Source organism: Sorangium sp. So ce295 (assembly GCF_051527405.1).
Classification (GTDB): Bacteria; Myxococcota_A; Polyangia; order Polyangiales; family Polyangiaceae; genus Sorangium; species Sorangium cellulosum_B.
The window spans coordinates 690,762-806,104 of the sequence record NZ_CP150324.1 but is presented as its reverse complement, the minus strand read 5'-3'; the positions used below and the strand labels follow the sequence as shown (position 1 = coordinate 806,104).

Sequence of the window (115,343 nt, the reverse complement as noted above, 5' to 3'; positions counted from 1 at the left end):
GAGCCCGGCGCAGCTGCGGCTGCGATCGCGCAGCTCGCGCGCGCCGCTCCCGCTGCGGATGGACGCGCGGAAGCCGTCGGTATCCCGGGTGAAGTCGACGAGGTAGGAGCTGCTCGCACCCGTCTCGGGCCGACCGCGCAGCTGCTCGACGCGCTCGATGAGGCGCGCCGCGTCCGGGCAGCTCTCGGCGCCAGCGCCGCGCGTCACGCTCAGGAACGGCTCGGTCTGCGCCGCGGCGGTCCCCGAAGCCGCCAGCATCGCACAAAAAACCACGGGAAAAGCGCGACGCCTCCGCATCCGGACGACGCGAGGGTAGCCGCCGCGCGGAGCACGCGCATTTATTTGTGATCGTCGCGGGCCGGCGTCCCCACTAGAGCACCGATCACGTTGAAACCCGGAGAATTTTCACAGGGAGGCGGGGAGGCGGGGAGGAAGAAGAAATGAATTTCTCCCTCCTCGCCGTCTCTCGCTCCCCGCCTCCCCGTCTCCCTGTGAAAAATTCCTGCTTTTTCTTGTGGTTTCAACCCGTTTGTCGCTCCAGATGGCCGAGTGGTATCGTCCCTGCACAATTCCGCGCTCGAGCTGGCGGCGTCTGCTCGTCTCGTTCGCTGACAGGTCACCGGGACGTCACGGCATGAGCACACCGGACCCCGAGTTTCGAGCCCTCTACGACGCACACTTCAACTTCGTCTGGTGCTCGCTCAGGCGCCTCGGGGTGCGCGAGGCGGACGTGCTCGACCTGGCGCAGAAGGTGTTCTTGACCGCGCATTTCAAGCTCCCCGAGTTCGAGGGTCGATCGCTCCTCACGACATGGCTCTTCGGCATCTGCCAGCGTGTCGCGAGCGACTACCGGCGCTCAGCGCGGTTCCGGCGCGAGGTCACGACGGACGCCGCGGAGATGGACCTCTACGGCGGCGCGTCCGAGGAGCTCGCGCTGAGCGCGGAGTCTCGGCAGCGCGCGCAGGCGGCGGAGGTCATCTTGAACAAGCTGCCGGAGCCGCAGCGCCTCGTGTTCGTCCTGTTCGAGCTCGAGGAGAAGTCGGGGCAGGAGATCGCGGACCTGCTGGGCATTTCCGTGGGCACCGTGCGCTCGCGCCTCCGCCTGGCGCGCGAGACCTTCTCCCGCGAGGTCAAGCGCCTCGCGCTGGCACAGGACACGAGCCGAAAGGAGGCCGTGTGATGGGGGATCCTGAACGGCTACTGAGCGTCAAGAGCGGGGCGGACCCGCTCGAGCGAGAGCTCCTGGGAAGCGTGCGCCACGTGGGTCCGCCCGAGGGCGCGAAGGAGCGCGCATGGCGCGGCATCGCGGGCCAGCTGGCGGCGGGGACGGCCGCCGGCGCCACGGCCGGCGCGAGCGCCGCCGCTGCCACGAAGGCTGGCGTCGGTTCGCTGTTGCCGTCGGCGCTCTCGATCAAGGCAGCGGCTGTGCTCGTGGGCGGCGGCCTGGTGCTCGGCGGAGGGTACTGGGCCCTCTCCTCCCCGGACGAGCCGCCTGCGCCGCCCCACGCGGCGGCGCCGGAGCGCGCGCCCGCGGAGGTGCCGCAGGCCCCTGTGGCGCCTCTGGAGGAGCCCAAGGCGCTTCCGGCGCCGCCGCTCGATGGTCCCACCGCGGGAGAGCCGACCCGGAGGCCGAGCGGACCGAAGCCGACGGAGACCGATCTTCTGCGCGCGGAGAGCGCGCTGCTCACGGAAGCGCGCGCCAAGCTGCGCTCCGGAGACGTGGCGGGAGCCACGGCGCTCCTCGAGCGCCTGCGCGCGCAGTTCCCGAACGGCGTGCTCCGGCAGGAGCGCGAGGTGCTCGCCATCGACGTGCTGGCCGCGCGCGGCAACGCGCAGGAGGCGAAGCGGCGCGCTCAGGCCTTCGTCAAGCAGTATCCCAAGAGCCCCCACAGCGCGAAGCTAAGGCGGTTCCTGGATCAGCCGTGAAGCGCTGCTCGGCCGCTCGTTTCATGGCGTTCGGCTGCCTTGCGGCCTCCGGGTGTGATGCGGAGATCACCTCGGTCGGAGCCTGGGCGCCAGTCGTGTCCGGATCCTCTTACATCGAGGCGGAGCTCGGAGAGCTGAGCGACGGCTTCACCGTCGGTGAAGACAGCCGCGCTTCCGAGGGCCGCTTCATCGCGCCCCCGGCCGGAGTGACCTCGGACGACGCGCCGGGGCTCGCGCGGGCTCGCTACCGCTTCGAGGCGCCGAGCGGGGCAGAGTACGTGATCTGGGGGCGGATCCACGCGCCGGGCGCCCTCAACAACCGCTTCTGGTTCCAGGTGGACGGCGGCCCCTGGTACCTCTGGCGCATCAGCGTCGGTGACATCTGGTTCTGGGACGATCTCCACGACAACACGCGCTATGGCGAGCCGCTCCGCTTCCCCCTCTCGGCCGGAGCGCACGAGCTCGTCCTCGCGAACGCCGTCGAGGGCGTCCAGCTGGATCGGCTGTACTTCACGCCCGACGGCGACGAGCCCCCGGGCAACGACACGCCCTGCGATCCGCCGCATTCGATCGAGGTCGAAGGGGAATGCCTCCCGAGCTGCGGCGCCTTGAAGGGGACCGCGTGCGGCGACGTCCCGTGCACCGGGCGCGAATTGCTCGAAGCCTACGATTGCGCTGTGTGCTGCAGCATCGAAGGACCGTGAGCCGGCGGCGCTCCCGCGGTCGGGTCGGAGCGCGGCGACCGTGGACCTACCTCTTCGTACCAATCGAAACGTCTCCACGTTTCGACGACGAAAAAGGTGATCGCGCCCGAGCGGGTCTCCCACCGAGGCTGAGTAGCCAGCTGCCTCGAGCGGAGCCCTGAATGACTACATCATCGATTGAACAATTCAAGTCCCACGGAAGCGTGGGCCTGCTCGCCGCGGCGCTCGCGCTGTCGGCGTGCATCGGCAACCTGGGCAGCGAAGACGGCAAATCGCCGGCGGAGGGCACGAACGGCACGAGCGGCAGCTCGAGCAGCGGAGGCTCGGGCTCGGGGCCTTCGGGCCCGGGCGAGCCATTGAGGTGCGACGCGAGCACCATCGATCCTGGGCCTTCGCCGATGCGGCTGCTCTCGCGGGAGCAGTACCTGAACACCGTGCGCGACCTCGCCGGCGACGTGCCCGGCCTCGACGCGGCGCTCGGCCCCGCGATCGAGGCGTCGGCGTTCGGCCTCTTGCAGCCGGACGTCACGCAGGTCGAGCTCGAGCATTTCCAGGCCGCGGCGGACGTCATCGCCGCGGCCGTCGCCGGCGATCCGGAGGCGCTCGACAGGATCGCGCCTTGCGAGGCCGGAGCCGAGCCGCGCGAGTGCGCGCGCCAGCTGGTCGTGGGCTTCGGCGCCCGCGCCTACCGCGCCCCGATCACGGACGCGGCGGACATCGAGCGACACCTGCAGCTCTTCGACGTCGGCGCGGAGACGAGCTACGAGCACGGGATCGAGCTCCTGCTCCGCGGCATGCTGCAGTCGCCGCGCTTCCTGTACCGCGTCGAGATCGGCACCTCGGAGAAGGTGAGCGATCGCGCCGTGAAGCTCTCTCCTTACGAGGTGGCAGCTCGCCTCTCGTACATGCTGTGGGGCACCCTGCCGGACGCCAGGCTGAACGAGGCCATCGAAGACGGCAGCCTGACCACGAAGGAGGGCGTCGCGGCGCAGCTCGACTGGATGCTCGAGGACGAGCGCGGCGAGAGGCTGGTCCATCGCTTCCTCGGCAGCTGGACGCACCTGAACGGCCTGAACAGCGTGGTGAAGGACGCGGACGCCTTCCCCGAGTGGCAATCGCGGTCGTTCCGCGAGTCGCTGCGCGGGCAGGCCGACGCCTTCTTCGACCACGTGCTCGACGACGAGGGAGGCAAGCTGAGCGCGCTCCTCACCTCCACGACGGTCTTCTACAACAAGGATCTCGGCGGGTACTACGGCGTCACCGGCGACGAGTCCTTCCAGGCGCTGAAGCGCACGGACGGGGCCACCTCGGGTATCCTGACGCTCCCGGCGCTGCTCGCCATCCAGGCGAAGCCCGCAGAGAGCTCGCCGATCTACCGAGGGAAGTTCGTGCGCGAGGCGCTGCTCTGCCAGCAGCTGCCGGCCCCGCCGGCCAACATCCCCAAGCCGCCCGAGGTCGACCCGAGCAGCTCGACCCGAGAGCGGCTGTCGCAGCACGAGGTGGACCCGAGCTGCGTCGGCTGCCACCAGCTGCTCGACCCTATCGGCTTCGGTTTCGAGCACTACGACGCGATCGGCCGCTACCGCGAGCTCGACGGCGGCGAGCCGGTCGACGCGAGCGGCAAGGTCATCGCCACCCGCGACATGGACGGCGAGTTCGAGGGCGTGGCGGAGCTCGGCAGTAGGCTCGCGGGCAGCGCCGAGGTGGAAGAGTGCGTGGCGCGCCAGTGGTTCCGCTTCGCGATCGCCCGCTTCGAGCAGGACATGGATGCTTGCTCGATGGAGAGCTTGCTCGAGACCTTCAAGGCCGCCGGCCAGGATCTGAACGCGCTTCCCCGCGCCGTCGTGGAGACGGACGCCTTCCTTTACCGCCGTCCGATCGACGCGCACACGAAGGAGATGCCATGAACCGAAGAGGCCCTATCGACCTCCGCACCCAGATCAGCCGCCGCAAGCTGCTGGGCGGGCTCGGCGCCCTGACCGTCGCGCTCACGAGCCCCGTCTGGCGGAGCGCCACCGTCTTTGGACAGGACGCGAAGCAGCCGGGCGCCAGGCGCTTCATCGGCATCTTCTCGGCGAACGGCACCGTGCCGTCGGCGTTCTTTCCGGCAGGGGACGCGCACGAGGCGCCGCTCTCGCTCGGCCCGATCCTGGCGCCGCTCGAGGAGCACAAGCAGAGGATGCTTGTGCTCAAGGGCGTGCACATGAACTCGACGGTCGAGGACGAGCTCGGCGTCACGAGCGAGAACAAACCCGGCGGACCGCACATGAAGGGCCCCGGCGCGATGCTCACGGGCGGCTCGCTGCTCGCCGGCAGCTTCACGGGCGCGGGCGGCCCCGCCGGCTGGGCGGATCGCATCTCCGTCGACCAGCACATCGCCAATCGCATCGGCAAGAGCAGCCAGTTCCCGTCGCTCGAGTTCGGCGTGCGCATCGAGGGGCAGGAGCCGCTCCGCGTGATCTCGTACCGCGGTCCGAACCAGCCGAACACGGCCGTCGACGATCCATTCCAGATGTACTCGCGCATCTTCGCCAACGCGGATCTCTCCGAAACGGAGCTGCAGCGGCTGATCGCGGAGCGCCAGAGCGTGCTGGACTTCCTCAAGGACGATATCGGCCGACTGAAGTCGCGCGTCAGCTCCGAGGACAAGGCGCGGCTCGAGGCGCACCTCGGCGGCATCCGCAACATCGAGCAGCGGCTGCAGAGCTCGGTGGTCTCGTGCACGCCGCTCACGATGCCGGAGAAGTTCGACACGCGAGCGATGGAGAACTATCCGAAGGTCGGCCGGCTGCAGACCGACCTGATGCTGCTCGCGCACATCTGCGGCATGACCCGCGTCTCCACGTTCATGTGGGCCAACGCCGATAGCTGGCAGTACTATCCCTGGATCGGGGTGAACGAGGAGCACCACGAGCTCTCCCACGCCGGCGACAACGATGCGGTCGCGAACGAGAAGCTCGTGAAGATCAACGTCTGGCACAGCGAGCAAGTGAAATACGTGCTGGATCAGCTGGCGCTCGCGAAGGAAGTGGACGGCAGCTCGGTGCTGGACAACACCCTGCTGCTCTGGGGCAACGAGCTCGGCGTCGGCAACACGCACACGTACAAGGATATCCCGTGGGTGCTCGCGGGCGGCGCGGGCGGCTACTTCAAGATGGGCCGCTACATGAAGTACGCCGACCTGCCGCACAACAACCTGCTCGTGTCGGTATGCAACGCCATGGGCCTCGACGACGTGACCACCTTCGGCATTCCCGGCGTGTGCACCGGGCCCCTGCCAGGCCTCCTGGCCTGAGCCGCGGGGAGAGGGCGACCTGCCGGCCGCCGCGCTCGACGCGGTCGCGAAGCTCCGCGCCAAGGGGAGCGAGCAGATAAAACCGTACGCAGCCCCGGAATAAACCCGACATTCGCGCCGAGGTCGGAAGTCGCGGACGGATCCCGTTCAGCCGGAGCGAGCGCGCGGCGCGCGGCCCGGGCCGGCCTGGACAACTGGACAGCTGGACAACCCTCCTCGCGCACTGCCGTCTTACCATTCATCACAGTTTTGTATTGCCACATTCCGGGTTCAGCCTATATTCCACACCAATCAATTTTCCTACCATCCGCCGCGCATCGCCCTCGGCGTGCCGCGGCGCTTACGCTTCTCAAGCCCAGGACGCTCGTCCATCATCGCTTCGCTGCGTCGGCCAGGGAGCGGAGCGCCGCTCCGCCGATCGGAGAAGCTAGATCACGCCTCGAGGAGCCAGGCAGCGCAGGCGCGCTGGACGAGCAGCGCGCGTCGACACCGTTCCATTCGTTTCGTTCGAGGGGGGGAGACATGGATGTTCGTGACATTTACGGCGCGGGAGACCGCGACCGGGACCGGGCGGGGCTTCCATGGAAGCTCGGGATCGCGCACGTGGTGAGCAGCTTGAAGGCCGGCGACGCCGAGCAGGTGGTCGTCGATCTGACGGCGCTCCAGCGCGCTGCGGGCCATGACGTGACCGTGATCGCCATCGCCGATGATCCGGACGGTCCGCGGGCAGAGCAGCTGCGGCGGCGCGGCGTCGAGGTGCAGCTCCTGCCGAAGCGCCGCGGCCTCGACGTGAGCATGACCGCCCGGCTCGTCGCGCTCTTCAGGGCGAGAGGGATCTCGCTCGTCCATGCGCACAACCTGCAGCCGCTCCTCTATGCCGCGCCCGCAGGCTGGCTGCACCGCGTCCCGGTCGTCCACACGAAGCACGGCGTCTCGGACGAGCTGCAAGGCCGGCGATGGCTGCGCAGCGCCGCCGCCGCGTTCGTCGACGCCCACGTCGCGGTGTCGCGGCCGGCCGCCGAGGCCCTGGTCAACCAGGGCCAGGTCAGCGCCGAGAAGCTGCACGTCGTCGCCAGCGGCCTCGACCTCTCGCGGTTCGCGCCCGATCCCGTGGCCAGGGCCCGTGTCAGGGCCGAGCTCGGCATCTCGCAGCGGGCCTGGGTGCTCGGGAGCGTGGGGTGCCTCTCAGCCGTGAAGAACCATGCATTGCTCCTGCGCGCGGCCGCGCAGGCGCTGCCGGAGGACGGGCGGCTGCTCCTCGCCGGAGATGGCCCGGAGCGGGCGCGGCTCGTCGCGCTCGCGCGCGAGCTCGGCCTGTCCGAGCGCGCGCACTTCGTCGGCGGGCGGCACGGCGTACCCCAGATCCTGGCCGCGCTCGACGCGTTCGCCCTCACCTCCGTCGCCGAGGGCCTGCCGCTCGCCGTCCTCGAAGCGATGGCCGCCGGGCTCCCCGTCGTCGCGACCGCGGTGGGCGGCGTGCCCACGGCCCTCACCGAGGGGTACACGGGCTTCCTCGTGCCTTCCGGTGACGCCGAGACGCTCGCGGCCAGGCTGACGGAGCTCCGCGACGACCCCGCGCTCGCCACGCGCATGGGGCGATACGGCCGGAAGGTCACGCTCCAGCGCTACTCCGCTGCCCGCATGGTCGAGCGTTACATGGACCTCTACACGCTGGTGCTCGTACGGCGGCTGCACCGCGGCATGCCCGCCATCCGGCCGAGCGACTTGTTCGCCTATGCGCAGAGCTCGTCCTTCGTGCAGCGCGCGTTCGGCGTCAGCGAGGCCGCCGAGGCGCCGGGCGGCGGCTGGGGCGCGCCGCGCAGCGACGCGGCGGCCAGCGCGCGGCCGCGCTCGCCGATGGCGCTCTCGATCTGAGCGAGCGCTGCGACGCACCTCGAGCTCGCCTCGTCCCTGCGCACTCGGAAGCCGGCGGGCGCGGTCCGCGGGGGCACGCCTACGACAGCAAAAGGTGTTCGAGGAGAATCTTGAACCCGAGTCCAATGAGCACGATCCCCCCAGCGAGGTCGAGACGCTTGCCGAGCATCGCCCCGAACCGCCGTCCCGCGAAGAGCCCGGCTGCGCTGAGCAGCGCCGTGACGACGCCGATCGTCACGACGGAGATCGCGAACGGGGCGTTCAACATCGGCAGCGTGATGCCCACGGCGAGGGCGTCGATGCTCGTGGCGATCGCCAGCACGAACATCGAGCTCAACGCGAAGGAATCGGCCGTGGTCTCGCCCTCGCCGTCGCCGTCGCCGCGGGCTTCCCAGAGCATCTTTCCGCCGATGAACGCGAGCAGCACGAACGCGATCCAGTGGTCCCACGCCTGCACGCGCGGACCGATCTGCTCCCCGAGCAGCCAGCCGATGACGGGCATCAGGGCCTGAGCGCCGCCGAAGAACCCGGCGACGAGCAGGACATGGCGCGCCCGGATCGCCGGGACCGACAGCCCTCGTGCCGCGGCGACAGCGGTCGCGTCCATCGCGAGCCCGAGCGCGAGGAGCAAGATCGCGCCGAAGTTCATGAGCCCCTCCGCGCGTCACCGGCAGAGAGCGGGCGAACCTCGACCGTGACGTGCTGGAGGCTGGCGATCGGGACGAGCGCGTCACGGTAGGCGGAAGGCGCCAGAGGGCTCGGTACCGCGACCGAGACGATGCAGGCGCGCGCGCCGGGGCCGATGTCCCACAGGTGCAGATCGACGACGCTCGCTCCTGCGAAGGTAGACTCGATACGATCGCGGATGCGCTGAGCAAGGGACTCGGAAGGTACGACGTCGAGCAGCTGCCTGGCCGCCTGTCGGCAGAGTCCGTAGCTCCACTTCGCGATGACGAGCCCGCCGACGATGCCCATCGCGGCGTCGAGGAACGTCCAGCCAAGAGTGCGCCCGCCGAGGAGGGCGAGGATCGCGAGCACGCTGGTCAGCGCGTCCGCGAGGACGTGGAAGTACGCCGCGCGCAAATTGTGGTCGTGCCCGTGGTGGTCGTGGCCATGGGCGTGCTCGTCGTCGTGATCGTCATGGCGATGGTCGTGGTGATCGTGGTCGGGGTGGTCGTCGTCCGCCTCGTGATGGTGCTCGTCGGCGTGGAGGAGCCGCACGCTGACGAGGTTGACCGCGAGACCGACGACGGCGACGGGAAGCGCCTCGGAGAAGGCGATCGACTCGGGATGGAGGAAGCGGCGCAGCGACTCGACGACCATGAGCAGCGCGATGAGCGCGAGCGCGACCGCGCTCGTGTACCCGGCGAGGGCGTGCACCTTGCCCGTGCCGAAGGAGAACGCGCTCGACCCGGACTGCTTGCGCGCGAACCAGTACGCGAAGGCCGACATGCCGAGCGCGCCCGCATGCGTGGCCATGTGCCAGCCGTCGGCCGTGAGCGCGAGCGAGTTCGTCGCATAGCCGACCACGAGCTCCGCCACCATCATGGCGAAGGTCAGCGCGACGACCCACCGGGTCCTGGCTTCGTGCGAAGGCGCGGCGGCGCCGTGGTCGTGGGCGTGTCGAAGCTGGGCGAGCCGATCGGATCCCGTGGAGTCGCTCATCGTTGCTTCCTTCACTTCACATAGGCGCGGACGATCTGAACCAGCTCCTCCGCGGCCTCCCGCTGAGGTGCCGTTGCGCGCTCCCCGTCGATGACGTGCGTGCGGATGTGCCCCTCGATGAGCTCGCCCACGAGGCCGTTCAGCGCGCCACGCGCCGACGTCACCGTCTGCAGGACCTCCGAGCAACCCGCTTCGCCCTCGAGGGCCCGCTCGACCGCTTCGAGCTGCCCCCGGATCCGCCGGACGCGCGCGATGAGCTTCTTCTTGTTCTCGACCGTGTGCACGCCTATAGCATAGGGGGGTATACTATATGGATCAAGCGCCGCGCGCTGGCTCCTCTCGGAGGCCGGCGACGGTCGGTGCAGGTCCGTCGTCTCGCCCAGGTCGCTGAGGCCGAGCTCCCAGGCGTTCGGCGGGATGGGCGGCAGGGGGTCGATCAGGTCCACGCAGTCCGCGCAATGGGTCGCTCAACCCATGTGGACTGAGGGGGACAACTATCCGTTGCGCGCCCGGTAAGCGCGCTGCTGGCAAGCGCGCGAGCAGTAAGCGCGCGGCCGCCCCGTGGAGGACTGGGCGATCTCGCCGCCGCACTGCGCGCACGTCGACTTCTCGTCATGCCGAGGGGCATCAGGGAAACTTTCGTCACAACCCCGCGCTGGAGACCGTGACGTTTCGGGACTTTCGTCACATCGACGGGAGCGCGACCGGACGAGCGCCTCGATGCCCTCGAGCACGCGCTGCAGGCCGAACAGGAACACCTCCTCCGTGAAGGGGTGCTCGCCGAAGGCGCCCGAGCGCATCAGCTTCGCCATCGTCGGGAGGCGCCCCGGGTCGAAGAGCTTGTCCCAGAAGTACGCGCGCTCGGACCACCACTGCGCGTCGGTGACGCCGGTCTCCCGCTCGGCCTCGGCCACGTCCACCGAGAGCCTCGCCGCGCCTCGGACGTACCCGTCGACGAGGTGGACGACGGCGATCACCTCGCGGTCGGTGAGGCCGATCCCGCAGGCCGCGCGGAGCTCCGCGTCGTACGCCGCCATCCCGTGCGGCCCCATCACGGGGCGCACCGGCGTCACGTGCAAGAACCACGGGTGGCGGTGGTAGAGCGCCCAGTCCGCCAGCGCCGCCGCCTCGAGCTTGGCCCGCCACCCCCCGGAGACGTCGTCGACCAGGGGCAGCTCCCCCGCGACGGTGTCCAGCATGAGATCCAGGAGCTCGGCCTTGCTCGGAACGTACCGGTAGAGCGACATCGTGGTGAACCCGAGCTTCCCGGCGACCCGCTGCATCGACAGCGCCGAGAGCCCCTCGCCGTCGGCGAGCTCGATGGCGGCCCGCACGATCTGATCGAGGCTCAGGCCAGGCTTGGGCCCCCGGCTCGGCCGCTTCCTGGCCCCCCAGAGGAGCTCCAGGCTGCGCACGGCGTCGCCGCCGCCGCTGTACTCCGTCGCCGTTTTCCGACGCCTCGTTGGTTTGACAGCCATCCCGCGACTGCGTATACCACACACACAAACGTGTACGTTATACACATTTTATGGAGGCCCGCTTGAAGCAGCACGACCCGAGGCGATCGACGCGAATGACGACCCTGCCCCTCCACGCGCGCGGCCTCTCGGCCGTCGTGCCGCTCGCGCTCTCGCTCGGATGCGCGGCGCAGGAGCCGACGCCGGAGCCCACGTTCTGGCAGGACGTCGCGCCGATAACGACGTCCAGGTGCGCCGCGTGTCATCAGGAGGGCGGGCTCGCGCCCTTCCGCCTGGACGACTACGTCTCGGCGAAGGCGCGCGCTGGCGCGATCGACGACGCCGTGCAGGGCGGCCATATGCCCCCGTTTCTCGTGACGCACGACGGCTCGTGCGGCGACTTCGAGGACGAGGCGACGCTCACCGCCGAGGAGATCGACATCATCCATCGCTGGGCGACCGGGGCGCGCGCCGAGGGAGAGCGCGCGGGCGCGCCGCCCGCCCCGCCCGTGCCCACGCTCGAGGGCGGCGTCGACTACATGACACCGCCGATCACCCCCGTGGTCGACCCCGCCAATCCGCTCGCGGCGTACGACGAGTGGCGGTGCTTCCAGGTGGACCCGGGCATCGAGGCGGACCGCTTCATCACCGGATATCAGGTGACGCCCGGGGTCCGGTCCATCGTTCATCACGTCACGGTTTACCGGGTGACTCCCTCGGAGCCGTCGCTCGTGGAGGGCAAGACGAACCAGGATCTGATGACGGAGCTCGACGGCGCCTCGCCGGACAGGCCCGGCTGGGAGTGCTTCGGCGGCCCGTCCGACGGGATGCCGTTCCAGCCGCTGTTCGCCTGGGCGCCCGGGCAGAACGTGGTCGAGTTCCCCGTCGGCACCGGGGCGCCGCTCTCCTCGAAGGACCATTTCGTGGTCCAGGTGCATTACAACCTCCATGACCACGCGAGCGCCTCCGCCGAGGACTCGACGCGCCTCCGGCTCCGCTACGAGGACACCGTGGAGCGGCGCGCCGTGTTCATCGGGGACGACGGCTTCCTCACGACCCTCTTCGAGCCGGACGGCCCGGACACGCTGCCTCCCGGCCAGCAGGACGCGGCCTACACGTGGAAGAGGACGCGGGCGGAGCTCGCGATCGACCCGGCGCTTCCCCCGATCGAGGTGCTCGGCGTGATGCCGCACATGCACGAGCGCGGGCGCACCTTCGACATCCGCGTGGCGTCGGGGGCGCAGGAGAGCTGCATCACGCGCGTGGAGGACTGGGACGTCCACTGGCAAAACGTGTACTGGTACCGCACGCCGCCGCTGCTCGACCCGGGCTCGTCGCTCGAGGTGACATGCACCTTCGACACGCGCGACGCCCAGGATCCCGTGCTGCCCGGATGGGGCACGCAGAACGAGATGTGCAACGCGAACATCATGGTCGCGCTGCCGATCACGCCGTGACGCCGCGACCGCGCCCTCTCCCGCGCCATGAGCCTGGCGATCGGCGCTCGTCGCTCGCGATCGATCACAGCACGTCGCAGCGATCTTCAACCATGACGCTTGCCGGTTGACCTCGTGATTTCGCCGGGCCACCGCACACGACACCACATGTAGCCAGCATCACAAGGCGGCAACGCCGCACGCTTTCGTCCATTTCAACCAAGCGTCCGCGCACGAGCGAGCGGAAGATGGACGCATCGAGCAGCGAGCGCCGCTCGAAGCACCACGGTGAACATCGCGGTGGTCACCCCGTTCTTATGGAGGGAAGCGCCTATGCTGGGATGGTTGGGATTTCTCGCGGGCAGCGCCTTCGGCGCGTACGACATCGCCTCGGTCGAGGTCACGCGGCCGCATCCATCGCTCGAGAGGGTGGTCTACGAAGTGGACGCCGGGGACAGCCCCCTGGATCGGTTCTCGATCATCCACGTGAGCAAGCGCGGGGCCGGCCGCGGCTGCGGCGAGCCCGTGATCCTCTTCAGCCCCTTCTCATTTCCGGGCGAATTCTACGAGATCAGCGAGACCGGGAGGTATGCGAAGTCCGCGGCCGGCGAGCTCGCCATGGCCGGTCACGACGTCTGGCTCGTCGACCAGCGGAGGACCGAGCTCCCGCCCGGCGCGTGCGAGTCCGGCGCGGCCGATTGCAGCGTGATGGCCGACTGGGACTTCGACACCCTCTCGAACGACGGGCTCTTCGCGCTCTCCCTCGTGCGCTCGCAGAACCCCGGCGCGCGGCCCGTCATCGGAGGATTCTCCGCAGGCGCCAACACGGCCATGGCGCTCGTCAATCGCGCGCCCCGCGCCTTCTCGGGCGTGTTCCTCTACGAGGGCACCTTCTACACCGAGGATCCGGAGATCGCCACGCACAACGACGCGATCTGCAGCAACCTCGAGGGGGCGCTCGCCGCGGGCTCGACCTACGATCCCAGCATCGCCGTCCTCGGGCTCGCGTTGCGCGGCGCCGCCGCCGATCCTCAGGGCGCGTTTCCTCTGCCCATCTTCCCCCCGGGCACGACCAACCAGCTCGCCATGCTGCTCGTCTTCGGCGCCCCGCCTCCTCCGGGCGCGCTCGCCCCGACTCCCTCGTTCGTCCGCACCGTCGCCGATTTCGAGACCCAGAGCCTCGTCTATAGCGATGAGGCCCGGCTCGAGCTCGTAGGTCCCCTCATCGACAACTACGGCGCCATCGCCGGCGTCCGCGATCTCGCGTGCGGGCTATCGGGACGCGACGCGAGCCACACGTCGAACCTCTCCGCCTTCCGCGGCGATGTGCTCATCTACGTCGAGGGCACCGGCTTCGGCCCCGCCATGTTCGACACTGCAGGTCTCTTCGATCGTGCCGCATCGGTCACCATCGATCACAACCCCGAGCTCGGCGAAGCGGACGTGTACTTCAACGTCCACTGGAAACAGACCTTCCTTGCCCCCTTCACGCGCTGGCTTCGCCAGAAGATCTAGGACGCATTCCGATCAAGGGCGCCAAATTTCCAAAAATAATCGTCAATTTGCTGCCGTTCTCGCGCCCATGGCACCTCGACATCCCGGAGCCAGAGGGATACACGCGGCCGAGGCATGCAGGTCTCGACGACGCCCATCACGTCGATCTCCGCGAGCGACGTGAGCTGGCTGCTCGCCACGGAAGCGGGCAGCCGGCTGCTCTCCGGCGCGGATCTCTTCACCTTGGCGTTCGCGCTCTCGGGCCGGTCGCACCAGGAGCCGCTGACGCTCGACGAGGCGCATGACCTGCTCCTCGCGCACGGCCTTCCAAAGGCGCTCGCGGGCAGCGCGCTCATCGAGCGGATGCGCGAATCGACGAGCGCCGATCCGGCGTTCCTTGTCTACAACGCGAGCACGTTCTGCGTCGACCGCAACGTCGGTATCCCGCGCCGGCTGGGACAGCTCGTCTTTCGTCACGACGTCCAGCGACTCCTCCTGGCTCATCGCGCGGAGAGGCCGCCGCCCCCGGAGCGCCCTGTCACCCGCGCTCGGGCCCGCTCACCCGCGCGGGCTCGGCGGACCGAAGCGCCCGCCGCGCCGCCACGAAGTCCCCCCGCCACCCCGACGACCCCGGAGCGCCCGCCGCGCGCCCGTGCTGCCAGCCCGCGCGGCACGCCCGCCGCCTCCCGGCCGCCCGCCGCCTCCGGCGTGGCGGAGCCGGCGCCCTCGCCCGAGCCGGCTCCCCTGCCGGCCCCGCCGCCCAGGAAGCCGGCGCCGCTCCTGATGTCCGGCCTCGACCGGTCCGAGCTGCTCCAGCGGCTCGCGGACCCGCCGTCGTCGCTCGCGGCGGTGAGCCACGCGCTGCGCGCTCACCTGCTCGCCTCGGCCGAGCAGTTCGAGGAGCTGCTCGCGCTTGCCGCGCTCACCGGCGTCGAGCCGCACCGCTACCAGATCGAGACCGCGCGGCGCGTCCTCCGCGTGTTCCGCGGGCGCGCGCTGCTCGCGGACGAGGTCGGTCTAGGCAAGACGGTCGAGGCGCTGACGATCCTGCGCGAGTACCAGCTCCGCGGGATGGTCCGGCGGGCGCTCGTCCTCGTCCCTCCTGCGCTCGTCGGCCAGTGGACGGGCGAGCTCGCGGAGAAGGCCGGGATCGCCGCGCGCACGACCGACGACGCCGCGCGCACGGCGGACCCCGAGGCCTTCTGGCAAGAGGAGGGCGTGGTCGTCGCGTCGCTCGCCCTCGCGAGGAGCGCGAAGCACGCGCCGCTCGTCCAGGCCGCCTCGTGGGACCTCGTGATCATCGACGAGGCCCATCACGTCAAGAGCCGCACGACCGTCGGCTTCAAGCTGGTCGACGGCCTGCACAGCCGGTTCCTCCTGATGCTCACGGCGACGCCGATCGAGACCGATCTCGAGGAGCTCTACAACCTCGTGACGCTGCTCAAGCCCGGGCAGTTCGCGACCCCGGCGGCCTTCCGCGCGCAGTTCGTCGACCCGAAGGACCCGCTGTCGCCGAAGAACCGGGAGCGGCTGCGCGCCCTGCTCGCCGAGGTGATGGTGCGCAACACCCGCGCGGACAGCGGCCTCGCGCTGCCGCCCCGCTATGTGAGCACGGCGCTGGTCGATCCGCTCCCGGAGGAGCGCGAGCTCTACGAGCGCGTCCTCGCCCTCGTGCGCGCGCACGGGGCCGACGCCGGCTCCCGGATGCTGGCCTCGACGCTCCTGCTCGGCGCCGGCTCGAGCCCCGCCGCAGTTCGCGGGAGCCTCGAGCGCATGAGCGCGAGCGAGCGGCGCGTCCCCGCGCTGCGCGCCGCGCTCGCCGCGCTGGCGAAGCTCGCGGCCTCGGTCCGCGCGTCCCGGAAGGGCGGCGCCCTCGTCGATCTCGTGCGCGCTCACGACGAGCAACTCCTCGTCTTGGCCGCGCGGCGGACTGGATCGCGCTCCGCGCCGAGCAGGCGGTGCGGCCGCTGCTCGGCGAGGTCGAGCGCAGGCACGCCCGGGATCACGATCGGATCGTGGCGTATTTCGCGGACCTGATCGTGGAGGCGCGGGCGCCGCGGCGGCGCGCGGATCCGAAGGCGGTCGAGGCCAAGGTCGCGCACCTCATGGCCGAGCGGAACGCGAAGCTCGAGGCCTTGCCCGCGCGGTTCGCGGCGAAGGTGACGTGCTCGGTCGCGGCGCTGGTGAGCGCCGAGGTCCCGGCGGCGCTCGTGAGCCTGCGTCTCCGGCGGCGCAAGGAGTCGCGGGACCTAGTCGTTAGGCTCCCCGCGGGCGCATCGAGCTTGGACAGGCTCCTGTGCGAGGCGTGCGGCGCCGCGACGGCGCGGCCGGCGGCGTGCGACGATCGGCTGCATCTGCTCTGCGAGGCGTGCGCGCCGAACGCGCAGGGCAGGATCGCGTGCCCGGCGTGCGCGAAGCGGCGCTGAGGGCGCCTATCCGACGCTTCGCTTCACGCCCGCAGCCATCGCCGGGGTGCCCCGCATGTTCCGCGGGAGGTGGCAGGAGCTCACGTGGACATCGTGCAGGGCGACCGCCGCGCCGTGTCGCGAGAGTTTCTTCGAGAACGCGAGCGTCGGGCGCCGAGCCGCGGGCCAGTTCATTCCTCTGGACCCGCCGCCGGTGGAGGGGCGGGTCCACCGACCGAGGCGCCATCCACCCTCGCGGGTGCCGCGGAAGGCGGCGCCGAGCCTCCAAGGCTCTGGGCGATCGGCGACGTTCAGCAGGGAATCGTGGAATATGAGCGCCACCATGAACGCGTGACGCAGGGCGCAGCATCTGAGCATCGTGCCTGGACCTGCGATGACAATTGCTTCACTGGGGCTTTGATTGCTTCTACGACTGCTCGCTGAGCGTGGGGCTCTGGCGCGGCCCTCCCCCTGGGTAGTCGCGCGCGGTCGGCTTTACTTGCTCTCCTGCTCCTTGCGCGTCCGATGTGCGGAATAGCGCCGCGCGAGCAGGCGGTACGTTCGACCGTCAACGTCGCGCTGACGCCTCGTGGGACGACGCCGGATGGCGGATCGAAGCAGATATCGTCGTCCGTTCCGCCTCGGCGTTGGAGTTGTCGGGGCCTCCGGCGCCGCCCCTGTCGCTGGCCGCGGCGAACGGGTCCTCCGGAGCATCTTCGGGCACAAAGGGCTCGACCTCCAGACGACACTTCGGGAACGTAATAAGGAGCGTTAACTTGTAGAACTTCCCTCGCGCTGGAGCGAACCCCACGGCCGGCACGCTCCAGTAGGCCCGACTGGAGAAACGTCGAACGAGGTGGGCTCCAATCGAGATGACCTTGCCCGCGGGGACCGGCGCGGTGGTCGATCCTTCGACAGGCGAGATGTCGTAAAACTGGCCGCCGCTGTACATGGTCATCCTGTCATCTTCCTCGAAATTCTGGAAGATAACCGTCGCCGTCTCTTCGTACTTGACGAACGGATACCTGGGGTATTTCTGCGAAGAGCCGCAGCCCGCGAGCGCCATGGCGCCACACATCAACAAGCTTCGCCCAAGCCAACCTTTGATCATGTGAAGCCTCCCAACCGACCCGTCCATCCGGCGTTCGATCGTCGTCAGCGCTTTGGACCGTCTCACGCGCCCCCGATGTAGGCCACCCCATCTCCCCGCCCCGGCGCTCTCTGCGATGATTCTATCAAATCCGCTTCGGTGTCTCTTCAAAACCCAGATAGGAGCTCCGACGCCGTCGCCCCACCTCTGCAGTGATCCCCCACGCACCCCTGCTCCTCAAGGCAAGCGCGCCTCCCTTGCCCCGGCCACCTGCACCGCTGCTGCCGAATCCCCCTTCTCCTCTCCAGCGGGCGCCAGGGCGGTGAGCGCCGGGGTGGGGGTGTGCGCGGCAGCGCGCGGGGGGCGCGCTGGAGCACCGAACGAGGTGCCATAAGGTCCCAGCCAGCTCCACGTCCCAGGCGCGCCTTGTGTGGCGCGCAACGAAACGTCTCAGAGGGCAAGGCCCGAAGTGAGACATGCCGGGCGGTGTTTCATGCGCAAGCTCCCCCGCCCCTGTCTTGGCGGATGGCCAGCGCCCCCCGCGCGCTGCCGCGCACACCCCCACCCCGGCGCGTGCCCCCGGATCCCCCGTCAGTCCTCCCGGGACCAGGGCATCAACCCGGTCGCCAGGCACTTCACCGCCGCCGCCAGCTCGATCGGCTCGATCGGCTTGGGCACGTGCATCTGGTAGCCGGCCGCGAGCGCCCGCACCCGGTCCTCGGTCCGCGCGTACGGCGTCAGCGCCAGCGCCGGCGTGCGCCCCACCTTGCGCGGCAGCAGATCCCGCACCCGCCGGATCAGCGAGTACCCGTCCTCCCCCGGCATCCCGATGTCGACCACGAGCAGCGCCGGCTCCGACGTCTCCAGCAGCTTGAGCGCCTCGTTGCTGGACGTCGCCGTGCTGACCTCGGCCCCGCAGCGCCGAAGCACCGCCGAGAGCATCGCCAGCGTATCGGGATCGTCGTCCGCGATGAGCACCCGCACCCCGGTGAGCCGCGGGAACGGGTTGCGCGGATCCGGCGCGATGCCCGCGTTCGTGAGCGCCGTCGCGGTCGCGCCCGTCGAGAGCGGCAGCTGCACCGTGCACGTCGTCCCGCGCCCGGGGCCGGCGCTCGTCACGCGCACCATGCCGCCGTGCAGCCCGACGATGTGCCGCACGATCGACAGGCCCAGCCCGAGCCCCCCGTGCCGGCGCGCGCCGCTGTTGTCCTCCTGCCGGAAGCGCTCGAAGACGTGCGGCAGCGAGTCCGCCGAGATGCCCTCGCCGTCGTCGATCACCTTGACCTCGGCGAAGCGCTCGTCCTGCGAGAGCTGCACCTGCACGAGCCCCCCGGGGCGCGCGAACTTCACCGCGTTCGAGAGCAGGTGCCACACGACCTGCTGGAGCCGCGCGGGGTCGCCCTCGACGAACACCCCCTCCGGATCGAGCCTCGTCTCGATCGCCACGCCCTTGCCCGCGGCCGACGGGAGGATCGACTCGACCGCCGTCTGCACCGGCAGCGTCAGCTCCACCGCGAGCCGCTCGATCTTCAGCGTGCCCGTCACGACCTGCGACGCGTCGAGCAGCTCGTCGATCAGCGTCACCTGGTGCTCGGCGTTGCGCTCGACCGCCGACAGCGCCCGCGTCTCCGCGACCCGATCGAGCGAGCCCGCCTGCATCATCCTCGCCCAGCCGAGGATCGCGTTGAGCGGCGTCCGCAGCTCGTGCGACACCGTCCCGAGGAACTCGTCCTTCAGCCGGTTCGCGTCCTGCACCTCGCGGTACAGGCGCGCGTTGTCGAGCGCGAGCGCGGCACGGTGCGCCACCTCCTCCGCGAAGGCGACGTCGGACCGCTCGAAGAACCGGCCCGACTCCGACGACACGAGCGAGATCGCGCCGAGGATGCGCCCGCGCGCCCGGAGCGCCACCACGAGGTACGAGAGCGGCGCGAGCGTCCGGTTGGCCGTGGCCTCCTCGCTCGTCATCGCCTCGTGCAGCAGCACGTCCCCGCGGACGTCCGCGTAGAGCTCCGACCGCCCCGTGCGCAGCACGCGCGCCACCGGGCCCGGCTCGCCGTCGACCCGGCTCGGATGGAAGTAACGGAGCAGCGGCTCCTTCAGCGGGCTCACGTGCGCGGCCGCGACGTGGCGCAGGCCGAGGCCGTCGTCGATGTCGACGAGGCAGAAATCGGCGAGCACCGGCAGGACGAGCCGCGCGAGCGACTGGAGCGTGGCCGTGAAGTCCAGCGACGCGGCCAGCGCCGTGCTGAGCTCGGCCAGGAACGCGAACCGCCGCGCCGCCTCCTCGGCCTCGGCCCGCGCCGCCTGCACCCGGATCAGCCGGGCGCGCTCCTCCTCGGCCCGCTTGCGATCGGTGATGTCGCGGTGGATGCCGACGAGGAACAGCGGGCGGCCCTCCTGATCGTGGACCGCGTACGCCGTGATCTCGATCGGCACCTCGGAGCCGTCGCGCCGCACGCACGGGACCTCGCCGACGAAGGTGCGCGCGTCCTCGATCTGCTGGAGGATCCGGGCCGTGCTCTCCTCGCGGACGTCCTCGCGGTGGAGGAGCGCCATGCTCTTGCCGACGATCTCCTCGGACAGGTAGCCGAAGATCGACTCGGCCTCGCCCATCCAGTACCGGATGTTGCCCTCGACGTCCGTGACGAGGATGGCCTCGGGCATCTGCTTCAGCACCTCGTGCGAGAGGTGCATGGCCTCCTCCGTCTGCAGCGCGGAGAGGCGCGCCCGCTCGAGCGCCTGCGCGCTCTGCTGGACCAGCGCGAGCATGAACGCCCGGTCGTCCTCGGTGAACGACTGCGGCGCCGAGAAGCCGAACCCCACGGCGCCGAGCACGCGCCCCTCGAGGAAGAGCGGGATCGCGGCGTACGCGCGCTCGCCCGTCGCCACGCAGCACGACGCGAAGCCCGGCTCGAACTCGCCGAAGCGCCCCTCCGACTCGAGGAAGATCGGCTGCCGCTCCCGGACCGCGCGCGCGAGCGGCAGCTCCGCGCCGAGGTCGAAGCTCTTGAAGCGCGCGATCTGCGCCTCGAGGTAGCCCGTCGAGCGCACCGTCTCGAGCTCGCCGCCGAGCCCGGCGCGCAGCGCCACCACGCCGGTCATCGCCCCGGCGGCCGCGACGACGTCGCTCGCGAGCACGCGGAGCACCGCGGGCGGCGTGATCGCGTCGGACAGCGCGGCCGTCACCGCGAAGAGCCACGCGGCCCGGTCCGCGCTCCGCTCCGCGGCGTGGCGCGCCTCCTCCGCCTTCCGGTAGAGATAGGCGTTGTCGAGCGCCAGCGCCACGCGGTGCGCGAGCTCGGCCGCGAGCACGAGATCGTCCGCGGAGTAGATGCGGTTCGACTCCGAGACGCCGAACGACAGCACGCCGAGCTTGCGGCCGCGCGCGATGAGCGGCACCGCCATCGCCGACCGCGTGCCGAGCTGCTCCAGCGCGGCGGCGCGCTCGGCGGCCTCGTCGCTCTTGTCGCGATCGAGCTCGTGCAAGAGCTCGGACTCTCCGCTGTGCAGCACCTTGGCGATGCCGAGGCGCTCCTCGGCGTCGGGCGAGATCGCGCGCAGGAGCCCCTCGCGCTCGGGGTTCACGTGCTTCGCGGCGACGCGGCAGAACCGCCGCCGCGTCGCGCCCGCCTGGCCCGCGCGATCGGAGCCCGCCGGGTCGGAGTCCGCGGCGCGATGGCGCCGGGCCGCGTAGATGCCCGCCACGGGCGCCGGGTCGATCCCCTCCGGCCCGGCCACGAACGTGGAACCGCCGTCCGACGACGGCGGCGGCGGCGGCACAGAGCCGACCAGGCCCATGGCGTCCGCGGCGCCACGCTCGATGAGATCGACCGTGCACCAGTCCGCCAGGTAGGGCACCGACAGACGCGCGAGCCGCTCGAGGATCGTATGAGGGTCAAGCGATCCGGTGAGCTGCTCGCTCGCGTCCGCCAGGAACATCAGCTCATTATGGATCGCCCCTCCGCGGGGCGGCTTCAGGACCTGCCATGCCATGGCGGTCTCGCTAGGGTTGCCTTCACGCTCCATGGGGTCGCCGGCGGCCCGCATCGTAGCGAGGGCCGATCGCAGAAGCCAGCGGCGCAGGAGAGAGCGCGGCGCCTAACCGTCTGCGGCGAGCCGCGCGCGGGCGCGGCGGACGAGCGCCTGGACGGCGCGGTGCGATTCGTCGCGCACCTCGCCGACGTCCTGGCCTACCGTGGCGATGGGCGCGCCGACCTCGAGCGCCACCGGGATACGTCGCGCACGGCTCACCCGGGCCATGTGCGCCGTGAACGACTCGTCGACGTAGGAGGACTCGGCGCCGCCGTACACGAGCCCCACAGGGACGATCTCCGCGCCAACGCGGCACGCCGCGGTGAAGCCGCCCGCACGGAACGGCCGCACCTCATCTCCGGAGAACGTGGTCCCTTCGGGGTAGACCATCACACCACGGCCGCCCTTGAGCGCGGAGGACATCGCCTGGACGACCGCAGAGCCGCTGCGCTTGCTGGAACGGTCCACGAAGAGCGTTCCGACGCGGCGCGCCGCCATGCCGATGACCGGCCATCCAGCGAGGTCGGCCCGGCTCACGACCGTGGCCTCGAAGAAGGCGAGCGTGATCATGATGTCGAGCGCGGAGCGGTGGTTCATCACGAACAGCCGGCCGAGCCCGGCTGCGTCGCGCCCAGGGCAGTACCCGGCGCCCTCCGGATCGGCCGCGCCGGCGGAGCGCCCCGCCGCGAGCTCACCCTGGAAGAGGCCGCCCGCGCGCACGTCGAGCCCGTAGAGCTTCAGGAGCGCGCGCCCATACCGGCGCATCCATGTGTGGAGGACCACTTCGCGGTCGGCCGCGGGCGAGATCGCGGTGTCGACCTCGAGCAGGCCGTACATGCCGAAGGTGAGGCCGACGAAGCCGGCCGTGCGGAGAGGGAAGCGGAGGGCGTCGAGGGGACGAGCGCTGACCATGCGTCGGATGTCCTGCCCGCTCGGGGCGATCGTGGAACCAGGGCTTCAGCGAGGCGGAGGCGCCGGGCGCGCCCCGGCTCGCGCGGCGAGAGCGCCTCCCGGCAGCACCCTATTTCACGCTTGCGCTCGGAGAAAGCCCCGTCACCCGCCCGTGGCGGGAGCTCCGTCGAGCAGCCGCTTCAGCACGTCGTTCACGACGGCCGGGTTCGCGCTGCCCCCCGTCTTCTTCATGATCTGGCCCACGAAGAAGCCGAACAGCGCGGTCTTGCCGGCGCGGTACGCCGCCGCCTGCTTCTCGTTCGCGGCGATGACCGACGCGGCGACCGCCTCGATCGCGCCCGCGTCGCTCATCACGGCCATGCCCTTGTCGCGGACGATGTCGCCGGGCGCCCGGTCCGTGCCGGCCATCGCCGTGTACACCTCCTTGGCCTGCTTGCCGCTGATCGCGCCCTCGTCCACGAGGCGGAGCAGCGCGGCCACCTGGCCGGGGGCGACAGGGAACGTCGCGGAGAGCCCCGTCGTCCGGGTGTCGCGCAGCACCTCGCCCTGGACGAAGTTCGCGACCTTCACGGCGTCGCCGTGGAGGCGCGCGGCCTCCTCGAAGAACGCGGCGATCTGCGGGTGGCCGGTCAGGACCGACGCCGCGTACGGGGTGAGGCCGAGCGACTCGGTGAAGCGGCGCCGCTTCTCGACCGGCGGCTCCGGGAGCGCGCCGCGCACGTCGGCGAGGAACGCCTCGTCCACGACGAGCGGCGGCAGATCCGGCTCGGGGAAGTAGCGGTAGCCGGACTCGTTCTCCTTGTCGCGGAGGAGGTACGTCTCCTTCTTCTCGGCGTTGTACCCGCGGGTCTGCTGCCGGACGCGGCCGCCCTGCTCGATGAGCGCGATCTGCCGCCGGATCTCGAGATCGATCGCCTCGGCGACGAAGCGGAACGAGTTGATGTTCTTCAGCTCCGTCCGCGTGCCGAGCTTCGTCTCCCCCACCTTGCGGACCGAGACGTTGGCGTCGCAGCGGAAGCTGCCCTGCTCGAGGTTGCCGTCGTTCACGCCGATGAACATCAGGATCTCGCGCAGCCGCTTCAGGTACTCGGCCGCCTCCGCGCCCGAGCGGAGGTCGGGCTCACCGACGATCTCGATGAGCGGCGTGCCGGCGCGGTTGAGATCGACGACCGACAGGCCGCCGATGCCGTGGACGTTCTTGCCGGCGTCCTCCTCCATGTGGACGCGCGTGATCCCCGCGCGCGTCTTGCCCGCCTCGGTCTCGATCTCGAGCTGGCCGCGCAGCGCGAGCGGCCGATCGAACTGGCTGATCTGGAAGCCCTTCGGCAGGTCGGGGTAGAAGTAATTCTTCCTCGCGAAGACGCTGCTCTCCTGCACGGCGCAGCCGAGCGCGAGCGCAGCGCTCACCGCCATCCGGACCGCCTCGCGGTTCAGGACCGGGAGCGCCCCCGGGAGACCGAGGCAGACCGGGCACGTGTGCGTGTTCGGCGGATCGCCGAAGCTGGTCGCGCAGCCACAGAACGCCTTGGTCCGGGTGAGGAGCTGCGCGTGGACCTCGAGCCCGATGACCGCCTCGAAGGAGCCGTACGTCGTCGCCATGACCCGCCCTTCTAGCAGAACCTCGGCCGGACGAGAGGCGAGATGCCCGGGCTCCACCGCGCGCGCCAGGCGGCGCAACGACACGGCCTACCGGGGGAGGAAGACCTGCTCAGTGATCCGCGTGGTCGCGCGAGAGGCCGGGGTGCGTCGGGTCGCCCGGCTCGTGGCGCGTGTTCGCCGTCAGCCGCGAGCCCGAGCGGTCGGAGAGGCTCATGAGGAGATCGCGCCGGTAGATGAACTGCTCGCGCGAATCGTAGGGCACCGCGTGGAGGCCGGTGTCCATCCGGATGGCGTCGACGGGGCACGCCTCGACGCAGAAGCCGCAGAAGACGCAGCGGAGCTCGTCGATGACGAAGCTGCTCGGGTACCGCTCGTAGCCCTTCCGCCGATCGCCGTCGGGGTACTCGGCCGGCTCGATCGCGATGCACTGCGCCGGGCACGCCGTCGAGCAGCAGAGGCACGCGACGCAGCGGGGCGAGTTGTCCTCGCGCAGCGTGAGCCGGTGGATGCCCCGGAAGCGCTCCGGGTAGGGGCGCTTCTCCTCGGGGTAGCTGATCGTCGTGACGCCCGGCTCGAGCGCGTGCAGCACCGGGTCGGGCTTCTGGCCAAGCACCATCTCCTTCGTGTTCTTGAAGAAGTGCTTCATCGTGATCCCCAGGCCCTTGACCATCTCGGGGATGTAGGCCTGGACGTCGGCGCTCCGGGTCGGGCGCGGGATCGGCTTGCCGGCGACCGGCCTTCCGGCCGGCTTCGTCCACGTGGTGCTGGGGGTAGCTCTCGCCATGAGATCCTCCTCTACGCCTGCTGCGGCGACGCCTTGGTGCCCCCCGCCGCGGCAGCGAACCGGGACGAGGTGGAGTTGACGGTGCGCTGGCGCTCGACCGGCTCGAGCAGGCCGGCGATCAGCGCCACGACCGCCGCGAACCCGCCCAGGGCGACGATCGCGTGGGTGACGTCCGCCGCGACCTGGAGACCGCCGACGAGCCCCGCGGGCGCCGAGTCGACGGCCAGCACGACGATGCCCGTGACCATCATGTTGACGATCGTGAGCGGCAGGAGCTTCGTCCACCCGAGCCGCATCACCTGGTCGTAACGGAAGCGCGGCAGCGTCCAGCGGAAGAAGACCTGCACCCACGCCATGAGGATCGTCTTGCCGAAGAACGCCAGCACGTAGGTCAGGCTCACGGCGAAGTGGGTCATCTTGTACTGGAAGAGCGTCGCGTCGCCGAAGGCGATGTTGATGCCGTCGCGGTCCAGGAACGGCAGGTGGTAGCCGCCGAAGAAGAGCGTGACGAGGAGCGCGCTCGACGTGATGAGCTCGACGTACTCGCCCGTCATGAACATGCCGAACTTCATCCCGGAGTACTCGACGAAGTAGCCGGCGACGATCTCGCTCTCGCCCTCGGGCTGATCGAACGGGATGCGCTTCGTCTCGGCCGCGAGGGCCGCGAGGAACAGGATGAACGCGAGCGGCTGGACGAAGATCCCCCACGTGTGCTCGGCCTGCCACTGCACCATGTCGCCGAGCCGGACGCTGCCGTAGATGATGAAGAGGCCGACGACGCTGAGGCCCATCGCGACCTCGTAGCTGACCATCTGGCTCGCGGCGCGCAGGCCGCCGAGCAGCGAGAACTTGTTGTCGCTCGCCCAGCCGGCGAGCGCGGCGCCGATGATGCCGGTGCCCGCCATCGCGAAGATGTAGAGGATGCCGACGTTGAGGTCCGCGACCTGGAGGTTCACGACGTGGCCGCCGCACGTGAGCGCCTGGTCGACCGTCCGCTTGAGCAGCGGGAGGTCCCCGAAGCCGAAGACCCCGTCGCCGTTGTCCTCGAAGCAGAGCTTGTCGCCGAACGGGATGACCGCGAACGTCACGAGCGCCGGGAACATCGCGAGCAGCGGCGCGAGCGAGTGGAGGAGCCGGTCGGCGTTCTTCGGGATGAAGTCCTCCTTCCAGATCATCTTGATCGCGTCGGCCGCGGCGTGGAGCGTGCCGAGGAGCCGCAGCGGGATCTTGCCCTCGGGCACGCGCAGCGCGGCGTACGCGCCCGTGACGAGCAGCAGCGCGCCGAGCAGCACGCACGCGATCCGCGCGACGACGGGCGCCGCCGAGAGCGGGACCGCCTGCGTCAGGAAGAAGACCGCGACGTGGGCCATGACGCCCCCGTAGAAGATGTTGCGGGGCTCGACGCGGGCGAGCGCCTCTTCCGCCGGGTTGATCGGGCCGCCGCTGCGGGCCGACGCGCAGAACACGATCAGCCCGAGCCAGGCCACGGCCACCGCGAACTGCGCGGCGGCCACCATCGTCTCGGCCGCGGCCGGCGCGGACGCCGCGCGCGTCGCCGTGAACACGGACAGCGCCGCGAGCAGCGCCGGGGGGAAGAACACGATGCCCCGCACGACCAGGGACGGCAGGTAGACGACCGCCCGGTTCGGGCCGACGCGGTCCTGCACCATCGCGCCCTGGCGCCGGTCGGCCCAGGTGGCGATCGCCGCCATGTTCAGCAGGAACATGACGACGATGAGGATCTTGACGATCGCGAGAACGAGCTCGACGCTGGTCATGCCGTGGCCTCCGTCTTCTTCGGCTCGACCCGCGCGCCGTCGGCGATGGCGGGCGCAGCGCCGAGCGCCGCGGTGGGAGCGGCTGCCCCACCAAGCGCCGCGCCGGGCGGCATCGCGCGGCGGAGCTCGGCCAGGGTCTTCCACCCGGTCTCGTACCCGAGCGCGCGCCCGAGCCGGCCGATGAGCTCCCAGGCAGGGCGCGCGTCGCCGTGCGGGAGCAGCGCCCGCTCGCTCCGCTGCGCCAGGCCCTTGCCGTTCACGTACGTCCCCTCGGCCTCGGCCCAGGAGCACGCCGGCAGCGCGACGCGCGCGGCCTTCGCGAGCGGCCCCTCGTGGGCGGCGATCGTCACCACCCCCTTCAGCCGCGAGAACGCCCGCTGCGCCTCGCCCGCGTCGACCTCGAGGTCCGACCCGAGGGCGACAACGTACGCGTACTGCCCGGACGCGATCCCCTGGATCAGCTCCGCGACCGGGCGCGGCGGGGTCGCCGCCGCGATCTGCACGGCGCCGCGGGTGTTCGGGTTCTTGTCCTCGCTGATGAGGATGTCGTCGCCCTGGCCGAGCGGCTTGCCCGACACGAAGAAGTCGGTCGCGCCGAGGTACGTCGTGGCGAGGTGGTAGAGCGCGAAGTTGTCCTCGTTCGAGTGCTGCGCCGACAGGACGATCGCGACCTTCGCCGGGTCGTCGCCGTGGCCGGCGAGCTGCTCCTTGGCCGCGGCGAGCGCGTCGTCGACGCTCGCGTCGTCGTTGCCGACGAGCGCCGTGAGCAGCCGTCCATCGACCGCGTGCCGGTACGAGAGCATGCCCTCGTCGCACATCCAGTACGTGTTGACCGCCATGTTCTCGCGGGGGCGGTGCCGGTACGGCGTGTTGTTGCGCGGATCGTAGTCGAGGTAGGCGTTGCAGCCCGTCGCGCAGCCCTGGCAGACGGTCCGGGCGCTGCGGAGGAACCAGACGCGCGCCTTGAACCGGAAGTCGCGCGACGTGAGCGCGCCGACCGGGCAGACGTGCTCGGTCATGAGCGTGTAGTTGTGGTCGAGCTCGCGCCCCGGCGAGACCGTGATCTCCCCGAGGTTGCCGCGCTCGCGGACGGAGAGCACCGGATCCCGGGCGAGCTCGTTGCAGACGCGGATGCACCGCGTGCAGACGATGCAGCGCTCGGCGTCGTACACGATGGTCGGGCCGAAGGTGACCGCCTTCGGCTTGTGCACCGGCTCCTGCCGCATCCGCTTGCCCTTGCGCTGGTGCTCCAGCCAGTAGTCCTGGAGGCGGCACTCGCCGGCCTGATCGCAGATCGGGCAGTCGACCGGGTGGTTCAGCAGCAAAAGCTCCTGCACCGCCGAGCGCGCCTCGGCCACGTGGTCGCTGTTGTCGGACAGGACCTCCATGCCGTTCGCGCAGGCCATCTGACAGGACGGCTGGAGCTTCGGCTTCGCCGCCGGCACGTAGTCCTGCTTCGCCGCGTCCCAGCGGAGGATGTCGAGGCTCATCGCCGGCCGCCCCGGCGGCGGCAGCACCTCGACCAGGCACATCCGGCAGTTGGCGGCGACGCTGAGGCCCGGGTGCCAGCAGTAATGGGGGATGTCGATCCCGGCGCGGTGCGCCGCGCGGATGATCGTGTCACCGCTCTCGAAGGGGATCTCCCTTCCGTCGATCTTGATCGTAGGCATCGTGCTCTCGATTCCCGGCGGGGCCGCGGAGGGCCCTTGCTTTCCTAAGTCGATGACGGGAGCGCTCCTCGCGCCGTCGCTAGTGGTCGCACTCCCCGCCGATCATGTTGAGGGAGCCGAAGGTCGGCACGACGTCGGGGATCATCAGCCCGGTGATGAGCTGGGAGAGCCCCTGCGTCGTGGCGAAGCACGGCGGGCGGATGCGCACGCGGTACGGCGTGCCGCTGCCGTCGGACACGAGGTAGAAGCCGAGCTCGCCGTTGCCGGCCTCGGTGTACGAGTAACACTCGCCCGCGGGCACCTTGATGCCCTCCATGACGATCTTGAAGTGCTGGATGGTCGCCTCGATGGTCGTGTAGACCTCCTCCTTCGGCGGCAGCACGATGCGCGGATCGTCGATGTTGATGGGCCCCTCGTCGGGCATCTGCTCGAGCGCCTGCTCGATGATCCTCCCCGCCTGGCGGATCTCCTCCTGGCGGCACATGAACCGATCGTAGTTGTCGCCCCGCGTGCCGACCGGCACGTCGAAGTCGAAGCGGTCGTAGACCATGTACGGGTTCGCCCGGCGCACGTCGTAGGGCACGCCGGTCGCCCGGAGCACGACGCCCGTCCAGCCGAGCGCGAGCGCGTCCTCCTGCGAGATCTGCCCGACGCCGTCGAGGCGATCGAGGAAGATGCGGTTCTTGAGGATGAGCTTCTCGGCGTCGTTGATGAGCGCGAGCACGCGCTCGAGGCCCACGCGGACCATCGCCTTGAAGTCGGCCGTGGGCGGCCGCGCCATGCCGCCGACGCGGCCGAAGCTGTGCGTCAGGCGCGCCCCCGTCTCCTCCTCGAAGATCTCCCAGAAGATCTCGCGCGCGCGGCACAGGTAGAGGAACGGCGTGAAGGCGCCGAGCTCCATGGCCATGGCGCCGCTGCAGATCATGTGATCGCAGATGCGCGCCATCTCGCCGAGGATCACGCGGTAGTACTGGCAGCGCTCGGGGACCGTGACGCCGAGCATCTTCTCGACCGCCAGCGCGAAGCCGACGTTGTTGAGCATCGGCGAGACGTAGTTGAGCCGGTCGACGTACGGGAAGACCTGCGACCACGTGCCGCGCTCGCACATCTTCTCGAAGCCGCGGTGCAGGTAGCCGATCTGCACGTCGGCCTTGTTGATCGTCTCACCGGACAGCTCGAGCACGATGCGCACCGTGCCGTGCATCGCCGGGTGGGACGGCCCCATGTTGAGGAGCATCGGCTCACTCGGTAGGTCGAGCTCCGCCTCGTCCAGCTCGCGATCCAGGGGTTCCATGGGTCAGCTCCGCTCCTCCAGCGCGCCCGCGCGCCTGCCGTTGCTCACGGCCTCGTCTCCGTCGATCGACGCCCCGGGGCCACTCCGCGCGAAGTCGTGCGACTGGCGGCCGAAGCTCATGCCCTCGTCGGGGCCGAACGGCGGCAGCTTGCCGGTGTTCGGCACGTCCCGGAACGGGATGAGCGGCTGGATGCGGTTGGCCGGGTAGTCCTTGCGCAGGGGGTGCCCCTCGAACTCCGGGTACATCAGGAGGCGCCGGAGATCCGGGTGCCCCTTGAAGACGATGCCGAGCAGGTCGTAGCACTCGCGCTCGAACCAGTTCGCGCCCTTCCACACCGGGACGATCGAGTCGATCTCGGCGCCGTTGCCCTCCTCGTCGCCGACGCGCGCCTTGATCCGGATGCGGTGGTTGCGCTCGAGCGACCGCAGGTGGCAGACCACCTCGAAGCGGGGCACGTCGCCGCGCCAGAGGTAGTCGACCGCGGTCAGGTCGACGAACATGTTCATCAGGGTCCGCGGGTCGTTGCGGAGGAACAGGGCGGCGTCGCGCCACACGGCGGGATCGAGCACCGCCGTGTCGTCGCCGAACTGCGAGTGCGTCTCCAGGACGGCGCCCGGGAACTGCGCCGTGAGGAGCTCTAGGACCTTCTTGCTCATGGCAGGCTCCGCTCCTTGCGCTGGAGGGTGACCAGGTGCTCCGTCGTCTGCGCCGGGTCCTCGCGCGGCTTGACGATCGCCGGCGTGCGATCGCCGCGCGCGATCTTGTCCTGGAGCAGCATGAGGCCGTCGAGCACCGCCTCGGGGCGCGGCGGACAGCCGGGCACGTAGACGTCGCAGGGGATGACCTTGTCGATGCCGGCGACGGTCGTGTAGTTGTCGTAGAAGCCGCCGCACGAGGCGCACGTGCCGAAGGCGAGCACCCACTTCGGGTCCGCCATCTGCTCGTAGATGCGGCGGAGCGCCGGCGCCTGGCGCTGGCTGATGGTCCCCACCACCCAGAGCAGGTCGGCCTGGCGCGGCGAGAAGCGCGGCACCTCGGCGCCGAACCGCGCCATGTCGAAGCGCGGGCTCGCCATCGCCATGTACTCCATGCCGCAGCAGGCCGTCACGAACGGGTACTGGAACAGCGAGTACTTCTTCGCCCAGTTCAGCAGCGCGTCCACGCGCGTGGTCGCGAAGCCGTGCTCGGAGCCCTCCATCACCCGCGTCGAGGGCCCACCGGCCTTCACTTCTCCCATTCCAGAGCTCCCTTCTTCCACACGTACACGAGCGCCACGACGAGCAGCGCGACGAACGAGCTCATCGTCGCGAGGCCCGTCCACCCGAGGGTGCGGAACTGGACCGACCACGGGTAGATGAGCACCGCCTCGATGTCGAACACGACAAAGAGGATCGCCGTCAGGTAGAACTTCACGCTCGGCTTGACGAACCGCCCGCCCGTCGAGTCGCTGCCGCACTCGTACGGGATCATCTTCTCGGGCGTCGGGTTCCTCGGGCCGAGCAGCGACGTCAGCGTGAACATCGCGAGCGCGATGATCGCGGCGACGAGAAACAGCAGGAACAGGGGGATGTAGGTGGCCATCGAGAGAGCACTCCTACGCGTCGACCCCTGGAGGGGTCGACCATCTCGCCGAGGCGCGCGGCGTCTCGGGGCGAGACCTCGGGGCCCACGGCCCCGAACCATGCAGTCCAAAAAGGTGAGAGCGACGCGGCGATGCTGCCTGAAGCAGCAAAAATCCGAGCGATCCCGGCTTAATCCGCGCCGGATCTAGTCGGCCGCCGCGGGGGTGTCAATGGAGGCGGTCGGCCAACCGGTGGACCGCGATCCTAGGAGCGGTTCGCGGCCAGGACCAGCCCTCGCCACGCGGTGAGCGCCGTCCCCAGGCTGGCCTCGATCTCCCGGATCTCCTCCACCATGTCGGCGTCCGCCACGCCCACGCTCCGCGCTTCGCGGACGCAGGCGAGGGCGGCGACGAACTTCTTGCGCTGCACGAACGCCCGCGCGAGCAGCGGCCAGATCTGCTTCGGCGGGGCGCCGAGGTTGGCGGCGCGCCGGAGGGGGCCGATGGCCTCGCCGGCCCGGCCGTCCTCGAGCATGGCCTCGCCCAGCCGGCGGAAGATGTCGCCGGCCGCGGCCCCGTCGTGCGCATACTGGACGGCGAGGCGCATGACCTCCTCGCCCTGGTGCTCCTCGCCGAGCTTGACGCACGCGGTGCCGAGGAGGCCGAGGCCCTTGGCGATCAGGCTGCGGGCGTCCGGCGTGAGCATCTGCCCCTCGGGCGTGCGCAGGAAGATCGCGAGCGGGGCCGGCCAGGTGCCGAGCAGCTGGATCACCTTCGGGAAGTCGCCGCGCTGCGAGGCGACCTCGGCCTCGGCGACCTTCGTGAGATCGATGGCGGAGCGCGCGCCGGCCGAGGCGCGCTCGAGCTCGTCGCGCACGTGCGAGCGGATCCGGGCGCGGAACTCGTTGAGCTCGTGGGTCTCCTCGATGCCGTCGCGCAGGAGGAGGAGGCGCGAGGTCTTCCCCTCGACGGCGAGCTTGCGGAGGCTGTAGCCGTAGAGCGGGGCGAGCAGCAGGTAGCGGACCCCGATGTGGAGCTGGATGCCCTCGAGGTCGGTGTCCCGCTCGGGCGCGGGCGGCGTCGTGTCCTCCGTGAGGAGGGCGCCGACGAGGCGGTGGCGGAAGTCCGCGAGCGTGAGCCGCTGGACGTCGCCGTCGATGTCCTCCTCGCCCGGCGGCGCGATAACGAAGTCGACCAGGGTGTTGTCCGGGTTGCGGCGGTCGACGGTGAGCGCCGTGATGCGGGCGCCCGTAATCATCGAGAAGGCAAAGAACGCCTCGCCCACGATCTCGCAGAGCGCCTGGAAGCTGCCGATGCCGTCGCCTATGCGCTCGAACCAGCCGTCGGTCCGAACGGCATCGAGGGAGAACACGCGTTCCTTTGGCATGGTTCGACCCGGATCACAGGGGCGCGTCCCGGACGACGGGCGCAAGTCCCAAGGGGGCCGAGACTCGCACGGGCGGGCGCCGCTCTCAAGAAAACTCCTAGGGCGGGCCCGTCGACAGCGTCGACGCGTCGCCCGCGTCGCTCACCGACGAGAGCGCTGGCCGCCTTCCATGGCTCCCGATCGTTCCATGCCGCTCCACCTGCCCCCACGCGCGCCGATCCGCGCCTCCCCGGCCCGCGGCCCCCGAGCCCGCCGCCGGTCCCGCCTCGGCGGCCGACCCGCCACAGCAGCCGTGCCGCCCCGCTCCCCCCCGGCCGGCGGGTCACCGAGCAGGGCGCGCCCCGCTCAAGGGACAGCGGCGATGTTGAGGGTGAGGTTGCCGGAGGAGGAACGCCGGCTGTCGCCGATGATCGTGATCACCTGCCCTTCGGTGAGGGTCACGGTCACGCGCGAGCTGGCCATGACCGCGTTGTCGTTGCACGCGAGCTCGGGGCCGGAGCAGCTGTCGCCGTCGTGCACGTGAAGGACGGTGTCGAAGTTCGACGACAGCGTGTCGATGACGTAGGTCCCGTCCGCCGGCGCGGTGAACCGATAGACCCTGTCGTTGCCGCTCGACGGGACGCAGCTCGGTGTGCCCGAGTTCGGCTGGAACAAGGTGGAGCCGCTCGTCGTCTGCGGGACCGTCGAGCCGAGATCGACGGGGTTCCCGCAGATGCCGTCCCCCTGGAACAGGCTGATGTTGAGCTCGAACTCGCCCGCGGCCTGAGGTTTGGCGCTGGCGCCATCGACCACGACGACGGTCTCCTGCCCCGCAGCGAGCGGCACCACGACCCGCGACTGGACGCCCGCGGCGTTGTCGTTGCAGCCGAGCACCGCGCCGCCGCACGTGCCGGCGTGCACGTGGACGAGCGTGTCGAAGCTCGATCCGAGCGTATCGAAGACGTACAATCCGTCGGCCGGCGCCGTGAAGCTGTACGCCCTGTCTTCGCCGCCGGGCACGCCGCACGGCGCGCTCACGTAGTCGCCGGCGCCGGCGGTCGTCCCCGACACGGTCTGCGGGACGACCGACTCCAGCGCCTTCTCCGGGCACGGGGGGCCCGGGGTGCCGCTCACGTTGAGCGTGTACGCGCCGTGCTTCCCGGACGCGCCGTCCACGACCACATACGCCGTCTGCCCCTGCGCGAGGGGCGTGGACACCTGCGATTGGGACGACAAGCTCTCCGCGTCGTTGCTGCACCCCAGCAAGGCGCCCGTGCAGCTGCCGTCGTGAACGTGGAGCACCGTGTCGAAGGTCGAGCCGTTCGTATCGAACGTGTACCGGCCGGCGATGGGCGCCGTGAAGCTGTAGCTGACCTCGGGGGAATTGCCCGTGGCGCAGTCCGGCGGGGGCTGGAGGACGCCGTCGCGGCCTGACGTGCGGCCCGTGATCGTCTGCGGGTAGGCGGAGCCCAGATCCATCATGGGGCACGCGGGCGGAGCCCACGCGTCGACGTTCAGCGTATAGGGCCCACGCGCGCCCTCGAAGCCGTCGATGACCGCCACGACCGTCTGGCCGGCGCGGAGCTCCACCGTGGCGCGCGACTGCGACCCTTCTCCCGCGTCGTCGGAGCAGGTGAGCACGTCGCCATCGCAAGCGCCATCGTGCAGCTCCAGGATCGTATTGAACCCGGAGCCGAAGGTATCGAATACATACTTCCCGGCCGCCGGCGCCGTGAACATGTAGCTCGCGTCGGGGCTGTCTGCAGCTCCGCACGTCGGCCTGATCGCGTCGCCGGAGTGCTCGGTGTTGCCGGTGACGGTCGCCGGGAGCGCGGCGTCGATCGCCCCCCCAGGGCACTTCGGCGGATCGGCCTTCGTCATGTTGAGCGTGAAATCGCCTTCCCCTCCGTCGAAGCCGGTCACGACGATGAGGACCTGCTGGCCCGCCTCGAGGACTGCGCGGACCCGCGATTGGGCGACCCCGGTGGCAATGTCATCGTTGCAGGCGAGCTGAGCGCAGGTGGTCGCTCCCAGCACCCCGATGGCCGTATCGAAGGTGGACCCGACGGTGTCCAGCGTGTATGTCCCCGCCTCGGAAGGCGTGAAGCGGTAGACCCGCTCCGACGAGCTGGCGGCCACGCACGCGAGATCGTAGTTCGTCTCGCCGCTGATGGTGGTCCCCGTGACCCTCTGCGGGAACGTGTCGCTGAGCTCGTCATACGTCCCGAGGACGCAGGTGCAGGCGCCTGCCTGGCATACCGCCCCTCGCTCGCACGCGACGCCGCAGGCGCCGCAGTGGAGCTGGCTCGTCTGCAGATCGGCGCACGCGCCATCACACGCCGCGAGGCCGGCGGGGCAGGTGCAGACGCCGTCGACGCACTGCTGGGCAGGCGCGCAGCTGGATTCACACTCGCCGCAGTTGCGCCTGTCGCTCAGCACATCGACGCAGGCGCCTTCGCACGCCGTGAGGTCGCCCGCGCACGCGCAGGAGCCGTCCGCGCAGACGTGCCCCTCCGCGCACTCGACGTCGCAATCGCCGCAGTTCCGCAGGTCGGTCTCGAGGTTCACGCATTTGCCCGAGCAGTCGGACTGGCCTTCTCCGCACGCCTCCCCGCCCCCGACGCCGGTCCCTATACCGCCGCCCTCGCCGCCGCCGCCCTCGCCGCCGCCCCCGCTGCAGCGGCCCTTCACGCAGAGCTGCCCCGCTTCGCAGGCGTCGCCGCACGCGCCGCAGTGATCGGCGTTCGCCTCGAGCTCGACGCACTCTCCATTGCACCGCGACAGCCCGTCGGGGCACTCGCTCGATACGTCGGGGCTCTCCGCGCAGGACGCCGCGAGGACGACCCCCGCAGCCAGGAGCAGCGCGGCGGACGACAGGGCGGGCCTGAGGCGCAATCCGGATCTATTCATAGCCATCCTTGGGGGGTGCGTGGCCGTTCGAGGCGAGCGGATAACGAGGCGTGCGCCAGGATACGCCCACGGCCGACGCATCCGCAACCGGCGGGGGTGCTCGGCTGGCGGCGCGCAGATCGAGCCGCGGCCCGGACCGCGCTCGCCGCGCCGCGCCGCGGAGAGGCGCCCTCGCGGGCTCGACGCAACAGGCGCCATCGTCGGGCCGGCTCCAGGGCACATTCAGCGCGGACTCAGAGCTTGGTGATCTTCAGCGTGAAGTCGCCGGACGCTCCATTGTACCCGTCGACGACCACGGTGATGGTCTGGTTGCGGGCGAGCTTGATCTCTACCTTCGACGCTTGCGAGCTGGTCAGGTCGTCGTTGCATTGTTGCTCGGTGCCGGCGCAGCCGCGCGTGTGGACGTGAAGGACGGTGTTGAACGACGAACCGATCGTATCGATGATATAGGTGCCGCCGATCGGGGCGGTGTAGGTGAACACGGTCTCCGGAGAGGACACGGACGCCGCGGACACGCATGTCGGCCTCACCGCGTCGGGCTGGCCTCGCGTGGTGCCGGTCCTGGTGAGCGACAGCGGCGATCCGAGGTGGATCGCCGTCGCGCAGGTCCCCGGGCCGGTGAACCGGTCCACCTGGAGCACGTAGTCGCCGGAGCTCACGCCGATGCCGTCGACGACGGCGAGGACGGTCTGATCGGCGGCCAGGGTGAGGGCGACACGCGACTGCCGACCGTCCGCGTTGTCGTTGCACCCGAGCGACGTCCCCGTGCAGCTCTCCTTCAAGAGCTGGAGTATCGTGTCGAAGCTCGATCCGAACGTATCGAAGATGTAGAGCCCGTCCTGCGGCGCGGTGAAGCGGTAGATCATGTCTGGAGCATGCGACGAGGAGCCGCAGGTCGGGCGAACGGACTCGGGGCGCTCCGCGGTGCTCCCTGTCACGAGCTGCGGCACGACGGAGCCGAGATCGATCGCCGTCGAGCAGGTGCCGCCGCCGGAGAACGGGGCAATGCGGAGCGTGAAATCGCCCGACGCGCCCGCGGCGCTGCCGTCCACGAGGAGGACGATCGTTTGCCCCTCGGCGAGCTCCAGCGTCAACCGCGACTGCTCGCTTTCCAGCGCGTCGTCGCTGCACGCGAGCTCGGCCCCGGTGCAGCTGCCGTCGAGGACGGAGAGGACCGTGTCGAAGCTCGATCCGAACGTATCGGCGATGTAGGTGCCGGCCGCGGGCGCGGTGAAGCGGTAGGTCACCTCGCCGGCGCCGGCGCCGCAGCTCGGGCGCAGGACGTCGGCCACATCCGCGGTCGTCCCCGTCACTGTCTGAGGCACCGTCGAGCCGAGATCGATCAGCGGGCAAGGGAGGACGAAGGTCTGGCTCACGTTGAGCTGGAAGGCGCCGGAGGCGACTGGAGCGTAGCCGTCCACGACGACGGAGATGGTCTCTCCCTCGCGGAGCATCACCTCCACCTGCGATTGCGTGCCAGAGGCGTCGTCGTTGCACGCGACGCTCTCGCCGCTGCATGTCCCCTTGTGGAGGTGCAGGACCGTGTCGAAGGAGGAGCCGAAGGTATCGAAGGTGTAGAGCGCGGTCGCCGGCGCGGTGAAGGCATAGGTGGCCTCGGGGCCGCTGTCCCTGGTGCAGGGAGACGGGAGGGCGCTCATGCGATCCGGGATAGCCGTGGTGCCTGTCACCCTCTGCGGAAACGTGGTGCCGAGCGTGAGCTCCGGACATGGAGGCGGCACGTACTCGGAGACGTTGAGCGTGAATGGCCCGGATCCGCCGTCGACGCCGTCGACGACCGCGACGACCGTCTGGCCCTCGGCGAGGTTCGCGACGAGGCGCGACGTCTTGGCTCCCACGGCGCTGTCGTTGTCGTTGCACGAGATCACCGCCCCGGAGCAGGACCCCTTGCGCAGCTCGAGGACGGTATCGAACGTGGATCCGGACGTGTCGAAGACGTACCCACCAGCGTGCGGCGCGGTGAAGCTATAGCTCGCGTCGGAGGTGTCGATTGAACCGCAACGCGTCGAGACGGCGTCGCCGAGCCGCCAGGTGTCCCCGGTGACGCTCAGCGGGAGAGCCGTCGCGAGGGTGTCGAGCGGGCACGCCGGCGGCGCCATCCGGTCGAGGTGAAGGGCGAAGTCGCCTTGCGCGCCGTCGTAGCCCGCGACGACGAGGAAGACGCTCTGCCCTTCCTCGAGGTCCACCGAGGCGCTGCCCGTCATCGCTCCCCCGCGATCGTCATTGCACGCGAGCGCCTCGCAGGCGTCGAAGTCCACGACGCCGATGGCGGTGTCGTAGCTCGATCCGGCGGTGTCGAACTTGTACCTGCCGGCCTCCTCCGCCGTGAACCTGTAGACGAACTCGCTCGATCCGACGGCCGTGCAAGCGAGCGAGAAATAGGCCTCCGCGCCGACCGTGGTGCCCGTCAGGAGCCGAGGGACCGTCGAGCCGATGTCCTCGTAGTCGCCAACGGCGCAGGCGCACACGCCCTCCCGGCAGAACAGCCCCGGGGCGCACGCCGCGCCGCACGCGCCGCAATGCGCCAGGTCGACGGCCAGATCGACGCACCTGCCGCCGCAGAGGGCGAAGCCCTCGTCGCAGACGCACGCCCCCTCCACGCACGTCTCGTGGACGGGGCAGCGCGCCTCGCAGGTCCCGCAATGCAGCGGATCGCTCTTCACGTCCACGCAGCCGCCGCCGCACGCCACGAGGCCGGAGGCGCACAGCTCGCCGCCCGCCCCGCCCCCGCCCCCGCCCCCGTCCCCGCCGACGCACACGCCCGCCTCGCACCGCGTCCCGCTCGCGCAGACGCCCTCGCAGCCGCCGCAGTGGTCCGGATCGGCCTGCGTGTCGAAGCACGCTCCCCCGCACGGCGTGAGGCCGTCATCACACGGCGCGGCGGCCGGGTCCTCCGCGCAGGACGCGGCGAGGGCGGCGAGGGCGACAAGCGCCGCGATCGTCAGCCAGAGCGCCATCGACGACGGCTCGAATCTCGCGCGCAATCCGGGGTGACTCATGAACATCCTTCGGCGGACAGGCCGGCCACCGCGCGGCTCCGAGAGATCCGGCGCCGAGGATACGCCTCTTCGCTTTCGCTCTGCAATCGTCGATCACCGCGCTTCCACACGCGCGCGATCGACCTCCACGGGCGTCAGGCGGCCGGGAGATCTGGCATCGGAGCGGCCTCGTCGGATGTCGGCTGACGCGCCTGGATGGCCTCCAGCGCCACGGCGCCCGTCTCGGGCCCCGGCGCGTCTTCGGCCTGCAGATCGGGGCCGAGGAAACGAGCGATCGGCTCGAAGAGCTCGACGCCTGTATAGGCGCCGACGGCCAGATCGCCGTGACCGTAATCTTCCCGCGCCCCGAAGTCGCGCCCGAGCACGAGAAAGCGCTTCGGCGTCTCCGGGCGATCGCGCCCCCATGCGTCGAACGCCGCGCGCACCGCCGAGGCGGGCGCTATCCTGTCGGCGCTGCCAGCGATGAACAGGGCCGGCGCCGCGACCGAGGCGAGGCCGTCCAGGACCCTCTCGCCGTCCACGCGGATCTCCCCGTCGCTCGCCATCCACGCGGCGAAGTCGGCGTTCAGCGCTGCTGGGATGTCTTCGATGCAGTTGACGAGCGCGAGCCGCGTGACGCCGGGAGGCACGTTGCGCGGGTTGGCCACGGCGTGATGGATGGGCGTCGGCAGCCACTCCGACGCGAACGCGACGCTGCGTGCCATGAGGCGGAGCGGGACGCCCGGCAGCAGCCGGCCCGGCAGGAAGCGCATGAGGCGCACCGGCGTGGTGACCCGGCCAGGCGAGCCGACGATGACGACGCGGCGGACCCGATCGCCGGCGACGCTCCGGCCGAGCGCCGCATAGAGGAGCATGCCCCCCATGGAGAAGCCGACATAATCCAGCGAACGGGCGCCGGTGCGCTCCAGGATCGCCTCGATGGCGCAGGGAAGATCGTACCGGACCATGGCGGAGAACCGGACGCTGCGGCGCTCGGCGCGGGTGAGGAGGCGGCCGCTGCGCAACGTCAGCAACCACACGTCGCGTCCGAGCGTGGCGAGGTGGCGAGCGAGCGAGTAATCGGGGTGGATGTCCTGGTTTCTGTGGTTCGCGGCGATCCCGTGGACCAGCAGGATCGGCGGCAGGTCCGGCTGCGCCTCCGCGCCGTCCGGGCGCGGGACGCGGCGGATCTCGATCGGCGCGCCATCCTCGGTCCGCAGGACCTCTTCCACGCTGTACTCGAGCGGCAGCGTCAGCCGCTTGACCCAGTAAAGGAGGTGCGCCCACAGCCCGATCGCCGCCAGCACCGCGAGCGCCAGCGCCACCAGGAGGGTTGCCCCGAATGTCCAGACCATACGGTCAATCTACCTGCTGGCGCTGCTTCCGCATGCAGGCAACCTCGACATTCTTTTCAGCAGGATGGACGGAACACAGGCCAGTCGCTCGTCGAGGCCGCAACCCAGTTCGCTCGTCTGGATGATCATGAATCCATGGGAACAGCACGTTTCACGATCATCTCCTGCAGCGCGTGAAAAAGTCACACAGCGTTCCGGAAGCCACTCCACCTCATCGCGCCGGACAGCGCGTGGGGCGACTGCCCCTGGCAGAAACGCACGTTGTCAACGGCGCGTTTTCCCGGGGATTCGCGTCTCGCGGGGACATGACCATGTGCCCAGGCCTACCGCGGCGCGCGATCGAGAGCTCCAGCACAGGCGTGCACAAAGGTTCCAGATCTACCAACCCGGAACGTGGCATGCGGATCGCAATACACCAGGGCGACGAGAGAGCCGGCGAGGGTCCCGTAAGCACCCGGGAAAGGGGGCACGGCAAGAAGAACGCCGCAGCAGAGCTCGGGGGGGCTCGGTTGCGGCGCTCTTCCTGCCGTGCCGTCTGCCGGACGGCCGCGCTCATGCGCTTGCCGGAGACAAAATGAAAAAAGCGCCTCGCGGACCTGGGGGGGGAAGGTCTCCGCGACGGCGCTCGCGTGTCATTTTGCAGGCTCCGTGCCGACCCACGCAGTATAGAATTTCAAATACTTACGCCAAACACAACCAGCCACCATTGCACGACTGAAAATCACAGTTGCAATCCGATTCAAATTCGAAGGCCTTCGCGTTCTCGATCTGATCGGGGTTGTAGCTGTTCCGGACGGAAATCTGCCGTTCGAGGCGTGTTCACTCGTCCCAGTGGCGGCAAACCGGCTTCACGCCGCACCCCTGGCAGCGGACCGGATCGCGCCGCGACGGGCATTGCTGGAGCATGCCGAGGTGGCAGAGGGCGAAGTCGTACTTGACCGGGTCGGCTGGATCGAAGCCGCGGAGGGCCGCGGTGATCTCCTCTGCCGTCTTCCAGGTGGCGCCCCTGCGATCGGTGAGCCCGATGTTGTAGCCGAGCTTCTCGATGTGCGTGTCGACCGGGATGAGGAGGGCCGACGGGGGCACCGGCCACAGGCCGAGGTCCACGCCGTCCGCGGGGCGGATCATCCACCGCAGCAGGAGCATGAGCCGCTTGGCGGCGCTGCCCTTCTCGGGATCGGGGAGGATGTGCGCGGCTCCGCGGTCGTCCGGGCGCCGGTCGAGGCCGCCGGCGCGTCGGATCGCCCGCACCCAGGCCCCGAGGGCCTGGCGCAGGTCGCGGGTGCGCGAGAGCTCGGCCGCAAAGGCGGCGCCGAGCGAGCCCGAGGCCCGCTGCACCCGCCGCGCGCCGACGATCAGCCCGACGAGGTCGCGATCGCGGTAGATCCGGTGCCGGAAGCCGCGCAGCCGCGCCGAGACGGCCCGGGCGTCGTCGGCGGTGAGGGCGATCTCCGGCCCGAGGCGATCGAGCGCCTCGCCGATCTTGGCGTGCAGCGCCTTCACGTTGCCGAAGGCGAGCGACGCGGCGATGAGCGCCACGAGCTCCTGATCGGCCGGGTCCGTGTAGCGGTGGACGAAGGAGACGGGGTCTCGCGCGCGGCGCTCCTCGACCGCGCACCGCGCGCGCACCCCGTCGAGCGCCGCCTTGACCGCGGCGCCCCGCGCGGCGTCGCCCGGCCGGGGCGCCGCCTTGACCGCGGCGTCCTTCCGCTGCTGAGGCGCCGCCTTGACCGCGACGTCGCCCGGCCGGGGCGCCGCCTCGCCGCTCCCGCGCGCCCTCACGGCGACCCCGCGTCCGGCGCCGGATCGGCCGCGACCGGCTCGGCGCTCGCGGCGCGCTCCTGCGCCTCCCGGTCGTGCTCCAGCGCGGGGAGCGACACGACGAACGCGCTGCCGCGCCCGTCGTCGGTGAGCGGGCTCTCGACCCGCACGGCGCCGCCATGGCTCTCGGCGATGTGCTTCACGAGCGCGAGCCCGATCCCGCTGCCGCGCACCTGCCGCTCGCTCGCCCGCCGTCCGCGCGCGAAGCGCTCGAAGATGTGCTTCTGCTCGTCGGGATCGATGCCCGGCCCGCGGTCGCTCACCCGGATGGTGACCTGCCTCGCCTGGCGCGTCAGCGCGGCGAGGCGCCCGCCGCCCCCGCCCTCGGCCTCCACCGCGACGGCGACGCGGCCGCCGTCCTTCGCGTACTTGAGCGCGTTGTCGAGCAGGTTCACGAGGGCGAGCTCGAGCGCGCGCGCGTCGATGAGCGCCTCGGGCAGCCCCTCGGCGATCGTGAGCTCGACGGTCATCTCCTCGCGCTCGGCGCGGTAGCGGTACATGTCGACGGCGCGCGTCGCCACCTCGGCGACGCTCCCGCGCGCGAACTCGTAGGCGGCCTTGCCCCGCTCGACGCGGGCGAAATCGAGGACGTTCTCGATGAGCGCGGTGAGCCGCTCGCTCTCGCTCACGATGATCTGCAGGTACTGGCGGCGCTTCTCGTCGTTGGGGACGCGGCCGCCGAGGAGGAGCTCGCCGAACATGCGGACGAGCGAGAGCGGCGTCTTGAGCTCGTGGGACACGTTCGCGACGAAGTCGCTCTTCAGCGCCGCGAGCCGCCGCTCGTTCACGGAGGCGAGCACGACGATCGCGAGCCCGGCCAGCGCGACCAGGGCCGAGAAGCCGACCATCAGGATCTCGATCAGGCGCTGCCGCTCGACCTTCTCGCCGAGCTCCTCGGCCGTGGTGAGCGCCATCTGGAGGCGCCAGTTGTAGAGCGTGGTCGGGAAGGGGCGCCCGACGGTGAACTCGCCGCCGATGATGGGCGGGCCGAACACGATGCGGCCCTCCTCGTCGATGACGTTCATCCGGCTCTTCTCGCGATCGAGGTCGCGGAAGAGCCGGGGCATCACCTCGTGGACCAGGCGCGGCACCTCGTGCCACGCGACGATGAGGCACTTGCGCCCCGCGTGCTCGCGCTGCCAGTAGCTCACGAGCAGGCTCTGCTGATCGATGACGTGGTGGAGGTGGCGCAGCTCGGCCGTGTCGCCGGTGAAGTTCATCTGCGGCAGGAGGCGGGCGAGCAGGAGCTTGCGGAAGGCGTCGTCCTCCCGCCCGGACGCGCCGCGCGAGGCGAACGCGAGCACGTCGTGCGCCTCGTTGTCCATGTCGAGGACCAGGATGGCGCGCACGGTCGGCGTCTCGCGGGCCGCCGTGGGGAGCCACCGCCGCGCGATGACCGAGAGGTTCGCCACGTCGACGTGCGCGGCGACGACGTTGTCCTGGGCGATGATCAGCTTGTCGAGCCGGTCGACGCGCTCGTCGGCGAGGGTGAGCGTCGCGTCGAAGACGGTCTGCTGACGCGCCTTCTCGATCTGCAGCGTCGTGCGCAGGGCGATCCCGCCGAGCACGAGCACGGCGACGACGATGGCGGGGACGAGGGCGAAGTACGGGACGCGATGGCGCTTCCCAGCGGAGGGGAGGAGGTCCATCGCTCGGCTCCGCTAGCGGGCGGCCTTCTTCGCCCCCGCCGTCACGAGGCCGGGCTCGAGGACCACGCCGCGCGCCCCGACGAACTCGGCGAACTGCTGGCCGATGTAGGTGAGCGCGTTGCCGTCGCTCTCGGAGAACGGCTTGCCGTCGAGCGGGTTTCCGATCTCGAGGAGGCCGAGGTAGCGGCCCGCAAGCTCGACGGGCGCGCAGATGACGCTCCGGAGCTCGACGCCGATCGCCTTCCACCGCTCGTCCATGACGCGCTCGTCCTTGGCCGCGTCGGGCACCACGACGGCGCGCCTCGACCGCATCGCGGCCAGCGGGAGCGGCGCCCGCTCGGACAGCCTGGCGAGGAGCGCGCTCTTGCCGCCGTACTGCCGGACGACCACGAACTCGCGCCGGTTGATGTCGAACAGCGACACGAGGCCGAGGGCGCACGGGATCTTGTCGAGCGTGAGCGCGAGGATGAAGTCGGCGCCCGCGAGGGTGTCCTGGAGGAAGTGCAGGTCGCTGCACGCCTCGAACAGCTCGGCGATGAGGTCGTCGCCGGAGAGGCGCCCGTTCTTCGGAGGGAAGGAGGAGCGCCGCCGCGGCGGCGCCGGCGTGGGGGTAGCGACCTCGGGCGGCTCCGGGACCAGCTGGAGACGCGGCGGCGCCCCCTGCTGGTCGGCCGGCACGGCGAGCAGCACCACGTCGGCCGGCGGCGTGAGGGCTGGCCGCGGCAGGTTCGCAGAATACGCGGCGGCCGGCGGTGGCCCGTCCGCAGGCGGCGCGGTGTCTGCCGGCGGCGCCGCGTCCGCAGGCGGCGCGTCAGCCGGCGGCGCCACGTCGGCCGGCGGCGCGGCAACCGGCGGCGCCACATCCACAGGCAGCGCCACGTCGGCAGGCGGCGCGGCAACCGGCGGCGCCACGTCCACAGGCGGCGCGGCGTCTGCCGGCGGCGCCACGTCCACAGGCGACGCGGCGTCTGCCAGCGGCGCGGCAACCGGCGGCGCCACGTCCACAGGCGGCGCAACGGCCGGCGGCACGGCAACCGGCGGCGCCACGTCCACAGGCGGCGCAACGGCCGGCGGCGCGGCAACCGGCGGCGCCACGTCCGCAGGTGGCATGGCCGGCGGCGGTGCGGTGCCGCCGGTGCGCGGGCGGAACTGGATCTCGGGTTCGGCCGAGCGCCAGTCTTTCCAGGCGAGGGTCGCGAGCGGGCTGCGCTGAGGCCGGCCGTCGAAGACGTGATCGAACACGGCGATATGGATGAACTTCCCCGGTCGCGCGTCGTCGATGCGCTGCCGTGCGCGCTCGAGCCGATCGATCAGCAGCGCGCTGACGAGATCGCGCGGGGTGCCGGTGGCGACCGCATAGACGAGCTCTCGGTACGTGAGCGGCGAGCGCTCGGACGGGTTCTCCTCGCGCTGCGAGATGAGCTGATACGGCGGCAGCTCCGCGGGCGCTCGCTCCGGCTCGGCGCCTCGCTCCGGCGGCGCATCCCGCCCCGGCGCGGCCTCCGCGCCTTTCGCCGGTTGCGCCTGGGCGCCCGCTGGCTCCGAGACGAGGAGCGCGGTCCCCATCGAGATGAACGGGACCGTGGGCGCGATCGGGCGCTTCCCTGCGACACGCCCCGCTGGCTCGGCCGGCTTTGGAGAAGCCGCCCCGGCCGGGGGGGCGCCCGCCGGCGTGTCGGTCCCGTCGGTCAGCGCCGCGTCGTCCGGGGCGCGCTGCACGACGTACCGCACGCGCGTCGCCGGATCGATCGCTCGGTAGCCGCTCTCCAGCAGATCCACCGAGAAATTGTTGAGCGGGCCCCCATCGCCGCGGAGCGCCCGGGCCTTCTGCAGCGCGGGCTGCCACTGCGGGGCCTCGACGCACACCTTCCTGCTCGGCGGAGCGTTCTGGCCTAACGACGAGATCTCGACGAACCAACGCATCGTTTGCGGTTCCAATCCGCGCTGGCGCTGACTGGGTGGCGCGCTCGGGCGCGAAGATCGTTCTACTCGACGCGCGCGAGAGGGGTCAACGCGCAGGCCGCACGGGACCGCGCAGAGAGCGCGCGGACGCCTTTGGAGGATGGCGCGAAATCTTCTCGACCGGGACCGGCAAGAAGAATCGGGCCTGTCCTGAAATCACGCCGCCCGCGCCGCGAGTCGCCGCGGACGAACCCGGTCGTCCACTGAACGGCCGCCGGGTATCCCCGGCCCCCCACGGCGATACGAGCGCGCGGGTGAGCGCGCGAGCCCGGCCGAACACGAGGTGGGCGGCGAGCCCGGCCCACGCGACGACCTGGGATGATCGACTCTGCATCTCCGCTCGTGCGCCGATCACCCCCTGTGAGGGGGTGAGCGGAGAGGTCCGCGCACCATCGCTACTGCGTCCGCAGGATGACGTGGAAGCCGAACGGCGTCTCCACGACGCCGCTCAGCGAGCCGACAGCGATCTTCTCCACCGCGTGCTCGAACTCGGGCACCATGGCCCCCTTCGGGAACTTTCCGAGATCGCCGCCGCGCCCGGCGGCGCCCGGCTCGTCGCTGTACTGAGCCGCGAGTTCCTCGAACTTCGCCCCGCGCTGCGCTCTCTGGAGCAGCTGCTCGGCGAGCGCGCGCGCCTCGTCCCGGGTGCGGGCGACGTGCGGCGGCGCACGCCGTGACCCCGCGTACATGATGAGAAGGTGCTTGGCGCCCAGCATGCCAGGAATCAGCGCCCCCTGCGCCGGGGGCGGCTGCGCTGCGCCCGGCTGGGCCGCCCCCGGCTGGGCCGGCGTCGGCTGCGCTGCTCCCGGCTGGGCCGCGGGCTTGCCCGCGCCGTGAAGCGACTCCTTCGTGGGGGGATCGTGCGGGCCGAGCGCCCTGTCGACGAGCCGCTTGAAGTGCGCGGTCGGCTGCGCCCCGCCGAGAAAGTAGTCGTTGATGGCGAAGGACGGCGTGCCGGTGATGTGCAGGCGCTCGGCGAGCTTCAGGTCCGCCTCGACCGCCGCGCGGTGCGCTCCCGAGTCGAGCGCGGCGCGGAACTTCGCCACGTCGAGGCCGATCGCGGCCGCGTGGTTCTCGAGCGCCTCCCGGCCGAGCCCGCTCTCGGACTGGTCCTCCCACAGGCGCTGCGCCATCGCCCAGAAGCCGGCCTCGCCCTTCTGCCGGAACGCCTCGATCGACGCCTCGGCGGCGAGGGGCGCCCGCGTGTGGAAGGGGAGCGGCAGGTGCCTGAAGACGACGCGGACCTTGCCCGGATAGGCGGCGATGACCTCGTCGATCGTGGGCTGGACGCGCTTGCAGAACGGGCACTGGAAGTCGGCGAACATCTGGATCGTCACCTTCGCGCCGGGCTTCGCTCCCTTGCCGGGGTTGTCCTTGGTCGGCGCCGGGGCGAGGATCCGCTCGGGCGCGTTGCCAGCCCTCGCTTCCTTCTGAAGCGCGTCGTAGACCTTCGCGGGCGGCGTGCCCGCGGCCACGAGCTTCGCGGCGCGCGCGATCTGCTCATCGATGAGGGCCTCAAACTTCTCCGCCGGCTGGGCGCCGGCGAGGCGCCTGCCGTTGATGAAGAAATGGGGCGTCCCCCTCGCCTGGAGATCGTCGGCGAGGCGCTGATCGCGCTCGATGCGCGCCGCGTGGCGCCGCGTGGCGATGGCCTTCTGCGCGCGGGCCACGTCGAGGCCCAGGGACTTCGCGTGCGCCGCGAGGTCCGCGTCCTCGAGGCCCCCGGTCTTCAAGAGCTCGTACGCCCGCCAGAACGCCGCGTCGCCCTTCTGCGCCTTGGCCTCCAGCGCGAGCTCCGCGGCGGGCTCGGCCCGCTTGTGGAAGGGGAGCGGGTTGTGCTTGAAGACGACGCGCAGCTGAGCGCCGTACTTCTTTTCGAGGCCGTCGACGGTCGGGGCGACCCTGCGACAGAACGGACACTCGAACTCCGAGAACATGACCAGCGTGACCGGAGCGCCCGGATTGCCCCGGATCGGCGATCCGTCGACAGGCACCTTCCACACGGTCGTGTCCTCGGGGGCCGGCGGAGTGGGCGGCTTCGGGGCCGGAGCGCGCGCCTTGTTCCGCTCGGACAGGGCCGCGTAGACACGCTCCTGCGGGACGCCCGATCGCCGGAGCTCCTCGGCCGCCCGGAGCTGCTCGTCGATGATGGGCCGGAAGTCGTCGATGGGCCGCGCCCCGCTGACGGACACCCCGTTCACGAAGGTCGCCGGGGTGCCCCCGACGCCCGCGGCCTTGCCGGCCTCGACGTCCCGGTCGATCTTCGGCGCGTGCTGCTGCTCCTCGAAGGACGCGCGGAACGCCGCCTGATCGACGCCCGCCTCGGCGGCCCACGCCTCGAACGACGCCGGCGCGAGCGCGCGCTGGTTGGCGAAGGCGAGCTGATGGAATCTCCAGAACGCCTCGGCCCCGCCGAGCCGGAACACCGTCTCGGCCGCCAGGTGCGCCGGGCGCGCATTCTTGTGGAACGCGAGCGGGAAGTGCTTCCAGACGATGCGCAGCCGATCGGGCCCGTAGGCCTCCTTCAGCTGCTCCAGCGTCGCCATGTGCCTGGAGGTGAAGGGGCACTCGTAGTCGCCCCACACAACGAGGGTGACCGGCGCGAGCGGCTCGCCCCACCACGGATCCGCGCGGGTGACGGGCACGGCGGTGCCCGGCTCCGGCTCGGGCTCGGCCGCCACGACAGCGGCCGGCGCGGCCAGCGGCGGGACGATCACCGTCTTCGGCGGCTCGACCGCAGACGGGGTCACCGCGCCCGAGGCGCAGGCAGCGAGAAAGCTCCAGAGGAACAGCAGCAAGAACAGACGGGAAAACGGCGGTAGCGCAGGCATGAGCCCCCTCGAGTGTCGCGGTCCGTGGACGGGATCCTACACGGACGGCCCCAGCTCAGGTCGCCCGGGCCTCGCGCCATCGCTGCAGACGGGCCCACAACGGGAGCCCCGACGGCGAGCGCCTGCCAAGGAACACCCGCAGATCCGTCTGCCGGCCATCCGATCAGCGAGGCAGCGGAGAAAAAAAGAGCGCCCGCTCGACGGCGGGGGGGGGAGACCGTCACGGGCGCTCTGCACCGCTCAATAAGCAGGATGCGGGCCAGGAGCTTCCCTTCGGAGTTCGAGGACTTTCGCTAGTAAAATGACTTTCCCATTTCAATCCTGAAGCAGCCGCTTGCAAACGTGCTGGGCAGAGCTGGCGACCTCAGCCTTCGCGGGCGGGCTCCTCGGGTCAGGCTGCGTGAAAGTCGTGTAAAAGAGCCGCGTGTCACCGTCCAGCGCCGACCCTGGTCCCTCCTCGCCGCCCGGAAGCGCAGCGCCCCGGCCGAGCAGCGCCTCCCCCGACGGAACGGACGGAACCGAGACCGCGGCCTCCCGGGGCGCCGGCCCGGCGGCGCCCCCCGGCTGGCTCGATCGCCTGGTCGAGGCCTGGCCGCGCGTCGATCCGGTCCTGTTCGCCGCCTACGCCGGCGCATGCGTCCTCTACGCCGCCGTCGCGTTCTACAGCGCGATGCACCAGCAGACGGGCGGCATGTGGTCGGCGCCGCTCGACGACGTCTTCATCCACTTCGATTACGCCCGCGCCACCGCGCGCGGGTACCCGTTCGAGTGGTCCGAGGGCAACGGCTTCTCGAGCGGGAACACGAGCCTGAGCTACCCGTTCGTCCTCGCGCTCGGCTATCTCGTCGGCTTCCGCGGCGTCCTGCTGATGCAGTGGGCGGCCATCGTCGCGTGCACCTCGACGCTCGGCTTCCTGCTCGTCGGCGCGCGGCTCCTCGAGCCCGTCGGGCGCTGGGCGAAGTACCTCCTGCCGCCCGTGGCGCTCTCCATCGGCGCGCTCGACTGGTCGCTGTTCAGCGGGATGGAGAACGCCTTCCACCTCGGCGTCTGGGCGCTCGCCACCCTCGCCGCGCTCTCGGTCGCCCGCGCGGCCGACGCGCCGCGCGAGATGGGGGCACGGGCGATAGCAAGCGCGCGCGCCGCGGCGCCGCCGAAGCGCCTCGCCCACCTCGGCTGGGCCGCCGGCCTCGCCGGCGCGCTCCTTTACGCCACCCGGCCGGAGTCGGTCGTCTGCGTGGCGGCGCTGAGCGTGTACGCGGCCATCGCCGTGAGGCGGGCCCACGGCGCGCGCGCGGCGATCGCGACCCTGCTCCGGACGTCGGTGCCCGGCGCGCTCGCGTGCCTCGCCCAGGCGGTCGCCAACCGCGTGTTCACCGGCGAGTGGGCGGCGAGCGGCGCCATCGCCAAGCTGGCGCTGAACAACCCGTACATGACGTCCTCCGAGAAGTGGGACACCTACGAGTTCCTCGCGACGTACGTCGTCGCCCGCAACACCAACCACCACTTCTCGGACGCCCTCCCCTGGGGCTGGCTCGTGCCCGCCCTCGCGCTCATCCCCCTGGCCTCGCGCAGGACCCGCGGGGCCGCGGCGCTGCTCTGGGTCCAGGTCGTCGGGTGGCTCGCGCTCGTGGCCCTGAACGGTCAGGTCCGCTGGCAGAACGAGCGCTACACCATGCCCGCGGTCGCCTGGCTGCTGGTGCTCGCGGCGATGGGGCTCGCGCTGCTCGTCGCGCGCGCCGCATGGGCCAGCGGCGGCGAGCGCCGCCAGGAGCGGCCAGAGAGCTCCCCGGCCGGGCTCGGAGCGCGGCTCGGGGCCCTCGGCGGCCTCGCGGCCGCGGCCCGCGGCGGCCCCCTTTCGCGCGGCCTCTGGTGCGCGCGCGTCGCGCTCGCCCTCGCCGTGGCCGCGCTCTTCTGGGCGCACCAGCTGCCCAGGATGCGCGACCAGATCTGGTTCTTCGGCCGCGCCAGCCGCAACATCCGCGATCAGCACCTCGTCGCCGGCAAGCTCCTCGCCCAGCTCGACGTGCGCCGCGTCCTCGTCGGCGACGCGGGCGCGCTCCTGTACGCGTCGGACCGGCCCGGCCTCGACATCATCGGGCTCGGCGGCTACCACGATCTGCCGTTCGCGCGCGCGGGCGTCCACGGCCTGGGCGCCTCGCTGGAGCTCATCGAGCGCATCCCGGCCGACGACCGCCCCGACACGCTGGCCATCTACCCGGGCTGGTGGGGCGACCTCCCGGCCATCTTCGGCAGCCGGATCGCGGCGATCCCCGTCGTCGGCAACGTGATCTGCGGCGGCGCGGAGAAGGTCATCTACCAGGCCGACTGGAGCCCGCTCGCGCACGGCGAGGCGCCCGCGTCGATGCGCGAGGACGAGCGGGTCGTCGACGAGCTCGACGTCGCCGATCTCGTGAGCGAGCGGGAGCACGGCTACGCCTTCCCGCGGCCCCAGGCCGGCTTCGTCGGCTTCAGCGTCCTCCCGGATCCGCGCGGATCAGGGCACGATCGCTTCGACGCGGGGCGCGTCATCCCGGGCGGCAGGAGCGAGGCGGCCCGCCTCCACGCCCCCCGCGAGGGCCAGGGCAGGCTCGTGGTCCGCACCGCCGCGCCCCGCGCCGCCACGATCCGCGCGACGGCGGATGGCCGGGAGATCGGCCACCTCGCGCTCAAGAGGGGCGACGGCTGGACCGAGGCCTCGCTCGACCTCCCCGAGGGCCTGCCCGAGACGTTCACGCTCACGCTCACGCCGGTCGACGGGGAGTGGGTCGATCACCACGTCTGGATCCTCGATCGCCCCGCGCGCGGCGCCGGCGCGCGCCCGCTCGCCGGACAGTGACGTGCGCGCCGGCCTGCCCCGCGACCCCGCGCAATGGATCGCGCTCGCGCTCGCCCTCGCGGCGGCGCTCGCCGGCGCCTGGCTCCTCCGCCGCTCGCCCGCCACCGCGCGGGCCGGCCCCGCGCCTCCACGCCCCGGCGCCGCGGGCTCGGGCCGCGACCCCGCGCCCCGCTCCGGCGCGTCCCTGGGCGCCGCGATCGCCGCGGCGCTCTCGGTCGTCGCGGCGCTGCTCTCGGCCGCGTACGTCGCGGTCTACCTGCGGGGCGGCCCCCGCATCATCGACGCGACCAGCTACTGGCTCGAGGCGCGCGCGATGGCGGCCGGCTACCTCGCGTGGCCGCTCGATGAGCCCGCGGCCTCCGTGCTCGGCCGCTTCCTCGTCCGCAGCGACGCGATGGGCGACACGATGGCCGGGCCCTCTGGCGCGAACCGCGCGGCCGAGGTCGCGGTCCTCTTCCCCCCGGGCTACCCCGCCCTGCTCGCGCTGGGCTTCCTCGCGGGCGCGCCGCTCGCGGTCGGCCCAGCGCTCGCCGCGGCGCTCGCGATCGCCACCTACGACCTGGCCGCGCGGTTCGCGCCGGAGGGCCCCGCCCCGTCCGGGAGCGCCGCGCCGATCCGCTTCGTTCCGCTCGTCGCCGCGCTCTTCTCGGCGCTCTGCGCCGCGCTCCGCTACCACACGGCCGACACGATGTCGCACGGGCTCGCGGCCCTCTGCTTCACGGTCGCGCTCACGTCGGCGCGGCGCGCGCTCGACCAGGCCCGCGCCTCCGCATCGACGGGCGCCGCGACGGGGCCCCTCGGTCCGGCGGTCCGCGCCGCCGCGCTCGCCGGGCTGGCCGCCGGCTGGCTCGCGGCGACGCGCCCGCCGAGCGCGCTCGCCCTCGCCGCGACGCTGCCCTTCGTGATCCTGCCGGCGATCGCGCCGGGGAGCGCGGCGGCCGGCCCGCGCGAGGGCGATCCGCCGCCGCGCCCCTCGCCGCGGCTCGCGCGGCTCGCCGCGGCGATGGCGATCGGCGCCCTCCCCGGCCTCGCGCTGCTCGCGGCCCACCAGCGCGCCGCGACGGGCGCCTTCGCCTCGTCGCAGGCCGCGTACTACGCGGTCTCGGACGGCCCGCCCGGCTGCTTCCGCTACGGCTTCGGCGCCGGCGTCGGCTGCCTCGGCGAGCACGGCGACTTCGTCCGTCACAACCTCGCGGAAGGATACGGCTTTCTGGCTGCTGCCGGCACGACGCTGCGCCGCCTGAAGCTCCACCTCGTGGACGCGCTCAACGCCGAGCCGCTCGCGCTGCTCGTGCTCGCCGGCGCCTTGATCGCCTGGCGGCGGCCGCGCTCGCGCGCCCTCGCGATCGCCCCGCTCCTCCAGGTCGCCGCTTACGCCCCCTTCTATTTCGACGGCAACTACCCGGGAGGCGGCGCGCGCTTCTTCGCCGACGTGCTGCCGGTGGAGCACGTCCTCGCCGCCATGGCCGCCCTCGCGCTCGCCGAGCGCGCCGCGACGGCGGCGCACGCGGAGCGCGGCCCCGCGCGCCGGCGTGGCGCGCTCCTCCCGGCGGCGCTCCTCCCCGCGGCGCTCCTTGCGGCGGCGCTCTTCGCAGCGGCGCTCCCGCTCGCCGGCTTCGCCTTCCGCGCGGGCTTCGACCACGCCGCCCTCCGCGATCGCGAGGGCGGCCTGCCCATGTTCGACCCCGGAGCCGTCGCGCGCGCGGGCGTCTCGCGCGGCCTCGTGTTCGTCGACACCGATCACGGCTTCAACCTCGGCTTCGATCCCGCCCCGGAGGACGTCGCGGTGCTGCGCTACCGGGGCGACGCGATCGACCGCATGGCGTGGGAGGCCCGCGGTCGCCCCCCTGCGTACCGCTACCGCTTCGCGATCCCGGACGGAGGCGGCCTCGCCTCGGTCTCGATCACGCCGCTCGTCTTCGACACCGAGCCGCCCGGCGAGGCCCGCATCGAGGGCGAGTCGCTGTGGCCACCCCGCGACCAGCGCGGCGCCTTCGCGCTGCCCGAGCACGCCGGCGGCACGTGCGCGTCAGGCGGGCGCCTGCTCGCGGTGCACGCGGCGGGGCGCGGCGAGGCCGTCGTCCGGGTCGGCCTGCCCGCCCCCTGGCTCCGCGGGGCCCGGATCAGCCCGCGCGTGGCGCTCTCGGGCGACGGCGCCGGCGAGGTGCGCCTCGTCGTCGACGGCGCCCTGCTCCACGTCTGGCGGGTCGAGCCCGCCGCGCCGAGCCCCCCGGGCGCTCCGCTCGCCTGCCCCGAGCTCCCGGCGTATCCGATCCCCGAGGGTGCCGTCGGAATCGAGCTCTCCCTCGCCCGCGAGGACGCGGCGGCAACGTGGGAGACCGCGGAGACCGGGCAGACCGGGCACGGAGAAACCGGAGCCCTCTTCGCGCTCGACGCGCTCTCCGTTGTGGGCGGGAATTCGGTTGACCGCTAGTCCCGTAACATGCGAGCTTTTCATAGGATTCTGTTGTCGTGCGGCTCCTGGAGCGGCGCATCCCCTGGAGCTCTGCGGTGGAAAGCGGCAAGTCGAGCGCCGGCGGCGGTCCGCTCGGGTGGGGGAGGTCGACCATGACGAAAAGCGAGCTCATCGACGCGATCGCGGGACGGGGGGAGCTCACCAAGGCTCGAGCGGAGCTCGTGGTGAACTGCGTCTTCGACGCCATGACGCAGGCGCTCCAGCGCAACGAAGGCATCGAGATCCGCGGGTTCGGCAGCTTCACGGTCAGGCCGTACAAGCCCTACAGCGGCAGGAACCCGCGCACGGGCCAGCCGGTGCCCGTGCCCGCCAAGCGCCTTCCGTTCTTCAAGGTCGGCAAGGAGCTCAAGGAGCTCGTCAACGCGAGCCGCGCGTACGCGATCTCCGGTGACGACGACGACGAGGACGAGGACGACGAGGAGACCGACGACGAATGAGGCGGCGCGCGGCGCGTGCGTGACGTGACTTGACGTGACGCGCCCCACGGCGTCGGCGTGACGACGTCGCTCCCCGCGCCCTGGTCGCTCCCCGCGCCCTCTCCGCGCGCGCCGAGGCGCGTCGCCCCTCTGGCGGGCGGTTCCGCTGCGCGGTAGAAGCGGGCCCCATGGTCCCCGCCGAACGTCAGCTCCAGATCCTCTGCAAGGGTGTCGTCGACCTCCACGTCCGAGCCGAGCTCGAGGAGCGGATCCGCGAGGGCAAGCCGCTGCGCGTGAAGGCCGGCTTCGACCCGACCCGACCCGATCTCCACCTCGGCCACACGGTGGTGATGCAGAAGATGCGGGAGTTCCAGGAGCTCGGGCACCACGTGGTCTTCGTGGTCGGCGACTTCACGGCGATGGTCGGCGATCCGACCGGCAAGAACGAGCTGCGCCCGCGGCTCTCGCGCGAGGAGGTCGTCGCCGCGGCGGAGACCTACCAGGCGCAGGCGTTCAAGGTCCTCGACAAGAACAGGACCGAGGTCCGCTACAACTCCGAGTGGCTGAACAAGCTCGATCCGACGCAGATGATCGAGCTCTGCGCGAAGTACACCGTCGCCCGCATGCTGGAGCGCGACGACTTCAAGAAGCGCTACGAGGAGGCGCGGCCCATCTACGTGCACGAGTTCATGTACCCGCTCCTCCAGGCCTACGACTCGGTCGAGCTCGAGGCCGACATCGAGCTCGGCGGCACCGATCAGCTCTTCAACCTGCTCGTGGCGCGCGACCTGATGCCCCGCTACGGCAAGCGCGCCCAGATGGTGATGACGATGCCGCTCCTCGAGGGCACGAACGCCCGCGTCGAGGACGGGAAGGTCGTCGGCGCCAAGATGTCGAAGAGCGCGGACAACTACGTCGGCATCACCGAGCCGCCGTTCGACATGCTGCAGAAGCTGATGCTCGTCGATGACGGCGTGATCTGGCGGTACATGGAGCTCCTTTCGTCGCGCCCGCCCGAGGAGATCGCCGCCCTGCGGGGGGCGGTCCTCCGCGGCGAGCAGGGCGTCATCGCGGTGAAGGAGCTCTTCGCGCAGGAGATCGTCACCCGCTTCCACTCGGCGGAGGACGCGAGCGCGGCCCTCGAGCGGCGCCGCAGCGTCGCGGCCGGCGGCCTGCCGGAGAACATCGAGGAGCTCCAGGTGGCGAGCGACCGCGACACGATCCCGATCGGCAACGCGCTGGCGCTGGCGGGGCTCGCCGAGTCGACCTCCGCGGCGCGGCGCCTCGTGAAGGGCGGCGCGGTGCACCTCGAGGGCGAGGTGGTCAAGGACGAGCAGCTCAAGCTCGAGCGTGGGAAGCGCTACCTGGTCCGCGTCGGCTCGAAGAACCGCCGCTTCGCCTACCTCGTCGTTGGCTGACGCGCCCGGGCGAGCGCCTCGCCGGCGCGCCGTGCTCGGCGGCTTCCTGGGCTGCGCCCTCGGCCTCGCGCTGCCCTCGTGCGGCGGCGCGCCGCGGCCGCCCGCCCGGCCGAGCCCGCCGCTGCCGCCGCTCGCCACGGCGGACCTGACGCGCCTCCTGCCGCAGGCGGGGCTCAGGTGGCTGCTCCTCGTCCGGCCCCGCGAGGTCGCGGCGGTGCCGTGGCTCATCCCGTCGATCGCGCTCGTGGCGCCCGAGGAGAACCTGGCCCGGCACGCCCGCGCGACCGGCGTCGATCTGCGGCAGGTGCGCGAGGCGGCGATCGCGTCGTACGCAGGCGTGGGGCCGGCGGGCGGCGCCACGCTCTACGTGGCGCGCCACAGCGGCGATCCGCGCGCCATCGAACGCCTCTTCCGGCGGCGGCTCACGGGCAAGGAGCGGCGCGCGCTCGATCGCCCGGACGTCGTGCGCGTGACGGGCGACATCGGCACGAAGCCGCACGCGCTGGTGCTGCTCGGCGAGGACGTGGCCTGCGTACAGGACGGCGGCAGCCCGCTGCGCGGGCCGGCGCGCGTCGCGTCCCTGTACGCGCTCGGGCGCCTCAAGCGCTCGCCGGCGGCGCTCTCGGGCGGCCCGCTGCGCGCGCTCGAGGCCCGCCTCGGCCCGGCGCCCGTGCGCGCGTTCGCGCCGGGGCCGTTCGACGGGGAGCTCGCCCGCGGCGCGCGGGGGCTGCTCGCGGCGGCGACCGCCGTGGGGGCGGCCGCGAGGCCGAGCGCCCGCGAGGGGATCGCGCTCGCGATCGCGGTGGCAGGCGACTTCTCGACGAGCGGGGAGGCCGCCTCGGAGGAGCTGCTCGCGGCCTGGAGCGAGCTGGCGGGCGGCTCGTTCGGCCACCTGCTCGGGCTGGACGCGCCGGTCGAGCCGCCGCTCGCCACCCACGCGCCGGACGCGGTGGCCGTCGCGGTCGAGCTGAACCCGCGGGCGCTCGCCCGGGGGCTCGCGGCGGCGACCGGCGAACGGCTCGCCGAGATGCTGCGGTAGGCGCGGCGGCGCCTCGCCGCTAAATTGGGTGCCGTCAGCGCCATGCCCACCACGACCAGCGGCTTCTTCCTGCAATGCGCCTCCCGCGGCACGCTCGAGCTCGTCTTGCCCACCGCCGACACGCCGTTCGGCGTCGAGCACCACCGCCGCGAGGAGGCCTCCGGGCCGTGGCGTCACGTGGCGACGTTCGCCGGCGGCCTCGGCCCGGTCGAGGCGGTGTCGCTCATCCAGAGCAACTTCGGCGATCCAGGCCACCTCGAGGCGGTGGCGCGCATCGGGGATCGGCTGGCCGCGTTCTGGTGCGCGCCCTCGAGCGAGCCGTCGTGGAGCGAGCCGCGCTTCTTCGCGGAGGGCGCGGCCGGCGACCCCGCCCTGATCCAGGGCGGCTTCGGGGGCAAAGGCAACTTCGAGCTCGTGGTGCCCCACGCGAGCGGCGGGATCGCCCACTACCACCGCGACAACGACACCGCGGAGCTCGGCTGGCGCGGCCCCGTGATCTTCGGCGAGGGGCTCGGTCGATTCGAGGCGGTCGCGATGATCCAGCGCGTGGGCGGCGCGCCGCACGGCCTTCACGCGCCGGGCGACCTCGAGGTCGTCGCGCGCGTCGGCGATCGCCTGGTGATGTTCTGGCGCTCTCCCGGGTCCGGGGCTGCGTGGCACGGCCCGGAGGAGGTGGTCTCCGGGGTCCGCGGGGCACCGGCGCTCGTCCGGAGCACGATCGGCGGACCTGGGACGCTCGAGCTGTTCTCGCCGCTCGCGCGCGTGGGGCTCGCGCGGTGGTGCCGCGACGACGGCGCCCGCGGGGCGCGCTTCCGCGGTCCGACGGTGTTCGCCACCGATCTGGGCCGGTGTGACGCGGTATCGGTGATCGAGAGCTGGCCGCTCGGGCGAATCGAGCTCGCCGTGCGCGCCGAAGGGCGGATCGTCCACGCGGCGCGCGACGGCGCGGTCTGGTCGCAGCGGGCGATCGTCGGCAACGCGTCGCCTTCCCCGGCGGATGTCCCCTCTCCGGCGACGCTCCCTCCGCCTGCCACCACGACGAATCGCCCGCCTGCAGCGACGACCTCTCGCCCCCCCGCTGCGACGACGAATCGCCCACCTGCGGCGACGCCGTCTCGACCGCCTGCAGCGACGACCTCTCGCCCGCCCTCCTCGACGAGCTCGCCTCCGCCTGCGCCGCTCCCCACGGGCGCTTCGCCGCGGCTGCGCGCCGGGCCGCACCGGGCGGGGTTCCGGCGCATCGGCGCGCTCTCGCTGTCGGCGGACGCCTGCTACCCCGATACGTGGCCGTTCCAGGGCGCGATTTACCGATGCCCCGCGCGGAGCGCCGCGCTGCTCTACTACCCCGCGTCCGCGGACGGCGAGGAGGCGCCGCTCTCGTCGGGAGGCCCGTTCCCGGTCATCGCGATCGCCCACGAGCGGCGCCTCGCCACGAGCGCGGCCACCGCCGGGTCGCCCGCGGGTCTTGCCCAGGACTACCGCCAGCTCGCCGGCGTGATGGCGCACCTCGCGCGCTGGGGCTTCGTCGTCGTCGCGCCCGATCTCTCGTGGCTCACGCCCGACGACGCGCCGCTGCGCCGCGCCGCGGTGCTCCGGGACGCGCTCACGCACCTACGGGCCGGCTCCCGGGGCCCGCTCCTGGCCGACTTCGCTCGGGTGGGCTTGCTCGGCCACGGGCTCGGCGCGCAGGCGGCGCTCGCGCTCGCGCTCGACGCCGCTTGCCCGTTCGATGTTCGCGCCCTCGCGCTCCTCGCGCCGGCCGGCGCCCCCGAGCGCGCGCTGTCCATCGACGCGCTCGCGCCCCGGCCGGCGCTCGTCGTCCGCGGCACCGCGGACCCCATCGCCGCCGCGGTCCCGGCGGCGCTCTACGACCGCGCGCGCGCCCCGAAGCACCTCGTGACCCTGCCCTTCGCGAACCACTTCGGCTACACGACGTCGCTCGGCCTCGCCGAGCCGCTCGACGGCCGCGCCGGGCTCTCGCGGCGCGAGCAGCAGGCGATCGCGATGGGCTACCTCGCCGCGTTCTTCAATGGCTACCTCCGGGACGCGCGCGGCGACCTCGACGCGCTCTCGGGCAAGGCGTCGCTCGAGGGGCTCGAAGCACGCGAGATCCCGGTCAGCGCCGAGGTGCCTGACGGAGCGGCTGGCTCCTAGGCGCAGCCGGCGGGGCCGCGGCCGGACGCGCGATCGACGCGATGCTACTTTCCGTGGCGTGTACCAGCTCGGCGGCCTCGTCGTCACGCTCGTCAACGGCCTCCTCGGCCTGATCCTGTGGCGGCGGCTGCGCGCGGCGTTCCCTCGGCATGCAGCGCTGATCAGCGGCCTCTGCGCTGCGGGCCTGCTGCTGGCCGCGCTCCCGGCGCTGCTCATGGCCGCGGCGAGCTTCTCGGGGCTGCGCGCGCTCCAGCGCCACGCGCCGGAGCCGCTGGCGCTGATCGCCATGGGCGCGCAGGTGGGCCTGCTCCTCTACGGGTTGCTCCTCGGGCTCGCCACGCTCGCGTGCGCGGCCGTCCGGGCGCTCCACCGGCTCCAGCCGCCCCGAAACGCGGGGCCTTCAACTGACGTCCAGACTGCGACGAACGCGCAGGCCAGCGCCGGTGCCCAGGCCGTTCCAGCCGCTCAGGACGTCCGTGGGCCTGAGGAGGTCGAGGCCCGGCCGGAGGCCATCGATGAGCGCCGCCGCCGCCTCGTCGTCGGCGCGACATGGGCGCTGCCCGCGGCGGCGGTCGCTGTGTCGATGGGCGGCGTGCTCGCGTCGCGACAGCGTCCGGCCGTCGTGAGGCTCGCGCTGCCGGTGCGCCGCGAGCTGACGAGCCTGCACGGCGTCACCATCGCGCAGCTCAGCGACGTGCACGTCGGCAGCTTCATGGACGCCGAGCGGCTCGACGAGCTCCGCGACGCCATGAACGCGATCCGCGCGGACATCCACGTCGTCACCGGCGATCTGCTCGATCACCACGTCTCGCAGCTCGAGCTGTCCGCGCGGCTGCTCCGGGGCCTGCGCCCCGCCCGAGGGCAGCTCTTCTTCTGCATGGGCAACCACGAGTACATCGCTGCGCGGTCGGCCAGCGTCGGGACGATTGTGAAGGGCCTCGAGGAAGCGGGCGCCCAGGTGCTCGTCGACGAGGCGCGGGAGGTCCGCATTGGCGGCGATCGCCTGTGGATGGGCGCCATCGACTACCCGAGCCGCGCGCGCCCAGGAGAGCCCGCCCGGCGCCCGATGCGCGACGGGCTCGATCGAGCGCTCGGCCAGATGCGCGACGACGGCGCGCCGCGCGTCCTCCTCAGCCACCACCCGGGCACGTTCCGCACCGCGCGCGAGCTGCCGTTCGATCTGATGCTGTCCGGCCACACGCACGGCGGGCAGATCTCGCTCGGCCGGATCGGCGATTACGCGCTCACGCCGATGTTGCCCGCCGGGCTCTACCACAACGGGCATTACGAGCACGGCGGCCGGCGCCTCCACGTCAACGCCGGCGCCGGGGGCTGGCTGCCGGTCCGCATCAACTGCCCGCCGGAGATCACGCTCGTCGAGCTCGTGCCCGCCTGACGGCGCAGGAAGGGTCCCACCCCCTTGCGCCCGTGGAGCTCTCGACCGGTGGACGCGTTCCGTCTCCCGGGTGAAACTCCGGGACATGGCACAAGCCGCGGTCCGCACCGGCCTTTCGCCGCAGGAGTACCTGGACTTCGAGCGTTCGTCGCCGCTTCGCCACGAATACGCGGACAGTGAGCTCTTCGCCATGGCGGGCGGCACGCTGGAGCACAGCGCGATCGCCGCGAACATCCTCGGTGAGCTGCGGAACGCGCTCCGCGGTCGGGGGTGCCGGGTGCTCACCTCCGACATGCGCATCAAGATCGCCGCCACGCGCCGCTACGTGTACCCCGACGGCGCCGTCATTTGCGCGCGTCCCGAGTTCGAAGACGAGCAGCGCGACACGCTCCTGAACCCACGCGTCATCGTCGAGGTGCTCTCCGACTCCAGCGAGGCCTATGATCGCGGGGACAAGTTCGCCCAGTACAGGACGCTACCGTCGCTCGAGGAGTACGTGCTCGCGTCGCAGAAGGCGCCGCGAATCGAGGTGTTCACGCGGCAGCCAGACGGCAGCTGGCTGCTCCGGATCCACGGCCCGGGCGAGCAGGCAGAGCTGTCGTCCCTCGGCGGCGCGCTCGACGTCGACCGGGTGTACCTGGACGTCTTCGAACGGGATGCGATGGGAGAAGCGCCGAAGGACGCGCCCTGACGCGCTGACGACGACCGGCGTCTCCCGGGGCCAGCCGCCCTCGGCTACAGGGTCACCTCGAACGGCGCGCGCGCGAGCTCTTCGCCCGTCTCCGACCGCACGACCGCCGTCCATTCCCCCGCCTTCCGCGCCCCGCGCGTGAACGCCCACGTCCGCCACCGCGGCGACGGCCCGACCCCGAGCGTCACGTTCCCGACCGGCTCCCCGCCGCCCGGCGGGACGAACGCCACCGTCACCTCGCCCTCCACGTCGCTCCGGTTCTCGACCTCCAGGTACGCATAGAGCCGCGGTGTCTCCGGCGCGTGGAACGTCGTCCCCGGCGCCACCGGCTCGCGGTCCTTCACCCCCTCCGCGATCACCAGCCGCTTCACCTTCAGCTCCGCCGCCCCCCTCCCCTTCTCCTTGGCCTCACGGCTCCCCTTGCCCCCCGTGTCCGCCACGACATTCGCGTCCGGCGCGGGCGCCGTCACCGTCGCGGCCGGCAGGCCTGCGGGCGCCGCCGCCGTGGCGGCAGCAGGCTCGGGGCACTGCGTCACCGCGGGGCACGCGGCAGCGGCCGGCGCCGGAGGCCGCGCGTCGTGACGCTCGCCGCAGCCGGCGAGCCAGACCGTGCAAAGCGCCAGAAACGTCATCCGTCGAGCCATCTTCATTGCCATCGAAGCACTCCTCCGCGATCCGGGGCGTCCCGGCCTCGCCACCGGATATGGCAAGGCGTGGACCGCTTCTGGCTCATTGAAATCACTGAATATTTTGGCTGACCTGTGGTCGCGGGGCCGCGCCCCGTGTGTCCATCGAGACGGCCGACCCGCGCCGCCGCGATCGACCCGAGCCCCCCGGCCTCCTCGAGTCGACGCGCGGACGAGACACCGACCGCGAGCCTTCGCTCACGTCGAGAGATCACCCGCCCCGCTTCCCTCCAGAAGCGGGGTCAATCCCGTCCGCCCGCATCCGCTCGGCGCTCGCCGGCCCGGCCACGGTGCCGGCCGGGTGCACATACCACCCTGCCGGATCCGCCTTGTCCGGGTCGTCACGGACCTTGAGGACGGTGAACATTCCCCCCATGTCGATGTACGAGAACGGCCCGGCCCCGCCGCGCATCGGCAGGCTGTTCGCGGGGATCGGCATGGGCATCTCGCCCATGCCGCCCATCCCCGTGGTCCCCATCGTCATGTAGCCGGGCATCACGCGGCTCATCCGCCGATCGAGCGCGCGGGTCTCGGCGCCGACCATGTTCGGCAGGCCATGGCCCATCTGCATCATCGTGTGATGGGTCATGTGGCAGTGCATCGCCCAGTCGCCCGGCTCCTCGGGGACGAACTCGATGACCCGCGTGCTGCCGACCGGGACCAGGACCGTCGTCTCGGGGTACTGGGCCGACTCGGGGACAAACCCGCCGTCCGTCGCCGTGACCTGGAACGACAGGCCGTGCAGGTGGATCGGGTGGTGATCCATCGGGCCGAGGTTCCCGAGGCGCACGCGCACGCGCTCGCCGCGGCCGACGACGAGCGGCGCCGTCGCGGGGAACGCCTTGCCGTTGAACGTGAGGACATTGAAATCGCTCATCGCGTTCGGGTCGGGCCGGCGCGCCCCCGCGTTGATCTTCCACTCGTGCGTCATCAGCACGAAATCCCGGTCCACGCGCGGCCCCCGCGGCCTCCTCGGGTGCACGACGAACATCCCCACCGCGCCCAGCGCGATCTGGGTCATCTCGTCGAAATGCGAATGGTACATGTACGTCCCCGGATACCGCACGACGAACTCGTACACATACGTCTCGCCGGGCTCGATCGGGCGCTGGGTGAGCCCGGCGACTCCATCCATGCCGTTCGGCAGCACGAGGCCGTGCCAGTGGACCGTGGTGGCCTCCGGCAGGGAGTTCGTCACGTAGATGCGCAGGCGATCGCCCTCGACCGCCTCGATGGTCGGGCCGGGCGTGCTCCCGTTGTAGCCCCACACCTCGCTCTTCAGGCCGGGGGCAATCTCGTGCTCGAGGGGGCCGGCGACGAGGTGGCCGACCTTCACGCCGTCCACCACGCGCAGCGGGAGCGTGCTGCCGTTCGGCGTCACCACGGCGGGCTGCCCCCCGGGCGCCGCGGTCCGGCGAGGCGGGGGCGCAGCGGCGCCCCCGGCGGGCGGCGCGCCAGGGCGCTGCTGCGCATGGGCGAGCCCTTGCGTGAGGATGGCGGCGCCGGCGGCAAGACCGCCCGCGTGGATGAAAGCACGTCGGTCCATGTCAATGCCCTCCTTCGCCGGTGGCCGAGGCCCTCGGCATCGCCGCGGGAGCTCCGGCCCCCGCGGCCTCGACGCGGCGCCCTGCCAGGAGCGCGTCGAACGCAGCCTTCGCCGTCCAGTGCTCGCGCAGCGCCTCGACCGCCGCGAGCTCGGCGTCGAGCTGCTCCCGGCGCGCCGAGAGCAGCTGGAAGACCCCGACCTGCATCGCGTTGTACTGGAGCAGCGTCTGCTCCAGCACCCGCTTGCGCGCCGGGAGGATCACGCGCGCGTAGTGCCGCGCGCGCGCGTGCGTGAACGAGAGCCGGCTCTGCGCCTCGCGGACCGCCGAGCGGACGTCGACGGCGCGCCCGTGGTAGCGTTCGAGCAGGCCGTCGAACTCCGCCGCCTGCGCGGCCTCGGCCCCCTGACGCCGATCGAAGAGCGGGAGCGAGAGGCGGACCCCTGCGCCGAGGACCCACGGGTGCTCGTGCGCCTCGCCGCTCGCGCCGAGCTCCCGCTCGCCGTGCACGCCGATCGCCACGTCCGGCACCCAGCCCTCGGCGCGCAAGGCCCCGGCGCGCCCCGCCGCCGCCTCGAGCCGGCTGCGCAGCTCCGCGAGCTCGAGGCTCGCCCGCAAGGCCAGCGACTCCGCGCGCGGCGGCGTCGCGAGCGCGTCGGGTGCCGCGGGGACCGCGCCGGCGATCGTCCAGGAGGTCGCCGCGCCCGAGAGGCCGAGCAGCCGGGTGAGCCGCTCGCGCTGCGAGAGGAGCTCCAGCTCCATCTGCGCGGCCGTGACGCGGGCCTCCTCGTAGCCCGCCTCCTGCGTCGCCACGTCGAGCTCCGGGACGTTGCCCGCCTCGAAGAGCGCGCGGGCGGCGTCGCGGGCCGCGGCGAACGCGTCGAGCGCGCGGTTCGCGATGCCGAGGCGCTGCTCCGCCGCCTGCGCGGCGTAGAACGCGGCGCGCACCTGGTAGCCGAGATCGACGACCGCGCCCGCGGCGCGGTAGCGCGCGGCCTCGTGCTCCGAGCGCGCCGCCCTCGCGTGGAGCGGCGAGAGGAGCGCCGACGTGAGGTCGATCTCGACCTCGAGCTCGAGGTGCGCGTGCTCGACCCCCTCCTGCTGCGGCGTGACCCCGATCGCGATCTCCGGGTTTGGCAGCTTGCCCGCCTGCTCGAGGTTGCCCCGCGCGACGCCGACCTCCTTCAGCACGGCGCGCAGCTCGCGGTTGTTGAGCAGCGCGATCCGCACCGCGGCGTCCGCGGTGAGCGGCTGACGCGGCGCCTGGCCGAGGGCGCGCGCGCCGTCGGCCGGCGCCGGATCGACCTCCTCCGACGCCGCGCTCGGCGGGAGCTCGAGGCGGGAAAGCTCGCGGATCCGCGCCATGTCGGCGGTCGACGACGGGGCGGCGCAGCCGGCCGCGGAGAGGAGCGCGAGGCCCGCCGCGAGCGGGGTGAGGCGCGCGGCGAGCGCGCGCGAGGGCCGGGGTTCAGTGCGCATGGACGGGCTCCCTGGGCGGAGGCGGCGCGTCACCGCTGGGTGGCGCCTGGGCCGGCGCGTGGCCGCTCGCCGGCGCCTGGGCCGGCGCGTGGCCGCTCGCCGGCGCCTGGGCCGGCGCGTGGCCGTGGTGATGGTGGTGATGGTGCTGGTGAGGATCGGCGCCGCCGCCCGCCGCGGGCGCCGGATCGAGCCCGACCCAGGCGGCGGTGGGCTCGCCGGGCAGCGGAGGATCCTCGGCGAGGGCGACGCCGATCCGCGGCGAGGGAGCTTCCGCTGCCTGCGGTGACGCAGCAGACGACGCGGGGAAGCTCGCAGGAAGGCTGCGCGGCGCGCAGCCAGCGAGCGCAGCGACGAGCATCAGCAGGGCATTCGCCCCGGCAAGGTGAGGTGGTTTCATGAGAGCTGCTCCTGCATGGGCGAGCACGATCACGTGCGGGGCTCGACGACGATTACGCCCCGTAGCATGTTCATGCCGCATTTGAACTCGATCTCTCCAGGGCTCAGCGCGGGAAGATCGATCACCGCCGGCACGTTCGTCGGCAGCTCGCGCCGGATCCCGAGAGAAGCGAGGACGATCTCGCGGGTGCAAGGCGAGTGGTCTCCTCGGCGGCGGCGCTCGGCGCGAGCAGGCGACGAGCGAGGCCGCAAACAGACGGGAAACGACGACGAGATGCGTCATGACCATGGGTACCTTCGTTCGGGGTTGTACCTGGCGGACGCACACGCTCCGGCGGCATTACACGGTCTTCGATCGGAGCCCGGGGTCGCCAGACCGGCGCGATAGCTCAGCCTGGCCGGCGGCGTTCTCATCGCCAGCGGACGGGCTGGCCCGTGGGCGGGGCGCCCCGCCGGCGTCAGGGAGTGTAAATCTCGGCGCTCGACAGGGCGGAGCCGGAGCTACCGCCTACGACCAGCACCTTGCCGTTCCCGAACCGAACCGCTGCATGAGCATACCGGTCGTCGTTCATCTCCCCAGTCAGGCTGGGGCGACGCGTCACGGGATCGTAGATGTAGACGGTCCTCAGCGCGTTCGAGGAGGAATCCAGGCCCCCTGCGATCAGAACCCTGCCGTCGTTGAGCAACGTCGCGGTCGGCGAGATGCGGTCGCCAATAACAATGATGCCGGAGAACGTATTGGACGCTGGGTCATAGACATCGCACGAGGGCGTCGCTCCCCCCGCCGACAGCACCTTGCCGTCGCCCAGCAACGTCAACGTATGGAAGACGCGAGCTGGGACCACCGAAGCTACGTGGGACCAAGAATCGGACAACGTGTTGTAGGCATAGCGGCTGGTGAGCTCGCCAGAAAAGTTTCTACCTCCCGAGACGAGCACCCTGCCATCGGCGAGCAACGTCGCGGCATGGTGGGCACGCCCAGCAGTGACTGGCAGGGGGGCAACGGTCGACCATGTATTGTTCGCCGGATTGAACAGCGCCACCTGGCTCATCGGGACCGACCCCTGCAGGCCTCCGACCACCAGCACCTTGCCGTTGGGAAGCAGCGTCGCGGTGTGCCCCTTGCCGTCGAGGTCTGGGTTTGACGAGGAGCCCACGGACGACCAGGTGTCGGTCGTTGGATCGAACAGCTCGGCGTTCGCTGGGGCCGTGGAGGCCCGAACGCCCACGACCAGCACCTTGCCGTTGCCGAGCAGCGTCGCCGTATGGTACTGGCGTGCCGCGCTCATCGTCGGCCCCGCGACCCATGTGTCGGTCGACGGATTGTACAGCTCGGTGCTCGTTCCCACCGTATCACCACCCGTCACGAGCACCCTGCCATCGTTGAGCAGCGTCGCGGTCGGCGCAATGCGGGCGTGAGACATCGACGCGACCGACCTCCACGTCGTGGCCGCCGAATCGTACAGCTCGGCGCTCGAGTGGTACGTGCTGGATGGAATGCCAAAGTTGAGCCCACCCGCGAGCAGCACCTTGCCGTTGCCCAGCAGCGTCGCAGTATGACTGACGCGGACGGTGCTCATCGACCCGGCCGCTGCCCAGAAGTTGGTTCCCGGATCGTAGACCTCGGCGCTTGCACTGACGACCATGGGAGCGCTCCACCCGCCCGTCAGGAGCACCTTGCCGTTCGGGAGCAGCGTCGCGGTATGACTGGTGCGCTTGCTGCTCATCTGCGTCGCCGTCGTCCAGACGGGTGGCGACGAGGACGGGTCGTAGATCTCGACGCTCTGCAGCTCGCCGGAATTGTCGTAGCCACCCGCGACGAGCACCTTGCCGCTCACGAGCCGCGTCGCGGTGGCGAAGTAGCGGGGCCCGGTCATCGAGGCCGTCGGCGACCAGAAGCCGGTCGACGGATCGTACAGTTCGGCGGTCGCCAACGCCACACCGGGGCCGTTTTGCCCCCCGGCGACCAGCACCTTGCCGTTACCGAGCAGCGTCGCGGTGTGCCCGGCGCGGCTCGCCCCCATCGTTGAAGCGGGCGACCAGACGCCGGTCGACGGATCGTACAGCTCGGCGGTCGCCAACTCCACACTGGAGCCGTTATCCCCGCCGGCGACCAGCACCTTGCCGTTACCGAGCAGCGTCGCGGTGTGGCCGCCACGGCCCGCGGCCAGCGCGCCCGTCGCCGCCGTCCAGGTATTGGATGCCGGATTGTACAGCTCGGCGCTCGTATGGACCACCGAGCCGTTGGCATACCCGCCCACGACCAGCACCTTGCCGTTGCCGAGCAGCGTCGCCGTATGACCGTAGCGGGCCGCGGCCAACGTTCCGGCCGGCCACCAGGTATTGGATACCGTATCGTACAGCTCGGCGCTCCCCAGCACAGAAGACGCATTGACCCCGCCCACGACGAGCACCTGGCCATTCCCGAGCGGCGTCGCCGTGTATTTGGAGCGTGCTGCGCTCATGGATCCTGCCGGCGCCCACACCGGGTCGACCAGCACCTCCTCGCCGCCCGCGTCGACCCACAGCGCGATCGTCGCCCCGCGCACCTCGAGCCGCGCCTCGACCGGCCGACCGCCGCTCGCATACGCCGCCGGCGCCGTCACCCGCAGCTGCGGCGCGCCCGCGTCGTCGACGACCTCGACCGCGTCGCCCTGCTGTCGCAGCGTCGCGCCGTCGACCTCCCACGCCGCCACCGGCGCGCCGCCGTGCGCCACGCCGGCATCGAGGAGCAGCCACTCCTCGTAACCAGCGTCGACAGCAGACCAGAACGACGTCCCGCCCTGGCGCCGATACGCCACGGCGCGCTCGACGACCGCGCCCTTGCCCTCGGCGCCGATCTCGCGCACGCCGATCTCGAAGCCGCCGGGCAGATGGAAGCGGACCTTCCCTTCTCCGCTCGCAGGCAGCGCGGCCTGCAGCCCGCCGCGGCGCTCGAACAGAGCCTCGATCTCGCGGGTCGAGCCGCCTGTCGAGGCGAGCGCGAAGCCTTCGTCGATCGCGACGAACCCCTCGTCCCTCTCGAGCACCTGTGCCGCCTGGCCAGGGAAGCGAAGACGCAGCTCGTCGCCCCCCGGCGGCCCGGCGTCGAGCGCGCATCCGAGGCCGCTCAGGAAGATCGCTCCGACGAGGAGCGCGGTGAGCCATGTAGATAAAGCGAAACGTAAACCTCGTAATCGGAGACGGACACGCATCACGGATGCCCCCTTGGCATGAAATAGAAATTCAATACATCAGCAATTCAGAAAACAAATCACGTATTCGCATTGATGCGTCAAGCTCTATCTCTACGATGCTCATCCGGGATGGATGGAGTTTGCAGCCGGCGCGGTTACCCCGGGGTCAAGAGATGATTTGGCCGGCAGCTCCGCGGTGCCGAGTCGGCCTGCGCGTCAGCGCTCCACGACCCCGCCTATCGGCCAAGCCATGTCAAGCAGGATGGGTCAAGCCGAAGCGTCGACTTCGTGCTCATGGCGCTTCCTGCTCAATCTTCCGGCTGGCTCGCAGAGACCGAGCTGGCTCGGCGCCGCCCCGCCCGGCCTTGAGTTGGGCACCTTCCGCGTGGTGACCGCGGGGGAGCTGCCCACGTCGGGGCTAAGCGTGGATGTACACGAGCGTCCCGCCCTTGTCGTTGAACGCGGCGTGCCAGCCCTCGGGGACGGGGGGATCGGTCCACGCGAACAGCCACGCCGCGTCGGCGGGCGCGAGGTTCACGCAACCGCTGCTCCGCACCTTGCCGAACGCGTCGTGCCAGTAGACGCCGTGCAGCGCATAGCTGTTGTGGAAGTACTGGACATAGGGCACGTCCCGCAGATCGACGGACGACTCGCTGAGATCGTCGCCGTCCATCGTCGCCGTGACGTGCTTCTCGCGGATGAAGAACGTGCCCTGCACGGTGGCGCTGGTGGTCGCGGGATCGCCGAGCTCGCCCCTGCCCGTCGAGACGAGGGTCGCGAAGACGGGGCGCTCGCCCTCGTAGGCGACGAGCGTCTGGAGCTCGATGGAGATGTCGATCCACTTCCTTCCGCGCGCCGCGTGCCCCCAGAAGTCGCGGCCCAGCCGCGCGACCCGCAACGCGGACGCGGGGATCCACACGCCCGCGTCGGTCTCCGCGTAGGCGCCGCCGGCGGCCGTCTTGCCGGTTAGCACCCAGCCGGAGCGGTGCGCCGCCCAGCCGTCCGGCTTGAGCTCGCCCGAGGCGTCCGGCTTCAGCGTGCGCACCCCGTGGTGCATGACGAACGCGGGGGTCCCCTCGCTCTTCACCTCCACGCCGCGCATCGCCGTGGGGGCGACGGCCGAGGTGCGATCGATCGGGATGAGGTCGAGCTCGGTCGTCAGGCCGAAGCGCCGCCCTGTCCACGCGAAGGTGGAGATCAAGCCGAAGGCCGAGTCGGCCCGCGCGCGCCCTCGGTGCGCGGGGAAGCGGACCTTCTCGGCAGCGCCGGGCGGCTTGGGCAGGTCGCGGCGGTTCGCGAAGAAGGGCGTGAGCGGCTCCGGCTCGCCCAGGAGCGCCTCGTCGCGGCGGGACCACGCGGGGGTGCCCTGGGCGCGCGAGCGCCCCTCGACGCGCCGCTGCTCGGCCTCGCTGGGCAGGTGAACATAGAGGTGCGGCGGCGGCTTCCGCGACACGACGTACCGGTACGGATACGGCTCGCCCCGGCGCGGGCCGGCCGGCGTCGCAGCGACGATGTCGTGGTCCAGGTCGAGCGAGGCGCCCTTGCCGACGCACACGAAGCCGCGGGGATGGATGGCGTACCACCCGCCGGCGCACCCCGCGTCGCCCGACGGCGCCGCCGCGCGCTCGACGAGCGCGCCGGCCCGGAGGTAACCGAGCTTGAGCGCGCCGCGCTCGGGCGCGGCGTACACGAACGTGCGCATGGCGATGCTCGCGAGCTTGTCGCCGCGCCCGGGCCGCAGCGCCTCCCTGGACGCCGCGGGCTCGGCCTCGACATCCGCGCCGCCGTCCAGCGGCACCACGACGCCCGCGGCGGCGAGCGCCGGCTGCGCGGCGGCCGAGCGCCCCGGCGGCTCCTCGCCCGGGCCGCAGGCCGCCACGAGCGCCGACGCGGCGAGCGCAGGCGCGCGCAGCAGCCGATCCAGACCACCGCGGCGGCGCGCGCGCGCATCCGGGAAAGAGCAAGCCATGACGAGCAACGGGCCTCGTCTAGCTCAGAGGCCGCCCGCCGACCAGACCGCCCGCGCGGCGCGACCTCTCGACCCGCCGAGCAGCCACGGCAGTTCAGCGCGCGCTCCCCCACCCCTCGCGTCGCCGAGGGCACTTACCAGCGCGCGTCGCCGTCGATCAGCCAATCCAGCGCCCTTCGGGTCTCCTCGGCGACAGGCCCGTCGTACCGGTGGCCGGCCTCCTTGCTGCGCGCCACGCGAGTTTGCACCCCCGCTTTCTCCAGGCGCGCCGCGGCCGCTGCAGCGGCGCCGCCGCACCCGGCCTGCGCGCAGACGAAGAGGACCCGCTGCCCACCGCCGTCCGCGAACGCCTTGGCCGTCGCGGGGGTCCACTTGTCGTGTCCGCCCTCGACCAGCACCAGGCGCGGGAAGAGCGCCGCCCGGCGCGCGGCGATCGCAGAGCCCATGATCGCGCCCAGCGAGAAGCCTGTGTAGAGCACCGCGCCGGGATCCACGTGCTCGGGAAAGCGCGCCCGCAGCGCCGCGAGCCCCGCGTCGATCTCCTGCTCCAGGCGGGCGTTGCTCTCGTACGTGAAGCGGACGTCGCTCGCCGACGGCGAATCGGGCCGCGCGACGCCCCTCGGACACAGGACGAAGACGCCGTCTCCCGCGATGTCGCGCCACACCTGGCACTGCCACTCGGGCCGATCGTAGTTGCCGTGCGACGCGATGAGCACGGGACGCCGCGCGGTGGCGCCGATCGGCACCGACACCACGGCGCTCGGAAACCCCTCGACGGCGAGCTCCACGAACGGCGCGTCCGCGCGGAGCGGCGCGGCCCCCGCAGCAGCAGCAGCGTCCCCGGCGGCGGCCGCGGGCGTCGCGCCGCCGTCCGCGGCCTGCGCTGCCTGTTTCCGCGCCGGGGCGGGCGCGACGCTGGGCGGCGCGGGCGCCGGACCGGCGGAGCGGCCTGAGCGGTCACAGCCGAGCGCCGCCGCCGCGAGGAGCGGCAGCGACACGAGCGAGAGGAAGAGGAACGTGACAGGGAACGCCATCCGACCCAGAGGATGACGCTTTCCTACGGGAGCGCCTCCGCGAGCTTGTCCGCGAGCGGCGCGCCCCAGCCGGTCGGATAGTCCCAGCCGGGCCCCGCGCTGAACCCCTCGGCGGTCTTGCCCTCGGCGATGTCGCGGAACGCGGCCTGCACCCCCGCATCGGTGTAAAGCGCCCGGTTCAGCCACCCGGCGACGGGCTTGCCCTGCGCGATCCGGTGGCTGTTCACCGACGCCATCAGCCCGGCGAACACCGGCGCCGCAAACGAGGTGCCGCCGCGCTGATCCCACTCGCCCAGGAAGTAGAGCCAGTACGGGAAGTCCGACGACGCGCTCAGCGCGACGTCGGAGACCGCGCGCGTGCCCTGCGCGTCCGTCACGACGCTCTCCTGCCACCACGGCGTATCGAAGGCGCGCGATCGGCCCGAGCCGGAGCCGCGCCACGCCACCTCGCGCGCGACCTCGCCGCCGTCGCCGAGCTCGAGCACCGTCCCGCCGACGCACGTCACATACGGGCTCGACGACGGCACGTCGGGCCTGCTCGAGTCGCCGCTCGCGACGACGATCGTCATCCCGAGCGCCGCGCCCATGCGCGCCGCCTCGTTGTATTGCTCGCGGATCGGCTGCGCCTCCGTCTCCTCGCGGTGCGCGAACGACGTCGAGAGCACCGACACCTCGCCGGCGGCGATCGCCTCGTTCCACGCATAGAGGATGGAGTGGGTGCGCGCGTCCGGCCCCTGGTACGCGATGAGCTCCGCCATGGGCGCCATCACGCCCGACCACTGCATGTCCAGCGTGCTCTCGATATAACGCGTGGAGATCGGATCCGCGGTGACCACTTCCTCGGGGTTATCGCGCGAGACGCCGAACGACCGCCAGAACGACTGGAGATCCCGGGTCTTGAACGTCGCCCCGACAACGACGCCGAGCTTCACGCCCTGCCCGCTGTGGCCGGCGGTGTGGAGCGCTTCGACCCCATAGGCCCGCGCGATCTGCGCGGGCGTGTACCCCTGCTCCGGCTCCGGCGGTGGCTCCTCCTCGATCGCGCCCCCCTCGGCCGGGAGCGGCTCGGTGTCGGCGGGGATCTCGACCGAGATGACGCCCGACGCGAGGTCGATGATCCGCTGCGGCGGCCTGAGCGGATCGAGCGCGCCGTACGTGCGGAGCGGCTTGCCGCCGGCCGCGGGGTTCTCGCGCTCGAAGTCGCGGAGCTCGGTGTCAAACGCGGTATTGAACTGCTCGACCGTGCCCGCGAACTCGAGCAGGAGCCGGTTCTTGGACCGCCGCCGGATCTCCATCCCCTGCTTGACGAGCCAGTCTTCGACGGCCGCGATGTCGCTCTCGGACGGGGCGTGGCGCTCCATCCAGGTCTCGACCGACATGTACTTCCGGAACGTGTCCGGCTTCCCGGGATCGTACATGTCCTCGATCGCGCTCTCGAGCCCGGGGACATCCCGGGTCGGGAACCCCATCAGCGCGCGGAAGCGGTCCTCCTCCGGCGCCGCGCCGAAGTCCATGTAGATCCCCGCGAGCGGCCGGGGAAGGCCGCTCGGGAGCACGGGTCCGTCTTTCCCGCACGCTGTGCCCCCGAGGGCGAGCAGCGCAGCGCACCAAACCGAGAGCGAACGCATCAACGAGGCCCTGCGAGCGAGGGGGGAAGGAGTCCGTCAGGCGCGTCTCAGCACCACACGTGCTCGATGAGGTAGCAGGTGTAGGTCCCCGGCTTCCATGTCTCGGGGCGCCCGCCGGTCGTGTTGTCGGTACATACCTCGCAGTACGCGTGGATGCAGTCGGGGTCGGTGCTCTGCGGCTTCGCCCCGGGGCCCGCCGGGGGCTCCTCGGAGTAGAAGAACCCGTCGGTCCTCAGCTGGTCGAGCTCGCTCTCCGACAGCTTGCCGAAGGCGGTCTCGTCCGAGGAGATGCTGAACCGATCGTCCGACGCCTCGGTCAGGACGGGCGCCCGGTAGTCGCCGTAGTCCGCCTGCTCGATGGCGGCCATCTGCTCCGAGAGCAAGATCTCCTTGCCGTCGGCGGTGGAGAGCTTGATGCGCGCGTAGTCGATGGCCCCCCCCGAGTAATCGAGGGCGTAGACCGTGTCCCGGCTCATGTCGAGGCTCAGGAACTCGCTCGTCTCGAGGGCCTTCGAGACCTCCGCCTGGGTGATCCGCTCGTGCGCCACCGCGTCATCGACGGGGGCCTCCTCCGACGCGCCGCATCCGGTGAAACCGGCCGCTGCGATGACGCCGAGCGCAACACTGAGAGCGAGCGATTTGGAAGAACGGATGGACTGTCGAATCATGATGGCGTTCCTTTCTGATGGGCTCACTGACGGCGCTCGCCTGGCCTCGCGCGGCCAGCGGGAGCTCCCCCATGTCGGTCCTGCGTCGGTCCTGCAAACGATCGCTTGCTTGTCAGACGCCACGACTCCGGCGAGTCGAGTGGAATGAGGGGAAGATGAATTCATTTCAACGGTGCCGCAGGCCCCCCATACCTGGCAAGTAATTTCCCGGCGCGAAAGACAATTCCATCGTTCTTTCTGCGGCACAGTGGTCGGGACGGTGCACCGTGCGGGGCCTCGCTTACCCCGAGCCGCGGACGGGCCATGACCCGACTCAGGGGTTGCGGTGGGAGCCGGCCGCGGACATACCGGAGCCTACATGGAGGACGTGGCCAGATCGCCGTTCGGTTCCGCTGCTGTGTCCGCCGAGGCTGCCATCGTGGTCCTCGACGGCCCGCTCGGGACCGAGCTCGCCGCGCGCGGGGTCGAGACGCCGGCGCCGCTCTGGAGCGCCGCGGCCCTGCTCGATGCGCGCGGCCGCGACGTGGTCCGCGCGATCCATCGGGATTACGCGCGCGCAGGCGCGACGGTGCACACGGCGAACACGTTCCGCACCAGGCGGAGGCAGGCGGGCGCCGCCTGGGCCGAGCTGACAGCGCGCGCGGTCTCGCTGGCGCGCGAGGCCGTGCGCGGCGAGGGCCCACGGCACCGGGTCGCCGGCAGCATCGCGCCGATCGAGGATTGCTACCGGCCCGACCTGAGCCCGGCCGACGCGCGGCAGGAGCACCGCGAGCTCGTGCAGGCGCTCGCGAGGGCGGGCGTCGACCTCCTCCTCTGCGAGACGTTCCCGCACGTCGGCGAGGCGCTCGTGGCGCTGGAGGAGGCGGTCGCCACGGGCGTCGAAGCATGGGTGTCGTTCACGGCGGGTCCGGGGTCGGATCTGCTCTCGCCCGAGGACATCGGGCTCGCCGCGCGGGAGGCGGCCGCCCGCGGCGCGAGGGCCGTGCTCGTCAACTGCACCCCTGCGACTCGCACGCTCGCGCACATCGAGCGGCTCGCGGCGTGCGGCGTCCCGTTCGGGGCCTACGCGAACGCAGGCGCGGAGGCCGAGGGGCTCGGCTGGGGCGTCGGCGTCGACCAGCGCGGCTCGGCGGCCGCGCGTTATGCGGAGCTCGCGCGCCGCTGGCTCGAGGCGGGCGCCACGATCGTGGGCGGGTGCTGCGGGACGGGGCCCGGGCACATCGCGGCGCTGCGCGCGCTTGTCGACGGGGCGAGGCCCGCGCGCGAACCGGCGGGATCGCCGCGCTGAGGCCACGCGCCCAAACGCCGGTTGCTCCCCACGGGGCGACGTGCCACCGATTGTCCGACGGGCCGGGCGGCCAGCGCGAAGCGGCGCGGCGCCCGGCAGACACGATCCATCGCCTGAGACAGCACGCCGTCGCGATCGGCGACGACCGACGGACACGGAGCGCAAGATGATCGATCTCTATTACTGGCCCACCCCGAACGGCTGGAAGATCAGCATAATGCTCGAGGAGACGGGCCTCCCCTACAAGCTCGTCCCGGTCAACATCGGGCGTGGCGAGCAGTTCAAGCCGGAGTTCCTCGCGATCAGCCCCAACAACCGGATGCCCGCCATCGTCGATCACGATCCTCCGGGCGGCGGGGCGCCGATCTCCGTGTTCGAGTCGGGCGCGATCCTGCTCTACCTCGCGGAGAAGACGGGCCAGTTCATCCCCTCGGACGTCCGCGGTCGTCACGAGGTGACCCAGTGGCTCATGTGGCAGATGGGCGGCCTCGGCCCCATGAGCGGCCAGGCGGGCCATTTCAATCACTATGCGCCGGAGAAGATCCCCTATGCGATCGAGCGCTATACCAAGGAGGTACGCCGGCTCTATGGCGTGATGGACAAGCGGCTCGCGGACCGGCCTTTCCTGGCGGGCGAGTACTCGATTGCCGACATGGCGAGCTATCCCTGGGCGATGGCGCACGAGCGGTACGGGGTGTCGGCCGACGAGCTCCCGAACTTCAAGCGTTGGGTCGATGCGGTGCGCGCGAGGCCCGCCGTCGAGCGCGGGCTCGCGGTCGGAAATGAGCTGCGGAACGCGAGCCAGCCCATCGACGACGAGGCGAAGAAGTGGCTGTTCGGGAAGAAGCCCGAGTGAGCCGACCGTCCCGCACGCGCAGGGACCGCGCCCCCCGCGATTGCGCGGTGGTGCGCCCTGGGCGCGCGGCGCCTCGCTGACGGACTGCGACCGGGGCGGACAAACCAAGCTCCAGCGAGCCGTCCAGCGCGCCAGCGCGCCACGCGCGCCGCACCCCAGAGCGTCCTGAGCAGGGCGGGGCCACCAGCGCAGCGCGCCCTGCCGTCAGGGCTTCACCTGGCGCGCCGGGCCGCTGGTGCGCCCTGGCTGGACCCGACACCTCCTTTCGCCGGAGAAAAGGGCAACGAGCGCTCCTCGACGATCCGCTCAGCCCGGATCGCGCGGGCTCCGCTGCGGGGCGCCGATCGCGCGAGCGCGCTGCATTGACGCCCTCGCGGACGTCAAGCACGCCGGGAGCGGAAACGTCTGCACAGCTCCGCCAGGCACACACTCTGCTCTGCGGTGAGCCAGAGATGTCTGGGCCTGGTGGGCCCTCGCGGACATCGGGGGGAAACGATCATGTCGATGCATAGCAAGATGCTGGTGCCTGCATTTCTTTTGGCTGCTCTGGCCGCCGGTTGTGCGGTGAATACGGACGACGCGGACCTCGATCAGAGCGATCTCGGTGACGACGAGATCGGGGCCGTCGAGCAAGCGTTGGAGGAGGAGCGAGGCGGATACCTGGGGATGGGCGCGGCGCAGCTCGCGCCCGGACAGGCCCAGATGGGCCCGAGCAAGGGCCAGATGTTCCCCAGCAAGGGCGAGCTCGGACCGAGCAAGGGCGGGATGTTCCCCAGCAAGGGCGAGCTCGGCCCGAGCAAGGGCCAGCTGTTCCCCAGCAAGGGCGAGATCGGCCCGAGCAAGGGCGGGATGTTCCCCAGCAAGGGCGCGCTCGGACCGAGCAAGGGTGAGGTGTTCCCTGGCAAGGGCGCGCTCGTGCCGAGCCAGGCCGGGATGTTCCCCGGGCAGGCTCAGATGCCGTCCAAGGCCGGGTTCGGCGGATATGCCGGCCAGCAATCCAGCCAGGGTATGCAGGGCTATGCTGGTCAGCAGGCCGGCCTTGGCCAGTCGGCCGTCGCCGGGCAGATCGGGCCCTCCGTCATCGGGCAGATCGGGCCCTCCGTCATCGGGCAGATCGGACCCTCCGTCACGGGCCAGATCACCGCGCCCGGCCAGCAGGGCCGGCCGTAACGCCTCGCGCGCGCGCTCGTCGGGCTCCCAGGAGAGCACGCCCGGGCGCGCGCACTTCACCCGCGCTCGATCGCCCAGGTTGCCCCGACTGCCAGGTCGGTCGGGGCATTGTCTGGAGATCTACAGCGCTCTCCGCCCCTCTCTGCACCATCCAGAGCAGAGCCGCAGAGCGGCGGTCACCCGCACAGGAGACGGGCCCAGATCGGCGTTTTCGGCGCGGAAGCGCACTCCGGTGCGCTGAGCACCGAAAACCTCGAGATGGGCCCGTATCCGAAGCGGGTGACCGCCGCTCTAGCTCTAAAAGACGACGGTGCGGCGGCCTTCTACGATGACCCGCCGCTCCAGGTGCGCCCGGACGGCGCGAGAGAGGACGAGCCGCTCCACGTCACGCCCCATCCGGGTCATCTCCTCGGGGCCCATCTGGTGATTCACGCGCGCCACGTCCTGCTCGATGATCGGCCCCTGATCCAGGTCCCGCGTCGCATAATGCGCCGTCGCGCCGATGAGCTTCACGCCGCGCGCGTGCGCCTGGTGGTAAGGCTTCGCGCCCTGGAACGCGGGCAGGAAGCCGTGGTGGATGTTGATGACGGGCGGCGCCTCATCGAGCATCTGCTCGGAGAGGATTTGCATGTACCGCGCCAGCACGACGAGATCGACATGGTGCCTCTTCAGCAGGTGAAGCACCTGACGCTCCTGCTCGCGCTTGGTCTCCGGGGTGATCGGGATGCAGAAGAAAGGGATTCGAAAGCTCTCGGCCACCGCCTCGAGCGTGGGGTGGTTGGAGATCACGAGCGGGATCTCGCAGCGAAGCTCGCCCGCGCGCTGCCGGAGCACCAGATCGTAGAGACACGCGGGATCCCTTGTGACGAGGATCGCCATCTTCGGGACGTGATCGCTGTATTCCACCGACCATCGCGCCGAGAGCGACGCGGCGAGCTCGCGAAAGGCGGCCTCGATCGCGCCGCGGGTGGCCGAGCCGCCCAGGGCGGCGACGGCGGCCGGCGAGGCGAGGCCGGACAGATCGACGACGAGACGCATGAAGAAGCGCGGGCCCTCGTCCATGAACGCATCGGTGTGATTGCTCGCGTCGATGATGTTCAGGCCGATGTCGTAGAAGAACCCCGCGAGTCGCGCGACGAGACCGGGCTGGTCGGGAGCGGCGATGAGGAACGTTGCGTGAACGGGACCCGTCATACGGGTCATGTAGCTCGCCCCGAGGCGGAGGCGCAAGCGCGAGGGCCGCGAGGGACCACGGGCGGGCGGCTGCCTGTCCGCCAGGCGGCGTGGCTGCCTGGCCGCGCGTGCTAGCGCCCCTCGCCGCTCTCGGAGGACGGCGGCCCAGACGGATCATCCACGAGCCTCGGCGCCAGCGTGGAGAGCTCCGCCCAGGGGATGCGCACGGTCCGCTCGACGTCGCGCAGGTGCGCGCTGTCGTTGTAATAGATGAGGTGCCAGGCCTCGGCCCGACCCCAGCGCCGCCTTCGCTGCCAGTGGGTGAGCGAGGTGTGGCGGGTGGCGAAGTGCGCGCTCGGGAAGGCGAGCGCGTTCATCCTGAAGAAGTGGAGGAACGCGACGTCGATGAAGCCGCCGTGGGTGACGACGACGATCGTCCGCCCCTCGTGCTCACGGGTGACGCGATCGAGGGCGACGGAGACCCGCAGCATGAACTGAGCCCAGCTCTCTCCACCGGGGCTCGCCGGCCGGTACGGCTCGCGCTCGAAATCGATCGCGTAGCGCACCATCGCCTCGCCGACCGGCATCCCGTCCGCCTCGCCGGGGCGGAGCTCCTGCACCTCGTCGTCGAGCGTGACGGGCAGCCCCAGGGCGGGAGCGACGATCTCGGCCGTCTGCTGCGCCCGGCGATAGGTGCTGGCGATCAGGACGTCGGCGGGGATCTCGCGCGTCGCGGCCAGGCGATCGCGCAAGCGCTCCGCCTGGAGCACGCCGAGCTGCGTCAGCCCGGTGTCGCCGCGCATCCCGCCCACGATATGGTTCACGTTGACCTGCGCTTCTCCATGCCGGATGAGATAGAGGTTCGTCACGATCTGAGCCTCCGAGGCGCGCGACCTTGTGGGGGGAGGGCCGCGCGGGGCGGTCCGCGCTCGCTAGGAAGAGCAAGGCCCTCCTCGAATGTCAAGGGTTTGTACCGCCGCCGCGCGGGCGCTCAGGGACAGCCGTGGAAGAGCGCGAAGATGGCCGCGCTCTCGGAGCAGACCTGCTCGTCGCGCAGGGCGCTGCAGAAGTCGTCCTCCGTCAGGAAGGTCTTCTTTCCGGTGCTGCCCTCGATGCAGGAGATCGAATAGACGAACCGCGAGGCGCCCTCCCCGGGCAAGCCTGGGATCTCCAGCTCGGAGCCCTCGCCCACCTGCGAGCCGCTGCCACCCGCGTCCTCCGGCGGATCGACGCCGAGCAACGGGAGCACCAAGATGGGAAAAATGCTGAAGAGACCGGCCACGAAATTCGGGATCATGGGTTTACCTCCAACGTCGATAGAAAGGCACCCTCGTGCGAGGTGGCCATTGCAGCTGCCAAATCCAACATGCATCCGACAGGCCAGCTCCGGTCATGTCCGCCCATTGCACAGCGCGCGAGCGCGGGGCGAGCCCGCGCGCGCGCCATCGATCGGATCGAATGCGCGGCCGCCTGCCCCGTCCGGGTCGGAGGGCCGCGCGGGCCGCCGCCGCGTGATCGCGGCGGGCCGGACCGGCCCGCCTGGGCGCGGCGCGCCGGACCGGCCCGCCCCGGCGCGGCGCGGCGCGCTGCGCCGCCCTTGCCAGCCCGCTCGGACATGGCCTACAAGGCGGGCCCTCTGAAGGAGACTTTCATGCACCGTCGCAGCTTCATCGCGGCCGCGCTGCTCGGCTTCGCGGCCCTCGCCGGGTGCGGGCCGCGCTGGCGCGTCGTGACCCAGGCGAGCCCCGACACGTTCGTCGGCCAGCGGTATTTCGCCCTGATGCCCATCGACTACGTGGGCCTCTTCATCCTCGACCAGCGCGAGGACCAGTACCTCGCCGGCAAGGACGCCGACGATCACCAGCGCTTCGTGGAGGACAAGGAGACCATCAACGAGGAGTTCACGAAGGCCCTGGTCGCCGCCGCCCAGGAAGAGGGCATCGAGGTCGCGCCGTCCGACGGCCACACGTCGGCGCCGTTCGTGATCAAGCCCTATGTCGGCTACATGAATCCAGGCTTCTACGCGGTCGTCTCCTCGGCCCCGAGCCAGATCCGGCTGACGCTCCGGCTCACGACGCCGGACGGCCGGGTGCTCGATGAGGTCCAGTTCTCGAGCCGCACGGCGTCGCCCATCCCGAACACGAGCCTGAGCTCCGCGGACGCGGACAAGCTGAAGCCCGGCGGCCGCTGGCGCGAGGACGCGCGCGTGATCGGCGCGTATGTGGCGCGCTACCTCGCGTCGCGCGTCAGCCCCTAGGCCCCCGCGGCCGGGGCTCTCCCCGGCCGCGCGCTTCGGGGAAGCCCCAGGGAAGCGCGCGGGGGGCGCTCGCCCGCTTCACAGCAGCACCCCGCGGAGCAGGAGCTCGGCCACGCTGAAGTAGATCACGAGGCCGGAGACGTCGACGAGGGTCGCGACGAACGGGGCCGAGGCGCTCGCCGGGTCGAAGCGGAGCGCCCGGAGCACGAACGGCAGGAGCGCCCCCGCCAGCGTGCCCCAGGTCACGACGCCGACCAGGCTGATCGCGACGGTCAGGGCGAGGAGCCCGTAGTGCGGGCCATAGGCCCCGAAGAGCTTCTCCCAGGCGATGACGCGCGCGAAGCCGATGGCGCCGAGGATCCCGCCGAGCGCGAGGCCCGACGCGAGCTCCCGGCGGCTGACGCGCCAGAAGTCGGCGAGCCGGATCTCGCCGAGCGCCATCGCCCGGATGACCAGCGTCGTCGCCTGAGAGCCGGAGTTGCCCCCGCTCGAGATGATGAGCGGCACGAAGAGGGCGAGCACGACGGCGCGGGCGATCTCGCTCTCGTAGTGCCCCATCGCCGTGGCGGTGAGGAGCTCGCCCACGAACAGGGCGGACAGCCAGCCCGCGCGCTTGCCGAGCATCCTGGAGAGGGGGGTCCGGAGGTAGGGCGCGTCGAGCGCCTGCATGCCGCCGAGCTTCTGGATGTCCTCGGTCGCCTCCTCTTCCACGACGTCCACGATGTCGTCCGCCGTGACGATCCCCTTCATCCGACCCTCGCTGTCGACGACGGGTATCGCCACGAGATCGTGCTCCGCGAAGGTCCGCGCCACCGCCTCCTGGTCGGCGTCCTCGTTGACCGACACGACGTCGGTCTTCATGACATCGCTGACGCGCCGGTCGCCGGGGGCGATCATGAGCTGCCGGAGCGACACCACGCCGCGCAGCCGCTGCTCGGCGTCGAGCACATAACCGTAGTAGATGGTCTCGAGGTGATCCCTGGCCTGCCGCTTGAGGTAGCTGATCGCCTGGTCGACCGTCGCCTCCGGCCGCACGCGCGCGAACCACGGGCTCATGAGCCCGCCGGCCTCGTCCTCGGCGTACGCGAGGAGCGCGATCACCTCGCGCCGCGTCGGCTCGTCCAGCAGGGAGAGGAGCTCCGCCTGGTCGGCCGGCGACACCTCGAGGAGGAGGTCCGCCACGTCGTCGGGCGCGAGCAGGCGGAGCCATAGCTTGCGTTCGCCCCTCGTGAGGCCCGCGAGGAGCGCGGCCTGGTCGGCCGTGGGGAGACCCTCGAAGAAATCCTCCGCCTCCTCGCGCCGCAGGCGGCGATAGGCCTGCACCCGCTCCTCGTTCTGCAGGGCCGACCAGGACAGCGTCAGATCAGCCGCCGTGAGCGCCTCGGCCGCGTTGAAGGGCGGGCGTTCCATCATCGCCTCACCTCGTCGAGCGCCTGGCCCGCCCCGTCGGCGTCGCCCGGCAGAAGATGCTCATTCGTGAGGGCCCAGCGGCAGGCTCGACCCTGGAACCACGATTAGCAACGCGCGCGCCACGGCCGCCCCTCCCTGGGAGCCCCGGCACGCACAGCGCCGCGGCCCCCCGCCTGCGCCGCCGGACAGCGTAGCGCCTGGAGCAGCCGGCAACTTCCTGGCTCCCTCGGGCTTCTTCTCGGCGCTCGGATCGCGGCGACGCGCAATGGCGCGTTTTGGCGGGAACCTACCGGTTCTCCCAGGATGCAGGCTCTTTCTCTGGCCTGCGTGGAGCCCGCCGGCGCTCTCTCTGACGTTCTGCGCGCGCGCCGGCGCTCAGGCGCGCGCGGGCGGGTCGAGCCGATCGACCCCGAAGCGGCGCAGGAGGCGGCAGAGCGGGACGAGCGGCAGCCCCACGATGGCCGCCTCGTCGGCGTGGCGCACGTCGTCGAACAGCCACGGTCCGTGCTTCTCGAAGAGGTATCCTCCCGCGCTGCCGATGGGCCGATCCAGCTCGACATAGCGGCGGATCTGCGCGCGGCCGAGCGGGCGGACGCGGAGCTCCACCGTGACGATCTCGGCCAGCGTCCGCGGCTCGCCGGCCGCGAGCGGCACCCCCGGCGGCGCGTGCACCGCGACGGCGGTGTGGAGCGCGTGGACGCGCCCCGAGAGCCGCCCGAGCTGGTCTGCCGCCTCGTCGAGCGAGGCCGGCTTGCGGAGGAGCTCCCCATCGAGCTCGAGCGCCTGATCGGCGCCGATGATCAAGGCGCCTTCCCGCGCGGGCGCGAGGCTCAGCGCCTTCCCCTCCGCGAAGAGGCGGGCGCACGCGAGGGGCGGCATCCCCTCGGGCGCGATCTCCTCGAACGCCGGCGCGACGGCCTCGTACGCGAGCCCGAGGCGATCGAGGAGCGCCCTCCGGAAGGGCGACGTGGAGGCGAGGACAACCGGGAACATGGTCGGCTCCATGGCACGGAACGACGCGCGCGCCGAGAGGAACCGCCCGCCTCGCCCCTCGCGCTCCTCCAGCCCCTCGCGCTCCTCCCGCTCCTCCCGCGCTTCACCCGCGTAGCCCTGCTCTTCACGCTCTTCGCGGCGTTCGCACCGATTTGCTTTCATTTACCAAAATTTATCGAGAAATGGCAGACGACACGGATTCTCAGCAATGGTGACAGCCGCTGTGGACACGGGAATAGCGGCAGGAATTCCTGCCGTCAGGTGTCGCCTGAATTACCCATCATGCATTTCATTAAAAAGCAGCTTGCACTCGGACTCTACAGCACGCGACAGTACGCCAATGCAGCAACTCAACACAAGGCACCTCGTCACACTCTCTCTCGTCGCGCCGGGCATCGGGCTCTCCGTGCTGCTCGCCGCCTCGCCGGCGAGCGCAGCGACGTACGAGGTGGGGCGGGGCAAGCCTTATGCGAGCCTCGCGGAGGTCGCCCCTCGCCTCGCTGCCGGGGACGTGGTTCTGGTCGAGGGCGACGCGACCTATCCGGGGGATCTGTTCTTCAAGAAGTCGGGCACCGAGGCGCAGAAGATCACGATCCGCGGCGTCCGCGTGAACGGCCGCCGCCCTGTCCTATCGGGGGGGACGAACACCGTGATCTTCGCTGGCAATCACTATACCTTCGAAGGCTTCGACATCACCGGCGGCTCGAGCCGCTGCGTGTTCCACAAGGCGCACGACATCACGATCCGCGACTCGGTGGTGCACGACTGCGCCGGGCACGGGATCCTCGGCGCCGACTCCGAGTCGGGCTCCCTCACGCTGGAGTACGTCGAGGTCTATGCTTGCGGCTCGGGCGACACCAGGCACCCCATCTACATCGCTACCGACGAGGAGACGCGCCTCGGCTCGGTGTTCCGCATGCGGCACTGCTATGTGCACGACGGCAATGGCGGCAACAGCGTGAAGAGCCGCGCGGAGCGGAACGAGATCTATTACAACTGGATCGAGGGCGCGAAATACCACGAGCTCGAGCTGATCGGGCCGGACGGCCAGGACGAGGGGCTCGCGCGCGAGGACTCCGACGTCGTCGGCAATGTCATCGTCAAGACCGGCCAGCACTTCGCGGTGCGCGTCGGGGGCGACGGCACGGGGCAGACGTGGGGTCGCTTCCGGTTCGTCAACAACACCTTCCTGCTCGCCCCCGGGTCGCGGCCGGCGATCAGGATGTTCGACGGGATCGAGAGCGTCGAGATGAGCAACAACGTGTTCTATCGGCGCGGCGGGGGCGGCGTGGAGGTCTATGTCGACAGGAGCGCGACCTGGAAGACCGGAACGGCGTTGATCTCGGGCGCGAACAACTGGGTGCCCACCGGCTCCTCGGCCCTCCCCGCGGCGTGGACGGGCACGGTGCAGAGCACCGACCCCGGCTTCACCAACCTCAGCTCGCTGGACCTCCGCCCGGCGTCGAACAGCCCGCTCGTCAACGCCGGCTCCAGCGCGATGCCGAGCCCGGCAGGGTACCCCTTCCCGAAGCCGCTCACCGCGCCGCAGTCCTCGCCCAGGAGGGGCGTGCGCACGGCCAGCGGACCGCTGCAGCGGCCGGTCGCTGGCGCGATCGACATCGGAGCCTACGAGTCCGGCTCCGGCCTCGCGGCGCTCGCCATGAGGGCCGCGGACAGCGATCGGGACCTCGACGACAGCGACAGCAGAGCCGCAGAGGAGGGGTGGAACGTCGACGGCTATGCCGCCCCGAGCGACGGTGAGGCGGACGCCAGCGACGCCGACGCCAGCGACGCCGACGACGGCGATGCCAGCGACGCCGACGCGGAAAGCGACGCGTCCGCCGGCGACTGCGCCGCGGACGGCGACGACACCGCGGCGCGCGCCGCTGCGTGCTCCGAGGCCGCGCAGGGCAGCGCGGACGCTCCGCGCGGCGCCCACGCCAGCGCGTGCAGCGTCGGCGGGGCGCTCGCGGGCGGCCCGGTCGCCGGCTCGGGGGCGTTCGTCGCCGGGGCGGCGGCGCTCCTCGGCGCCGCCCTCCGGCGGCGCGGTCGCCGCCCCGGGGCGTGAGCCGCGGCGCGAGCCCTCAGGCGATGAGCGCGCGCAGCAAGCGACGCGCCGAGGCCGGGTCGGGCAGCTGAAACGCCGCGGAGCTCTCCCCGCCGCCCACGTGGATCGTGAGCGCGGTCGGGGGGAGCGCCGCGAACAGATCCTCGTCGGTCCTGTCGTCGCCGAGCGCGATCACCACCGCGTCGGGCCCCATCGTGGCGAGCACCCGCGGCACGATCACCCCCTTGTTGACCCCGCGGAGCCGCACCTCCAGCACCTTCCGGCCCGGGATGAGCTCGAGATCGTGCTCGCGCAGCGCCTCGGCGAGCTCCAGGGGCACCTCGCGGGCCGTCTGGCTGGCGAGCTCCGGGTCGGCGGCCCGGTAGTGCCACGCGATCGAGACCCTCTTCTCCTCGATGAAGCTGCCCGCCGTGCGGTCGACGAAGCCCTGGAGGACGTCGCGGACCCTCGGCTTCCAGTCGAGCGCCGCCTCGCGGAGCGCGACCCAGGGCTCTCCGGGCGCGCCGCGGGAGAAGAACCCGTGCTCCGCGTGGAGGCTGATGGGCAGCTCGCCCAGCCACCGCTCGAGGTCCTCGCGCGGCCGGCCGCTCACCACGTGCACCTGCGTCCGCGGGCGCGCCGCGAGCTCGCGCAGCTCGGTGACGAGCGCCTCGTCCGGCTGAGCGAGCTCGGGCATGGCCTCGAGGGGGACCAGCGTGCCGTCGTAGTCGAGCATCACGATCAGCGACGCCGCGCTGCGCGCGCTCGCGATCGTGCTCCCCTGGGGCGCGCCCTCCGGCCGCCGGGCGGCCCCCACCGCGGGCGGGGCGCCGCCCGCGCGCTCGAGATCGTTCAGGAAGCGGTGCGACCAGCGGTGCGCGTCGTGCGTCATGACGCGGCGCCGGAGCGCTTGCATCCGGACGCGCTGCTCGGACGGCGGCATGACGAGCGCCCGCTGGATCGTCGACGCCACCGCGTCGATGTCGTGCGGGTTCACCAGGAGCGCCTCGATCAGCTCGGCGGCCGCGCCCGCGAACTCGCTCAGCACGAGCGCGCCGGTGTCGTCGAGCCGCGAGGCCACGTACTCCTTGCAGACGAGGTTCATCCCGTCGCGCAGCGGCGTCACCATCATCACGTCGGCCGCGAGGTAGAGCGCGACGACCCCGGCCATGGGCATCGACCGGTGCAGGAAGTGGATGGGGACATCGTCGAGCGTCCCGTAGCTGCCGTTGATGCGGCCGACGAGCTCGTTCACGACGCGCCGGAACTCGGCGTAGGCGTCGACGCTCTCGCGCGTCGGCACCGCGAGCTGGATGAACCGGACCTTGCTCCGGAGCTCGGGCTCGCGCTCCAGGAAGCGCTCGATCGCGAGCATGCGCCGCGGGATGCCCTTCGTGTAGTCGAGCCGATCGACGCCGAGCACGATCTTCCGGCCCTGGGCGCTCTCGCGGATGCGCCGCGCCTCGGCGCGGACCTCCTCGTCCCGCGCGAGCCGCACGAACTCGTCGACGTCGATGCTGACCGGATAGGCGCCGAGCCGCACCCGCCGCCCCTCGTACGCGAGCGTCTCCAGGTCGGGATCGAGCCCGAGCACGCGCGCGGCGGAGTAGACGAAGTGGTACCGATAGGCCGTCGTGTGAAACCCGACGACGTCGGCGCCGAGCATGCCGCGCAGCACCTGCTCCCGCCAGGGCAGGATCCGGAAGACCTCGGCCGCGGGGAAAGGGATGTGCAGGAAGAAGCCGATCCGCGCGTCGGGGATGCGCCGCCGCAACATCGCCGGCACCAGCGTGAGCTGGTAGTCGTGGATCCACACCCTGTCGCCCGGCCTGTACCGGGCGACGATGGCCTCGGCGAAGCGCTCGTTCACCTCGCGGTAGCTCTCCCAGTCGTGCCGGGCGTCGAGGTGCAGCTTCTCGACGAGGTAGTGGAACAGCGGCCACAGGACGCCGTTCGAGAAGCCGTCGTAGTAACGGTTCACCTCGGCCGAGGTGAGGTGCACCGGGACCGCGCCGAGCTGCTCGAGCCGATCCTCGACCTCTCGGCGCTGCTCGTCGGTGAGGCGCGCGAGGTCACCCGGCCATCCGAGCCAGAGGCCGCCGTGGCGCTCGTGAGGGCCCCGGAGCGCGGTCACGAGGCCGCCCGCCGAGGGGACGACGGAGACGTCCCCCTGATCGGCGCGGACGGTCACCGGAAGGCGGTTCGAGACGATGAGCAGGCGGGACATGCGCGGCCAGGAAGCTAGCGCATGGCCCCTGCACCACGCCCTTGCGGCGCGGTGAAATCAGGGGCTAGCCGATGGTGCTCGTCGGGCGCGCCCTGATCGCTACCGGTCGACCCGGATCGACGGCGCCGTGTTCTCCGGAGGGCTGGGCTTCGATGTGGCCGTGGGCGCTGCGGGGCGAACGGGCCGGCCCCAGTTTCGCCTGCCGCCCGAGCTCGTGTTCGACGGCGCGTCCTCGGTCTTCGCGGGCGCGGCCACCTGCGCGAGCCGCGCGACGGTCTGCACGGACATCTCCGACGGCCCCTGCACGATGGAGTAGGGCTGGAAGCCTTCCTTCTGCAGGGTCAGCCGGCGAGGCGACGCGCGCACCTCGTCGTTCGTGATCGAGAGCTGGAGCGGCGTCTGCCCGAGCGATTTCCCGTCCTCCAGGACGTCGGCGCCCGGCGGGATCGACTCGATGATCAGCATGAACGAGGGCGCGCCCTTGTGCTCGCCGGGCGTGCCGGTCGCCGCGGGCGCCGTCGTTGGCGCGGTCGCGACCTCGGGCGTGGCCTCGGTCTGCGCGGGCTTGCGGGTCAGCATGAACGCGCCCGCCGCCACGACGACCGCGCCGATGGCGGCGAGGATCACCGCCTTGCGCCCGCCGCCGGAGGGGGCCTCGTGCGCGCCGGTCGCGCCCTTGGACGCGCCCGCCGCGGTCGCGGCGGCGCCCGGGCCCGAGCCGACGCCGGAGGTGCGGCCGCTCGGATCGTCATCACTCGACGGCGCCGGGAGCGTCACCGCGTCCTTGAGCGCTTGCACCGTGGACGAACGCGACGAGATCTGCACGCCGGGCAGCGACTCGAACGAGGTGATCTGCGTGCCGCCGAACGCGGTCGTCACGCCCATGCCGCGGGCGCACTCGCCGAGGCCCTGGATGAGGGCGTCCATCGTCGCGGGCCGGCCGTCCGGATCCTTCGCGAGACAGCGCATCACGAGCGCCTCGAGCGGCTCCGGGATGTCGACGTCCGGGTTCCGCTCCTTCATGCGCGGCACCGGCTGCTGGAGGTGCGCCATCAGGATCTGGATGGACTTCTCGGACTCGAACGGGACCTTCCCGCAGAGCATCTGGTAGAGGATGACGCCGAGCGAGTAGATGTCGGTCCTGAGATCGACCTTGCCGTGCGAGATCTGCTCCGGCGACATGAAGCGGGGCGAGCCCAGGAACGCGCCCTGCTGCGTGAGCTCCTCCGAGTCGTCGCCGAGCTGCTTCACGAGGCCGAAGTCGAGGATCTTGACCGCCTCCTCCGCGTCCTCGTTGGAGACGAGCATGACGTTCGACGGCTTGAGGTCGCGGTGGACGACGCCGTGCTTGTGCGCCTCGCGCAGCCCGCGCGCGATCTGCCGCGCGATGCGCATCGCCTCGGGCGGCGGCAGGCGCCCCTGCCGGCGCACGCGCCGGAAGAGCGTCTCGCCCTCGAGGAACTCCATCGCCATGAAGAACCGCTCCTGATCGTCGGCCTCGATGCGGCCGTAGTCGAAGACGGTGACGATGTTCGGGTGCTGGAGGCGCGCGAGGATGCTCGCTTCGAGGAAGAAGCGCTTGTGGAAGTTCGGGTCGAGCTGCCGCGAGGCCTGGTTGGGGATCAAGACCTTGATCGCCACCTGGCGCCCGAGCGGGAGCTGCTCGCCGCGATAGATCGTGCCCATGCCGCCGGTCGCGAGCTGGGAAAGGATCTTGAACTTTCCGTTGAGCACCTTTCCGAGCAACGGATCGATCGGCTCGCTGCGCGCTACTTCATCGACGACGTTTTCGTTGGCACCACTCATATGAACTCCGTCGCCTTCCCCGTGCGGGCGCGGGCGAGCCCTCCCCTCGGTGACGATGCCTCGCGATGCGTGAGCCTGGACCTCATGATCGTGGGGAGCGTCGGCGCGTGGGGCCGTCGGGGCAGTCTAAACGGAAGAAATGTCCTTGGCGACCTTTCCTCGATCGCCTCCACGATCGCCCCGCTCGTGAGGCCGGGGCCCCCGCGCGAGAGGCCGATCGCGAGGCCGTCCGTGAGGCGCTGCACCATGCGCCGTGCGCCATAGCCCCGATCGACGGGAGCCGCCAGTTGCTGGCATCGAGCGTCTGCATCGCACCTTCGCGCCACGAGATCCTGCGAGCAGAGTACACTGCTCCGCGCCCGCGCGATGCTCTTCCGATCATCCTTGTCGGGCGCCGCCGCCGGACGCCGGCCGGTGCGCGCCGGACGTCCCTGCCGGCCTTCTCGCCCTCCCGGGTGGGGACGAGGTAGTAGAGGAGGATGCGACCGGATCGCGCCGTGCTGCGCTGGTGGAGGGGAAGAGAGTACCGGCGCCTACTCGACGTGGCCGCGTCCGAGCTTGCCGGCTCGCGCCACGCCGACGCGGAGGCGACATGCGCGCGGGCGCTCCGGATCGCCGAGGAGATCTACGGCGACGGGGACGCCGAGCTGACGGCGCCGCTCTACGCGCTGAGCTCGGCGCGGCTCGCGCAGGGGCGGCTGGACGAGGCGCGCGCGAGCTCCGCGAGGGCGATCGCCATCGCCGAGGCGGCGGGGAGCGCCGATCCGCCGCTGCCGAGGCTGCTCGAGCAGCTGGCCGCCATCCTCGAGCGGCAGGGCGAGCTCGACGACGTCGAGGCGCTGTTCCGCCGGATGCTCGCGGGCTACGAGCGGATGCGCGATCCCGACCCCATCGAGCTGTCGGCGCTGCTGAACCGGCTCGGCCTGCTGCTCGGCAGGCGGGGGGCCCGCGCCGAGGCGGCGCCGCTCTTCCGGCGGGCGATCGCGCTGCGGGAGGGGGCGCTCGGCGCCCGCCACGCGCTCGTCGCGGAGGCGCTCTACAACGCCGCCACGTTCCTGGAGCAGGAAGACGACCTCCCGACCGCCGAGCGGGAGAGGATGCTCCGGAGGGCGCTCGAGATCGCCGAGGCGGGGGCGGGCGTGGACGGGGCCCTCCTTGCGTCGATCCTGCACAACCTGGCGGCCGCCCGGGAGGCGCTCGGGGACGCGGCCGAGGCGGCGGCGCTGTACGAGCGCGCGCTCTCCGCGCGGGAGGCGCTGGCCGGGGCCGCCCACCCGTCGCTCCGGCCGACGCTGGTCCGGCTCGCGCAGGTCCACCACGCCGCGGGGCGGCCGTCCACGGCGCTGCCGCTGTACGAGCGGGCGCTCGCGCTCGCCGAGGCGGAGCTCGGGGCGGATCACCCGGTGGCCACGGCGATCGGGGCCTGGATGGCCGAGGCGCGGAGCCGGAGCTGACCCTGCCGCTCCCGTCGATCAGCGCTCGGACGACGGATCGCCGCCTTCGCGCCAGCGCTCGACGAGCTCCGGGAGGACGGTCGAGGCCATCTGGAGCAGGTGCGCCATGTGGTGTTCGGGCGTGTTGCCCCGGAACCCGCGGACATGGAGCTCGCCCACGCTCGCCTCGGTGGTCGGGATCATCTGCTTCTCGAGCTTCTTCGAGACGGCGCCCTCGGCCGCGCGCAGCCGCAGGTGCGGGGGCGCGTCCGACGCGGGCGATCGCTCGACGTGGCGCCCTGCCCCGGCGTCGAGCAGGTAGCTGGCCGTGGCGGCGGAGCTGGCGTACGCGATCGGGTCGATCTCCGAGTGCGTGATGGTGAACAGCAGCTTCTCCGAGGCGGCGAGCTGCGCGGCGCGCGCGAACGAGGCGAGCTGCAGCGGGTTGAGGCCGCTCGGCTGCTCCGGGACGAAGCCGCAGTGGATGCCATCGGTGACGAGGATCGCGTCGAGGGCCTCGGTGCCGCGGCGGAGCTCGAGGATCTTGGCGACCGCGCCGTAGCCCGCGCTCCACGAGGAGAGGGCGACCCGGCGGAGCCGCGGGGTCGGCAGCCCGCGCTGCGCGAGCGCCCGGTCGATGTCCACGAGCAGGCTCTCGTAGACGCCCGGCGTCGCGTAGAAGTCCTCGTACGCGCCCGAGCCGATGCCGAGGTTGATGACGGCGACCGCGGCGTTCAGCCCGGCGACCTCGGCGCTCTCGCGGACGAGCTGGGTGTTGCCGTGGAAGTGCAGCAGGAGATCGTAGCTCGACCCCGTGGGCCTGAACGTGTCGGGCGTGAAGAGCACGCCGCCGCGGATCGACGCGTACCCCTCGTGCTTGATCGCGGGCGGCGGCGTCACCGGCGCGGGAGGCGGCGCCGGCGGCTGCAGGCGCGCGAGCCCCTCCGGCGCGACGGCCGCGCTCGCCCCGGCGTCCTCGCGCGAGGAGCGCAGCGCGAGCAGCGATGCGCGGTTGACGGGGGTCATGGCGCGGAAGGCCTCGGCGGAGGCGATCGGCATCCGCGCGGCGATCCCGCGCGCGGCGGCGGCGACGACGACGATCACGGTGGCCGCGGCCAGGACGAACGCCCCGAGGGCGCGCCACACACGCGCGCGGCGCTCGTCCGGCGAGGGCGAGGACCAGGAGCCGTACGGCCCGGCCCCGGCCATGGGGAAGGGCGGCGTCCCCTGCGGCGCTGGCGGGGCGAAACCGGGCAGGAACGCTTGCTCCTCCGGCGCGGGGGCCATGCCGAGGGGGGGCAGGTCGAGGGGAAGACCGCGATCCGCGCAACCCTGGATCACGGTGACGGGCGGCGGCGTGGGCGTCGGCGACAGGTCCGCAGGCGACCCGTCAGCGCGCACGTTTCCCTTCATTTCGATACCCCTCCCTTACAACGGGGATGTAGCGCCGAGCCCTGGTTTGCCAGGCGCTGCGTCTGTTCCGTGAGCGCGCCGCATGGCGGCAGCGCGCTGCGTTTCTGCTCCTGCCGTGAGCCCGGAAGGCGTCGCGGCAGGCGGAGCATCGACCAGTACGGTCTCCAGCTCAAGCGACAACCGTTCCGTACGCGCATATTTAAGCGTGGCCGTAATACCCTGTCCCCTGCTGGAACACGCGTGGGTGAGCCTGTCGGGCCGCAAAGCGAGGGAGCGGGCGGGGTGTGCCCGGGGCTGCGCTGGTGCGCGCGAGCGGGGACGTGAGCACGCCGGCGACGAAACGCGCACTTGCGCCCCTGTCCGGCACCCACCAAGGTGCTCGGCGCTTGCTCTCCCGCGAGGTCCGCTTCCTGCTCGCAGCGACGCTGCTCCATGCCGCCATCCCGCTGCTCGCGCGGATCGCGGGCGCCCCGGGGCCGGTGCTCGAGGCCCGATCGAGCGGCGCGCGCCGCGAGGTGGAGATCGAGATAGAGCCCGTCGCGCCGCGCGGGTCGGAGCAGGACGAGGCGCGCACGCCCCCGCCGCGCACGCCGGACGAGGCACGGCCGCGCGAGGCAGAGCCGGTCCTCGGCCGGACGGCGCGCCGCGAGCGGCGGCCGCTCGATCCACGAGCGCCGACGGAGGCGCCGGTCGAGCCGCGGGAGGGTCCCGTGGCGCCTCCGGCCCCCGCGCCGTCGAGCGAGTACGACGGGCCGCCGACCGCCGAGGCGCCGCGCGGGGTCGCCGGCCTCGGGGGGGCGCCGGTGTGGCAGCTGCCCGGCGTTCTGCCGGATCGCGCGCCGCCGGCGCCGGCGCCGACCGCGCCGGCCGCGCCGCGCGAGGTCTCGGCGGACAGGGCGGGCGAGCTGCTGCGCGAGGCGATGCGCGATCGGGACAAGACGCTGGGGCTGGATCTGCCCGCCGCCGGCACGGTCGCGTCCGTTGTGGCGGACGCGGTGCGCAGCGCGGAGACGCCCTCGACGGCGCGCGCGGTGTTCGAGGTGCACCTGAGCGGCGCCGGCGCGGTGCTCGGGGTGCGCGCGCTGTCGTCGACGGCCGGAGCGGCGGCGCTCTGGGCGCGGGTGGCGCGCGAGGCGGCGGCGCAGCTCGCCGGGCGCGTGCTCGCGATGACCGCCGCGTTCGCCAAGGGGGCGAAGGTCTACGTCACGGTGAGCTCGTCGGTGCAGATGCCGAGCGGCGCCACGTCGGGCGGGATCCACCACCAGGGCGCGGGCTTCGGGTTCGACGTCGCCGACATCGGGGCCCGGCCCCGCCGCCTCGTCCAGTCGAGCTTTCGCGTCGAGGCGATCGACTGAGGCGATCGCAGAGGCGGAGGCGCGCGACGCGCGCGAGCCCGGGCGATCAGCGGCCCCGGCGCGCCTTCCAGCGCCTGGTGCGCGCGGCGCTCGCGGCGAGGCCGATCCAGAGCAGCCCGAGCAGGCTCAGCGCCGCGGGGACGCCGGTGAGCCAGACGAGCGCCGGCAGCGGCGGGCGCGTCGGACAGGGGCGGCGCGTGTCGAAGCGGCAGGCGTGATGCCGATCGAGCTCCTCCGCGGCGGCGCGGACCTCGGGGACGTCGTCCGGCAGACCCCGCAGGGCCGCGGAGGCCATCATGTACGCCGCAGACGCGGCGCGATCGTGGGCCGGGTCGGCCGGCACGCGGTCGCGCACGAGCTCGCTCAGCCGGGCGGCGCGCTGCGCCGGCGCCTGCTCGGCCAGCGCTCCGGCGAGGTGCCGAGCGAGCGCCTCGTCGAGCTGCAAGGCGCAGGCGACGGCGCGATCTTCCCCAGGCGTGAGGTAGACCGTCTCGCCCGACGCCGTCTGGCGCGGCTCCGTGCCGGACGCCGCGACCGGCTTGCGCAGCGCGACCCGCGCCCCGCGGACGCAGCTCGGGACCCTCGGGAGGGCGCGCAGGTGCACCGCGGCGTAGCGCTGGTACGCGACGCCGGCGATCGCGCCGAGCGAGAGCGCCAGCGCGAGGAGCGCCGCGACCCGGCGCATGCCGGCGCGCTCTCCGGCGCTGGCGCGCGCTGGCGGCGCGGCGCGCTCCTCGCCGGTCTCGGGCGCGGGAGCCGGCTCGCCGGAGGGCTCTCGGGACGACATGGCCGGCGGTATGGACAGCCGCGACGACGCTGTCAATGCGCCGTCACGAGGGGGGCGCCGCGCCGGCGAGGCGCGCCACCTGCGCCCACGCGCGGGCCGCCTCCTCGTGCCCGGTCGCGGCCGCGAGCTGCGCCAGGAACTGCGCGCACGCCTGCTCGCCGTGGGCATCCTCGGCTTCGCGGGCGCGCGCGAGGGCGCTCAGCGCCTCGAGGAGCGCGCCCTCCGTGCGGCCCGCGGCGGCCAGCGCGACGCCGTAGGCGAGCAGCGCCCGGGCCCGCTGCGAAGGCGACGCGTCGGCCTCCGCGGCGATCCGGAAGCGCCGGAGCGCCTCCTCCTTCGCGCCGCGCCCGAGCGAGATCAGGCCGGTCATGCGCTCCGCCAGATCGAGGTGCTCGCCGGTGCGGCGGAGCTCGCCCACGAGCCGCTCGAGCGTGCGGAGGTCGCCCTGGACGAGCGCCTGCTTGGCCAGCTCGGCGAGGCGGAGCGCGATGTCGTTCATCGACATGACGGGCGACTCCGTGGTCTTCGCGAGCAGATCGTCGGAGGCGTCGCCGCACGGAAGGCCGACGTCCGGGGAGGTCGCGTCGGGAAAGTCCGTAGGCGGGTCGTCCGGCTGCGCCGCGGGCGCGCCGGGGCGGGAGCGCTCGCCGACAGGCGCCGGCGCCGCGCGCTGCGGCTCCGGCGCGTCGCCGACCACCTCGATGGGCGTGCGGTGGGTGGGCGGCTGGCTCGACGAGCTGTCCGGCGCCTCGTCGCGGTGATCTCTCGCGGTCTCCTGCTCGTCGGCGAACGCGAGCAGCTCCGCGGCCGCGCCCTCGAGCAGCGCGTCGCCGGCCGCGCGCCCGGCGCGCCCGGCGAGATCGGCCGCGGAGCGCCGATCGCCCGCCTTCGCGGCGTGCCACGCGGCGTCGGCGAGGCCGAGCACGCTGGCGTGATCCTCGACGACCCGCGCCGCGGCCAGGTGCCACGCGGCGCGCTCGCCCGGCGGGACGCCCGCGAGCAGGGCGTCGCGCAGCGTGCGCGAGGAGAGCCGCAGCCAGCCAGGCTCCGGCCGGAAGACCCAGCCGGCGCCGAGCAGCGCCGCCTGGACCGCGGCCACCTTCGGGGCGCCGGTGCCGTCGCACAGCGCGTCGATCGCCGCGTCCGACGCGTCCCCGCCGAGGGTCGCGAGCGCGGTGAGCACCGTGCGCTGGCCGATCGCGAGAAGGCGCAGCCGGCCCTCGATCGAGCGGAGCGCGGGGGGCGCGGCGAGCTCGGCGCCGGTCATCGTGCGCGGGGGCCTGCCCCGCCCGGCGCTGCGCCGGCGCGGCCCGACGCTCCTGCCGATCCAGCGCAGCGCGCCGCTCTCCAGCGCCTCGCAGAGGAGCTCGCGCACGGCCAGCGGGAACGCGGGCGCGCGCGCGGCCCAGCGGCGCGCGCCCGCCTCGTCGATGCAGCCGTCGAGGAGGCGGCGGACGAGATCCTGCGCGCCCGGCGCGGGGAGCGGCCCCAGCGTGACCGCGGCGGCGGGGGTGAGCGCGGTGAGCGGCGCGGGGAGCGGATCCGAGCGCCCGAGCCGGGCGACGGCGCGCGGGCCGCCGCCCGGCGAGAGGGCGAGGGCGATCGCGTCGAGGCTCGCGGCGTCGACCTCGGAGGCGTCGTCGACGGCGAGCAGGCCGACGCGGACGTCCGACGGGGCGAGCCACACGGCGAGAACCTCGGCGGCGATCCTCGGCTCGACGCCCTCGCCGGCGAGGAGCCGCGCGAGCGCGGGCTTCAGCCGATCCGGGAGCACCGGCGCGCGGGCGCGGCTCTTCTCGGCGCGGAGCGCCGCGCGCGCGAGGGCGCGCCGGAGCGCGCCGAACGGCTCGCGCGAGGCCCCGATCGGCGCGACGAAGAGGCTCCGCGACGGCGCGAGCAGCCGCTCCAGCTCAAGGAGCAGCCGCGTGCCGCCGGCGCCGGGCTCGGCCCGGACGATCGCGAGGGAGCCGGGGGGCACGGCGAGCTCGGCGAGCTCGGCGTCGCGGCCGATGAGCGGCGGCTTGCACAGGCGCGCCACGCTCTCGGCGACCTGCCTGCGCAGCGGCTGCTGCGCGTCGAGGCGGAGGCCGCGCACCCGGCGCGCGCCGTCGATGCCGCGGTGGGCGCCGAGGGTCATGAGCTCGCCCGAGAGCACGGCGGGTAGCGCCGGATCGAGGAGCACGTCGCCGGGGAGCGCGACGCGGGCGAGCATGACGGCGACGAGCAGCGGCTGTCCCCAGGACAGCGCGGTGAAGCGCCCCGCCTCGCCGACGTAGGTCATCTCGCCCCGCGCGATGCCGACCGCGAAGCGCGCGTCGGGGTGCACCGACGCGTCCTCCGCGGCGAGCGCGGCGAGCAGCACGGCCTCCTCGACGTCGTCGGGGGTGAACTCGAACGAGAAGGTCTGGGCGCTCCAGGCGCACAGGGTGGCGCCGAGCGCCTCGGCGCGCTTCTTCAGCGCGAGCGCCCTCGCGAGGTAGCTCTCCTCGCCGCGCGCGGCGCCGCCGCCGGCGCGCGCGGCGCCCTTCTGGCGCGACGGCGGCGCGGGCGCCCGCGCCGCGCCGCGGCGGCCGGGCCACGGCGCGACCGCGTCCGTGCTGTCTGGCTGCGAGAGGGCCGCAGTACCTCGAAAGGACACGACGATGCGCTCCGGCATTGCGGCGAGTGTAGCGGGGCGCGGAGGGCGCGTGGGCGGTTCTCGGCGCGCGCCGCGGTACGATGGATCCCTTGATGCGACCGTCTCCCCAGCGCGCCGTGAGGCCGAGCTCTCGCCCGGCGCGCGCCGCCGCGCTCGCCGCGCTCGCCGTCGCGGCGCGCGCCGTCGCGCTCGTCGCCATGGCGCTCCCCTCCCCTGCGGCCGCGAACGGCGTCTTTCCCTCGGCGGACCAGATCGTGTTCGACCCGGCGGATCCAGCGCGCGCCGTCGCCCGGATGACGTACGGCCTGCTGACCACGCGAGACGGGGGCGCGAGCTGGCGCTGGATCTGCGAGGGCGCGGTCGGGTACGACGACACGGCCGGTCAATCCCCGCCCATCGCGGCGGCGGCGAGCGGCCGGGTGTTCGCCGCGCTGACCGACGGCATCGCGGTCGGCGCCGACGGCGGCTGCGCCTGGGTGCGCGCCGCCGAGCTCGCCGGGCGGGAGGTGATCGATCTCTCGGTCCGGCAGGGCGATCCGTCGCACGTCGTCGCGGTGGCCGCGGGGACCAGGCACAGCCTCTGGGCGTCGCGCGACGGCGGCGCGAGCTGGACCGGCGCGGGGGCGCCGCTCCCGGTGGGCTTTGTGGCCCGGACGGTCGACGTCGCGCCGTCGGATCGGCGGCGGGTCTACGTGAGCGGCCTTGCGAGCGAGGGCGGCTCCGTCAAGGGGGTGCTCGCGCGCTCGGCCGACGGCGGGGAGACGTGGCAGACCGCGGCGGTGCCGGGGAGCACGACGTCGCGCGAGCCTTACATCGCGGGGGTGGATCCGGTCGACGCCGACGTGCTGTACGTGCGGATCGCGAGCGCGCCGGGGCGCCTGTTCGTCTCGAAGGACGGCGGGGCGGCGTTCGCGCCGGTGTTCACGACCGAGGGCTTCGTGCGCGCGTTCGCGATCTCGCCGGACGGCGCGACGGTGGTGGTGGGCAGCGACATCGACGGCGTCTTCCGCGCGCCCTCGTCGACGCTGGCCTTCGAGCGGGTCTCGAGCGTCGCGCCGCGCTGCTTCGCCTGGACGGATTCGGGCCTCTACGCGTGCGCGAGCGAGTTCCTGGACGGCTTCACGATCGGCCGCTCGCTCGACGGCGGCGCGACGTTCGAGCCGCTGCTCCAGCAGGGGTGCATTCGTGGTCCTCTGGAGTGCGCGGCGAGCACCGCGGTCGGAGCGGTCTGCCCGGCGGACTGGCCGAGGATCGCGCTGATGACGGGCCACCGGGACTGCACGCCGGACGCCGGTTCACCCGCGGCCGGCAGCGGCACGAGCGCCGTCGCGACCGGCGCGACCGGCGCGGCGGCAAGCGGCGGCGGCCAGGCGAGCGCCGCGGGTGTAGGCGGAGCGCCCGACGGACCAGGAGGCGGGGCGCCGCCATCTGGCGGAGCGCGGCCGGGCGGAGCGGGCTGCGGCTGCCGTACCGGCGGCGCGGAGGAGGGCCAGGCCGGCGCCGTTGCCGCCGGGTCCCTGGCGGCGGCCGCGGCGGTGCGACGGAGGTCGCGACGCGCTGGCGTCATCGCACGAGGGGTGCAGGGCCGAGCCAGGACCAAAACGGACAGCCTCGAGGGCCGCCTCTGAGAGGTCGCGACGTGCGGGCGCCCCCTCGCGAAGGGGGCACGTCGATCCGGAACCGGAGTCGGCCCCCTCATGAGGCCGCTCCGACAGGTGACGAGTCAGGGAGAGATGACGACCCGCTGCGCGGCCATCGCGACGTCGCCGTTCGGGTCCTCCAGGGCAACCTCGATATCGAGCGGTTGCCCCCGGACGGCCTCGACCGGGAGCCCCCGGTCCACCTGAAAGCGCACGCCATCGATCTCGCAGCGGTCCTCCCCGGCCTTGTGCATCGTGACCTGCGCGGTGAAGGGAAGGAGCTCGAACTCCATCTCGGGGAAGTACCCCTCCACGGTCAGGCGCGACCCCATCTGCCGGAGGCCGGTCACGCGCAGCGCGAGCCACACGTGATGGCCCCCTTGAGGGCCCGCCTCGATCGGCACCACCTCGCCATGCTCCAGCGAAGCGAACGCGCTCTCCCCCTGCCCGATCACGACAGCGGGGTCGCCAGAGCCCGGCGTCTTGCACGCATCGCTCGCCGACGCGATCCACAGCGGGTCGTGGTCGGTGAGGGCGGAGGGGGCGATGAAGGGCTCGACGCACGCCCCCGCCGCGCAGGTCGCGCTCGCCGCGCAGGGGGTCGCGCAGCACGCCTCGTCGAGCGAGATGGGCAGGAGCAGACTCCGCCCGCCAGCCGCGCGGGTCGCGCCCCTCCGCGTCACGATGGGAGAGGCCTCGCCGTCGCGGAACGCCGCGATGGACAGCTCGATCTCCGCGCCGTCGGGCGCTGGCCCGACCACGAGCTCGGCCGGGAGCGACAGCTCTCCCCCGCCATACGAGAGACGCTCGGTGCCCGTGACGACGCCATCCACCTTCGTGGTCGTCTCGATGTGATCGAACTGGAAGCCAACCGCCATATCCGTGGTGAGGCCGAACACCACGAGCGCGTCAGCCGCCTCGCCCGCACAGCCCGCGGAGCACAGGAGGAGCAGCGCGAGCAGCGCCTCGTGGGTCGGCCGCACGCTCACCTGGGGACGCTCAGCCCGACGTGCGCGATGAGCGCTTGCGGCGCCGCGCAAGCCAGCCTGCCGCCGCGGCGAACACGGCGAGCGGCGCGGTGAGGGAGGCCTTGCTCGCAGGCCTGGCGGCGCACATGCCGGCTGCGAGGTTCCCGTCGATGCCGTCTGGACCGATGGTGACCTCCGCCTTGGCCTCCACGCTGATGCCCTGCGCGAGCAGCGCGTTCACGCACGCCGGGATCTGCGATCCGGAGATGATGTACTTCCCATTGCAGAAGAGCGCGCCGTCGCCGCTGCAGGAAGCGTCGCAGTTCGCGCGGAACTCGTGCTCGCAGTCCTCGAACTCCTCGTTCTGACACGTGGTCTGGCAGTCCATGTTCGCGTCGGCCGTGCACGAGCCCCCGCAGCACTCGATGCAGTGCTGGTAGCAGCCGCCATCCACCGTCACGCACTTGGCGCCGCACTCGCTGTCGCAGTTCGCGTCCCACGTCGCGGCGCACTGGGCGGCGTCGACGGCGCCACGGCACTCGACGTCCCGCGTGGTGGTGCACTCGACGAAGCAGTTGTGGGAGCAGATGACATTGATGCCCCTGTCGCAGTCCGCGCTGCACTGCTCGGTGCAGCTGTCCGTGCAGCCCGCCTCCGCCGACAGAGTGCAGTCCGTCTTGCAGACTTGCACGAGCTTCGTGGCGCACGCTGTCTTGTAGATCCCGAGCTCGCTGCAGCCCGCGGTGCACTCGCCCGTGACGCGCACTTCGCAGTTCGACAGGCCCTCGAAGCGAATGTTGCCGCACTCCGGGACACCCGCGCTCGCCGGGAGAGCGGCCGTGAGACAGACGGTGATGCTCGCCAGCCCGAACCACATGGATCTTCGCATAGGTGCACTCTCCTCCTCGACGGCCGGGAAAATTCGATCCTACACAAGGCGATCGCCGCGAGGAAGCGACATCGCCGCGGCGCACGTTCGCGGCGCACGGGACGCGTTGTTGTGTACGCGTACACGCGTACACGCGTACACGCGTACACGCGTGGCGCATGTGGAGACGTGGAGACGTCGAGACGCGTGTTGACGGGGATCGACGTGAATGGGGGTCACGGGCGCGGCGCGCTGGAGTCACCTGGCGCGCCTCGCCGTCACCTGGCGCGCGGCGCGCGGGGCTCAATCGGCGGGCCAGGGGTTCGGCGGATCCGCCGGCGTGTAGGGCAGCACGTTCGCCTCCGCCGTGATGAGGTTCTCGATGAACAGATCGACGTAGCGCAGGTCGTCCTCGACGTCGGGGTCCGGATGATCCGCGAGCCACGCCTCGACGTTCGGCCGCAGCGCCTCGAGCGTGCGCCGCGCGGTGCGGGGGTCGGCGTCCGCGGCGAGCTGGGCGGCGAGCTTGAACCCGGCGAAGAGGTTCAACATCACGAAGCCCTTCTCGACGGTGTCGCCGGAGAAATAGCCGGCCTCGGGCGGCGCGTCGGGCGCGCTCGGCGCCTCGATGTCGACCTCCTGCGCGTGCGCCTCGCCCGTCAGCGGGTGCCGCCACGACAGCGCGAGGCTGCCCACGGCGCGCGGGTCCTCGACGCCTTGCTGGTCGGGCTTCGGCACGAGCTCGAGCAGGATGGCGCCTCCGCCGCCGCGCCGGCCGGAGCCAACAGGCTCCGCGGCGCTCGTCCGGCCGGCGAGGAAGAGGCTCGGGATGTGCACGGCGCCGCCGCGCTCGCCGCCCTGCCAGCCGTTCGTGCCGTACGCGCCGCGCACGACGTAACCGTCGCCCACGGCGACGTCGAGCTCCACGTCGAGCGCCAGCGGCACGAGGAACGTCTTCACCTCCTCGGCGAAGACCTCCTCCACCGCCTTCGGGTCCTCGAGGAAGTAGAAGTTGCCGGCGCCGACCTCGCTGATCCCGCGCATCGCGTCGACGTCGAACTCGGCCCCGACGCCGATGGCCGTGAGGCCGATCCCCTTCTCCGCGTACCCGGCCGCGAGCGACACGAGCCGCTGAGGCGAGGTGAGCCCGGCCGTGGCCACGCCGTCGGACAGGAAGATCACGCGGTTCTGCCAGGCCGGATCGAGGTGCTGCTCGGCGAGCGCGTAGGCGGTGAAGAGCCCCTCGTACAGGTTGGTCGACCCCCGCGCGGTCAGGCCCTCGAACGCCTCCGTGAGCGCCTCTCTGTCCGAGCCCTCCGCCTGCTCGAGGACGACCTCGGCCGCGTCCGCATAGCGGACGAGCGAGATCCGGTCGGTCGGCTCGAGGGCGTCGATCATCTCGACGAGCCCCGCCCGGACGTAGGCGATCGGGTCGCCTTCCATCGAGCCGCTCGTGTCGACGGCGATGACGAGGTGCAGCGGCGGCCGCTCGAGCGCGCCGAGGTCCACGGGCGAGTTCATCCCGATCTGGATGAGCGTGCAGGGCGAGCCGCTGATCATGTTGCCCATGATCCCGAGCAGCCCGTGCATGCACACGTCCTCGCCGCAGGTCGCGGCCGGGTAATCGAGCTTGTGCTCGGCGAAGAAGCCGACGTCGTCGAGCGTGTCCGGCCCGGGGATCTCGCCGTCCTCGAGGATCTGCCGGAACAGGCCGAAGTCCTGCGCGCCGCCCTGGGAGACGCCCACGCTGCCCGGGGACGGGGACCCGGGGGGGTCCGGGGGGAAGGTGATGCCGCCGGATTCGCGGTCCGAGGACGCGCAGCCGGCCGCGCCGAGCGCGGCGGCGGCGCCGAGCGCGAGGACCTCATGCATTCGGATCTTCATGGCGTGACCTCCTACGGCGCCGCGGCGGCGGCGACCAAGACCGACTCGAGCAGGCGGGGTTGATCGACGGGGACGGTGAAGCACTCCGCGTCGCGCACCGGCATGTCGTCGGCGCGCACGAGGAAGAGCGCGCCGGCGCCCTCGGCGAGCGCCGCGCTCTCGCCGGGCCGCAGCGAGACGACCCCGGAGACGCCGTCGCCGAGCAGCGACGCCTCGAGCGGCTCGACGAGGCTGCCGCACGCGTCGTGGAACCCGCCGCAGGCCGCGAGCGGCGAGAGATCGGCCGTGAAATGGGCGGCCGGCTGCCGGCCGACCATCGACCAGCGGGCGAGCACGTTGCCGCGCAGCGCGAGCACCGCGTGCGTCTCGCTCTCGATGTGGAGGCCGCGCGCGAACGCCAGCTGGTCCTGCAGGAGCTCGGGGTACCTGCCGCCGTCGATCGCGACGGCGCTCACATGGAGGACGTCGCCCTCGCTGAACGGGATCGCCTCGGCAGGGGCGCAGAGGAAGAAGGTCTCGCCGCGATCGAGCGCGAGGGCGTGGCACCCGTCCGGCGACGACGTCACGCCGGTGAGGACCCCTGCTCTGGAGACGGGCACGGTCCAGTCGAGCCCGCTTCGATTGGCCGAGGCGCCGCATGCGCCCGCGGGAGCCGGCGTTTCGATGGGCGGCGCCGGGAAGATCGCCGGGTGCTCGACGAGCTCGAGCCTGGCCCCGGCGCGCTGCAGCGTGATCATCCGATCCGGCTGCGGGTTCTCCGTCGACGTGACGACCTCCTGCTCCGGAAACTCCGCAGCGGACCACGCGAGGAGCGTGAGCGGCAGCCCGTCAGCGTCGATCAAGTAGGCATCGCACCCCGCGTTGCCCAGCGGGAGCGCGCGGCCGGGCGCGATGAGCCAGGTCTCGGCGTTCGCGAACAGATCGCGCGAGAGGGCGCTCGTCGGGTCGTCCAGCACGACGCCGCAGTCGACCCGCACCGACTCCCGGAGGCGCCGCACGCGGATGAGCTGCTCGGTCCCGGTCGTGTTGCCGATCACGAGCGACGCGAGCTCCTGCGGCTGCGGCGGCGCGCACCCCTCGGCCTCGCCGCACGGAGGCGGATCGTAGCTCGTGGCCACGCAGGACAGGCTGCCCGCCATCAGCGCCAGGCGGTGCGCGACCGGGCGCGCGGGCGCCGGCCGCGCCATCGCCTCGCCGAGCACGCGGTACGAGGCGAGGAGGACCGGCAGCGCGATGAGGTCCGTCGGGTCGACGGTGATCCGCCACGGGAGCGGCGTGAGCGCCGTCAGCCCCTCGACCGCGCGGGCGGCCTCCGGAGCGAGCTTGATGGCCGAGAAGACGACGCCGATGACGACGTGCGCGCCGAGGAATCCGCGGCGCGAGGTCACGCGGAGCAGCGAGGCGAGGACCGCGGGCGCGACCACGAGCCCCGCGAAGTCGCTGAGCTTCCCGGTCAACCACCCAGGGAGCACGCCAGAGCCCTTGAGGGCGTGATCGTTGAGGACGAGGAGCGCCAGGGCTCCCAACCATAAGGGGTGAAGGAGCGTTCGAGTTGAGCGCAGATCTGGAGCCATCGGGAGCTCTCCTTCCGTGCGATCAGAGGCCATCGCGGGCGGCTGAGCAAGCGAGCGGAGCGCTCGCCGAGGTCCGGCCCCAAGCAAGCGCCATACCCTGAACAAACAAACATCAATTCAACAAATTACACAGCAACGCGGCCGCGCGCCCCTGACGCCGGTGTCAGGCGTCAGGGCTGCGGCGGGCCCTGGTTCGCGTGGCCGCGGCGCCCGGGCGCGTGGCCGCTCCCGAGCGTGGGATCGACGGGCGGAGCATCGCGCGCCGACAAGAGGGCGTGATGGCGGTGTTCGAAGGGCGGAGGGCGCATGAAGGCGCGCCGGACGAGCGCTGGAGGGGTGATCCGCGCCCTGCGTCAGGGCTTGAGGACGACCTTGACGCAGTCGTCGAGCTTCTTGTTGAAGATCTCGTAGGCGTGCGGGGCGCGCGAGAGCGGCAGGCGGTGGGTGATGATGTCGTCCGCCCGGAGGTGGCCGTCCTCGATGTGCTTGAGGATCCGGTCGATGTAGTTGTGCGCCGGCGCCTGGCCGGCCTGGAGCCTCAGGCCCTTGTCGAAGACCTGGCCCAGCGGGAAGTTGTCGTAGGGCACGCCGTAGACCCCAACGACCGGCACGACCCCGCCCCGGCGCACGGCGCTCAGGGCGAGCCGGAGGGCCGATATCGTCCCGACCTGGCCGTGAAGGGCGCTGGAGGCCTTCTCGAGGAGGCCGCGGTGCGCCTCCATCCCGACCGCGTCGACGCACACGTCCGCGCCGCGCCCGCTCGTCATCGCGCGGATCGCCTCGACGGCGTCGACCTTGTCGACGTTGACGGTCTCGGCCTTGGCGACCTCGCGGGCCGTCTTCAGGCGGTACTCCTCCCGATCGACGCCGATGACGCGCGCCGCGCCGCGGAGCCAGGCGCACTTCATGGTCGCGAGGCCGACAGGCCCGCATCCGAACACGGCGACCGTCTCTCCCCCCTTGAGCTCGGCCCACTCGATGGCCGTCCACCCGGTGGGGAGGATGTCGGTCGTGAAGAGGACCTGCTCGTCGGTGAGGCGCTCAGGCACCCTCCGTGGCCCGAAGTCGGCGTAAGGGACGCGCACGTACTCGGCCTGGCCCCCGTTGTAACCGCCGTAGAGGTCCGTGTACCCGAAGAGGGCGCCGCCCTTGCCCTCGAGCGTGCCGCCCTCGGGGCCGTAATGCTTGGGGTTGGAGCTCTCGCAATGGCCGGGCAGCTCCGCCTGACAGAAGAAGCAACGCCCGCACGCGATGGGGAACGGGACAACGACCCTGTCGCCTTTCCGCAGCTTCGTGACCTGCGGGCCGATCTCCTCGACGATGCCCATGAACTCATGGCCGAGCACCATGGGCTTCGCCTGGGGGAAGAAGCCGTTGTAGATATGCAGATCCGAGCCGCAGATCGCGGTCGCGGTGACGCGCACGATGACGTCGGTGGGCTCTTCGATCCGGGGATCCGGGACGTCCTCGACGCGGACGTCCGAAGGTTTGTGGAAAACCAGGGCCTTCACGGTGCCTCCTTTCGGGTGACACATCGGTACGGGCGCTCGGCGGCTCTACCGGCCGGGCCGGCGCACGACAGCTGAACCACAGCGCTGGCTCGCATAAAGCGAGCCACGGAGCCGCGGCGCGCCTTCTGGCGGAGGCCCTGTCGGCCACGACGAACGCGCGTGGGGTGCCCTGCCCCACCGTGGCGGTCTGTCTCGACGCCGCGGAGCGACGCGGAACGACGACGAACCGGGCGCGGCCGGCGCCCCTGCCGAGCGCGGGCCGCCGCTCCTCCTCTGCGACCCCGCCGACCCCGCTGGCACCCCCGCCCGCGCCGAGGTCTACTGCTCTCCGATGCTCCCCTCGTCCCCCGAGCCGCTCCTCGGCGCGAGCTTCGTCCGCGAACTCGAGGTGCTCCAGCGGCGGCTCGAGATCCGCGCCCGCTCCGGCGGCGCCGGCGAGCACCTCGCGCGGCGCCGCGGCGGCTCGGCCGAGTTCAAGGAGCACCGGGCGTACGCGCCCGGCGACGACATGCGGCGCATCGACTGGGCCGCGTACGCCCGCACCGGGGAGCCGGTGCTCAAGCTGTTCCGCGCCGAGGAGGACGTCGTCGCCCGCATCGTGTGCGACGCGTCGGCGTCGCTCGACTTCGGGGAGCCCACGAAGCTCGACGCGGCCCGCCGGCTCGCGGCCGCGATCGGGTACATGTCGCTCGCGCGCTCCGAGCGCGCGCAGCTCTTCGTGGCGGGGGACGGCATCGCCCGCGAGCACGCGCCGGTGCGCGGGCGGGCGGGGCTCGCCGCGCTCCTCCGCGCCCTCGACGGCGTGAGGGCCTCCGGCGGGACGCACCTCGCCCGCGCCATCGACGCCGTCGTGCGGCAGAGCGCGCGGCCAGGCCTCCTCTGCGTCGTCTCCGACTTCTTCGACCCCGGCCCGGTCACCGCCGCGCTCGGGCGCGCGGCGCAGGCCGGCCACGACGTCGCGGCCCTCCAGGTCGTCGCCGCCGACGAGCTCGAGCCGAGCTTCGAGGGCGACCTGACGCTCGAGGACGCCGAGACCGGGGCGCTGGTCGACGTGACGCTGGACGCCGCGGCCCTCGCCGCCTACGCGGCCCGCTTCGCCGGCCTGTGCGAGGCGCTGCGCGCGTTCGCCCGCCGCCACGGGGCGACGTACGTGCGAGCGCGGAGCGACGAGCCGCTCGAGGGCGCCGTCCGCCGCTTCGTCGCGAGGAGCGTCGACTGACGTGGCCGCCCCGCTCGCACAGGCCTCCGCGGGCGCCCCGCTCGCGCTGCTCTCGCCCGGCGGCCTGTGGCTGCTCGCGCTGCTCGGCCCGCTCGTCCTGCTCTACATCCTCAAGATCAAGCGGAGCCGCCGGCGCGTCCCCTCGACGTGGCTCTGGGCCGCCGCGCAGCGCGATCTCATGGCGCGCGCGCCCTTCAGGAAGCTCATCGCCCAGCTGCCGCTCGTCCTGCAGGCGCTCGCGCTCGCCCTCCTCGCGCTCGCGCTCGCACGCCCCGCCTCGCGCGGGCGCGAGCTCACCGGCGATCACGTGGCGATCGTCCTCGACACGAGCGCCTCGATGTCCGCGGCCGCTCGAGGGCCGGCCGGCGAGGCGACGACGCGCGTCGAGCTCGCGAAGCAGCTCGCCAGGGACCTCCTCTCCGGCCTCGCCCCGGGCAGCGACGCGCTGATCGTCGAGGCGGGGCGCGACGCGCGCCTCGTCGCGGCGCTCGATCGCGATCTGGTCCGGCTCAAGGCGGCGATCGACCCCATCGCAGCGCGCGACGTCGAGGGCGACCTCGAGGCCGCGGTGGCGCTCGGGATCGACCGGCTCCGCCAGCTCGGCGGCGCCCGCCGGGTCGTCGCGATCACCGACGGCAACCTCGCCCGCCCCGCCTCGCTGCGCGGCGTGTCGCTGCCGGTGGAGGTCATCACCGTGGGTGATCCGGTCGACAACGCCGCCATCGTCCGCGTCGACGTGCGCTCCGGGAGCGCGGTGGGGGGAGCGAGCGGCGCGGACGGCAAGCCATCGGAGCAGCGCGAGGAGGTGCAGGCCTTCCTCGTGGTCGCGAACTTCGGGGCGCAGCCGCGCGACGTGTACGTGACGATGCGGCAGGACAACGCGTCGGACGTGCTCGGCTCGCGGCGCGTGCTGGTCAAGCCGGGCGAGCGCCTCCCTGTCGTGCTCACGTTCCGCCCGTCGCCCGGCGACCACCGCAAGGGGCTCGTCTTCGAGCTCTCGCCGCGCGACGCGATGCCGCTCGACGACGTCGCCTACGGCCGCGTGCCGGCCGGCGACAAGCTCCCGGTGTTCCTCGCGTCGGCCGGCAAGGGCCAGGGCGGCGACGCCCAGGGCGCGCAGCCGGGAGCGCCCTCGGGCGGCTCCGTCTGGATCGAGCGGGCGCTCGCGTCCGATCCGATGACCTCGGTGACCTCGGGCGCGCTCGCGGATCTGCTCGGGAAGCCCGGGCTCGATCCCGACACGTTCGTGGTGATCGACGGCGCGTGCCCGCCCGATCCTCCGGGGGGCGATCTGCTGATCGTGAACCCGCCGCCCGGGCGCTGCGCCGGCACGCTCGTCGGGCAGGCGCTCGATCGCCCCACGCTCACGTCGTGGGACACGGCGGATCCGCGGCTGCGCTTCCTGACGCTGGACGGCGTGAACCTCCGCGTGGCCTCGTCCCTCAAGCCGGAGGCGGCGACGCAGGAGCTGATCCGCGCCCAGGAGGGCACGATCGCGACCGACATCTCCACCGCCTCGCGGACCGGCACGCTGCTCGGCTTCGACGTGGGCGAGAGCGACTGGCCGCTCAAGGCGTCGTTCGTGCTGTTCGTGCGCAACCTGCTCGAGCAGGCGCGGGCCCACCGCGCCCACGGCATCACAGGCCCCGCGCGCACCGGCGAGCCGCTGCGCGTGAGCGTCCCGGCGACCGCGCGGGACCTCCAGGCGATCGGCCCTGCGGGCGAGCGGCTCGAGGTCGCGCAGCGCGCCGGCATCGCGGTGATCGCGGAGACGCCCCGCGCCGGCTTCTACCGCCTCGCCTGGCAGGGACCGCAGGCCGGGTCCGTCGTGGTGCCGGCGAACCTCACGAGCGTCGCCGAGAGCGACCTCACGACGAGGCCGCTCCTCGCGGAGGGAGGCGGCGAGGTCGCCGTCTCCAGCGCGGCGGGACAGCCGGACGCCCACGTCGAGTGGACGTGGCTGCTGGCGCTCGCCGCGCTCGGCTTCGTGGTCTTCGACGTCTGGTATTTCACGCGCGTGCCCCGACAGCTGCGAGGCCGCGACAGCCCCACCGCCTAGCGCTGCGGCGGGGAAGCGCCGCGGATCAGCGGAAAGACCGCCAGGCCGCCAAGGCCGCGCCGCGAGGAGCCAGAGGTCCTACCCGACCACCTCGGCGGATATGGTCCTCGTCTCGATATCGACCCACAGCTGGAAACTCCGGGCCTCCAGCTCCTTCGCGTAGAAGATCTTCGGGTAGAGCCGACCGTTGAGCCGCATTCCTTGTTTGCAGCTCGCCACGATCGCAGCCCTGGTCGCGGCGAACAACCTGGTCACGCTGGTCTTCTTCGCCACCGGGCGGATCGTCACCTGCTCGAGATCCTGACCGCGCTGACGCGCACCGGCGAACTCGAGCAGATTTGCGGCCTCACGGTCGAAGAAGCCCCAGTCCTGCTCGCTGGCGGGCGCCCTCCGCGACGCCAGGTACACTAGCTGATAGCCGCCTCGCAGATACTCGTGAGCCGCGAGAGGGCTCGCTTCGACGACGGAGAGCGCCGCACCGCCGTGCGCGCCCTCGAAGCGCTGGAACACGAGGTGCGCTTTGCGAGAACGAGCGATGTCGGTGATCGTCTCGAAGAGTGCCACCGTCGGAATGAACGCTTCTATCGTGGCCATGCGGCGCCTCCAGGGGTGAACGCGTCGTCACTCTCCGAGATCTACAGGATACACCACCACTGGCAACGAACCACACTCTGCCCTGCGCAACCACCCACACGGCGGTCCCGCGAGGCTCCCCCTCGGCCGGACTCTCGTATCCCCGACTCTCAAGGTTCCTGGTAATCTCGATGAGCTTGGCTCCTGTCCTTTTCCACCGGCGGGCGTCGCCCGCGGGCGCATCCCCCGGAGGACCCATGGTTACCCAGCGCCGCCCGTGCCGTTCCGGTCGCGTATTCCCCACCGGACCTCAGCACCCGCCCCCGTTGCCATGGGCCGCGCGCACCGGCCTGGGTGCGGGGCCCTTCGGCAGCGCGGCGTTGCTCCTCGCGCTGCTCGCGACGGCCTGCGCCGGGGGCGAGATCGGGGGTGGCGCGAGCGGCGCCGGCGGCCGCACGGGCAGCACGGGCGGCACGCGCAACCCGATCTGCGAGGTGGGCACGAGCGCCGGCGAGGTGCAGGCGCCCGAGCACCGGATGGTCCTGCCCGGGCAGACGAGCTGGTACGCGTCGCCGGTGGTGATGGACCTCGACGGCGACGGTCGGAACGAGCTCATCGCCGCTTACTATGCGCTCTTCGTCTTCGACTCGAACGGGAAGGAGATCGATCGCGCCGAGGCCGGCGAGGACCGGGTTTACGCGCCGCACGTGGTCGCCGACCTCGAGGGCGATGGCGCGATCGACATCGTTTATGGCAACGGTCATCAGGTCTTCGCATTCGAATGGAACGACGGGCTCGCGCCGAAAGCCGGGTGGCCGGTGGACACCACAACGGCCGGCAGCGCCCCCGAGGTGCGCGGGCTCGCCGCGGCGGATCTCGACGGCGACGGCACCATCGAGGTGGTGGCGACGACGACCCAGACCGCGACCACCGAGGACGGCGGCGCGCAGGTCTTCGTCTTCAGCGCGGATGGGTCGCTCTATCAACCCGCACCCGCGGGCGCCGCCTTCGCGGCCTGGCCTCGGTACAACAGCCAGAGCGGCCCGGGGAACGACGCCGATCGCAACGGCATGGGGCACTCGGGGTTCGGGTGTTATGGGCTCAACGTCGGCATCGGCGACATCGACGACGACCCGGAGCTCGAGATCTTGGCCACGTACGACAACCACCACATCCAGGCGTTCAACCACGACGGCGTGGCGATCGACGCCGCGCCGTATTTCAAGAATCGCGACGAGGCGTTCACCGACCAGCCGCTGACCTGGGGCCAGTTCATCCGCTGGGCGGATCCGAAGGTGGAGGGCGACCATTACCATCTCCATACCGGGACGTGGCCGCACCCGAGCTCCGCCGAGTGGCTGCAGTGGACCGCGTCGCCGCCGAACGTGGTCGATCTCGACGGGGACGGGCGGAACGAGGTCGTCGGCGTGCCGAACGTCGAGATGCACGAGCCCTACGAGACGCAGGCGTATGCGGTGATGGTGCTCGAGGGCGCGCACGGCGACGGCAGCCGATCGGCGATGCGCAAGCCCGGGTGGGAGACGCTCCCGCGCGGCGAGAGGCCGCTCGAAATCGACGGTTATTACCCGCCGACCGGCGTGCCCTCGCCGACGACGGTGAACCTCCAGGGGGACGCGCGGCCCGAGATCATCGTGCCGATGAACGACGGCTATCTCTATGCGTTCGGCCCCGATGCGTCGCTCCTCTGGCGATACAACTACACGCACGGCAAATCGATCATGTTCGCGACCGAGGCCACCGTGGCCGACCTGAACCAGGACGGCTCACCCGAGGTCTTGCTGGCGACCTACGGCGCTCCCGACGTGCTCGACTCCGGCAACCTCGTGATCCTCGGCGCGAACGGCGCGGTCCTTCACGACGTGCCCCTGCCGAACCCCGGCAGCAACGGCAACGGCAACGGCGCGCCCGCCCCGCCGGCGGTGGGAGATCTCGACGGAGACGGCCAGCTCGAGGTCTTCGTGCAGACCTTCGAGCATGGGATGGATGTCTTCACGATCCCGGGTTCGGCGGCCAATTGCATGCTCTGGCCCACGTCGCGAGGTGGCCCGCTGCGCACGGGTCAGCCCTCGCGGTGACCCGCGCTCGCAGGGCGGACGCCGGTCGATTCAGGGGGATCTCTCAAGGGCAGGCCGTCTGCTCGCCGTGAGGCCGGCCCCGGGACGCACGGTGCACCCGGCGGCGCGACGACCACCGGCGGCTCGGCCGGCTCCGCTCCTCCACCCACCAGGATACGCGCGGCGTCGCGCCATTGCCCTCAGGCACACAGGGCTCCTCGCAAGGAAGCCATTCCCCCTCGAGCGACACGCCGCGAGCGTCCTCCCGAATTCCCCGCGCCCGGAGCCACGCGGCGAGCGCCTCGCCGAGCTCGCGCATGCTCGACCAGCGCGAGGACGGCTCCTTCCGCAGCCCGCGCTCCACGATCGCCCAGAGCTCCGCGTCGAGGCCGCACGTGTCGACGAGCGACGGCACCGCGTCCTGCAGCACCGCCCGCAGGCCGTCCAGCGCGTTCCTTGACGAGAACGGGGGCCGGCCCGACAGGAGCTCGTACAGCATCGCGCAGAGCGCCCAGACATCGGCGCGGCGATCGATGTCAGGGACGGCGAGCACCTGCTCCGGCGGCATGTAATCGGGAGTGCCGAAGACCTCGAACGCCGCCGACGCCTGGCTCGCCTCGCGCTCGGAGACGATCTTCGCGACGCCGAAATCGACGATCTTCGGCTGGAATCGGCCGCCGCCGCGGCGCACCAGCATCACGTTGTCCGGCTTGAGGTCGCGGTGGACGACCCCCTTCTCGTGCACCGCGTGCATCGCGCCGGCGACCGGGAGGAGCAGCGCGATCGCCCGCTCCGGCGTCATCGCCGCCTCGCGCGAGAGCGCGCTCCTCAGCGACTCGCCCTCGATGAGCTCCATCACCAGGTAGGGGTCCCCCGCCGCGGTCTCGCCGAGGTCGAAGATCCGGACGACCTCCGCGTGGTTCAGCCGGCCCGCGGCGCGCGCCTCGCGGACGAAGTACTCCGCGAGCTCCGGCGACCGGAGCTCGGGCCGCATCAGCTTGATCGCGACCTCCGACCCGAGCGCCACGTGCGTCGCGATCCAGACCGTGCCCATCGCCCCCTCGCCGATCCTGCGGACCAGGCGGTACTTGCCCGCGATGAGATCCCCCTCCTGGTAGTGCGCGCTGCCCGCGGGCTCACCGAGGCCCTCGTCGAGATCCCACGCGCCGCTGCCCGTACCGTTCCAGGTGTCCGTGGTCTCGATGCGCGACATGATCTCTCCTGCCCCGGCTGCGCGGTTTCGCCGCGCCCATGACCCGCGCTCAAGCAGACGGCGTGCCATCCCTGACAAACATGGAAAGGTGCTCCGATGCGCCGGAGCGCCCCATGAAACCCGCTCGACACCGACACAGACGCCCCACGACGTCGCCGATGGGGCACTCGGCCACACCCGCCGAAGCGGCGTCCCCGGGCCCCCGCAAAGATGATTTACTGCGGCTCCCCCGCATGCGGACCGAACGGAGGCCTCCTTGATCCCGGCGGCCGCGCTGCGCGCCCTCCCCTACGCCGCCACGCTCGCCGGCGCGCTCGTCTTCGCGGCGCTGCTGCGCCTCGCCCTCCGGCGCGGCGCGCTCCGCCGCCCGATCCTGCTCGGCTGGATGGTGGCAGGCGCGCTGCCGGCGCTCTACGTGGGCCTCGTCTGGTGCGGCCTGCTCCCGGACGCCTATCTCCGGCTCGCGCGGCCCTGGGGCGCGCTGCTCGCGCTGGGCGCCACGTCGTTCATCGCGCTCCGGTACCTCGCGCTCGCGCTCGCCTCGGCGCACGCCCGCCGGCAGGGGGCGTGGCGCTCGCGGCTCGGCGACCTCCTCGCCCCCTTCGCTGCGTTCGCCGCGGCGATGGCCGTGGCCGGGCCAGAGCTTGGCCGGCCACTCGACCGGCTCACCGTCCTTGTCGCAATCGATCGCAGCCGCTCGATCGACCTCGTACCGAGCGCCGACCGGCGCGTCGCGCAGGAGCTCTCCGTCGCCGAGCTCGGCATGCGCGAGGACGATCGGATCGCCACCATCGCGTTCGCCGCGGGCGCGGCGACCGAGGATCCGCCGCGCCCGCGCTCGCAGCTCGCGGCCCCGCAGCGGGTCGCGCTCGGTCGGGACGGGACGGACCTCGCCGCCGGCCTCCGGCGCGCGCTCGCCGAGGTGCCGCCGGACTCCGCGGCGCGCGTCGTGCTGCTCAGCGACGGCGTCGCGACCCGCGGCGACACGATGGCCGCGGCAGCCGCCGCCGTCGCCGCCGGCCTCCCTGTCGACGTGATCCCGCTGGAGCAGCGGCTCGTCCCCGACGTCCGCGTGGTCGCCCTCCGCGCGCCCGCGCGGGCCGACGAGGGTGAGGCGCTCGATCTGCGGCTCGTCACCTCGTCTCCGTCGCCGGCCGAGGTCGAGATCCGCCTCCGCCGCGACGGCGAGCTCATCGCCCGCACCGAGGCCTCGATCGCCGCGGGGGAAGACGTGCTGCGCATCCGGGAGAAGGCGCCGGGGCCCGGGCTGCACCGCTACGACGTCGAGATCACCGCGAAGGATCCGAGGCTCGACGAGGCCGCGGAGGACAACGCGGCGAGCGCGTTCCTGCGCGTCCGCGGGGCCGCGGCGGCCCTCGTGCTGGAGGGCGACGCCGGGCAGGGCGCGTTCATCGCGCGGGCGCTCGCGGACGGCGCGTTCCGCGTGGACGAGGGCGGCCTGAGCCGCGTCCCTGCCGATCTCGGCGAGCTCGCCGGCTACGACGTCGTGGTGCTCAGCGACATCCGCGCGTCGGATCTCTCGCCGGGCCAGATCGACGCGCTCGCGAGCTACGTCCGCGATCTCGGCGGCGGGCTCATCCTGATGGGCGGCGATCGGAGCATGGGGCCGGGCGGCTACGCGCGGACGCCGCTCGAGGAGATCTCGCCCGTCGCGTTCGACCTGAAGCAGGAGCGGCGGCGGGCGAGCCTGGCGGAGGTGATCGGCATCGACATCTCCGGATCGATGGCGGCGACCGCCGGCGCCCACACGAAGCTCGAGCTCGCCAACGAGGCCGCGGCCCGGTCGGCCTCGCTGCTCGGCCCGGGAGATCGGCTCGGCGTCGCGCACGTCGACACGGCGGTGCGGTGGAGCGTGCCGCTCGGGCCGGTCGCGGACGGCGCCGCGATCGAGAAGGCGATCCGCGCGGTGGGCCCGGGCGGCGGCGGCATCTACGTCGACATCACCCTCGAGGCGGCCTACCAGGCGCTCGACCGGGACACCTCGAGCCTGAAGCACGTGCTGCTCTTCGCCGACGGGTCGGACGCGGAGAACATGGGGCCGTGCCGCGCGATGGTGGAGGCGGCGATGCGCCGCGGGACGACGACGAGCGTCGTGGCGCTGGGCCAGGGCAGCGACGTGCCGGAGCTCGAGGCGCTGTCGCGCATCGGCGGGGGCCGCTTCTACCTCGTCGAGGACGCCACGCGGCTGCCCGCGGTGTTCACGCAGGAGACCATCATGGCGGCGAAGAGCGCGATCGTGGAGGAGCCTTTCCACGTCGCGCTGGGCGCGCCGTCGTCGATCACCGCCGGCGTGCCGTTCGGCGAGGCGCCCCCGCTCGGGGGCTACGTGGTGACGGTCGCCAAGAGCCGGTCCACGGTGCTGCTGTCCGGGCCGGAGGGCGATCCGGTGCTCGCCGTGTGGTCGGCGGGGCTCGGCCGGGCCGCCGCGTTCACGAGCGATCTCAAGGGCCGCTGGGGCGCCGCGTGGACCCGCTGGCCCGGCGCGGCGCGGATGATCGCGCAGGCCGCGCGCGACGTGACACGCAAGGAGGAGGATCCGCGCGTGCGCCTGGAGGCGGACGCGTCGGGCGGCGAGCTGTCGGTGCGGGCGAGCGTGATCGGCGACGACGGGCGTGCGCAGTCGTTCCGCCGGCTGATCGTGCACGTCGCGGGGCCCGACGGCTTCTCGCGCGAGCTCCCGCTCGAGGCGACGGGCGCGGGGGCGTACACCGCGAAGCTGCCGCTGTCACGGCCGGGGACCTACGTGGCGGTGGCCCGGGACGAGCTCACGGGGGAGGCGGTCGGGACGACGGGGGCGGCGATGACCGCCGGCGAGGAGCTGCGCCCGACGGGCAGCGATCTGTCGCTGCTCGGGCGGATCGCGGAGTTCACCGGAGGCAAGCGGCGCGACACGCTCGCGGGCATCTTCGAGGATCGGGCCTCGAAGCGCTTCGCGTACCGGGACGCGACGCCGAGCCTGGTGTTCTTCGCAGCGCTCGCGCTGCTGCTCGCGGTGGCGGCGCGGCGGCTCGCGCTGCCGGAAGCTGCGGCGGCGTGGCTCGCGCGGGCGGGAGAGCGGCTCCGCGCGGCGCGGTGGGGAGCCGCCGCGGAGCCGGCCGCCGCGGGCGCGACCGTGGGGGCGCTGCTGTCGGCTCGGGAGCGGGGGCGCGCGCAGCGCGAGGGCACGGAGACGAGCCCGGCGCCGCGCGCCGGTGAGCGCGGCGAGGCCGCGCAGGCGGCGACGATGCCACGGAGAACAGCGCCGCCGGCGGGGACGCCGGGACCTCAACCTGGGTCGGCGGCGTCGTGGCCTCAACCTGGTTCGTGGCCTCGACCTGGGCCGGCGGTGGGGCCTCAACCTGGGTCGGCGGCGGGGCCTCAACCTGGGTCGGCGGCGGGGCCTCGACCCGCGTCCCCGGGGGGCGGACACGCAGCGGGCGCGGGCGGCGCGGCGCCGGAGGGACGACCGCTCACGGCGGCGGAGAAGATCTTGGCGCGGCGTCGCGGCCGGAGGTGACGCGACTCATGACGGAGAACGCCACGAAAACGGGGCACGCCGTCCGTGTTCTGGCAGCGACGGTCTTGCTCGTCCCTGCCTTTGGCTCCGGCGTGCTCGTCGGCAGATCGCTCCTGGACCGGAGGCCGCCGGCGAAGGAGAAGAGCGCGGAGCCTGCTTCGGATCCCTGGATTCGGATAGACCGGGGAGAGCTGGCTGCATGTCGAGAACAGCTGGCAGCTCGTCCGGAGCCGCGAGCGACGGCTCCGGCAGCCGAGGCTCCTCCGGGGGAAGGGCGACAAGACGCTCCCGAAAGAGCAGCCACCGTCGATGAGCTCGAGGTCGAGCTGAAGCGGTGCAGGAAGAGCGAAATCCTGGTCAACGCCGAGGTTTGCAGCGCCGCGGCTCGTCAGTTCAGCGCGCTGATGGATTTACCGAAGGATGGGTTGATGTGCGGGCCGAAGTCCAGGGCTGCCGATCTCATCGAGCAGAACTTCGACAGCTGCGCGGCGCTCTCGGACATTCCGGCGGATTTT

General features: G+C 72.2%; 82 protein-coding genes (2 of these 82 cut by a window edge). 31 read left to right on the top strand and 51 right to left on the bottom strand.

The window, feature by feature from the left end; all coding sequences use genetic code 11:
* Positions 1 to 258: the beginning of a hypothetical protein gene (locus WMF11_RS03030; RefSeq protein WP_437976350.1), read on the bottom strand. The gene continues 726 nt to the left of window position 1, outside the view; the window shows 258 of its 984 coding nt (coding positions 1-258); it begins with the start codon at positions 256 to 258; the stop codon falls past the left edge of the window.
* A gap of 376 nt (positions 259 to 634) precedes the next feature.
* Between WMF11_RS03030 and WMF11_RS03025 the strand changes: the two genes are divergently transcribed.
* The 6 genes from WMF11_RS03025 (at position 635) to WMF11_RS03000 (ending at position 7,800) form a co-directional block, all read left to right on the top strand.
* Entirely contained in the window at positions 635 to 1,180 is a 546-nt protein-coding gene (locus WMF11_RS03025) for an RNA polymerase sigma factor (RefSeq protein ID WP_437976349.1), read from the top strand.
* Positions 1,180 to 1,926, top strand: coding sequence for a tetratricopeptide repeat protein (locus WMF11_RS03020; RefSeq protein WP_437976348.1), 747 nt, complete (start codon positions 1,180 to 1,182; stop codon positions 1,924 to 1,926). Before WMF11_RS03025 ends, WMF11_RS03020 begins: the two co-directional genes overlap by 1 nt.
* Positions 1,927 to 2,021: 95 nt before the next feature.
* Positions 2,022 to 2,630, top strand: coding sequence for a hypothetical protein (locus WMF11_RS03015; protein ID WP_437976347.1), 609 nt, complete (start codon positions 2,022 to 2,024; stop codon positions 2,628 to 2,630).
* A gap of 161 nt (positions 2,631 to 2,791) precedes the next feature.
* Positions 2,792 to 4,537, top strand: a complete 1,746-nt coding sequence (locus tag WMF11_RS03010; RefSeq protein ID WP_437976346.1) for a DUF1592 domain-containing protein — start codon at positions 2,792 to 2,794, stop codon at positions 4,535 to 4,537.
* Positions 4,534 to 5,925: a DUF1552 domain-containing protein gene (locus tag WMF11_RS03005; protein WP_437906897.1), complete on the top strand. Its 1,392-nt coding sequence runs from the start codon at positions 4,534 to 4,536 to the stop codon at positions 5,923 to 5,925. The genes WMF11_RS03010 and WMF11_RS03005 overlap by 4 nt, the downstream gene beginning before the upstream one ends.
* 522 nt (positions 5,926 to 6,447) lie before the next feature.
* Complete coding sequence (locus WMF11_RS03000) at positions 6,448 to 7,800, top strand: glycosyltransferase (protein ID WP_437976345.1); 1,353 nt, start codon at positions 6,448 to 6,450, stop codon at positions 7,798 to 7,800.
* 79 nt (positions 7,801 to 7,879) lie between these two features.
* On the opposite strand, the gene WMF11_RS02995 is transcribed toward WMF11_RS03000, so the two are convergent.
* The 4 genes from WMF11_RS02995 to WMF11_RS02980 all read right to left on the bottom strand — a co-directional run bounded on the left by WMF11_RS02995 (position 7,880) and on the right by WMF11_RS02980 (position 10,943).
* Entirely contained in the window at positions 7,880 to 8,449 is a 570-nt protein-coding gene (locus WMF11_RS02995) for a manganese efflux pump MntP (protein WP_437976344.1), read from the bottom strand.
* Positions 8,446 to 9,465, bottom strand: coding sequence for a CDF family Co(II)/Ni(II) efflux transporter DmeF (gene dmeF, locus WMF11_RS02990; protein WP_437976343.1), 1,020 nt, complete (start codon positions 9,463 to 9,465; stop codon positions 8,446 to 8,448). Before dmeF ends, WMF11_RS02995 begins: the two co-directional genes overlap by 4 nt.
* An 11-nt stretch (positions 9,466 to 9,476) precedes the next feature.
* Entirely contained in the window at positions 9,477 to 9,749 is a 273-nt protein-coding gene (locus tag WMF11_RS02985) for a metal/formaldehyde-sensitive transcriptional repressor (protein ID WP_437297622.1), read from the bottom strand.
* A 210-nt stretch (positions 9,750 to 9,959) separates the two neighbouring features.
* Positions 9,960 to 10,943 carry a TetR/AcrR family transcriptional regulator gene (locus WMF11_RS02980; protein WP_437976342.1) on the bottom strand — a complete coding sequence of 328 codons (984 nt, stop codon included), beginning with the start codon at positions 10,941 to 10,943 and terminating at the stop codon, positions 9,960 to 9,962.
* Positions 10,944 to 11,038: 95 nt separating this feature from the next.
* Between WMF11_RS02980 and WMF11_RS02975 the strand changes: the two genes are divergently transcribed.
* The 4 genes from WMF11_RS02975 (at position 11,039) to WMF11_RS02960 (ending at position 16,278) form a co-directional block, all read left to right on the top strand.
* Positions 11,039 to 12,379 carry a hypothetical protein gene (locus WMF11_RS02975; protein ID WP_437976341.1) on the top strand — a complete coding sequence of 447 codons (1,341 nt, stop codon included), beginning with the start codon at positions 11,039 to 11,041 and terminating at the stop codon, positions 12,377 to 12,379.
* Positions 12,380 to 12,691: 312 nt separating this feature from the next.
* Positions 12,692 to 13,873 (top strand): hypothetical protein, encoded by a 1,182-nt coding sequence (locus tag WMF11_RS02970; RefSeq protein WP_437976340.1) that lies wholly within the window; start codon positions 12,692 to 12,694, stop codon positions 13,871 to 13,873.
* A gap of 114 nt (positions 13,874 to 13,987) precedes the next feature.
* Entirely contained in the window at positions 13,988 to 15,889 is a 1,902-nt protein-coding gene (locus WMF11_RS02965; protein WP_437976339.1) for a DEAD/DEAH box helicase, read from the top strand.
* On the top strand, positions 15,868 to 16,278 hold the full coding sequence (locus tag WMF11_RS02960; protein ID WP_437976338.1) for a hypothetical protein: 411 nt from the start codon (positions 15,868 to 15,870) through the stop codon (positions 16,276 to 16,278). Before WMF11_RS02965 ends, WMF11_RS02960 begins: the two co-directional genes overlap by 22 nt.
* A 547-nt stretch (positions 16,279 to 16,825) precedes the next feature.
* Here the strand turns inward: WMF11_RS02960 and WMF11_RS02955 are convergent.
* The 19 genes from WMF11_RS02955 to WMF11_RS02865 form a co-directional block, all read right to left on the bottom strand.
* A complete protein-coding gene (locus tag WMF11_RS02955) occupies positions 16,826 to 17,368 on the bottom strand; it encodes a hypothetical protein (protein WP_437976337.1) in 543 nt (180 codons plus the stop codon).
* Positions 17,369 to 17,938: 570 nt separating this feature from the next.
* Positions 17,939 to 21,340, bottom strand: coding sequence for a GAF domain-containing protein (locus WMF11_RS02950; RefSeq protein WP_437906888.1), 3,402 nt, complete (start codon positions 21,338 to 21,340; stop codon positions 17,939 to 17,941).
* A 105-nt stretch (positions 21,341 to 21,445) separates the two neighbouring features.
* Complete coding sequence (locus tag WMF11_RS02945) at positions 21,446 to 22,291, bottom strand: lysophospholipid acyltransferase family protein (protein ID WP_437906887.1); 846 nt, start codon at positions 22,289 to 22,291, stop codon at positions 21,446 to 21,448.
* 141 nt (positions 22,292 to 22,432) lie between these two features.
* Positions 22,433 to 23,890: an Asp-tRNA(Asn)/Glu-tRNA(Gln) amidotransferase subunit GatB gene (gatB, locus tag WMF11_RS02940; RefSeq protein ID WP_437976336.1), complete on the bottom strand. Its 1,458-nt coding sequence runs from the start codon at positions 23,888 to 23,890 to the stop codon at positions 22,433 to 22,435.
* Positions 23,891 to 23,999: 109 nt separating this feature from the next.
* The gene (locus tag WMF11_RS02935; RefSeq protein ID WP_437549280.1) at positions 24,000 to 24,674 is read right to left on the bottom strand and encodes a NuoI/complex I 23 kDa subunit family protein; all 675 of its coding nucleotides are present in this window, start codon (positions 24,672 to 24,674) and stop codon (positions 24,000 to 24,002) included.
* An 11-nt stretch (positions 24,675 to 24,685) separates the two neighbouring features.
* Positions 24,686 to 26,452 carry a complex I subunit 1/NuoH family protein gene (locus tag WMF11_RS02930; protein ID WP_437906885.1) on the bottom strand — a complete coding sequence of 589 codons (1,767 nt, stop codon included), beginning with the start codon at positions 26,450 to 26,452 and terminating at the stop codon, positions 24,686 to 24,688.
* Entirely contained in the window at positions 26,449 to 28,122 is a 1,674-nt protein-coding gene (locus WMF11_RS02925; RefSeq protein ID WP_437549276.1) for a 2Fe-2S iron-sulfur cluster-binding protein, read from the bottom strand. The genes WMF11_RS02930 and WMF11_RS02925 overlap by 4 nt, the downstream gene beginning before the upstream one ends.
* A 79-nt stretch (positions 28,123 to 28,201) precedes the next feature.
* Positions 28,202 to 29,416 carry an NADH-quinone oxidoreductase subunit D gene (locus WMF11_RS02920; protein WP_437549275.1) on the bottom strand — a complete coding sequence of 405 codons (1,215 nt, stop codon included), beginning with the start codon at positions 29,414 to 29,416 and terminating at the stop codon, positions 28,202 to 28,204.
* A gap of 3 nt (positions 29,417 to 29,419) precedes the next feature.
* The gene (locus WMF11_RS02915; protein WP_437549273.1) at positions 29,420 to 30,073 is read right to left on the bottom strand and encodes an NADH-quinone oxidoreductase subunit C; all 654 of its coding nucleotides are present in this window, start codon (positions 30,071 to 30,073) and stop codon (positions 29,420 to 29,422) included.
* Positions 30,070 to 30,615, bottom strand: a complete 546-nt coding sequence (locus tag WMF11_RS02910; RefSeq protein ID WP_437301525.1) for an NADH-quinone oxidoreductase subunit B — start codon at positions 30,613 to 30,615, stop codon at positions 30,070 to 30,072. The genes WMF11_RS02915 and WMF11_RS02910 overlap by 4 nt, the downstream gene beginning before the upstream one ends.
* A gap of 26 nt (positions 30,616 to 30,641) precedes the next feature.
* Positions 30,642 to 30,998, bottom strand: coding sequence for an NADH-quinone oxidoreductase subunit A (locus tag WMF11_RS02905; protein WP_437297602.1), 357 nt, complete (start codon positions 30,996 to 30,998; stop codon positions 30,642 to 30,644).
* A gap of 245 nt (positions 30,999 to 31,243) precedes the next feature.
* Positions 31,244 to 32,365: a hypothetical protein gene (locus WMF11_RS02900; protein WP_012233156.1), complete on the bottom strand. Its 1,122-nt coding sequence runs from the start codon at positions 32,363 to 32,365 to the stop codon at positions 31,244 to 31,246.
* Positions 32,366 to 32,710: 345 nt separating this feature from the next.
* Positions 32,711 to 35,254: an MXAN_6577-like cysteine-rich protein gene (locus tag WMF11_RS02895; protein ID WP_437976335.1), complete on the bottom strand. Its 2,544-nt coding sequence runs from the start codon at positions 35,252 to 35,254 to the stop codon at positions 32,711 to 32,713.
* A gap of 233 nt (positions 35,255 to 35,487) precedes the next feature.
* Positions 35,488 to 38,271 (bottom strand): MXAN_6577-like cysteine-rich protein, encoded by a 2,784-nt coding sequence (locus WMF11_RS02890; RefSeq protein ID WP_437976334.1) that lies wholly within the window; start codon positions 38,269 to 38,271, stop codon positions 35,488 to 35,490.
* A 134-nt stretch (positions 38,272 to 38,405) separates the two neighbouring features.
* Positions 38,406 to 39,605 (bottom strand): alpha/beta fold hydrolase, encoded by a 1,200-nt coding sequence (locus WMF11_RS02885; protein WP_437976333.1) that lies wholly within the window; start codon positions 39,603 to 39,605, stop codon positions 38,406 to 38,408.
* An 819-nt stretch (positions 39,606 to 40,424) separates the two neighbouring features.
* Complete coding sequence (locus WMF11_RS02880; RefSeq protein ID WP_437549263.1) at positions 40,425 to 41,387, bottom strand: TIGR02757 family protein; 963 nt, start codon at positions 41,385 to 41,387, stop codon at positions 40,425 to 40,427.
* A complete protein-coding gene (locus WMF11_RS02875; RefSeq protein ID WP_437906880.1) occupies positions 41,384 to 43,075 on the bottom strand; it encodes a sensor histidine kinase in 1,692 nt (563 codons plus the stop codon). The genes WMF11_RS02880 and WMF11_RS02875 overlap by 4 nt, the downstream gene beginning before the upstream one ends.
* A 12-nt stretch (positions 43,076 to 43,087) precedes the next feature.
* Positions 43,088 to 44,998: a GAF domain-containing protein gene (locus WMF11_RS02870; protein WP_437976332.1), complete on the bottom strand. Its 1,911-nt coding sequence runs from the start codon at positions 44,996 to 44,998 to the stop codon at positions 43,088 to 43,090.
* A gap of 434 nt (positions 44,999 to 45,432) precedes the next feature.
* On the bottom strand, positions 45,433 to 47,868 hold the full coding sequence (locus WMF11_RS02865) for a thioredoxin domain-containing protein (protein ID WP_437976331.1): 2,436 nt from the start codon (positions 47,866 to 47,868) through the stop codon (positions 45,433 to 45,435).
* 424 nt (positions 47,869 to 48,292) lie between these two features.
* Between WMF11_RS02865 and WMF11_RS02860 the strand changes: the two genes are divergently transcribed.
* From WMF11_RS02860 to WMF11_RS02825, 8 genes are all read left to right on the top strand, one after another.
* A complete protein-coding gene (locus WMF11_RS02860; RefSeq protein WP_437976330.1) occupies positions 48,293 to 50,704 on the top strand; it encodes a hypothetical protein in 2,412 nt (803 codons plus the stop codon).
* A 1-nt stretch (position 50,705) separates the two neighbouring features.
* Positions 50,706 to 53,138, top strand: a complete 2,433-nt coding sequence (locus WMF11_RS02855) for a hypothetical protein (protein WP_437976329.1) — start codon at positions 50,706 to 50,708, stop codon at positions 53,136 to 53,138.
* A 134-nt stretch (positions 53,139 to 53,272) separates the two neighbouring features.
* On the top strand, positions 53,273 to 53,617 hold the full coding sequence (locus WMF11_RS02850; RefSeq protein WP_437297590.1) for an HU family DNA-binding protein: 345 nt from the start codon (positions 53,273 to 53,275) through the stop codon (positions 53,615 to 53,617).
* 167 nt (positions 53,618 to 53,784) lie between these two features.
* Positions 53,785 to 55,014 carry a tyrosine--tRNA ligase gene (gene tyrS, locus WMF11_RS02845; RefSeq protein ID WP_437906874.1) on the top strand — a complete coding sequence of 410 codons (1,230 nt, stop codon included), beginning with the start codon at positions 53,785 to 53,787 and terminating at the stop codon, positions 55,012 to 55,014.
* A complete protein-coding gene (locus tag WMF11_RS02840; protein ID WP_437906873.1) occupies positions 55,007 to 56,053 on the top strand; it encodes a hypothetical protein in 1,047 nt (348 codons plus the stop codon). Before tyrS ends, WMF11_RS02840 begins: the two co-directional genes overlap by 8 nt.
* A gap of 42 nt (positions 56,054 to 56,095) precedes the next feature.
* Entirely contained in the window at positions 56,096 to 58,207 is a 2,112-nt protein-coding gene (locus tag WMF11_RS02835; protein ID WP_437976328.1) for an alpha/beta hydrolase, read from the top strand.
* A 58-nt stretch (positions 58,208 to 58,265) separates the two neighbouring features.
* Positions 58,266 to 59,603, top strand: coding sequence for a metallophosphoesterase (locus WMF11_RS02830; RefSeq protein ID WP_437976327.1), 1,338 nt, complete (start codon positions 58,266 to 58,268; stop codon positions 59,601 to 59,603).
* Positions 59,604 to 59,688: 85 nt separating this feature from the next.
* Entirely contained in the window at positions 59,689 to 60,294 is a 606-nt protein-coding gene (locus WMF11_RS02825; RefSeq protein WP_437976326.1) for a Uma2 family endonuclease, read from the top strand.
* A gap of 44 nt (positions 60,295 to 60,338) precedes the next feature.
* Here WMF11_RS02825 and WMF11_RS02820 read toward each other — a convergent pair whose 3' ends face one another.
* From WMF11_RS02820 to WMF11_RS02775, 10 genes are all read right to left on the bottom strand, one after another.
* Entirely contained in the window at positions 60,339 to 60,950 is a 612-nt protein-coding gene (locus WMF11_RS02820; RefSeq protein ID WP_437906869.1) for a DUF2914 domain-containing protein, read from the bottom strand.
* Positions 60,951 to 61,191: 241 nt separating this feature from the next.
* The gene (locus tag WMF11_RS02815; RefSeq protein ID WP_437976325.1) at positions 61,192 to 62,526 is read right to left on the bottom strand and encodes a multicopper oxidase family protein; all 1,335 of its coding nucleotides are present in this window, start codon (positions 62,524 to 62,526) and stop codon (positions 61,192 to 61,194) included.
* A gap of 1 nt (position 62,527) precedes the next feature.
* Positions 62,528 to 64,003, bottom strand: a complete 1,476-nt coding sequence (locus WMF11_RS02810; protein WP_437976324.1) for a TolC family protein — start codon at positions 64,001 to 64,003, stop codon at positions 62,528 to 62,530.
* Positions 63,993 to 64,400: a hypothetical protein gene (locus tag WMF11_RS02805; protein ID WP_437976323.1), complete on the bottom strand. Its 408-nt coding sequence runs from the start codon at positions 64,398 to 64,400 to the stop codon at positions 63,993 to 63,995. The genes WMF11_RS02810 and WMF11_RS02805 overlap by 11 nt, the downstream gene beginning before the upstream one ends.
* A gap of 29 nt (positions 64,401 to 64,429) precedes the next feature.
* Positions 64,430 to 64,651: a cupredoxin domain-containing protein gene (locus tag WMF11_RS02800; protein WP_437976322.1), complete on the bottom strand. Its 222-nt coding sequence runs from the start codon at positions 64,649 to 64,651 to the stop codon at positions 64,430 to 64,432.
* Positions 64,652 to 64,857: 206 nt separating this feature from the next.
* Positions 64,858 to 67,593, bottom strand: coding sequence for a Kelch repeat-containing protein (locus tag WMF11_RS02795; protein WP_437976321.1), 2,736 nt, complete (start codon positions 67,591 to 67,593; stop codon positions 64,858 to 64,860).
* Positions 67,594 to 67,993: 400 nt separating this feature from the next.
* Positions 67,994 to 69,544 (bottom strand): L,D-transpeptidase, encoded by a 1,551-nt coding sequence (locus WMF11_RS02790; RefSeq protein ID WP_437976320.1) that lies wholly within the window; start codon positions 69,542 to 69,544, stop codon positions 67,994 to 67,996.
* A 134-nt stretch (positions 69,545 to 69,678) separates the two neighbouring features.
* Positions 69,679 to 70,578, bottom strand: coding sequence for a hypothetical protein (locus WMF11_RS02785; protein WP_437976319.1), 900 nt, complete (start codon positions 70,576 to 70,578; stop codon positions 69,679 to 69,681).
* 23 nt (positions 70,579 to 70,601) lie between these two features.
* Entirely contained in the window at positions 70,602 to 72,134 is a 1,533-nt protein-coding gene (locus tag WMF11_RS02780) for a S53 family peptidase (RefSeq protein ID WP_437976318.1), read from the bottom strand.
* A 119-nt stretch (positions 72,135 to 72,253) separates the two neighbouring features.
* Positions 72,254 to 72,874, bottom strand: a complete 621-nt coding sequence (locus WMF11_RS02775; RefSeq protein WP_437976317.1) for a hypothetical protein — start codon at positions 72,872 to 72,874, stop codon at positions 72,254 to 72,256.
* 358 nt (positions 72,875 to 73,232) lie between these two features.
* Here WMF11_RS02775 and WMF11_RS02770 point away from each other — a divergent pair, with 358 nt between their 5' ends.
* The 3 genes from WMF11_RS02770 (at position 73,233) to WMF11_RS02760 (ending at position 76,188) form a co-directional block, all read left to right on the top strand.
* Positions 73,233 to 74,162 carry a homocysteine S-methyltransferase family protein gene (locus WMF11_RS02770; protein ID WP_437976316.1) on the top strand — a complete coding sequence of 310 codons (930 nt, stop codon included), beginning with the start codon at positions 73,233 to 73,235 and terminating at the stop codon, positions 74,160 to 74,162.
* Positions 74,163 to 74,328: 166 nt separating this feature from the next.
* A complete protein-coding gene (locus tag WMF11_RS02765; protein ID WP_437906860.1) occupies positions 74,329 to 75,018 on the top strand; it encodes a glutathione S-transferase N-terminal domain-containing protein in 690 nt (229 codons plus the stop codon).
* A gap of 498 nt (positions 75,019 to 75,516) precedes the next feature.
* Entirely contained in the window at positions 75,517 to 76,188 is a 672-nt protein-coding gene (locus WMF11_RS02760) for a hypothetical protein (protein WP_437976315.1), read from the top strand.
* Between the two features lie 297 nt (positions 76,189 to 76,485).
* Here WMF11_RS02760 and purU read toward each other — a convergent pair whose 3' ends face one another.
* The 3 genes from purU to WMF11_RS02745 all read right to left on the bottom strand — a co-directional run bounded on the left by purU (position 76,486) and on the right by WMF11_RS02745 (position 78,658).
* Complete coding sequence (purU, locus tag WMF11_RS02755; protein ID WP_437906858.1) at positions 76,486 to 77,391, bottom strand: formyltetrahydrofolate deformylase; 906 nt, start codon at positions 77,389 to 77,391, stop codon at positions 76,486 to 76,488.
* A 101-nt stretch (positions 77,392 to 77,492) separates the two neighbouring features.
* Entirely contained in the window at positions 77,493 to 78,230 is a 738-nt protein-coding gene (locus tag WMF11_RS02750) for a histidine phosphatase family protein (RefSeq protein WP_437549220.1), read from the bottom strand.
* 122 nt (positions 78,231 to 78,352) lie between these two features.
* A complete protein-coding gene (locus tag WMF11_RS02745) occupies positions 78,353 to 78,658 on the bottom strand; it encodes a hypothetical protein (RefSeq protein WP_012233127.1) in 306 nt (101 codons plus the stop codon).
* Positions 78,659 to 79,012: 354 nt separating this feature from the next.
* Between WMF11_RS02745 and WMF11_RS02740 the strand changes: the two genes are divergently transcribed.
* The gene (locus tag WMF11_RS02740; RefSeq protein ID WP_437906856.1) at positions 79,013 to 79,618 is read left to right on the top strand and encodes a hypothetical protein; all 606 of its coding nucleotides are present in this window, start codon (positions 79,013 to 79,015) and stop codon (positions 79,616 to 79,618) included.
* Positions 79,619 to 79,696: 78 nt separating this feature from the next.
* Here the strand turns inward: WMF11_RS02740 and mgtE are convergent, their stop codons facing one another.
* On the bottom strand, positions 79,697 to 81,031 hold the full coding sequence (mgtE, locus tag WMF11_RS02735) for a magnesium transporter (RefSeq protein WP_437906855.1): 1,335 nt from the start codon (positions 81,029 to 81,031) through the stop codon (positions 79,697 to 79,699).
* A gap of 372 nt (positions 81,032 to 81,403) precedes the next feature.
* Positions 81,404 to 82,183, bottom strand: a complete 780-nt coding sequence (locus WMF11_RS02730) for a Maf family protein (RefSeq protein ID WP_437906854.1) — start codon at positions 82,181 to 82,183, stop codon at positions 81,404 to 81,406.
* A 178-nt stretch (positions 82,184 to 82,361) separates the two neighbouring features.
* On the opposite strand from WMF11_RS02730, the gene WMF11_RS02725 reads away from it, so the two are divergent.
* Complete coding sequence (locus tag WMF11_RS02725) at positions 82,362 to 84,089, top strand: right-handed parallel beta-helix repeat-containing protein (RefSeq protein ID WP_437976314.1); 1,728 nt, start codon at positions 82,362 to 82,364, stop codon at positions 84,087 to 84,089.
* Positions 84,090 to 84,105: 16 nt separating this feature from the next.
* Here WMF11_RS02725 and WMF11_RS02720 read toward each other — a convergent pair whose 3' ends face one another.
* Both WMF11_RS02720 and WMF11_RS02715 read right to left on the bottom strand, forming a co-directional pair.
* The gene (locus WMF11_RS02720; protein WP_437976313.1) at positions 84,106 to 86,295 is read right to left on the bottom strand and encodes a bifunctional alpha,alpha-trehalose-phosphate synthase (UDP-forming)/trehalose-phosphatase; all 2,190 of its coding nucleotides are present in this window, start codon (positions 86,293 to 86,295) and stop codon (positions 84,106 to 84,108) included.
* Positions 86,296 to 86,394: 99 nt separating this feature from the next.
* Complete coding sequence (locus WMF11_RS02715) at positions 86,395 to 88,101, bottom strand: serine/threonine protein kinase (protein WP_437976312.1); 1,707 nt, start codon at positions 88,099 to 88,101, stop codon at positions 86,395 to 86,397.
* A gap of 479 nt (positions 88,102 to 88,580) precedes the next feature.
* On the opposite strand from WMF11_RS02715, the gene WMF11_RS02710 reads away from it, so the two are divergent.
* Positions 88,581 to 89,555 (top strand): tetratricopeptide repeat protein, encoded by a 975-nt coding sequence (locus WMF11_RS02710; RefSeq protein WP_437549206.1) that lies wholly within the window; start codon positions 88,581 to 88,583, stop codon positions 89,553 to 89,555.
* An 18-nt stretch (positions 89,556 to 89,573) separates the two neighbouring features.
* On the opposite strand, the gene WMF11_RS02705 is transcribed toward WMF11_RS02710, so the two are convergent.
* On the bottom strand, positions 89,574 to 90,947 hold the full coding sequence (locus tag WMF11_RS02705; protein ID WP_437976311.1) for a hypothetical protein: 1,374 nt from the start codon (positions 90,945 to 90,947) through the stop codon (positions 89,574 to 89,576).
* A gap of 386 nt (positions 90,948 to 91,333) precedes the next feature.
* On the opposite strand from WMF11_RS02705, the gene WMF11_RS02700 reads away from it, so the two are divergent.
* A complete protein-coding gene (locus WMF11_RS02700) occupies positions 91,334 to 92,302 on the top strand; it encodes a hypothetical protein (protein ID WP_437906848.1) in 969 nt (322 codons plus the stop codon).
* Positions 92,303 to 92,348: 46 nt separating this feature from the next.
* Here the strand turns inward: WMF11_RS02700 and WMF11_RS02695 are convergent, their stop codons facing one another.
* Both WMF11_RS02695 and WMF11_RS02690 read right to left on the bottom strand, forming a co-directional pair.
* Entirely contained in the window at positions 92,349 to 93,089 is a 741-nt protein-coding gene (locus tag WMF11_RS02695; RefSeq protein ID WP_437976310.1) for a hypothetical protein, read from the bottom strand.
* 43 nt (positions 93,090 to 93,132) lie between these two features.
* Positions 93,133 to 95,745, bottom strand: coding sequence for a hypothetical protein (locus tag WMF11_RS02690; protein WP_437976309.1), 2,613 nt, complete (start codon positions 95,743 to 95,745; stop codon positions 93,133 to 93,135).
* 74 nt (positions 95,746 to 95,819) lie between these two features.
* Here WMF11_RS02690 and WMF11_RS02685 point away from each other — a divergent pair, with 74 nt between their 5' ends.
* Positions 95,820 to 97,355: a WD40/YVTN/BNR-like repeat-containing protein gene (locus tag WMF11_RS02685; RefSeq protein WP_437976308.1), complete on the top strand. Its 1,536-nt coding sequence runs from the start codon at positions 95,820 to 95,822 to the stop codon at positions 97,353 to 97,355.
* A 95-nt stretch (positions 97,356 to 97,450) separates the two neighbouring features.
* Here the strand turns inward: WMF11_RS02685 and WMF11_RS02680 are convergent, their stop codons facing one another.
* The 5 genes from WMF11_RS02680 to WMF11_RS02660 form a co-directional block, all read right to left on the bottom strand.
* The gene (locus tag WMF11_RS02680) at positions 97,451 to 98,356 is read right to left on the bottom strand and encodes a hypothetical protein (protein WP_437976307.1); all 906 of its coding nucleotides are present in this window, start codon (positions 98,354 to 98,356) and stop codon (positions 97,451 to 97,453) included.
* A 10-nt stretch (positions 98,357 to 98,366) separates the two neighbouring features.
* A complete protein-coding gene (locus tag WMF11_RS02675; RefSeq protein WP_437906843.1) occupies positions 98,367 to 99,224 on the bottom strand; it encodes a hypothetical protein in 858 nt (285 codons plus the stop codon).
* A gap of 282 nt (positions 99,225 to 99,506) precedes the next feature.
* Positions 99,507 to 101,087, bottom strand: coding sequence for a vWA domain-containing protein (locus tag WMF11_RS02670; RefSeq protein WP_437976306.1), 1,581 nt, complete (start codon positions 101,085 to 101,087; stop codon positions 99,507 to 99,509).
* Between the two features lie 11 nt (positions 101,088 to 101,098).
* Complete coding sequence (locus WMF11_RS02665; RefSeq protein ID WP_437976305.1) at positions 101,099 to 102,661, bottom strand: hypothetical protein; 1,563 nt, start codon at positions 102,659 to 102,661, stop codon at positions 101,099 to 101,101.
* Positions 102,662 to 103,014: 353 nt separating this feature from the next.
* The gene (locus WMF11_RS02660; protein WP_437906840.1) at positions 103,015 to 104,172 is read right to left on the bottom strand and encodes a zinc-dependent alcohol dehydrogenase; all 1,158 of its coding nucleotides are present in this window, start codon (positions 104,170 to 104,172) and stop codon (positions 103,015 to 103,017) included.
* A 331-nt stretch (positions 104,173 to 104,503) separates the two neighbouring features.
* On the opposite strand from WMF11_RS02660, the gene WMF11_RS02655 reads away from it, so the two are divergent.
* Together WMF11_RS02655 and WMF11_RS02650 are read left to right on the top strand one after the other, a co-directional pair.
* The gene (locus WMF11_RS02655; protein WP_437549186.1) at positions 104,504 to 105,391 is read left to right on the top strand and encodes a DUF58 domain-containing protein; all 888 of its coding nucleotides are present in this window, start codon (positions 104,504 to 104,506) and stop codon (positions 105,389 to 105,391) included.
* 1 nt (position 105,392) lies between these two features.
* A complete protein-coding gene (locus WMF11_RS02650) occupies positions 105,393 to 107,450 on the top strand; it encodes a vWA domain-containing protein (RefSeq protein ID WP_437976304.1) in 2,058 nt (685 codons plus the stop codon).
* Between the two features lie 78 nt (positions 107,451 to 107,528).
* Here WMF11_RS02650 and WMF11_RS02645 read toward each other — a convergent pair whose 3' ends face one another.
* On the bottom strand, positions 107,529 to 107,960 hold the full coding sequence (locus WMF11_RS02645) for a hypothetical protein (RefSeq protein WP_437976303.1): 432 nt from the start codon (positions 107,958 to 107,960) through the stop codon (positions 107,529 to 107,531).
* 389 nt (positions 107,961 to 108,349) lie between these two features.
* Between WMF11_RS02645 and WMF11_RS02640 the strand changes: the two genes are divergently transcribed.
* Positions 108,350 to 110,119, top strand: a complete 1,770-nt coding sequence (locus tag WMF11_RS02640) for an FG-GAP repeat domain-containing protein (RefSeq protein WP_437976302.1) — start codon at positions 108,350 to 108,352, stop codon at positions 110,117 to 110,119.
* A gap of 43 nt (positions 110,120 to 110,162) precedes the next feature.
* Here WMF11_RS02640 and WMF11_RS02635 read toward each other — a convergent pair whose 3' ends face one another.
* On the bottom strand, positions 110,163 to 111,311 hold the full coding sequence (locus tag WMF11_RS02635) for a serine/threonine-protein kinase (protein WP_437976301.1): 1,149 nt from the start codon (positions 111,309 to 111,311) through the stop codon (positions 110,163 to 110,165).
* A 256-nt stretch (positions 111,312 to 111,567) separates the two neighbouring features.
* Here WMF11_RS02635 and WMF11_RS02630 point away from each other — a divergent pair, with 256 nt between their 5' ends.
* Positions 111,568 to 114,828 (top strand): VWA domain-containing protein, encoded by a 3,261-nt coding sequence (locus WMF11_RS02630; RefSeq protein WP_437976300.1) that lies wholly within the window; start codon positions 111,568 to 111,570, stop codon positions 114,826 to 114,828.
* Positions 114,829 to 115,256: 428 nt separating this feature from the next.
* Positions 115,257 to 115,343, top strand: the 5' portion of a protein-coding gene (locus WMF11_RS02625) for a hypothetical protein (RefSeq protein WP_437976299.1). 171 nt of this gene lie beyond the right edge of the window; only the first 87 of its 258 coding nucleotides appear in the window; it begins with the start codon at positions 115,257 to 115,259; its stop codon lies beyond the right edge, outside the window.

Coding starts and splice junctions, on each gene's coding strand:
- WMF11_RS03025 (WP_437976349.1), top strand. CDS start 635: ATGAGCACACCGGACCCCGAGTTTCGAGCCCTCTACGACGCACACTTC.
- WMF11_RS03020 (WP_437976348.1), top strand. CDS start 1,180: ATGGGGGATCCTGAACGGCTACTGAGCGTCAAGAGCGGGGCGGACCCG.
- WMF11_RS03010 (WP_437976346.1), top strand. CDS start 2,792: ATGACTACATCATCGATTGAACAATTCAAGTCCCACGGAAGCGTGGGC.
- WMF11_RS03005 (WP_437906897.1), top strand. CDS start 4,534: ATGAACCGAAGAGGCCCTATCGACCTCCGCACCCAGATCAGCCGCCGC.
- WMF11_RS03000 (WP_437976345.1), top strand. CDS start 6,448: ATGGATGTTCGTGACATTTACGGCGCGGGAGACCGCGACCGGGACCGG.
- WMF11_RS02995 (WP_437976344.1), bottom strand. CDS start 8,449: ATGAACTTCGGCGCGATCTTGCTCCTCGCGCTCGGGCTCGCGATGGAC.
- dmeF (WP_437976343.1), bottom strand. CDS start 9,465: ATGAGCGACTCCACGGGATCCGATCGGCTCGCCCAGCTTCGACACGCC.
- WMF11_RS02980 (WP_437976342.1), bottom strand. CDS start 10,943: ATGGCTGTCAAACCAACGAGGCGTCGGAAAACGGCGACGGAGTACAGC.
- WMF11_RS02975 (WP_437976341.1), top strand. CDS start 11,039: ATGACGACCCTGCCCCTCCACGCGCGCGGCCTCTCGGCCGTCGTGCCG.
- WMF11_RS02970 (WP_437976340.1), top strand. CDS start 12,692: ATGCTGGGATGGTTGGGATTTCTCGCGGGCAGCGCCTTCGGCGCGTAC.
- WMF11_RS02965 (WP_437976339.1), top strand. CDS start 13,988: ATGCAGGTCTCGACGACGCCCATCACGTCGATCTCCGCGAGCGACGTG.
- WMF11_RS02955 (WP_437976337.1), bottom strand. CDS start 17,368: ATGATCAAAGGTTGGCTTGGGCGAAGCTTGTTGATGTGTGGCGCCATG.
- WMF11_RS02950 (WP_437906888.1), bottom strand. CDS start 21,340: ATGGCATGGCAGGTCCTGAAGCCGCCCCGCGGAGGGGCGATCCATAAT.
- WMF11_RS02945 (WP_437906887.1), bottom strand. CDS start 22,291: ATGGTCAGCGCTCGTCCCCTCGACGCCCTCCGCTTCCCTCTCCGCACG.
- gatB (WP_437976336.1), bottom strand. CDS start 23,890: ATGGCGACGACGTACGGCTCCTTCGAGGCGGTCATCGGGCTCGAGGTC.
- WMF11_RS02935 (WP_437549280.1), bottom strand. CDS start 24,674: ATGGCGAGAGCTACCCCCAGCACCACGTGGACGAAGCCGGCCGGAAGG.
- WMF11_RS02930 (WP_437906885.1), bottom strand. CDS start 26,452: ATGACCAGCGTCGAGCTCGTTCTCGCGATCGTCAAGATCCTCATCGTC.
- WMF11_RS02925 (WP_437549276.1), bottom strand. CDS start 28,122: ATGCCTACGATCAAGATCGACGGAAGGGAGATCCCCTTCGAGAGCGGT.
- WMF11_RS02920 (WP_437549275.1), bottom strand. CDS start 29,416: ATGGAACCCCTGGATCGCGAGCTGGACGAGGCGGAGCTCGACCTACCG.
- WMF11_RS02915 (WP_437549273.1), bottom strand. CDS start 30,073: ATGAGCAAGAAGGTCCTAGAGCTCCTCACGGCGCAGTTCCCGGGCGCC.
- WMF11_RS02910 (WP_437301525.1), bottom strand. CDS start 30,615: ATGGAGGGCTCCGAGCACGGCTTCGCGACCACGCGCGTGGACGCGCTG.
- WMF11_RS02905 (WP_437297602.1), bottom strand. CDS start 30,998: ATGGCCACCTACATCCCCCTGTTCCTGCTGTTTCTCGTCGCCGCGATC.
- WMF11_RS02900 (WP_012233156.1), bottom strand. CDS start 32,365: ATGCCAAAGGAACGCGTGTTCTCCCTCGATGCCGTTCGGACCGACGGC.
- WMF11_RS02895 (WP_437976335.1), bottom strand. CDS start 35,254: ATGAATAGATCCGGATTGCGCCTCAGGCCCGCCCTGTCGTCCGCCGCG.
- WMF11_RS02890 (WP_437976334.1), bottom strand. CDS start 38,271: ATGAGTCACCCCGGATTGCGCGCGAGATTCGAGCCGTCGTCGATGGCG.
- WMF11_RS02885 (WP_437976333.1), bottom strand. CDS start 39,605: ATGGTCTGGACATTCGGGGCAACCCTCCTGGTGGCGCTGGCGCTCGCG.
- WMF11_RS02875 (WP_437906880.1), bottom strand. CDS start 43,075: ATGGACCTCCTCCCCTCCGCTGGGAAGCGCCATCGCGTCCCGTACTTC.
- WMF11_RS02870 (WP_437976332.1), bottom strand. CDS start 44,998: ATGCGTTGGTTCGTCGAGATCTCGTCGTTAGGCCAGAACGCTCCGCCG.
- WMF11_RS02865 (WP_437976331.1), bottom strand. CDS start 47,868: ATGCCTGCGCTACCGCCGTTTTCCCGTCTGTTCTTGCTGCTGTTCCTC.
- WMF11_RS02850 (WP_437297590.1), top strand. CDS start 53,273: ATGACGAAAAGCGAGCTCATCGACGCGATCGCGGGACGGGGGGAGCTC.
- tyrS (WP_437906874.1), top strand. CDS start 53,785: ATGGTCCCCGCCGAACGTCAGCTCCAGATCCTCTGCAAGGGTGTCGTC.
- WMF11_RS02835 (WP_437976328.1), top strand. CDS start 56,096: ATGCCCACCACGACCAGCGGCTTCTTCCTGCAATGCGCCTCCCGCGGC.
- WMF11_RS02825 (WP_437976326.1), top strand. CDS start 59,689: ATGGCACAAGCCGCGGTCCGCACCGGCCTTTCGCCGCAGGAGTACCTG.
- WMF11_RS02820 (WP_437906869.1), bottom strand. CDS start 60,950: ATGGCAATGAAGATGGCTCGACGGATGACGTTTCTGGCGCTTTGCACG.
- WMF11_RS02815 (WP_437976325.1), bottom strand. CDS start 62,526: ATGGACCGACGTGCTTTCATCCACGCGGGCGGTCTTGCCGCCGGCGCC.
- WMF11_RS02810 (WP_437976324.1), bottom strand. CDS start 64,003: ATGCGCACTGAACCCCGGCCCTCGCGCGCGCTCGCCGCGCGCCTCACC.
- WMF11_RS02805 (WP_437976323.1), bottom strand. CDS start 64,400: ATGAAACCACCTCACCTTGCCGGGGCGAATGCCCTGCTGATGCTCGTC.
- WMF11_RS02795 (WP_437976321.1), bottom strand. CDS start 67,593: ATGCGTGTCCGTCTCCGATTACGAGGTTTACGTTTCGCTTTATCTACA.
- WMF11_RS02790 (WP_437976320.1), bottom strand. CDS start 69,544: ATGGCTTGCTCTTTCCCGGATGCGCGCGCGCGCCGCCGCGGTGGTCTG.
- WMF11_RS02785 (WP_437976319.1), bottom strand. CDS start 70,578: ATGGCGTTCCCTGTCACGTTCCTCTTCCTCTCGCTCGTGTCGCTGCCG.
- WMF11_RS02775 (WP_437976317.1), bottom strand. CDS start 72,874: ATGATTCGACAGTCCATCCGTTCTTCCAAATCGCTCGCTCTCAGTGTT.
- WMF11_RS02770 (WP_437976316.1), top strand. CDS start 73,233: ATGGAGGACGTGGCCAGATCGCCGTTCGGTTCCGCTGCTGTGTCCGCC.
- WMF11_RS02765 (WP_437906860.1), top strand. CDS start 74,329: ATGATCGATCTCTATTACTGGCCCACCCCGAACGGCTGGAAGATCAGC.
- WMF11_RS02760 (WP_437976315.1), top strand. CDS start 75,517: ATGTCGATGCATAGCAAGATGCTGGTGCCTGCATTTCTTTTGGCTGCT.
- purU (WP_437906858.1), bottom strand. CDS start 77,391: ATGACCCGTATGACGGGTCCCGTTCACGCAACGTTCCTCATCGCCGCT.
- WMF11_RS02745 (WP_012233127.1), bottom strand. CDS start 78,658: ATGATCCCGAATTTCGTGGCCGGTCTCTTCAGCATTTTTCCCATCTTG.
- WMF11_RS02740 (WP_437906856.1), top strand. CDS start 79,013: ATGCACCGTCGCAGCTTCATCGCGGCCGCGCTGCTCGGCTTCGCGGCC.
- mgtE (WP_437906855.1), bottom strand. CDS start 81,031: ATGATGGAACGCCCGCCCTTCAACGCGGCCGAGGCGCTCACGGCGGCT.
- WMF11_RS02730 (WP_437906854.1), bottom strand. CDS start 82,183: ATGAAAGCAAATCGGTGCGAACGCCGCGAAGAGCGTGAAGAGCAGGGC.
- WMF11_RS02725 (WP_437976314.1), top strand. CDS start 82,362: ATGCAGCAACTCAACACAAGGCACCTCGTCACACTCTCTCTCGTCGCG.
- WMF11_RS02720 (WP_437976313.1), bottom strand. CDS start 86,295: ATGTCCCGCCTGCTCATCGTCTCGAACCGCCTTCCGGTGACCGTCCGC.
- WMF11_RS02715 (WP_437976312.1), bottom strand. CDS start 88,101: ATGAGTGGTGCCAACGAAAACGTCGTCGATGAAGTAGCGCGCAGCGAG.
- WMF11_RS02710 (WP_437549206.1), top strand. CDS start 88,581: ATGCGACCGGATCGCGCCGTGCTGCGCTGGTGGAGGGGAAGAGAGTAC.
- WMF11_RS02705 (WP_437976311.1), bottom strand. CDS start 90,947: ATGAAGGGAAACGTGCGCGCTGACGGGTCGCCTGCGGACCTGTCGCCG.
- WMF11_RS02695 (WP_437976310.1), bottom strand. CDS start 93,089: ATGTCGTCCCGAGAGCCCTCCGGCGAGCCGGCTCCCGCGCCCGAGACC.
- WMF11_RS02690 (WP_437976309.1), bottom strand. CDS start 95,745: ATGCCGGAGCGCATCGTCGTGTCCTTTCGAGGTACTGCGGCCCTCTCG.
- WMF11_RS02685 (WP_437976308.1), top strand. CDS start 95,820: ATGCGACCGTCTCCCCAGCGCGCCGTGAGGCCGAGCTCTCGCCCGGCG.
- WMF11_RS02675 (WP_437906843.1), bottom strand. CDS start 99,224: ATGCGAAGATCCATGTGGTTCGGGCTGGCGAGCATCACCGTCTGTCTC.
- WMF11_RS02670 (WP_437976306.1), bottom strand. CDS start 101,087: ATGAAGATCCGAATGCATGAGGTCCTCGCGCTCGGCGCCGCCGCCGCG.
- WMF11_RS02665 (WP_437976305.1), bottom strand. CDS start 102,661: ATGGCTCCAGATCTGCGCTCAACTCGAACGCTCCTTCACCCCTTATGG.
- WMF11_RS02655 (WP_437549186.1), top strand. CDS start 104,504: ATGCTCCCCTCGTCCCCCGAGCCGCTCCTCGGCGCGAGCTTCGTCCGC.
- WMF11_RS02635 (WP_437976301.1), bottom strand. CDS start 111,311: ATGTCGCGCATCGAGACCACGGACACCTGGAACGGTACGGGCAGCGGC.